This window comes from Xanthomonas sp. AC360 (genome assembly GCF_979258225.1).
On record NZ_OZ409846.1, the window covers coordinates 4708149 to 4822874 of the forward strand.

The following is a 114726-nucleotide window of genomic DNA, read 5'->3' on the forward strand; positions in this document are numbered from 1 at the left end:
TGGGCGAACAGCGCGAGCTCACCCTGCAGTTCTATCTTGGCGTTGCGATCATTCTGGGCGCGGTGTTTCTGCATCCGGTGCTGGAACGCCGGCGCAAGGTGGTGCACCCCGAGTTACTGGGCACCGCCGAAGCCAAGAACATCGTCGACTGAGCGAATGACACCAGATCCCGCGACACGGCGTTGGCCGACAGCGACCGCAGTGTCGCGTAACACCCGAGACCGACGCGTCGCAGCGAACGCGTGAGCACTTCAGCGGCCGGCGCTTACCGACGATGACGATGACGATGACCAAGCCCGCGCCCACAAGGTGCCAAGCGCAGCGTCTGGTCAGCTATCGCACCCGGCAGGCCACACGCGAACGCCCATACCGACTGCAGCGGAAGCACCCGATGGCGACCACTGCGCCTGCCATCCGGCAGCGCATCCGGCCGGCCGGTTTACCAGTCGGTGCGCTGCGGCAGCAGGCCGCGCAGTTCCGCATCGCTCAGGTTGCGCCATTGCCCAGGCTTGAGCGCGGCAAGCTTGATGTTGTCGATGCGCACCCGCCGCAGCTGGGTGACCCGGTAGCCGAATTCGGACGCCATCAGGCGGATCTGCCGGTTCAACCCCTGCTCCAGCACGATGCGGAAGCCGAACTTGGCGATACGCGCGGTGCGGCACGGCAACGTGGTTTCGTTATGGATGCGCACGCCGCGCGCCATGCCACGCAAGAATTCGTCGGTGACCGCCTTGTTGACCGCCACCAGATACTCTTTTTGATGGCGGTTTTCCGCGCGCAGGATCTCGTTGACGATGTTGCCGTTGCTGGTCATCAAAATCAGCCCTTCGGACTCCTTGTCCAGGCGGCCGATCGGGAAGATGCGCTGCTCGTGGCCGACGAATTCGACGATATTGCCCTTGACCGAACTCTCGGTGGTGCAGGTGATGCCCACCGGCTTGTTGAGCGCGATATAGACATGTTTGCGGCCGCCGGGCTTCTTGGCCTCGCGCGCGCGCAGCGGTTGGCCATCCACCAGCACGGTGTCTTCGTCGCCCACCACCGCGCCGGTGCCGGCCACCACACCGTTGACGGTGACACGGCGTTCGCCGATCAGGCGGTCGGCCTCGCGGCGCGAGCAGAAGCCGGTGTCGGCGATATGTTTGTTGAGTCGGATTGTCATCGTTCGATTATCGGCGATTTACAGCCGGCAACGCACTTTTGTGCAGTCACAGCGAGGCACACGGCTCTGCCGGCTGGCCCTATCCGGTCACGGCCAGCAACGGCTGTGGCGCGATCAGGTCTTCCAGCGGGCACGGACGGTGCAGGCTGAAGCCCTGCACCTGGCCCACGCCGGCATCGCGCAGGCCGGGGATATCCGCCTCCGACTCCACCCCTTCGGCCACCACTTCGATGCCCAGTGCCAGGCCGACCTGGGCGATGGAATGCACCGCGGCGCGGTCCACCGCGTCATGCGCGTAATTGCGCACGAAGCCGCAATCGATCTTCAGCACATCCACCGTGAATTGCTTGAGGTAGCCGAACGAGGCCAGGCCGCTGCCGAAATCGTCCAGCGCCACGTGGCAGCCCCGCGCACGCACGCTCTGCACGAAGCGCTGCGCATGTTCCAGATCGCCGATGACCGCAGTTTCGGTGATCTCCATGCACAGCTTGGGCACCAGCGTGGGATAGCGCTCGAACAAGGCGCAGACAAAATCGAGAAAGTCCGGCTGCGCGATCGATTGCGCGGACAGATTGACATGGCACAGATCCAGCGTCGCCACATGCATCGGGTTGTCGGCCAATTGCGCGCACAAGGTTTCCAGCACATAGGCATCGACCATGCGCCCGAGCCCGTAACGCTCCACCGCAGGCAGAAATTCGCCAGGGCTCAGCACACGCCCATCGCGCGCGCGCATGCGCACCAACACTTCGTACTGCAGACGACCGGGGTCGCTCAGCACCTGGATTTTCTGCGCGTACAGCAGCAGCCGCTGTTCGGCGATGGCCTGCTGCACGGCGCTGATCCAGCCACCGTCATGCCGACGCCGCGCCAATGCCAGATCGTTCTCGCCAAAACACCGAATCCGGTTGCGCCCTTCTTCCTTGGCCGCGTGACAGGCCAGATCGGCAGCAGTCATCAAGGCATTGACGTCGCTGGCGCCCTTGCGGATTTCCACCACCCCAAAGCTGCAACTCGGCGTCAGCGGCCGGCCGCCCTGATGGCTCCATGGCTGCCCGAGCACACCATGCATGCGTTCCAGCAAGGCCTGCGCCTGCACCAGATCGGTATTGGCCAGCAGAATCGCGAACTCGTCGCCACCCAGCCGCCCCAGCCAGTCGCCCGGACGCAGCTGCATGGTGATCACGTCGGCGAAGTGGCACAGGAACTTGTCGCCGACCGCATGCCCGAAGGTGTCGTTGACCAGCTTGAAATGGTCCAGATCCACGAAGCACAACGCATGGCACAGCTGCGGCGATTGCGGCGGCTCGATCAGACGCAGCAGTCGGCGTTCGATCTCGCGCCGGTTGATCAGGCCGGTCAAGGCATCGTGACGCGCGTGGAAGGCGACCTCGTCGGCCAGCTCGTGCGCGTGCGAGACATCTTCGATCACCGCCAGCACCAGCGTGGGTTCCTCCGGACCCGGCTCCACCAGCGAGGCACTCCAGCGGCCCCACATCACTTCGCCATCGGCACGCAGGAAGCGTAGCTCGCCGGACTGCATCAGCCGTGGCCAGTCGATCATGCCGCGGCTGTCCAGCACGATGTCGTCCGGATGCACCACCTCGGCCAGCGTGCGGGCCTGCAGTTCCTCCGGGCGGTAGCGCAGGATATTGGCCATCGAGGCGTTGGCATCCAGCACGTGGCCACGCAGATCGAACTTGACCATGCCCAGTGCGGCTTGTTGAAACGCCGTGCGAAAACGGCCCTCGTGCGACAGCAGATAGTCGCGGATACGGCGCATCGCCAGCACGCAGGTGGTCAGCACCAACAACAAGGTGGCAAGGCTGCAGGCCGCCATCACGTCGTGCAGCAGCCGCGCGCAGCGGATCAGCAGCGCCTGGAACTGCGCCGCATCGCCGCGCATGCGCCCATCGAGCAGATGCAGATCGTCGCGCAAGGCCTGCAGCGCGCGCGGATCCGGCGTACTGGCGGCCTGCACGGAGGCGGCACGGTCGGCCAATGCACTCAGCTTCAACAGGTCGGCGTCGGTGTGCTTCCACATCGCGATGGCGTCGCTCAGATACGGAAAGACATGGCCGTAGCGGTACAGACGCACCATTTGCGGCATGTCCTCAGGGGCATTGCGGCCGGCCGCCAGTCCGGCATAGACCGCCGTCCAGGCGATCACCGGCTGTTCGACCGCCTCGCGTGCCGCGCGGTCGCCCAGCGGCACTTCCAGCGCGCGGCAGGCGGCCTGCAGATCAGCCGGATCGCCGCTCACCAGATAGCGCTCCAGCCAGTACACCGACTCCTGCTGGGCGTTGGACCAGTGGCTCTGGCCGACGATCCAGGCGGTGGCACCGGACTGAATTTCGATCGCCAGTGCCGAGAGCACGGCCATGCCGACAGCCACGGCAATCAGCAGTGCCAGAGGGAGCGTCAGCCAACCGCGCACCATGTGCATGGTCCGGTCACTGCGTGTGCTGCGTGCTGCCTGCGCCATTGCCGTCCTCGTCCACCGCCGCCCGATGCGATTCAGGCGCCCAGTGGGCACCTGAAGGCAGTAGCGGCCGTCATGGCCGAGTCTGTATGGCGGCGTCCGTTTGCCGGACGGCCGGCGGAAAAGGTCAGCCTGGCTGACCATCCGCTATCTGCGGTCCCTGTCGGAACACGCTTGCTTGCATTGCCAGACTATGCCTGGAAAGGAATAGCGGCATTGACACCGGCTACGTGCGCGCTTCGCCGCGCAGCCGATTGTCAGCGTGGCTTACTCGCCGCGCGGCTTGGGCGGACCCTTACGGTGTGGCGCGCCGGCGCGATCCATCGGACGCCCCGGGCCGTTCGGACGACCGGACGGCTTGCCACCACGCGGGAAGCGCGGCTTGGACGGCGACGCCGCCGCCTCGCCTTCTTCCAGCTTGCGCATGTTGAGCTGCTGGCCGGAGACCCAGACCTTCTTCAGGTGCGTCAGCAGTTCGCGCGGCATGTCGGCCGGCAGATCCAGGATCGAGTAATCGTCCTGGATATCGATGCGGCCGATGTAGCGACTTTCCAGGCCGGCTTCGTTGGCGATGGCGCCGACGATGTTGGCCGGCTTCACGCCGTGGGTGTGACCCACTTCGATGCGATAGCTCTCCATGCCGAACTCCGGCTCGCCACGCGGGGCCGGGTCACGACGCGGACGCTCGCTGCCGGCATCCTCGCTACGCGGCGGACGCGGTGCGCGCTCGCCGTCGTTGGCACGCGGGCCACGCTCGAACTTCGGCTCGAACCGCGGACGCTCGCCGCGATCGCCGCGATCCCCACGGTCGGCACGCTGCGGGGTGAACTCTTCGCGCGCGCCACGCACCGGCGGGGTCAGCAGGAACGGCGCATCGCCCTGCAGCAACTTGGCCATCGCCGCGGCGATCTCGATCGCCGGCACGTTGTTTTCGGCCTCGTAGCGCTGCAGCAGATCGCGGTACATGTCGATCTGGCCACTGGCCAGCGTCTCGGTGATGCGGGTCATGAAGCGCGCCACGCGGGTGTCGTTGACGGCATCCACGCTCGGCAGCTGCATTTCTTCGATCGGCTGACGGGTCGCGCGCTCGATCGAGCGCAGCATGCCCTTCTCGCGCGGGGTGACGAACAGGATGGCGTCGCCATTACGGCCGGCACGACCGGTACGACCGATGCGGTGCACATAGCTTTCGGTGTCGTACGGGATGTCGTAATTGAGCACGTGGCTGACGCGCTCCACGTCCAGGCCGCGGGCGGCCACGTCGGTGGCGACCAGGATGTCGAGCTTGCCGTCCTTGAGCTGGGCAATGGTCTTTTCACGCGCGGCCTGCTGCATGTCGCCGTTGATGGCGGCCGCGGCCAGGCCACGGGCCTGCAGCTTCTGCGCCAGTTCTTCGGTACCGGCCTTGGTGCGCGCGAAGATGATCATGCCGTCGAACGGCTCGACCTCAAGGATGCGGGTCAGCGCGTCCAGCTTGTGCAGCCCGCTCACCCACCAGTAGCGCTGGCGGATGTTGGCCGAGGTCGTGGTCTTGGCCGCAATGGTGACTTCGGCCGGGTCCTTCAGATAGGTCTGCGCGATGCGGCGAATGGCCGGCGGCATGGTGGCCGAGAACAACGCCACCTGGCGCTTTTCCGGCAGCTTCTTCAGCACGGCTTCGACATCGTCGATAAAGCCCATGCGCAGCATTTCGTCGGCTTCGTCCAGCACCAGCGTCTTGAGCTGGGACAGATCCAGGGTGCCGCGATCCAGGTGATCGATCACCCGGCCCGGGGTACCCACCACCACATGCACGCCGCGCTTGAGCGCGCTCAGCTGCTGGGCATACGGCTGGCCGCCGTACACGGGCAGCACGCGGAAACCGGGAATGGCTTCGGCATACTTCTGGAAGGCTTCGGCGACCTGGATGGCCAGTTCGCGGGTCGGAGCCAGCACCAGCGCCTGCGGCTTGAGCTGATTCAGATCGGCGTTGGACAGCACCGGCAGCGCGAACGCGGCGGTCTTGCCGGTACCGGTCTGCGCCTGGCCGAGGACGTCGCGGCCGGCAAGCAGCGCGGGAATGGTGGCAGCCTGGATCGGCGACGGCGACTCGTAGCCAACGTTGGCAACGGCTTTCATCACAGCGTCCGAGAGGCCGAGGTCTGCAAACAGCAGCGGCGCGGAAGATTCTTGGGTCATGGGTAACTCCGGAGGCGCCGCACGGAGCCGGCAGGCGCAAAGCAGGGTATTGTGCGCCCTTACCCCCCTTCGTGTCGAAGGGTCGTGACGTTTTGTTCAGGTTGTGAGGATTCGCCCGCCCCGGCGAATCATCCTGGCACGCACTTCCCCGCCTTGCCCGGCACCTGAGCCAAGCCCGTGGATACAGACCTGCAAACCCGCTTCAGCGTCCTGCTTCGGCAGCACCGGGGCATCGTGCTGAAGGTGGCCGCCAGCTATTGCCGCAATCGCGACGACCGCGACGAGCTGGCCCAGGAAATCGCGGCCCAGCTGTGGCGCGCATTTCCTGGTTACGACCCCAGCCGGCGTTTTTCGACCTGGATGTATCGCATCGCGCTGAATGTGGCGATCAGCGACCGTGCGCCGGATGCGCCGATCGCCCTGGATGCGGTGGTGGACCAACTCGCGGACCCGGCGGCGCGCGACCCCGCACGCGAGCAGCAGGTCGCCGCGTTATACGCCTTCATCGCGCAGCTACCCACGCTGGAGCGCGCCTTGCTGCTGCTCTATCTGGACGACCACCGCTACCACGAGATCGCCGAGGTGCTCGGCATCAGCGAAACCAACGTCGCCACAAAACTCAGCCGCCTGAAGGCGCGCATCCGCAACGAACTTTGACCCACACCATCACCGGAGCCGCAATGGAACTCGACGACATGCAACACGCCTGGCACGCCCTGGAACACCGATTGGATCGCCAGGCCGCAGACATGCATCGCCTGCTCGGTGCCATCCGCAGCGATGCAGCGCATGCCAGCCTGCGCCCGCTGTGGTGGCGCCAGGTGGCACAGCTCGTGTGTGCACTGGCACTGAGCCTTGTGTTTGTTCGTGGCTGGCTGGGAGAACCCCATCAAGTTGCGGCCATCATCGGCGGCGTGCTGCTGCAGCTATGGTGCGTGGCGCTGGCGCTCTCGGCGAGCCGTCAATTGCAGCTGCTGTCGCAACCGGATTTCGCCGGGCCGCTGGTCCAGACGCAACAAGCACTCGCCCAGCTGCGGCGTTGGCGCACGCGCGTCGTGCCGTGGTTGGGCATCGCGTTCTGGGTGCTATGGGTGGCCGTCGCCGACAGCGCCTGGCGCAGCCTCACTGGCACCACACTGCCGCACGTCTGGCTGCTGCTCAACGTGCTGGTGGGCGTGATGGGCGCCTTCGGCACCTGGTACGGCTATCGGCGGCTGCAGCGCGCACAGCACCCCTGGCTGGACCGCATCGACGATGCGCATGCCGGTGGCAGCCTGACCCGCGCGCAGCGCCTGCTGGAGGAGATTGAGCGGTTTCGCCGCGAGTAGGCGGCCACTCTGACGACAGCGACAGCGCGCTGTCGCTGTCTGCGCACAGCCATGTGTCTGGTGCGGGCTTGCGCATGGTGGTGCTGGCAGCGGCTCCGGGCGGATAATCGGTTTCTTTTTCGACCGAGTGCAGCATGCAATTCCTGGAATTCGACCTGGACGGCGAGTACATCGAACTCAACCAGTTGCTCAAGCTGGCCGGCATTGCCGATAGCGGCGGCCAGGGCAAGGCCATCGTCGCCAGCGGCGCGGTCAGCGTCGATGGCATGCAGGAACTGCGCAAGACCGCGAAGATCCGCCCCGGTCAACTCGTGCAACTGGATGACGTGGAAATTCGCGTCATGGCCATGGACCCCGAGTCCGAGTCCGAGTCCGACGAATGAGGGTGATCGAGATCGGACAGCGCAACATCGCGCCGTCTTCCGAAGATCCGAAGCACGACGTCTACGTCTTTTCTATCGAACTCGGCGCGGCGCGCCCGTTCTGGCTGGAGCAATCCATCCATGGCGGCCATGCCGACCGTGGCGGCTGCATCATGCTGGCGTTGGACGAGTTGGACGGCTGGCGAGGCGATTGGCGCGTGCATCTGACCCATGCAGGTTGCGCCTGGACGATCCCGCTGCTGGAAGAGGCCATGCGCAGCGGCGATGCACAGACCGCGATCGATGCGATCGTGGCGCGGGTGCAGGTGCCGGGCTGATGCAATCCAGTACGGCGGAATGCTCGTATCGCCTGCCCGCTTGCGCGCCCAGGCCCGTCTAAACGACGGCGGATGACGCTCTCCACCGATTGCATGCTGCGTACCGGCTACCGCCGATGCACCCAGTCTGGAGCCAACGCGCGACGCGGCGCTCGATCGGGATCAAGCGCCATGCACGGCAAGCGTGCACGCGCCAGAACCGTAATGCCTTACCAACCCAGCAGCGCGCGTACCAGCTTGACGATGCCCCAGAACGACACCACCCAGATTGCGCTGCGCAGATAGGGGATACCGGCCGCATAAACCGGCACGTACGCCACTCGCGCCCACAGATACAGCTGCACGCCCAAGGCGGTTTCCGCATTGGTGCGACCGGCTACGGTCACTGCCAGCACCGCTGCGGCAAAGATCGGAAAGGTTTCCAGATAGTTGCGAAACGCGCGATCCAGCCGTGCGGCGACGCCGGTCAACGGCTTGGCATCGCCATCGCGCGGACTGGCATTCCATTTGGTGCCGCGCTGCGCGGTCATGCTGACCGATGCAGCCAGCAGCTGTACCAGCCCGAGCACCATGGCCCAGCCCAGCATCTGCAGTTCGATGGTCAGTTGCATGTCGGTCTCCTGGAGGGCTGCCGCATCACTTGGCCGCCGTGCGCAGGCTGTAGCCCGCAACGCGCCAGGTCTTGTCTTCGTCCAGACGGAAGGACACCAGCTCGCGCACCGGTTGCGGCGCGTTGGCAAACCGGGTCGGGAAGCTGACGTTGACGTACAACCCTTCGGGCACCTGCGCGCCGGGGCCGTACTTCACCCGCGTCACCGAGCCCTGACCACGCCCGACCATCGCACCCAGACGCGCACGCTCGCCGGCGAGCTGGGCGACGAAGGCATCGCGCTTGACCGCAGTCTTGGCCACGCTGGACGCACCGTCCCACAGCGAAGCGGCCTTGTTGGCATCCACCATCTGCGCCACGCGCAAGGCGGCCTGGGTCATCTCCACGTCCTGCTTGGCGACCTGCGCCTGCTGGGCCGCGCTGGGCGCTGGTACGGGCTGCCCCGCCGCCGGTTTTTGTGCCGCGGGCGCCGGCTGGGCAGTGGCCGCGCGGGACGGCTGCGGTTGTTGAGCAAACGCCAGCGCTGGAGCCAACACCAACGCGACAAGCAAACGAGGACGGAGCATGGGACAGCACCTTGAACGGGTTGGAAAGAGATGGACCGCACACATTGCGGTGGGTAGCGCAGTCTATGGCCGGACCTGCGCAACACAAGCGGCGCGCGATCCGGGCGGGAGCGGCTGACTGCATGATCCGGACGGAACTGTCGCGTCGGCGTGTAACAAGCCGCCTGATCCGCCGGTAGAGCGCAGGCGGCAGGCCGGATCTGCGCAGCCAGTGCGAACCGCGCGTTCAACGCAGCCCTAACCCAGACCTGGTTCGTTCGGCCTGGATCGAATCGCTAGAGCTCTCCGCCGGGAGCAGGCGGCACGGCAGCCACGCCGCGCGGGCGCCACAGGCGCCAGCTGACCCAGAACGCACGTGCGACGGCCGCAACCAGCGCCGCCAGACTGAGCCACATCCCCAGCGTGGCCGGCCATTGCGCATGCAGTGCGGCGGCGGCAACGCGTAGCAGTTCAGCCACGCCAAAGCCCACCAGCACCAGCAACGCCGATGGCAGATACGCCAGTACAACGCCCTTGGTCTTGCCTCGCATAATGCCCCCCGGCCCGGTTGTGATGGGGCGACGATAGGCAGCGCGCAGTGCGATACGCGTGAAACTTGCCGCCGCCCTCAGCCCTCGGCGTGCGCGGGCGTCGACGGCTCCGTCTCTGCGGCATCCGGCGCCGCGGCGGCGCTCGGTTCTGCCGGTGGTCGCTCATCCGCTGCGGAACCGGTCTGCGTCTCGGCCGCCGGGGTTGCCGGCAAGGCGGCGGCATCGGTCTCGGCCAGCGGGCTTTCTTCCGGGCAAGCCGCATCCGGAAAACCGAAGCGCTGCTTCAGCGCCAGGCCGCAGGCGTTGACCGCATCCAGATCGGCGCCCTCGCCTTTGCACTTTTGATCGAACGCCACCAGAAACGCATCCTTGCGGCGCACAAACGCATCGCCGCATTTGCGCATCTGCCGGATGCGCTCCAGGTCGTCCTGCACGGCGTTGGTGCCGTCCAACCCGTACTCGCGTAGTTCTTCCATCGTCAGCAGCCGCAGGCTACGGTTAGGCACGGTCATCATCAGATCGGCCACCGCCACTGCCACACCGTTGCGCTCCAGATAATCCTTGACGTTGCCGTAGACCTCGCGCAATTCGCGATTGAGCTCTGCGCGCGACGTCGCCTTGGAGCTGATCCGCATCATCCGGTGGATGCCGACCTTGCCGGCCACCAGGCGGTTATCGCCGGCCGCCAGCACGAACACGCAGGCGCTGTGGCAGACCGAACCCTCGCGCACCCAGATGGTCCAGTTGGATTCGCCAATGGTGTCGCCGGCGCGGATCGCAGCCTCCACCTGCCCGCCGCTGGAATCCAGATCCACAATGCGATGCGGCAACCGCAGTTGTTCGGCCACCGCCGCCAGGCGCCAGACCAGCGCAGCGAAGCCGGCATTGATCTTGCCCGCATACCGCACCCGCACCAGCCCCGTCTCGCGGCACGGCGCCAGCGCCGCTTCCACACTGGCCCGATCCAGTGCCGGCAGCAGCGTGCCGTCGCCGGCCTCCTTGCTGTAATCGGTGGCGCAACTGATCCAGGCCTGGCCCGCTTCCAGCTGTGCCTGCGGCCAACCTACCTCACCCGTCTGCGCGCGCGGACGCGGCGGTGGCGCCACCGGCTCGGGCGTATCCACCGACACCATGTGGTCGCCATCGCCCGCCTGCCCGGCATTGTTTTGTTGCGCCGCCCCGGCATCGGCAGACGTCGCGCTGCGTTCGCACGCCACCAGCAAGAGCAGACACGCAACGGACAGGCAAAGCGATTTGAGCATGATGGGGATTGTGAGCGCGACGGATTCACCTTCAGTCTATGGCTGAATGGGCTACAGGTTTGACCCGGCCGTGAACACGCCGCGCTGCGGCAACCCTGTCCGAAAACGGCCAGCCTCGGCCGAAGCCAGGGCATAGACTGGCGCCATGCAGACGTTGACGCCCGATCGAATCCAATGCGACCGCGCCCGGTTGGCGCGCGATGCGCGCTTCGACGGGCTGTTTTTCACTGCGGTGCGCAGCACCGGCATTTACTGCCGGCCAGTGTGTCCGGCGCCGGCACCCAAGCCAGGCAATGTCAGTTACTACCCGAGCGCAGCGGCGGCCAGTGCGGCGGGCTACCGGCCGTGTCTGCGCTGTCGTCCGGAGCTGTCGCCGCAGGCGCAGCAGCATCTGGGCGAAGAAAGCGTGCAGCGTGCGCTGGCGATGATTGCCGAAGGCGTGCTGCAGGAGCAGCCGGTGCAGACGCTGGCCGATGCGGTGGGGGTGAGTGCGCGGCAGCTGCAACGGCAGTTCGTGCAGCAGCTTGGCGCCACCCCGATCCAGGTGCACGGCACGCGCCGGCTGCTGTTGGCAAAGCAGTTGCTTACCGAAACCGCCTTGCCGGTTACCGAGGTCGCACTCGCTGCCGGCTTCAACAGCCTGCGGCGTTTCAACGCGGCCTTTCTGCAAGGCTGCGGCATGCCGCCGTCGGCGCTACGCAAGCAGCGCAGCGAAGTACCAGGCGGCCAATTGCGTCTGCGTCTGGGGTATCGCCCGCCGCTGGATTGGGCCGCGATGCTGGGCTTTTTGCAGCGCCGCGCGATTCCGGGGATCGAGCAGGTCGATGCCAGCGGCTACCGGCGCGTGATCGGCACGCCTGGAAACGCCAGCTTGATCGAGGTCGTCGCCGCGCAGCAGCGGGCGGAACTGCTGCTGCGCATCGATGCCACCGACCCGCGTCAGATTCCGCAGATCGTGCGTCGCGTGCGTCGTGTGTTCGATCTGGATGCGGACCTGCAGGCCGTCCATGCCACGCTTGAATCCGAACCGCTGTTGGCCGAGGCGATCCAGCGCCGTCCCGGCCTGCGCGTGCCGGGGGGCTGGGATGGCTTTGAAGTCGCCGTGCGCGCGGTGTTGGGCCAGCAGATCAGCGTGGCCGGTGCCGCAACGCTGGCGGCGCGGCTGGTCGACCGCCACGGCGGCCATCATGTCGACATGCCGCCCGGTCTGGACCGCAGTTTTCCCACGCCCGAACAACTGGCAGACGCGCCACTGGAACAGCTCGGGCTGCCACGCGCACGCGCGGCCACGTTGCGCGCACTGGCATTGGCCTGCGCACAAGGCCGGCTGCATTTCGGCGCCGGCCAGCGCCTGTCGGACTTCGTCGCCGCCTGCACCGCGCTGCCCGGGATCGGCCCGTGGACTGCGCATTACATCGCGATGCGCGCGCTCTCGCATCCGGATGCGTTTCCGGCCGGCGACCTGATCCTGCAGCAGGTTCTCGGCGCGCCGGAACGTTTGAGCGAACGGGCCACCGAGGCACGTTCGCAGGCATGGCGCCCATGGCGCGCCTATGCCGTGTTGCACCTGTGGCATCTCGCCGTCGATCGCAAGGACACCCGCCCATGAACACGCTGTACTACGACACCTTTCCCTCGCCGATCGGCGCGCTCACCGTGGCCGCCGATTCCACCGCCGTGCACCATATCCTGTTCGCACAGAACCGCTACGACGCGCCTGGACGTGCGCGCTGGACGCATGCCCCCGATACCGCACTGGTGCGCGAAGCGCGCGAGCAGCTGCTGGATTATCTGCATGGCGGGCGACGCAGTTTTGACCTGCCGCTGGCACCGGCCGGCACGCCATTTCAGCTGCAGGTCTGGCACACGTTGGCGCAAATTCCGTTCGGCCAGACCTGGAGTTACGCGCAGCTTGCGCAGGCGGTAGGTCGCCCCGCCGCCAGCCGCGCGGTGGGCGCTGCCAACGGCCGCAATCCGTTGCCGATCGTGCTGCCCTGCCACCGTGTGATCGGCGCCAATGGCACGTTGACCGGCTTCGGCGGCGGCCTGCCGACCAAGCAGGCGTTATTGCAACTGGAAGGCTGGTCGCCGCGCCAGATCGCGCGCGCCGACGATCTGTTCGGCGACCAGCGCGCAATCCAGGCACCCTGACTTCGCGAGGTCATCGCTGCGCCGTAAACTGGCGACATGATCGATAGACGTCTTGTAGTTGCCGCGATGGCCACCGCGCTGCTGGCGGCCTGCTCCACCCAGCACGGCGTGCGCAGCGCCTCGACGCAGCCCACCGCATCGTCGCCAGCATCGGCAGCCGCAATATCCGACGACACGCCGCACACCTTGCTGCTGATCTCCATCGACGGCCTGCGCGCAGACATGCTCGATCGCGACATCACGCCGACGCTGTCCCAACTTGCGCGCGATGGCGTGCGTGCGCGCTGGATGACGCCGTCGTATCCGTCGCTGACCTTTCCCAACCATTACACCTTGGTCACCGGTCTGCGCCCGGACCACCACGGCATCGTGCACAACAGCATGCGCGACCCCGCGTTGGGCAGCTTCTGGCTGAGCAAGCCGGAGGCGGTGGGCGACGCGCGTTGGTGGGGTGGCCAGCCGCTGTGGGTGGGCGCAGAACAGGCCGGCCTGCATGCGGCAACCTGGTCGTGGCCGGGCAGCGAGGCAGCCATCCAGGGCGTGCGCCCCACGCAATGGCGTCACTACGAAGAAGGCGTCGGCATGGACGCCCGTGTGGACGAAACGCTGGGCTGGCTCGCGCGCTCCGGTGCGCAGCGCAATCGTCTGGTTACGCTGTACTTCGAACACGTGGATGAAGCCGGCCACGATCACGGCCCGGAATCGCGCGAATACGCCGACAGCGTGCGTGCAGTCGATGCCGCCATCGGCCGGTTGCTGGCCGGCATGCAGCGCGACGGCACCCGTGCGCGCACCAACATCGTCGTGGTGTCCGACCACGGTATGGCCGAAGTGGCGCCAGGGCATGCGATCAGCGTGGAAGCCATCGCGCCGCCCGCGATTGCCACCGCGGTCACCGATGGCCAGGTGATCGGTTTCGATCCGCAGCCCGGGCAACAGGCCAGCGCCGAGGCCATGCTGCTCGGCACGCATGCGCAGTACGACTGCTGGCGTAAAACCGAACTACCGGCGCGCTGGCATTACGGCACGCATCCGCGCATTCCGCCGATCGTGTGCCAGATGCACGAAGGCTGGGACGCACTGTTCCCCGACAAGTTGGCCAAGCGCGCGCAACAAGGCATGCGCGGCTCGCATGGGTATGATCCTGCACTGCCGTCGATGCGTGCGGTGTTCGTGGCGCAAGGCCCGGATCTGGCGCAGGGCAAGACTTTGCCGGGGTTCGACAACGTCGATGTGTATGCCTTGATGACGCGCCTGCTCGGCATCACCGCAGCGCCCAACGACGGTAACCCGGCCACCCTGCTGCCGGCCTTGCGCGTGCCGCCGGACGCTGCGCACTGAGCACTGCGCACACCCGCGGCGGCGAGCGGATGCGACAATAGGGCGATGTCTGCTTCTGATCCCTCGCCGCGCCGCTTGCGGCCGCTGTTGTCCAGCGAAGGCTGGCGTCGTCGCGCTGCACTCTGGGGTGGCGCCATTGCGGTGGCCCTGGTCGCCATCGTGTTCGCCAAGGCCAGCGATGCCGCCTTCCAGTTGTTTCAACGCATCACCGCGCATTCGATCTGGTGGGCGCTGCTGCTGACGCCGGGCATCTTCGCCCTGCTCGCCTGGCTCACCTCCGGGGCGATGCGCCCCACCCGCGGCAGCGGTATCCCGCAGGTCATCGCCGCGCTGGAGCATCCGGACCCGGCGTTTCGCGACACCAATCTGTCGCTGCGTGTGTCGCTGGGCAAACTTGCGTTGACCACCCTGTCGCTGCTCGGCGGCGCATCGGTCGGACGCGAAGGCCCCACCGTGCATGTCGGCGCCAGCCTGATGCACGTGTTCGGGCGCTGGTTCGGCTTTCACGATCCGCGCGAGCTCTCGCATTTCCTGCTTGCCGGCGGCGCGGCCGGTATTGCCGCAGCCTTCAATACGCCGCTCGCCGGCGTGGTCTTTGCGATCGAGGAATTGAGCGGGCGCTTCGAGCACCGCTTTTCCGGCACCTTGCTCACTGCGGTGATCGTCGGCGGCGTGGTGTCGCTGGGGTTGCTGGGCAACTACACCTACTTCGGCAAAGTGGCGGTGGCCTTGCCGCTGGGCCAGGCATGGCTGGCGATCGCGCTGTGCGGCAGCGTGGCCGGGCTGCTTGGCGGGATCTTCGCGCGTCTGGTACTGGCCAGTGTCAGCGGTAAACCGCGCTGGCTGGGCGCACTGCGCCAGCGGCACCCGGTGCTGCTGGCCGCGTTATGCGGCGTGGCGCTGGTCGGGCTGGCGCTGGTGTTCGGGCAAGGCGCCTTCGGCACCGGTTACGAGCAGGCGCGCAGCCTGGTGCAGGGGCATGCCGTGGTCGGTCATGAGTTTGGGTTGATGAAGCTCATCGCCAACCTGGTCTCGTACCTGGCCGGCATCCCCGGCGGCCTGTTCTCGCCCGCCCTGGCGGTGGGTGCCGGCATCGGCCATAACCTGTCGGTGCTGATGCCGAGCGTGGACCCGCGTACTTTCGTGCTGCTGGGCATGTGCGCCTACCTGACCGGCGTCACGCAGGCACCGCTGACCTCGGCAGTGATTTCGCTGGAGCTCACCGACACCAGCCAGATGCTGCTGCCGATCCTGGCCACCGTGTTGATTGCACGCGCGGTGTCCGGGCTGGTGTGCAAGACGCCGATCTATCGCGGACTGGCCGAGCAGTTGCTGACGCCAGCGGCGAAGAACCCAGCGCCGGCTGCGGACACAGCGCACTAGGGACGCGGCGTTATCGATGCGCGCAGCGCTTTATCGGACTGCATCAAGAACGGCGCCGATTGATGACATGGCGCGAGCCATTGTTCGGATGCGTTGCGCGTCATCGCAACGGATGCCGACGCTGATGACGCGCTACCGCAGCCGCTGCTCAGACCCGCATCAGCACGGGCACGTTGGCAAGCATTCGATCAGCGTTTTCCGCTGACATCGGACATAAAAAAACGCGGCGCAAGCGCCGCGTTTTCAGATCGCAAAGCGGGCTGGGGTCAGCTGGCCTTGGCGACGGTCTTCTTGGCAACAGCCTTCTTGGCCGGCGCCTTGACCACGCCCTTCTTGGCAACCGGGGAAGCTGCACCCACGACAACCTTGCTCACCGCGTGCGAACGCGAATTGCCGTAGCTGGCGTTGTAGCGCTTGCCCTTGGCGGTCTTACGGTCACCCTTACCCATTTCGTCGACTCCTGAATGTGAATACAAATTCCCGTGCTGGCACGGGTTTGGCGAGGTTTGCACCGGCGGTGCCCTCGCGCAAGGCCGATAAGCCTATCACGTCGGCCCGGGGCCGCGCAGCCCGGACGGCCTGCAGGCCTGTGAGCCAGCCGGTCGTGAAGCGGATACACCATCGGCAGGCGCCTGGCTGTCACCTCCCGGCAGCGGCCCGGCAACAGCGTCAAAACGATCGTCCGCACCGCCGACTGCAACCATTGTGCAGTCGCGCGTCAGCGCGTATCAGTGCGCGCAGCTCGCGTCATGGACATGCGCATGCCCGTGATTCAGCCGCAGATTGACCAGATGGGCAATGCCGACCAAGGCGCCGCCCAGCGTCATCACCACTGCGTGTGGCACCACCGAATGGTGCAGCGGGTCGTACAGCAGACCCACCCAAAGCAGCGCCAGGCCAGGCAGCAGCAGCGCCAGCGCATGCAGCGCCTTGTGGCGGCGATACCCCAGGACCAGACTGAAAAGACCCAGCAAGGTCACGAACACCACGATCGCCAGTTCGACGCCGTCGCCCAGCCAGAACGACAACCCGAGCGACGGCGCCAGGGCCAGCACCAGCGGCAGCACCGCGCAGTGCACGGCGCACAGCAGCGACCCGGTCGCACCGAAGCGGTCTAGCAGATGGCGAAGTGTGGGCAGAGGCATGACTTCCAGCAGGTACTCGCGGCGACGTGGAATAATATAACATCTTCCTTGTTCCAGGCCCGCACCACTGCATCGCGCAGAGCGGGTCTTGCCGTCGGCGCAGCAGGCAAGCCGCGCCATCCTATTGATATATAGTAACAATTAGAGAGTCCGATCCACATGGCCCCCACGCTCATCCCCTCGCTGCGCCGCTCCGCTCTATCACTGGCACTGACCAGTTTGTTGACTCCTGCCCTGGCCATGGCCGAAGACGCACCGGACGGTGCCGACCCGCAGACGCCGCCGACGTCGGACACCCGGCATGACGCCACCCATTCCAGCGGCCGGCACATCAAGGACCTGGACAAGGTGGTGGTCACCGCCAGCCCGCTGCGCGATGCGGCCGGCGAGCTGAGCCGCCCGGTCGAGGTGCTGGCCGGCGAGCGTCTGGATGAGGTGCGCAGTTCGAGCCTGGGCGAGACCGTGGCCAGCCTGCCGGGCGTGCAGAGCTCCAACTTCGGCCCAGGCGTCGGCCGGCCGATCATCCGCGGCCTGGACGGCCCGCGCGTGGCGGTGCTGCGCGATGGCCTGTCCACACAGGACGTCTCCACCGTCAGCCAGGACCATTCGCCGGCCATCGAGCCGTTTCTGGCCAACCAGATCGAAGTGTTGAAAGGCCCGTCCACGCTGCTGTACGGCTCCGGCGCGATCGGCGGCGTGGTCAACGTGGTCGATGGCCGCATTGCCGAAACCCCGGTGGACGGCTTCAGCGGCCGCGCCGAAGTACGCTTCGATGGCGGCGACAAGGACGGCAACACCGACATGTTCCGCGTCGATGCCGGCAACGGCAGCGGCCTGTCGATCCACGCCGATGGCGTGTACCGCAACCAGAACGATTACGACACCCCGCAAGGCCGCCAGCGCAATAGCTGGATCGACTCCAAGGTGGGCTCGATCGGCGCCTCGCTCTCCGGCGATTGGGGCTTTGTCGGCCTGTCGGCCTCGCGCTTCCGCGACAACTATGGCAACCCCGGTGAGCCGGGCGACCCGTCCCTCGGCGAGCGTGGCGTGTCGTTGAAGCTGCAGCAGGACCGCTACGACCTCAAGGGCGGGTTGACCGATCCGTGGGGCGAAGGCAGCGCGCTGCGTTACAGCTTCGGCCATACCGACTACGCGCACACCGAGTTCGAAGGCACCGAAGTCGGCACCGTGTTCACCAAGCGCGCCAACGAAGGCCGCGTGGAAGCCTCGTTCACCTTTGGTGGCGGCTGGCAGACCGCGTTCGGCCTGCAAGGCAGCGATACCACCTTCCAGGCAGTGGGCGAAGAATCCTTCGTCCCCAAGACCGATACCCGTTCGCTCGGCGCATTCGCCGTGGCGCGCAACAGCTGGGAGCGTGTCACCGCTGAAGTCGGTGCGCGCGTGGACAAGGTCAAGTACCAGACCGACATCGGCGTGGACCGCGATTTCACCCCGACCAGCTTCTCGGCCAGCGGCGGTTTCCGCTTCAACGAGCAGTGGCGCCTGACCGCCAACCTGGATCACGCCGAGCGCGCACCGGCCGAAGAAGAACTGTTCGCCAACGGCCCGCATATCGCCACGCTCGCTTTCGAGATCGGCGATGCGAATCTGAAGACCGAAAAGGCCAACCAGGCCGAGCTGGGGCTCAACTTCCAGAACGAATGGGTGGATGCCAAGGTGGCGGCGTACTACAACCGCTACAACGACTTCGTCTACATCGTCGACACCGGCAATCAGTGGTTCAACGCAGAAGACAACGACTTCCTGCCGATCCGCCAGTGGACGCAGGCCGATGCGATCTTCCACGGCTTCGAAGGCGAAGCGACGTTCCACCTGGCCAACAACGACACCGGCGCGTGGGACCTGCGCGTGTTCGGCGATACCGTGCGTGCACGCCTGAAGGACGGCGACAATCTGCCGCGCATCGCGCCGGGCCGCTTCGGTGCGCAGATGCGCTGGAATGCCGACGCATGGCGCGCCTCGATTGGCGCCACCCGCACCATGAAGCAGGACAAGGTGGCGGTGAACGAAACCCCGACCGATGGCTACACCTTCGTGGATGCGCATCTGGCGTATCACGTGGACCGCGGCAGCAATGCGTGGGAAGTGTTTCTGGACGGCAACAACCTGACCAATCAGGACGCACGCGTGCACACCTCCTTCCTCAAGGACGATGTGATGTTGCCTGGCCGCAGCGCCTCGTTCGGCGTGCGGATGTTCTTCTGACAGCGGTCTCTCTCCCCCGCTGAGTAGAAGCGAGGCCGCCTTCGGGCGGCCTTTTTTGTGTGGGGTTGTCGATAGGTTGCCGATCGGATTGCCGCGCTTGGGATGTAGTGCTTGTCGCAACCCGAATCGCACGGACGGACCGGCACAGGACAACGCCGACGCGTTGTGCAGCCTTCACTGCAAGCGGTAGTCCCTGTGTAACAGCGCTGGCTGTTTCGCAACACAGGTGGCTCTTGTCCGCGGAGCTTGATGCGGCAGGTCACGCTCTACTGCGCGATAACCCATGCGTGGTCGCGCCCGGGTGCGCTCCTACGTGGTTGGTTGGGGGACTACGACATTGTGGAAAAGCGCCGTTGTTTGGGAAGCTGCAGCACGGCTGGCCACTTGTAGATAAGTGCATATACACGCAATATGCGCGCATCCTGCGGAGCGCGTTCATGTCCAGCACTTCCAACTGCACCTGCTTTCATTTGCGCCGGGCGGCGCGTCGGATGTCGCAGCTGTACGACCATGCGCTGGCACCGGTGGGGCTGAGCCTCAACGCGTATTCGATCCTGCGCCGGCTCGATACGGCGCAGTCGCTGGGCACACTGGCACAGGCCTTGGGCATGGACCGCACCACCCTCACCCGCAACCTCAAACCCTTGCTTGCCGCTGGATGGATCACCACTCAGCGCGGCGAGGATGCACGGCAAACGTGGCTGATCCTGAGCCGCAGCGGCCGTGGGTTGCTGCGGCGCGCACAACCGCACTGGCTCGCCGCACAGCAGCGCATCGAGACGCTGTTCGGTGCAGCGCCCACCGCGCAGCTGCATGCCACGCTGGACCGCCTGGACGCCGTGCTGGATACCGCCGCATGAGCGCGTCGGCGACCGCGCGCGCCAGTGCGCAATGGGGCCTGCTGCTCACCGCCTCGGCGATGCTGATGCTGACCATGGGCGCGCGCCAGACCACCGGGCTGTTCGTCGAGCCGATCCATCGGCAGACCGGTATTGGTATCGCCTCGATCAGCTTCGCACTGGCGATCGGGCAATTGGTCTGGGGCGCGGTGCAACCGGTGTTCGGTGCAATTGCCGATCAGCGCGGGCCGCTGCCGGTGCTGCTGTTCGGCGGCGTGTTGCTGTCGTTGGGATTGGCGCTGACGCCATGGCTGGCCAGCGAATGGGGCTTGATCGTGTCGCTGGGCGTGTTGGCGGCAGCCGGTGCCGGCGCTGGCAGTTTTTCAGTCTTGATCGGCGCCACCGCGAGCCGCATCGCACCGGAACGGCGTTCGTTTGCGGCCGGATTGATCAATGCCGGCGGCTCGCTGGGCCAGTTCGTCTTCGCCCCGTTGGTGCAGGTGATGATCGGCGCGGCCGGCTGGGCCAAGGCGATGCTCGGCCTGGCGTTGGTGTCGCTACTGACCTTGCCGCTGGCCTGGCCGCTACGCCGCGTGCCATCCGCAGCGGGCAGCGCATCTGTGCGTGCCGCCGATGACATCGGCCTGCGCGCGCAACTGCGGCTGGCGGTACGCGACCGCAGTTATTGGTGCCTGCATCTGGGCTTTTTCACCTGCGGGGTGCATATCGCCTTCCTGGTCACGCATCTGCCCGGCGAGGTGGCGCTGTGCGGGTTGCCGGCCAGCGTGTCGGCAGTGTCGATCGCGTTGATCGGCCTGTTCAATGTGGCCGGCAGTCTGGTCGCCGGCAAGCTGGGCGAACGCGTGCGCATGAAGTGGTTGCTATGCGCGATGTATGCCAGCCGCGCGGTGCTGATCGGCGTGTACCTGCTCGCACCGCCCACACCGCTGACGTTCTATCTGTTCGCTGCGGCGCTAGGCTTCACCTGGCTGGCAACGGTGCCACCGACTGCGGGATTGATCGGCAAGCTGTTCGGCCCGCGCTATATGGGCACACTGTTCGGCCTGACCTTGCTCTCGCACCAGCTCGGCGGTTTCTTCGGCGCCTGGCTGGGCGGAGTGGTGCTGGAACACAGCGGCGACTACAGCTGGATGTGGTACGGCGACATGGTGCTTGCGGTTGCGGCCGCGCTGATCAACCTGCCGATTCGCGAAGCGGCGCCGCTGCGCACTGTTGCCGCGACATAAGACGCGCGTAGAACAACGCAATCATCTTCGCCACGCTGCGCGCAGCAGCGCTCGCACGTGGTTGCCACTGCATGCGTTCGAGTCAACATGCGCGCCAAGAGAGCCGCTACCAAAACGTAGCGAGCCGTCGTCAGTTTGGTGCAGCGACGCGGAGGAATCCGGATGTATGCGTGGCACACGCCGCAGCGAGCATCAGCTGCGTCCGCCTGGCAGCTGCACACCCGTTTCCCGAGCTGCCCTAGAGCCGCTCGATCCATGCGTACGCTCGCGCATCACGCACACGTCGATCGCTGCATGCGTTGACGCGGCGCACAACAGCTTTTATGCGCGACTCCGTTAGAACAGCAACACGCGCCGTGCAGGCTTGTTGCACCATCGATGCATTCCTGTGCGGCAAGTCACTTTTTCAGGCAGCACGCCGTCCACTGCGACGGGATCTGCCGGTTGCTGCGACAGAAGGAAATCATCATGACTTCATCCATGCCCCGCTACGCGTTATCGCTGACCATCGCCACCTTGCTTGCGCCGATGGCGCACGCGCAGACCGCACCGCGAGAGACAACCAAGCAGGACGCCACCACGTTGGACGCGGTGATCGTCAGCGGTACCGCGCGCTTCAAGGGATTGGCCAAGCGCGATGCCAGCTTTTCGATCACCACCGCCAGCCCCGAACAGATCCAGCAAGCGGTGCCGCAGAGCACTGCCGACCTGTTGAAGATCGTACCGGGCGTGTGGGCCGAACCCAGCGGCGGCGGCACCGGTGCCAACATCTTCGTGCGTGGTATGCCTTCCGAAGGCGACGCGCCGTTTGTGACCATGCAGTTGGATGGCTCACCGCTGTTTCCACCGCCGACCCTGTCGTTTCTGGAGAATTCCACGCTGTTCCGCGTCGACGACACCGTCGAGCGCATGGAAGTGCTGCGTGGTGGCTCCAGCCCGATCTTTTCCAACGGCCAGCCCGGGCTGACAGTCAACTTCATCCAGAAAAAAGGCCAGGACGAGCCGGAGGGCAGCGTGCGCCTGACCGGAGGCAACAATGATTTGCGCCGCATCGATGTGTTCAACAGCGGGCCGATGGGCAATGGCTGGTACTACAGCGTGGGCGGCTTCTTTCGCGAAACCGATGGCGTGCGCGACCCGCAGTTTTCTGCCGACAAGGGCGGCCAGTTCAGCGCCACCTTGAGCAAGCGTTGGGACAGTGGTGAGCTGTCGTTCTACGCGCGGCATACCGACGACAACAACGCCTTCTACACCGCCATTCCGCTGCTGTCGCGCAATAACGGCAACGACCTGTCCAGCTTCCCCGGCTTGAATGCGCAGACCGGCACTTTGCTCGGTCGCGATTTCCGCAACGTGGACCTGCTGGTCGGGCCGAACGGTGAGACCGTGCAACGTGATCTGGCCGATGGGCGCGGCGTCAACATCGATGTATTCGGCGGCGAACTGAATTGGGAAATCGGCGACTGGACCATTGCCGACCGCTTCAACGTGATGAGCGGCAGCGCGCCCACCTATGCATTGTTCACCGGCGATGCGCCGCTGCGACTGATCGATTTCATTGCCGGCTACGGCAGCAGCGGTAGCGCGACCTATACCAATGGCGGCGGCGCAGTGGACCCGAATCAACAGGTGCTCGAAGCCGGCTGGTGGTCGGTGGACAAGCGCCTGAATTCCTTTACCAACGATCTGCGCTTGAGCCGTGAGCTGTTTGCCGGCAATACCTTGACCGTGGGCGCGTACTACGCCAAGTATTCCTCGGCCGATACCTGGTACCTGGGCAACACCATGTTGCTCACCGCACAGAACAACGCACGGCGCATCGACGTGGCATTGGACGATGGACGCCAGGCCACGCGTCAGGGCTTTACCAGCACCGCGTTCTTGAATCTGCGCGCCAACTACGACGGTGAAAACATCGCCGCCTTCGTGGCTGACGAGTGGGAACTCAACGACCGGCTGCGCCTGGACCTGGGCGCACGCTACGAGCGCCAGAGCGTGACCGGCAATGTGCACGACACCAGCACGGTGGACCTGGATGGCAACCCCGCCACCTTGTACGACAACGCCACCTCGCTGGCCTTGGCGACCACACGTCGCATCGATCAGGACGACGAGGCGTTCTCGTGGACGGCCGGCTTGAACTTCAAACTCAATGACAGCAACAGCCTGTTCGCACGCGTCAACTCGGGTGTGAAGTTTCCGGGCTTCGATAACCTGCGCGATGGTCAGAACCGCGTCCAGGAAGTGGACCAGTACGAGCTTGGCCTCAAGTCCGGTGCCAGCGCCTACGATCTGTATCTCACCGCGTTCTACAACACGTTCAAGAATTCGCCGTTCCAGGCATTCCTGGCCAATGGCGATAACTTCACCGCCGTTGGTGATTCGCGCGCGCGCGGCCTGGAGGTAGAAGGCGCGATCCGCCCGTTCGGCGGCTTCGAGCTGGCCGGCACCGGGGTATGGCTGGATGCGAAATACCGCAACTATCGCGAGTTCACCGGCAACCAGGTGATGCGCCAACCCAAGCGGCAGTTCCGGCTCACACCGAGTTATTACTGGATGCTGCCGTTCGGCGATCTGAAGGTATTTGCCACGTATTCCTACATCGGCGATCGCTTTGCCGATCTGGCCAACAGCCAACGCCTGCCCTCCTACGACATGGTCGATATCGGCGCCAATCTGCATGTGGGCGAGCATTGGGAAGTGACCGCCAGCGGCAGCAACGTCACCGATACGCTGGGGCTCACCGAAGGCAACGTGCGCGTGCCGGGTGCGGCGACCGGCGGTGTGTTCATGGGCCGGCCGATTGCCGGGCGGCAGTACCAGATGTCGGTGGCGTATCGCTGGTAGCTGACAGGTTCAAGACATCGCGGCATCAAGGCGTCGATCCCGGGCCACGCGCGGGATCGACGCCTTTTCTATGGCGACAGCCCATGCTGTCACCGGGCCGGCACGTCCCTACGCTGCATTGAACGATGCGGGTGACATGGATGTCGGCCCAGGCGCCGTTGGCCGCGCGCCCTCATAAAGCATCTCAGTCCTGAATCGTATGGCATCGCATCACTGCGACAGATGCGCATGAACGTCGCAATCTGCGCAGTGCGCCGACCCGGATGCGAAGCGGACCCACGCATCGTGATGCGTTGTGCCTATGGGCACGCAATACATTTCACACTATTGCGGCCAATTCCGCGGCCGAAAACTTCGCTTTGCGCGCGTGAATACGCATGCCTGGCATAAATTGCGCAACCAGTCACGCGACTGTCTTCTGGCGCTCAGCTTGCGAGCGCGGAGTGGGCCATCTTTAATCGAATCGCTGCCACTGCATTCGCATTGCCAGCGTCGGCTGCGCGGACGCGCACAGGGGAGCCGACTGATGACCCGGTCGCATCCATCCAGCGTTTCGGATCGATGCGTTTCACTGGCTCTTTCGGGATACATGGACATGGACCCTGTTGCTGCTTCTTCGCGTTGTTCTCCTGTACGTCTCATCCGATCCCACCTGACCCTGACTGCGTGCTGGCAATGCCAAGCGCATCTGTTCGGCGCTGCCTGATCGGTTTTGCTCGCCGCGGCCGCTGCCGCGTGGATTCACTTAGACGTCCCCTGATGCTTCTGATTCGGGCTCGATAGGCACCGCCCGAATCTGTTGAAGCCGTTGTACCGGCCGATTGTCTGATCGGCCGGAGGGGAACTGTGTCGCGTCGATCGTGCCTACCCTTGACTGGACTAAAACGGAATGAACTCTTATCGCAGGCGCCCTCTCGCGCTGTTGATCGGTGCCTTACTGATCACAGGCGCGTCACTCCCCGCACTGGCCGATACGCCAGTGACCGCGGCCACCATCACTGCCACCACCACTGCCAGCTCCAAGGGCAACGATCCACTGCTGCGCTACCAATGGCACATTTCCAATCAGGGACAGGCCGTGATCGCCGACAGCCGCCCGGTGCCCGGCGTCGATATGGATGTGGACATCCTGCATTCGCTGAACATCCGCGGCCGTGGCGTACGCGTCGGTGTGGTGGATGACGGACTGGAATTGGCGCATGAAGACATGTCCGAAAACATTCTGCCCAACGGGTCCTACAACTTTGGCGACGGCTCGCACGACCCCACGCCGATCGATCCGGGTAGCGGCCACGGTACCTCCGTGGCCGGCATCATCGGCGCGGTCGGCTGGAACGGCCGCGGCGGGCGCGGGGTGGCGCCGGACGTGCTGCTGGCAGGATTCGACTTCCTGGCACGCGATTCGTCAAGAAACTACGCAGCCGTCCTTTACGCATGGGGTGAGGGACCGGAGGGGCGCAATATCGATGTATTCAACAACAGCTGGGGAACGAATGCAGCGTTCTACCTCGATTTTACTCGGGCAGAGCAACGCTCCTGGGAAACATTGATGCGCTCGACCCGCAGCGGTCTTGGCGGCATCTACGTCAAGTCGTCAGGCAACAACTTCCAAGATTTCCTGATCGACGATGCGGAAGGCAATACCATCGATCTGTGCCCTGACACGACACGCGCATTGAATGTCGGTTGTACGCTGAACAACATCGAGGCGATCAACAGTCTGGTTGGCACCATCGTGGTCGGCAGCGTTAACGCGAAGGGAGTGCGTTCGTCGTACTCCACGCCCGGCTCAGCGCTCTGGATCTCCGGAATTGGCGGCGAATACGGATATCAGCGCAAGTTCGCTCCAGACATCGACCTTCGGACTATTTACGACCCGGCGATTGTCACCACCGACCTGAGCGGTTGCTCTGCAGGTTCCAACTTCGACGGCCTCACACCCATCAATGCCTTGGACACCAGTGCCTCCAAGATCGAGGGATCGTGCAACTACAACGCCATCATGAACGGTACTTCCGCAGCGGCTCCTACCGTTTCCGGCGTCGCGGCGCTGATATTGAGTGCCAACCCCAGACTGAGCGCACGCGATGTCAAGTACATCCTGGCCACCACTGCACGCCAGATCGACCCCTGGCAGCCGCGTGCGGTCTACCAGGGCAGCGTGATCGACCCGGGCTGGATCACCAATGCCGCCGGACACCGCTTCAGCAATTGGTACGGGTTCGGCTTGGCCGATGGCGCGGCAGCCGTCTACAAGGCGAGCTACTTCACGCCACTGCCACCCATGCGCGATACGCAATGGGTCGCGTCCACCAATCCGCCCAGCCAAATCGGCGGGCCGGCACGGCCGGGCACGCTGCGCATCCGCATCACCCAGGCGATGAAGATCGAAGCAGTGCAGTTGTCGTTGCGGTCTGCGCATCTGACGCCGAGCAATCTGCGCGTGGTGCTCATCTCGCCCAGCGGCACCCGCAGCGTGGTGGCCACGCCGTTCTCGGTCCTGGACCCTGCGGCCTATGCCAAGACCGGCTTCTACATCGACCTCACCTCCAGCAATGCGTTTCTGGACGAGTCCTCGCTCGGCACCTGGACACTGGAAGTCACCGACATGAGCGAACCCACCAAGACCGCCGCGCTCAAGTCCTTCAACCTTCGCATCGTGGGGCACTGACATGAAGATCGCGCTTATTGTTTCCTTGTTGATGGGCTGCAGCGTTGCAAGCGGCGTTGCGCATGCAGCGCAATCGACCGATCCACAGGCCCTGCTGGCGGCGGCTACCGGTACACGCTTCCGCTCCGGAACCGACACGTTCCGCATGTTGACTGCCACGGTCATCGAGCAGAAGACATCCGCTGTCGGTGCCAAGCGGAGAGTGGGGCCTGGCAGCGTTGCGCCTGCGGGATCTGCCGCGCCGCCGCCGGGCAGCAAGGTGATCGCACGCATCGGCAGCTTCCTGGTGGTGCTTGATCCACCTGCCGGCGCGGCGCGCAATCAACCCGGCGCGTCCACGCACACGCTCGCTGCCGCAGTGAACGAGCGGACCGACCGGGTGGTGCTGGTCAGGCCGCAGGTGAAGCTGACCGGCACCACACCTGCCACAGCGACCACGGCGGCCAGAGGGACCGGCGGCAACATCGTCTACGCCTCCCAGGTGAATGGTGATGCGGTGATCGCCTATGCCTCGATCGAGCAGGCACAACGCGCAGCGACCCAGCTGCAGGCCAGTCGCGGTATTGCGCAGGCATCGCTGGTAGTGACGCAGGCGATCATGCAACCGATGTGAGTTTCCACGGCGCAGGCAGACACCTGCGCCCCTTCTCACCGGCGTGCTGTCACCGGCGCCATCTCCGCAGTTCCCCTTTACTGATGAGACGTCATGATGATTTTTTCTTCGCGGCGCTGTGCGCTGCCGTCTGCGCTACTGCTGGCACTGTGCCTGTGCAGCGGTGCTGCCACTGCAGATGAGGTTGTCGCGCAGAACGCAGCACAGGCAGCGGCCAGGCCGAAAACGCAAGGCGACGACCCGCTGTTCCGCTACCAATGGCATCTGCTCAATCAAGGCCAGCCGGTGTTCGGCGATGGACGCCCGCTGCCCGGCGTGGACCTGGACGTGGAGATCCTGCACGCGCAGGGTATCCGCGGTGCGGGCGTCAATGTGGCGGTGATCGATAACGGCCTGGAGATTGCGCATCCGGACCTGGTCGACAACATCCTGCCCAACGGTTCGCACAATTTCTTGAACGGTTCCAACGACCCTACGCCGCGTGCGGATGACATCGATGGCGATCACGGCACCGCAGTGGCAGGCATCATCACTGCGCGGGGTTGGAACGGCATCGGCGGGCGCGGCGTTGCTCCAGAAGCCAAGCTGGCCGGCTTCAACGCCGGTGACACCACTGATGGCAGTACCCAGTACGTCAACAACCGCTACTCCTGGGGCGACGGGCCCGAAGCGCAGGTCATGGATGTCTACAACAACAGCTTCGGGGTCTCGGCCGCGGTCTATCAATATAGCGACCTCGACGAACAACGCTCCCTGGAAAAGCTGATGCGGGCCCAGCGAGGCGGCAAGGGTGGCATCTACGTCAAATCGTCGGGCAACTCGTTCAATACGCTGATCGATACGGATGCACAGGGCAAGCTGATCGATCGCTGCAGCGATCAGACCCGGCAGCTTGGCGTTGCCTGCAGCAGCGCCAACATCGACAACATCAACAGCCTGACGACCATGATCGTGGTCGGTGCAGTCAATGCCAACGGCGTGCGTGCCAGTTACTCCTCTCCCGGGTCTGCATTGTGGGTGTCCGGACTCTCTGGCGAGTATGGCTTTCAGCGTCGCTTCGACCCGCATCCGGAGACCTTCAAGGAGCTCTACGGCATCGTCAATGCGCAGGGTCCGCAACCCTTCTTCTCGCCTGCGATCGTCACTACCGATTTGAGCGGTTGCAGCGCCGGCAACAATCGCGACCGCACACGCGCGATGCAGAATGCCTTGGATACCAGCAAATCCAAGATCGATGCATCGTGCAATTACACCGCACGCATGAACGGCACCTCGGCCTCCGCACCCACCGTCGCAGGCGTTGCCGCCTTGATGCTGAGCGCCAACCCGCAACTGACGCTGCGCGACGTCAAGTACCTCCTGGCGACCACCGCAGTGCAGGTCGATCCACAACAACCCAAGGTGCTCTACAACGGCAGTGTGATCGAGCCTGGCTGGATCACCAACGCGGCCGGCCACCGTTTCAGCAACTGGTACGGATTCGGCCTGGTGGATGCGGCAGCAGCAGTGGAACGCGCCGTGCATTTCACCTCTCTGCCGGCGATGCAAGACACCGAGTGGAAGGTCTACGACGGCAAAAGCAGCACCATCGGCGGTGCCGGCTCACCCGCAAAACTGGCGATCGACATCAGCCAATCCTTCAAGGTGGAAGGCGTGCAGCTGTACTTCCTGGGCACGCATAAGGACCCGCGCAACCTGCGCGTAGTGCTGGTGTCGCCCAGCGGCACCCGCAGCACCGTGATGACGCCATTTTCCACGCTCGACAAGAGCGACGAAGGCGTGGTGGTGTTCCTCACGTCAAGCAATGCCTTCCTGGACGAGCCCTCTGCCGGGCGCTGGACCCTGGAGGTGGCCGACATGCTCGCCGACAACGGCAAGCAACAATTGAAGGAATTCGAAATGCGCGTGGTGGGCCACTGACATGAAGACAGCTCTGATTGCCCTACTCGGTATTGTTGCAGCCAGCATTTGCGCGCCCGCGTCGGCACAAGTGAACGAGCGTGCACGCCTGCGCGCTGCGGCGACCGGGCAAACCATTGTGGTGGGCCATGCCAGTTTCCGCTTGATTCCTGGCGCGGTGGTGCGGGTTGCCGACGCTGCGCGCGCCACTGCAAGCACGCAGCCGCTGCAGAACGCGCAAACCAGCGCGGATACGCCAATTGCACGCTTCGATCGCTACGCGATCTATCTCGACAGCACGGGTCACGCACGCACCGCAGGTGCAGAACAACCGGCAACTATCGCAGCAGCGCTGGAAACGCGGAGCGGCCAGCTGGCATTGTTGGGCGCCTCGATCAAGTTGTTCGACACCACGCCTGCCATCGCGCGGGCCTTGGCAACGCGCACGGGCGGCAAGGTGATCTATGCCTCGGCCATCGATGGCAGCGCGATGATCGGCTACGACTCGGTAGCAGCTGCATTGGACAACTGCGCACAATTGCAGGGCAGCAAGGGCGTGGGCGCGATCAAGCCTGAGGTGATTCCGCGCGCGGCACGGCCGTTGTGATGCGGCCACGGTGATGCACGCCACGCTGTCGCCAGCGGGCGGCAGCGTGGCGCGATGGCGCAGCCCGCGTTACACCGGCAGCGGGTTGCGTTCGGCAAAGTGGCCACGCCAGTACGGGTAATACGGATAAGGCGGCTCCACCGCACTCACTGCATCCAGGCGCGTGCGCTGCTCGGGCGTGAGTTGCCAACCCACCGCCCCCAGGTTCTGCCGCAGCTGTGCTTCGTCGCGCGCACCGATCAGCACCGTGCTCACGGTGGGCCGTTGCAGCAGCCAGTTGATGGCGATCTGCGGCACGCTGCGGCCGGTGTCTGCGGCAATGCCGTCAAGTACATCGACGATATCGAACAGGCGTGCATCGTCGATCGCCGGGCCGGCGGTGGCGGTGGCATGCAGGCGGCTGTTGTCCGGCAGCGGTTGGCCGCGACGCAGCTTGCCGGTCAGCCGGCCCCAGCCAAGCGGGCTCCACACCACTGCGCCGATGCCCTGGTCGATGCCGAGCGGCATCAACTCCCATTCGTAGTCGCGCCCGGCCAGCGAGTAATAGGTCTGGTTGGCAACGAAGCGGCTCCAGCCCTGAGCGTCGGCCACGGCCAACGATTTCATCAGCTGCCAACCGGCGTAATTGGAGGCGCCCAGATAACGCACCTTGCCTACGCGCACCAACTCATCGAGCGTGGAGAGGGTTTCTTCCACCGGCGTCATCGCATCGAATGCATGCAGTTGCAGCAGGTCGATGTAGTCGGTGCGCAAACGGCGCAGCGACGCATCCACCGCACGCAGCAAACGGAAGCGCGATGCACCGGCATCGTTGGGCCCATCGCCCAGGCGCAAACCAGTCTTGGTCGAGACAATCACCTGATCGCGGCGGCCCTGCAGCGCCTGGCCAAGAATCTCTTCAGAGGCGCCGTCGGAATACACATCAGCGGTGTCGAACAGGTTCAGGCCCGCCTCAAGGCACAGATCGATCATGCGCCGCGCCTGTGCCACATCGGTATCGCCCCACGCAGAAAACAGCGGCCCCTTGCCGCCGAAGGTACCGGTGCCCAGACCGAGCACCGGCACCTTGAAGCCGGAACGGCCGAGAAAACGTGTGTCCATTGCAATGCTCCTTGGAACCGAAAGAAAACCCGCGCGCAGGGCCGGTCGATCCGACACCACGCGGTGCCAGGCACGACGCTCTGCTCACCGATCACACGCACCTATCGCGCACGTCTGCGGTTACGCGGTCTGCGCGCTACGCCTGAAGAATCGAATCAACCCACCTGCGCGCATGCGTCCGGCGCAGCGGTGCGACGGCGTTGCAGCTGCACGCTCCACAACGCGATGACCAGGCCAACGGCGCTCAACAGCGCGGCGACCCACGGGGTAGCGACCAGGCCGGCGTGCGTAGCGATCGCCACACCGCCCAGCCAGGCGCCCAGGGCATTGCCCAGGTTGAATGCGGCGATATTGAGACTGGAGGCCAGGTTCTGGCCGGCACCGCGTGCATGTTCGAGCACACGCAATTGCAGCGGCGCCACGGTGGCGAAGGCGGCCACGCCCAGCAGCCCGACAACCCCCACCATCGCGGTCTTGTTGTGCAGGGCCAGACCCATCGTAGCGAGCACCGCCACCAGCGTGGCCAATGTGCCCAGCAACGCGGCAGTGGCGCGCCGGTCGGCAAGGCGCCCGCCCAGCAGATTGCCCACGATCATGCCGACACCGAAGACCAGCAAGACCGGCGACACCGCCGCCTGCGCGAACCCGGTCACCTGCACCAGCAGCGGCTGGATGTAGGTGAACACCGCGAACACGCCGGCATAGCCCAGCACCGTCATCGCCAGCGCCAGCAACACCTGCCCGCGCCGCAACACCGCCACTTCCTGTCGCCATGACACCGGCGCGGCCGCACCTGCGGCGGCCGGCACCCACAGCGCCACCGCAGCCGTGGCCAGCACCCCGATCACCGTCACCGCCCAGAAGGTGGCCCGCCAGCCCAGTTGCAGGCCCAGCCATGCACCGGCCGGCACGCCCAGCAGGGTGGCCACGGTGAGGCCGGCAAACATCAACGAGATGGCCGAGGCACGCCGCTCGGGCGGCACCAGAGAGGCTGGCCACCACCGCGCCGACGCCGAAGAACGTGCCATGCGCCAGCGAGGTCAGCACCCGCGCGACCATCAGGCTGGCGTAATCCGGCGCCAGGGCACAGGCGAGATTGCCGAGGGTGAAGACGACCATCAGGCTCACCAGCACGGCCTTGCGCGGCCAGCGAGCGCTGAGCAACGTGAGCACCGGCGCGCCGATGCTCACGCCCAGCGCATAGCCGCTGATCAACAGGCCGGCCGCGGTGAGCGAAACGTCCAGGTCGGTGGCGACCTGCTGCAACAGGCCCATGATGACGAATTCGGTTGTTCCGATGCCAAAGGCACCGATGGTCAACGCCAGCAGGGCTGGCGGCAGACGGGACGCAGCAGCAGAGGACATGACAGAAACCCTGGAGGACTGCGCACAGCCTGCGCCGCGCGATCCTCTTCAAGAAGCCTTGTTATGCTGATTCACTTTCAATGCCACGTTGATAATGTATGGACCGTCTCGGTGATATCGCGCTGTTCCTGCGCGTGCTGGACCTGGGCTCGATCACCGCCGCAGCCAACACTCTGGACCTGTCGGTGGCGGTCGCCAGCCAGCGCCTGAAGCGGCTGGAACGCGACCTCGGCGTGCGCCTGCTGCACCGGACCACCCGCCGCCTGCATCCCACACCGGAAGGGCAGCAACTGGCGGCGCGCGGCCGAGTGCTGGTGGACGACCTGGAAGCGCTGGCCGACGACCTGCGCGAGAGCGCCCACGATGTCGGCGGTACCTTGCGGGTCACGCTGTCGGCCTCGTTCGGGCGTCAGTACATTTCCCCGCTGCTGCCCGCCTTCCAGGCCCGCCACCCGCGCCTGCGCATCAGCGCGCACCTGAGCGACGACCTGGTGGACCTGGTCCAGCAGGGCTTCGACCTGGCCATTCGCATCGGCGCGCTGGACGACTCCGGCCTGGTGGCCAGGCGCATCGCCGACAACCGCCGCACGTTGGCCGCCTCGCCTGCGTATCTGCAGCAGCACGGCACACCGCGCACTCCCGAAGAATTGATGCAGCATCCAGGCGTGCTGCTGATGGGCCGCACTGGCCGCCAGGACCTGTGGACCCTGCAGACACCGGAAGGCGGCGAGGTACGGGTGCGCATGCAGAGCCGCTTCGAGAGCAACTTCGGCGAACTGGTGCGCGATGCGGTGCTCGCCGGGCAAGGCATCGGGATGTATTCGTACTGGCATATCGCCGACGATCTGCGCGCCGGCCGGCTGGTCGAAGTGATGACCGATTACCCGCCTCCCACCTCGCAGATCAGCGCCGTGATGCCCGCCCGTCAGCTGCAGCCGCCGCGGGTGCGTGCGTTCGTGGAGTTCCTGCTCGAACACTTCGGCCAAACACCGCCATGGGAATCGACCTCGGGCGCATGAGCGCCGGCATGACGGCCTGCTAAAGATCGTGTGCGTCGTCGTCCAGCGCGGCGATGATCGCCGAGGTCTGATCCAGCGCCCCGCCGCTGCGCGGCCTCTGCCCCTTGGCCGCGATGCCGCGCAGCCGCGCAGCCGCGTGGCGTTGGGGCGCTACGGAGCGTTACGCGCATGCCGCACGCTACGTTTTCCGTCTGCAGACTTAGGCCAACTGTGTGCGCAACGCGGCCAGGGTGCCGGCGGTGCGAACGCCTTATTTCCCGCGGCGCTGCAGGCGTTTGCCAAGCGCGCGGCGCTGGGCGTCGCTGAGTAGATGTCCGTGCGTGCGCAACAGGCCGATGATCTGCTGGTGCGCCAGCTGCGTGCGCCGGGCAAGCTCGGCGGTTGCCGCCTGCTCGATCGCCTTCCAGTCGGCAGGGGTGGAGGGAGCAGCTAGGGATCGGGGTTTTGCAGGCATGACGATCGGGGCACCGTAGACAGGTCGCAAGAATACGGAATGTGCGTGAGTGATCGATCAGCGGCAGCGGCTTGATGGCTGCGGCCTCACCGCCACGCGCAAGCATCCGCGGCATTGTCGAGTCTGCCATTGATGGGCGCACCACGGCGTCCCTTGTAGGATCGCGCTACCGCGGCTGTGCCGCACAGCGCCAGCGCACGAGCGTTCCGCATGCCATCCGCCACCGCCGACCTGACCGACATCCTGCTGCGCCACGCGCCGGCCGACGGCATGCACGCCACGCCGATCGCCGGGCTGCATGTGATGCGCAGCGCCGTCGCCACCGACACCATCCCCACTGTCTACACACCGATGCTGTGCCTGGTGGCGCAGGGCCGCAAGCGCGCGATGCTGGGCGCGCAGGCCTATCACTATCATCCGCAGATGTACCTGGTGGCGTCGGTCGATCTGCCCATCGTCGGTTCGGTGATCGAGGCCAGCGCCACGCACCCGTACTTGTGCTTCTGCCTGGACCTGGACACCGCCGTGCTCAGCGAGCTGGCCATCCACCATGCGGAACTTGCCGAGCCGCAGCGCGATGCCACAGCCGCCGGTCTGTTGCTCAACCGCAGCACACCGCAGCTGTACGACACCGCGGTGCGGCTGGCAGGCCTGCTCGACCGACCGCAGGAGATCGCCGCGCTGGCACCGCTGGTGACGCGCGAACTGCTGTATCGCCTGATGGCAGACCCCGCCAATGCGGTAGTGCGCCAGATGGCGATTGCCGATAGCCGCCTCAACCAGATTTCCAAGGCCATCGTGTGGTTGCGCGAGCACTACGCCCAGCGTTTCAGCATCGAACAGATCGCCGATCTGTCGGCGATGAGCCGCTCCACCTTCCATGCACACTTCAAGACGGTGACCTCGATGACACCGCTGGAGTACCGCTCGCATCTGCGCGTGCACGAGGCGCGCCGGCTGATGGTGGCCGACGCGCTCACCGCCGCCGATGCGGGGTTTCGGGTCGGCTATGAAAGCGCATCGCAATTCAGCCGCGACTACGCGCGCATTCTGGGCGAGCCGCCCGCGCGCGATGCACAACGCTTACGCGCAAGCGCGCCCGACGCGACGGAAGCGGCGTGAGACTGCTGGCCTGACCTCACTGCAGCCGTCTGCACGCGGACATCGCGCTGTGCGCGACATCTGCGCCGCCCACGAAGCGATGCTGAAGCAGTGAGTAGGTGCCGTCGAAAACGGCAGACCCACCACAGCAGCCTGACTGCTTAATCAATCGGCCTTGTACTGCGCCTCTGTCACCTGCTCGAGCCAGGTCACCGGCGAGCCATCCACCGATTCTGCGATGGCAATGTGCGACATCGCCACCGTCGCGTTTGCGCCGTGCCAATGCTTGACGCCCGGCGGAATCCACACGATGTCGCCGGGGCGAATCTCCTGCGCCGGCTTGCCCCATTCCTGCACCCGCCCCGCACCGGCGGTGACGATGAGCGCCTGCCCCAGCGGATGGGTATGCCATGCAGTGCGCGCGCCCGGCTCGAAGGTCACCGTGGCGCCGCCCACGCGTGCCGGCGCATCGGCCTGAAACGGCGCATCGATACGCACCTTGCCGGTGAAGTAATCGGCCGGCCCCACGGCCGACGCCGCGCCGCCGGCACGGCTTACCTTGATCGGTGCCTGCGTCTGCCCCGCATGCTCCTCGCCACCCTGCCCCTCGCCCCCCGGAGCGGTGGTAGCGGCCATCATCGACAACGACATTGCAGTTGCGAACAGATTCATTGCAGTACTCCTTGAACGTAGTGAAACAACGTAGCGGTCGCTCGCCGGGCGGCGCGCAGGGCGCGTCTCGGATCGAAGCGAATCAGCAGCTGCTGCGCGATCGAGCAGCAACCGCATCGGTAGGGCAGTCGGCAGCAGAGCATCGCCCTGCTCCGCATCCGGTTGCCTGCACTGTAGCGCGCATGCGCGCCTGCACTCCCCCTGCAAATCTGCATGCAGCTAGAAACGCAGCGCATCAATGCGCCTGCGCTGCGGGCCGCCACGACATTGAGGCCATCACACGCCATCGCGCATGATGCTGGCCGCATGAATCGCATGCCTGGAGCGGGCACTGGCTGCAATGGCTCGGGAAAACCTCAACGACCTGCAGGTCTTCGTCACGGTGGCGCGCGAAGGCAGCTTCACCCGCGCTGCCGCGCAACTGGGCGTCTCGCAATCGGCGTTGAGCCATACCGTGCGTGCCCTGGAAACGCGCTTGGGCATCCGCTTGCTGACCCGCACCACGCGTAGCGTCTCAATGACCGAAGCCGGTGCGCGCCTGTTCGAAACGGTGGCGCCGCGGCTGCAGGAGATCGACGACGAGCTGTCTGCGCTGACCGACTTCCGCGACAAGCCGGCCGGCACCATCCGCATCACCAGCGCCGGCCACGCCGCCGATGCCTACGTGTGGCCGGCGCTTTCCAAAGTGTTGCCCGACTATCCGGACCTCAGGATCGAAGTCACCGTGGATTACGGTCTGGCCGATATCGTGGCCGAGCGCTACGACATCGGCATCCGCTTGGGCGACCAGGTGGCCAAGGACATGATTGCAGTGCCGATCAGCCCGCCGCAGCGCATGGCGGTGGTCGCGGTGCCGGGCTACTTCGTGCATCACACCATCCCGGCCGTACCGGCCGATCTGGCGCAGCACAACTGCATCGGCCTACGCCTGCCCACCCACGGTGGGTTGCTGGCCTGGGAGTTCGACAACGCCGGGCGCGAGGTCAAGGTGCGCGTGGACGGGCAATGGACCTTCAACAGCAGCAGTGCGATGTTGCGCGCCGCATTGGCCGGCGCGGGTATCGCGTATCTGCCGGAATCCATGGTGCTGGAGCACATCGCCGCCGGCCAGCTGCGCCGCGTGCTGGAGGACTGGTGCGAACCATTCGAGGGCTATTACGCCTACTACCCCAGCCGTCGCCAATCCTCCGCCGCACTGCGCGTGGTGATCGATGCGCTACGGCAAGGTCTGACGCGCGAATAAGCACGTTTCGTAGGCGCGTGCCTGCGCGTGAGGGAGCCCTCCCGCAACCGCCCATCGCGCGTAGACACGCTGCTACGCGGGATCGCCGCTAGAACCCGCTGGGTGTCTCGCGTTTATGTGCCACCGCCGGGTGTGCCGCCAGCGGACGATAGGCACGCAAGAACAGCGCCACCGCGCCGCTGACATAGGCCGCCTGCTGTAAGGCGCGGTCATGCGATGCCGTCTCGCGTGCTGCCGCATTGGCCGGCAGCCCGGTCATCAGCCCGAAGAAATGCACCGATGCGTCCGGCAGGTTGTCGATCGCCAACGCAGCTTTGTCCACCTCACGCGCCAACAGCGTGCGCATCATGCGGTCGTAGCGCTCGAAGCACAGCATCCACATCTCCTCGCGCATCTGGCTGGGCACGAGCGGCGGTCGCACCAGCCCGTAGGCGGCATCGTCCGGCGCACTGCGGCTTGCAACGTTTAGTAGCGCATTGGCAACGGCAATCAGGCGCTGATCCAAGGGACCACGCGCCTGCAGCAGCACGTCCCAATGACTGCGCGGGGCATGCGCCAACGCTTCGAGCGTGGTGCGGAACAACACCTCCTTGGAAGCGAAATACGCGTACACCGTGGCCTTGGACACCAGCGCATGGCGGGCAATGCTGTCCATGCTGGTGCGGTCGAAGCCGTCTTGTTGAAACAGCGCACGCGCCGCCGCCAGGATCGCGCCACGTTTGCCGGGTAGCGAACGCGCACGTGGCGGCGTATCACCGGCCAGACTTGCGTCACCCACGGGGCTGCGCTGTCGCGACGCTGGCCATCTCCGGTTCTGCGGTCTGTAACCAGCCGCCGCCCATCGCCTTGTAGAACGTCACCAGATTGGTGAAGCGCGACAACTGCGTGCCGATCAAGGTCTGCTGTGCGCTGTACAGCGAGCGCTGCGCGTCCAGCGCCTGCAGATAGCTGTCGATACCGCGCTCAAAACGCGCCTGCGACAACCGATAGCTATCGGCAGTTGCGTCGACCAATGCCTGCTGGGCCTGCAATTGCCGGCCCAGCGTGTCGCGTTGCGCAAGCGCGTCGGACACTTCGCGGAACGCGCTCTGGATGGATTTTTCGTAGCGAGCAACTTCGATATCGCGATTGGCCTTGGCCATGTCCAGATTGGCGCGATTGCGCCCGGCGTTGAAGATCGGCAAGGTCAGCGTCGGCACGAAGCTCCAGGCGCGCGTGCCCGAGTCGAACAGGTTCGATAGGCTGCTGCTGGACGAGCCCAGCGAGCCGGTGAGGCTGATGCTGGGGAAAAACGCCGCACGCGCTGCACCGATGTTGGCATTGGCCGCGCGCAGGTTGCGCTCGGCCTCCAGGATGTCCGGGCGACGTTGCAGCAACTGCGAGGACACCCCGGCCGGCACGCTGGCCAGCACGTTGCCGTCCACACTGGCACCATCGGGTAACGCGCGCGGCAACAAGGATTCCGGCAACTGCGTGCCGACCAGCAGCACCAGAGCATTGCGATCCTGCGCCACCTGCGCGGTATAGCGCTCCACATCCACGCGTGCGGTTTCCACCGTGGTTTGTGCCTGACGCAAGGTGAGCTGCGAGGCCACACCCAGCTCAAAACTGCGTTGCTGCAGGCGATAGCTATCGCTTTGGCTGCTCAAGGTGGACTGCGCCAGCTGCAGCGATGCCTGATCGGCGGCCAGGGTCAGATAGGCGGTGGCGACTTCGGCGACCAGGCTGATATGCGTGCTGCGGCGCGCTTCGGCGGTGGACAGAAATTGTTGCAGCGCCTGCTCCTTGAGGCTGCGCACGCGCCCGAACAGATCCAGTTCGTAGGCGCTGATGCCGACGTTACCGCTGTAGGTGCGGAACACTGCCGGCTGCCCGGGGATGGCCAGTTCGGACGGCGTGCGCGCATTGTTGGAAGTACCGGTGCCATCGATGGCCGGCACCAATGCAGCGCGCTGCACCCGGTATTGCGCACGCGCCACTTCGATATTGAGTGCGGCCACACGCAGGTCGCGGTTGTTTTGCAACGCCAGCGCGATCACCTGCTGTAACGCGGGGTCGGTAAAGACCTCGCGCCAGCCGATATCGGCCACGTTGCGCGCCTGTTCGGTTTCGGCGGCATCGGGCGTTGTGGTGGAACCGGCACCGGCGAAGTGGTCCGGCACCGGCGCGTCTGGGCGGGAGTAGCGCGGCATCATGGTGCAACCAGACAGCACGCTGGCCACCGCGATCGCGGCAAGTGTCATGCGAATCGGTGTCATGTCAGTGTCCTGTCGGTTGCGGAGTAGCGGGCGTGGCAGGTTGCGCGCGGCGCTTGAATAACCCGCTGACCAGCACGAAGAACAGTGGTACGAAAAAGATCGCCAGCACCGTGCCGGACAACATGCCGCCGATCACCGCCGTGCCCAGCGCATGCTGCGCGCCGGCACCGGCACCGCTGCCGAGCACCAACGGCACCACGCCCAGAATGAAGGCCAGCGATGTCATCAGGATCGGCCGCAAACGCATGCGCGCCGCTTCCAGCGCCGACTCGATCAGGCTCTTGCCGCTCTCGTGCAGCTCCTTGGCAAACTCCACGATCAGGATCGCGTTTTTCGATGCCAGGCCAATGGTGGTCAACAACCCCACCTGGAAGTACACGTCATTCATTTTCCAGGTGAGTATCGCGCCCAGCAGCGTGCCGAACACGCCCAGCGGCACCACCAGAATCACCGAGAACGGAATCGCCCAGCTTTCGTACAACGCGGCCAGACACAGGAACACGATCAGGATCGACAGGCCGTACAACAGGCCGGTCTGGCCGGTGGAGGATTTTTCCTGCCGCGACAATCCGGTCCACTCAAAGCCGATGCCCGGCGGCAATTTGGCCGCCGCCGCTTCCACGATCTGCATCGCTTCGCCACTGGACGCCGCGCCGGGCAGCGCCATGCCCAGGATCTCCACCGAGGGCACGCTGTTGTAACGCTCCAGCCGCGGCGAGCCCGATTGCCAGCTGGCGGTTGCGAAGGCATTGAACGGCACCATGGTGCCGGCGCTGTTGCGCACGAACCAGCGGTCGACGTCCTGCGGGTTCATGCGGTAAGGCGCGTCGGCCTGCAGCATCACCTTCTTGACGCGTCCCTTGTCGATGAAGTCGTTGACGTACACGCTGCCCCACGCACTGGCGAAGGTGTTGTTGATGTCGGCGATCGACACCCCCATCGCCTGCGCACGGTGCGGGTCGATCTCCAGCTTGAACTCGGGCGTGTCTTCCTGCCCGTTCGGGCGCACCGCCACCAGGCGCTTGTCCTGCGACAGCTCGGCCAGCAACTGATTGCGCGCTTGCATCAAGGCGTCATGGCCCAGATTTGCGCGGTCCTGCAGCATCAGATCGAAGCCGGTGGCATTGCCCAACTCCGATACCGCCGGCGGCGCAAACGCAAACACCCTGGCATCGCGGATGCTGGCGAAGAAAGCGCCAGCCTTGCCGGCCACGTCGGTGACGCTCTGGCCCTTGCCGGTACGCTCGTCCCACGGACGCAGTTTGATGAAGGCAAACCCCACGTTCTGCCCGGTGCCGGCAAAGCTGAAGCCGGACACCGCAAACACGCCTGACACCGAATCCTTCTGATCGACCAGGAAGTGATGCTCCACCTGTTTGAGCACCTCGTTGGTCCGCGTATCGGTAGCACCGGGCGGCAACTGCACCAGCACGAACAACGTGCCCTGGTCCTCGTCCGGCAAAAAGCCCACCGGCAACTTCATGAAACCGAACACCACCAGCGCCAGCAACACTGCATAGGCCAGCATGTAACGCCAGCCCTTGCCCAGCATGTGCCGCACCACGCCCTGATAGCGGTGATTGCCGCGATCGAATACGCGGTTGAACCAGCCGAAGAAACCGGTAGTGGCCATGCCATGACCTTTGTGCACCGGCTTGAGCAAGGTGGCGCACAAGGCCGGGGTCAGGATCATCGCCACCAGCACCGACAAGGTCATCGCCGAGACAATCGTGATCGAGAACTGGCGGTAGATCACCCCGGTGGAACCGCCGAAGAACGCCATCGGCACGAACACCGCCGCCAGCACCAGCGCAACACCGACCAGCGCACCGGAAATCTGGTCCATCGATTTGCGTGTGGCGTCCTTGGGCGACAACTGCTCCTCACCCATCACGCGCTCGACGTTTTCCACCACCACGATGGCATCGTCCACCAGCAGGCCGATCGCCAGCACCATCGCGAACATGGTCAGCGTATTGATGGTGAAACCGAAGACGGCGAGCACGCCGAAGGTACCCAGCAACACCACCGGCACCGCAATGGTCGGAATCAAGGTGGCACGGAAGTTCTGCAAGAACAGATACATCACCAGGAACACCAGCACTACCGCTTCGATCAAGGTGCGCACCACCTGCTCGATGGAGATGCGCACGAACGGCGTGGTGTCGTACGGCTTTTGCACCTTCATGCCCGGCGGGAAGAATTTCTCCTGTTCTTCCAGGCTTTTGTCGATGGCGCGCACCGTATCCAATGCATTCGCACCGGTGGCCAGCTTGATCGCCAGACCCGCGGCCGGCTTGCCGTTATAACGGCCTACCGTGTTGTAGCTTTCGCTACCCAGTTCGATACGTGCCACATCGCGCAGCCGCACCTGCGCGCCATCAGCCTGCGTGCGCAGCAAGATGTTTTCGAATTGCTCGGCGGTCTTGAGCCGGGTCTGCGCAGTGATGGTCGCATTGAGTTGCTGGTTAGCCACCGCCGGCAACGCGCCGAGCTGGCCGGCCGACACCTGTGCGTTCTGCGCCTGGATGGCAGTGCGCACATCCACCGGGGTGAGATTGAAATTACTCAGCTTGTCCGGGTCCAACCAGACGCGCATGGCGTATTGCGAACCGAACAACGTGGTGTCGCCCACGCCTTCGACGCGGCTGATGGTTTCCTGCACGTTGGCTGCCACGTAGTCGGACAGGTCCGAGTCGCTCATGCTGCCGTCTTCGGAGGTAAAGGCCAGCACGTTGAGGAAATTGGTGGCCGACTTGGTCACCGTCACACCCTGCTGTTGCACTTCCTGCGGCAGCAACGGCGTGGCCAGCGACAACTTGTTTTGCACCTGCACCTGCGCAGTGTCCGGGTCGGTGCCGTTGTCGAAGGTCAACGTAATGGTCACCGCACCGCTGGATTCGCTGGTGGAGGCCATGTAGCTGAGATGGTCCAGCCCCTTCATCTTCTGCTCGATGACCTGGGTGACGGTGTCTTCCAGCGTCTGCGCCGAGGCGCCCGGATAATTGGCGGTAATGGCGACGGCGGGCGGCGCGATGCTGGGGTATTGCGCGATCGGCAAGGTGGCGATGGACAGGATGCCGGCCAGCATCACGATGATGGCCAACACCCACGCGAAAATCGGACGGTCGATGAAAAAGCGTGCCATGTCGTGTGATCCGCCTTAATTTGCCGCACGCGGCGTGCTGGGCGCAGATGGCGCGCCCGCAGCGTCGCTGCGCTTTGGTTGCCATGGCACGGTCTTGACCTGGATGCCGTCGCGCGCACGCGAAGCGCCTTCGACCACCACCTGTTCGCCGGGCTTCAGGCCGCTGCGCACCAGCCACTGGTCGCCGACTTCGCGGTCGGTGTCCAGCACGCGTAACTGCAACTTGTGGTCGGCGCCGACCACGAAGACGGTCGGCTTGCCGGCACCATTGCGCGAGACCGCCTGCTGCGGCACCAGCACGCCCTGTTGCTTGACGCCTTCCTGCAGCACTGCGCGCACGTACATGCCCGGCAGCAGATCCGCGTTGGGGTTGGGGAACACCGCGCGCAGGGTGATCGAGCCGGTGTTCTGGTCCACGGTGACATCGGAGAACGCCAGCTGGCCCTGTAACGGATAGCGGCTGCCGTCTTCCAGCAGCAGCGACACCTTGGCCGCGCCTTCGCCGGCCTTTTCCAGGTCGCCGCGCGCCATCGCCTGCTTCAGCCGCAACACCGCCACGCTGGGCTGGGTGACGTCGATATAAATCGGGTCCAGCTGCTGGATGGTGGTCAGCGCGGTGGCCTGGTTGGCGGTCACCAACGCACCCGGCGTAACGCTGGAGCGGCCGATGCGGCCGGAGATCGGGGCGTCCAGACGGGCGAACGCCAGGTTGATACGCGCGGTTTCCACACTGGCCTTGCCGGCGGCCACGTCAGCCTCGGCCTGGCCTAGCGCCGCGTCGGTGTCGTCGCCTTCCTGCTGGCTGATCGCCTTGATCTGCGCCAGCTCGGTGTAGCGCTCGGCCTTGAGCCTGGCGGTGCGCAGATTGGCCTGCGCCTTGGCCAGGGTGGCCTGGGCGCTGGCGTAACTGGCGCGGTAGGTCGCCGGATCGATCTGGTACAGCGTCTGCCCGGCCTTGACGTCGCCGCCCTCGGTGAACTGGCGCGACTGCACGATGCCGCCTACCTGCGGCCGAATTTCGGCGATCAGGTACGGCACGGTGCGCCCCGGCAGCGCGGTGGTCAGCGGCACTGGCTGCTGCTTGACGGTCAGCACCGCCATCTCGGGAGTGCCCTCTTCTGGCGGTGGTCCGCCCGGCGGGCTGCCGCAGGCGCTGAGCAGGACGGTGGCGGCAACAGCAAACAACGGCAGGCGGTAAGAGGCTTGAGAACGCACGAGAAGGTCTCCGAAGACGCGCGATTAAAAATATAAACGGTACGGTTCGGTATCCTAATAAGCTCAACCGTGGGCGTCAAGCATTTCTACCCAGTTGGTATACTTATGAATTAGCAGGAGGACGGGATGCGGGTCAGAACCGAAGCAAAGCGCGACGCCATCATTCAGGCGGCCAGCGAGGTATTCCTCGAACTGGGCTTCGAAGGGGCGTCGATGTCGCAGATCGCGGCCCGGGTCGGCGGCTCCAAGCGCACGCTGTACGGCTATTTCCCGTCCAAGGAAGAGCTGTTCGTTGCGTTTGCCAAAGACATGTCCGACAGCTACATCGACCCCTTGCTGGATGCGCTGTCACAGAGCAGCGGCCCCATTGCCGTGGCCTTGCAGCGTTTTGGCGAGGACATCCTCACCTTCTTGTGCGCCCCCTCCTCGATCACCATCTGGCAGACCATCATCGGCGTCTCCGGCCGCTCGGAAGTCGGCGCACTGTTCTTCAATGCCGGTCCGGAAGAAGGCATGCAGCGCGTCGCCGACTTTCTGCAACTGCAGATCGACCGTGGCCTGATGCGGGGTACCGATGCGTCGTTGGCCGCACGCCAACTGGGCGCCCTGTTTGAAGCGGAAACGCTGATGCCCTGCCTGTTCGGTGCGCTCAAAGATCCGTCGCCCGAGTATCTGCGCGACGCCACGCAACGCGCGGTGGAGATGTTTCTGGCGGCGTATGGCTGCGAGGCGGGCAAGACGGCATAAAGCGCTGCATCCGCGCCTTTGCGGTTTGTGCTGCGCGCACCATCACCTGCGTAGGCGAGCGCATGATGCGTGCATCGGCTTGCGTGGTGGTTCAACACTGAAATGACCGCGCCGTCAGCGCGATCAGACATGGAACCGGCTCAACAAACGCGCTGTTTCAACCCGGCCTGGAAGCGCTGCGTGAACTCCATGCGCCGTAGCGGGATTGAAAAAATGTCGGTGACGTTGCGCGCAGGTCGGGCATCGGGAAAGCGAGCGCTCGCTGACCGATGATCGATGACCCGTTGGCTTGAACGCTGCGGGCCGTCAACGCGTTGCTGTACCACGCAGCGACACGCATGGTGCCGCCACTTGGCGGCATCGGAACCGATGATCTGCCGCATTCAACCGGCTGCGCGCTACCGCCGCCTCACTGCATCCCTACGCACACTGCAGCCCTGGCATCGCGCCGCGGGCGTGTCGAAGCCGCGCGTTGCGCGACCTGACGAGGGCTTACTCCGCCACCGCGCACTTGGCGCACAGGCCATGCACTTCCAGCGTCTGCGCCTGCGGCTGGAATCCCAGCGCCTTGGCGCGGGCTTCCAGTTGCGCCACCACCTCGCGGTCTTCCAGTTCCACGGCGCTATGGCAACGGTCGCAGATCAGGAACGGCACCGAATGCTGGGCGCTGTTGGGGTGATGACAGGCGACGAAGGCGTTGACCGATTCGAGCTTGTGCACAAAGCCATTGGCCATCAAGAAATCCAACGCGCGGTACACCGTGGGCGGGGCATCGGCGCCCACGCCCTTGCCTTCGCGCACCCAGTCCAGCAGTTCGTACGCCTTGACCGGTTTGCCGGCATCGGCGATCAGCCGCAGGACGTTGGCGCGGATCGGCGTCAGCCGCAGGCCGCGCTCGCTGCAGGCGCGCTCCACCGCGCGCACGAAGCTGTTGGCATCGTCCACGTGATGATGCGGGGCCGTGCAGGCATGGTCCTGGTCGTGCGGTTGGGTGTGCATGTGCTTGGTCATACAGGCTCCGGCGTCAGGCCGCTCCAATCTTGATGAGTGCCGCATCGATGCGTTTCAAGGCACCCTCGCGGCCGGCCAGGTACACCGTCTGCGAAATGTCCGGGCTGACCTGGGTGCCGGTGATGGCCACCCGCAGCGGCTGGGCGACCTTGCCCATGCCCAGTTCCAGCGCCGCGGCGGCCTCGTGCAGCGCCGCCGACACGCTCTCCACGCTCCACTCGCTCAGCGCTGCCAGCATCTCGCGCGCCTTGCCCAGCGGCACTTCCGCACCGAGCTTCAGGTGCTTGATCACCGCTGCTTCGTCGTAGGTTTCCAGCGGCTGGTACCAGACCACGGCCTTTTCGGCCATTTCCTTCAGCGTCTGCACGCGCTCGCGCAGCGCCACCACCACATCGGCAGCGGCCGGGCCGGCGGCGATGTCCAGACCAAGCTTGGCGAGCTGATACTCCAGCTGCGGGGCGATGCTGGCCGGGTCGTCGGTCTTCAGATAATGCTGATTGACCCAACCGAGCTTGGCCATGTCCAGGCGCGCAGCCTTGGAATTGACGTCCTTGACGTCGAACAGGTCCAGCAGCTCCTGCTGGCTGAACAACTCCTGGTCGCCATGCGACCAGCCCAGACGGGCCAGGTAATTGATCAGCGCATGCGGCAGGTAGCCGGCGTCCTTGTACTGCATGACATCGGCCGCGCCGGTGCGCTTGGACAGCTTGGCGCCCTGCTCGTCCAGGATCATCGGCATGTGCGCGAACTTGGGCACCGGCGCGCCCAGCGCTTCATAGATGTTGATCTGGCGCGGAGTGTTGTTGATGTGGTCGTCGCCGCGGATCACCTCGGTGATGCCCATGTCCCAATCGTCCACCACCACCGCAAAGTTGTAGGTGGGGAAGCCGTCCGGGCGGAAGATCACCATGTCGTCGAGCTCGCTGTTGGCGATCTCGATACGGCCCTTGATCAGGTCGTCGAACACCACCGTGCCGCCGACCGGGTTCTTGAAGCGGATCACCCGGTTGGGGTCGTCGCGGTACGGCAGCTGCTGCTCGCGCGCGGCGCCGTTGTAGCGCGGTTTTTCCTGCTTGGCCATCGCGGCCTCACGCATGGCGTCGAGCTCTTCGCGGCTTTCGTAGGCGTAATAGGCCTTGCCCTGCGCCAGCAGCTGCTCGGCCACCTCTTGATAGCGGGCGATGCGCTGGGTCTGGTAGATCGGGCCTTCGTCGTAACCCAGGCCCAACCAGTCCATCGCCTCCAGGATGGCGTCGATGGCCGCCTGGGTGCTGCGTTCGCGGTCGGTGTCTTCGATGCGCAGCACGAACTCGCCGCCGCGGTGGCGCGCCTCCAACCAGCAATACAGGGCGGTGCGGGCGCCGCCGATGTGCAGGTAACCGGTGGGGCTGGGAGCAAAGCGGGTGCGGCAGGTCATGGAACGCTCGGCGAAACGGGAGTGCGCCGATTTTACCTTGCGCAGCGTGGCCCTGCCCGGCCAGGTGCGGCGGCGGTGATGTCGGGGGCCGCAGCGGCGCCGCGCCGCGTATCGACGGCGGTGCCGGCACGCCCGTGCCCTTGCCGCGCAACGCCTTCAGCCGCTCGCGTCTGCGCTGCGATCAGAGCCTTGAAGATCGACCGCCGGCTGCGCACTGCACGCTGCGGCCGGCGTCGGCCTGGCTCAGCGATTGCGCAACAAGTCGCCGTACACCACGCATTCGCCATCGCTACGCGCCGGGCCGGGCGCGTCGTACAGCACCAGCCAGCTGGGAACCTTGCCGGCCAGCTGCGGCGGTAGGTTGCAGATGGCTTCGGCGCGGTCGCTGTCCTTGCCATGCGGCAGCACCGCCGATTCCAGCAAGGCATGCTGAAAGCGCACCGGCTCGCGGTTGGCGGCCAGCACGGTGCGTGCGTCCGGCCATTTGAACAGGCGGATCTCGCCGTTCAACACCATCGTGGGGCCGGCCAGCAGATACAGATCGTCGCCGGAATAATGCAGATCGCGGATGCCCAGCCCGCCCAGTTGCAGGAAGTGCTTGCGCAGCAGCGTGCCGTCGTCGTCCAGCGGCGCCAGGCGCAAATGGTCGCCATGCGCTTCCACCTGGATTTCCAGCAGCGCCGACCAGCCGCGCAGCACCGGCCCGCGTAGGCCAAGCAGCAGGCGCTTGCCGTCGGCCACGATGCCTTCGATATCGAAGCCGTTGTCCTTGCCGGGAATCTTCAGGAACGGGCCAAAATGCGCGTCGTCGGCCAGCAGCTCGGTGAGCTGGTTGTGCTTGGCGTCGCCCTTGAGCCGCAGCGCGCGGCGGCCATCGGCCGCCTCGCGCACCAGGCGCGGGGTGCCATCGGCATCGGACTCGATCGGCAGGCAGGCCAGCAGGCGGCGGTTGGCGTCGAGCTTGAGTTTGGTCAGGCGTTTGGCGTTGTCGGCGTCGTCGCGGCCGGGCTTGGCGTTCTTGCGCTTCAAGCCATGCGAGCCGATCACCCAAAGATAGCCGTCCGACAGGCCCATGCCTTCCAGGTCGGCTTCTTCTGCGTCCTCCCCTGGAAGATCCAGCAGCTCGGCCAGTGGGAAACTCTGGCCTTCGCCGAAGCGCAGCGTCTCGCGCTGGGTGGGCTGCAGCTTGCGCAGGCGATCCACCGCGCAGGCTTCATCGCCGGCCACCCACAGCCAATCGTCGGTAAACGCCGCGCCGGACAGATTGCTGTGCACCAGCGCGCCGGGTGCGAACTCCAGCCGGACGCTGTGCGGAATCAGGGTTTTCTTGGCCATGGGAACCTGGTGGGTGGTGTTGCGAAGTTGGGCGATTGAAGGCCTGAGCACGTAGCTGCGCGGTCGCTGCATGCGGCGGCAGGTGCTGAGCGCACCCGCCACGTTTGCAACCTCCGCGCCTGCGTACGATGCGAGCAGGGAATCAATCGTTCTTGGTCAATCGAACGCGGCCAGCTTGGCACGCGCCACTTCCGGCGCCAACTGCCCCGACCAATCGCGGTCGTTGGCCACCTGCGCGTGGGCGCGGCTGGCTTCGAACGCATCGAAGTCCAGCGCGGCATACGCCCAGACGGTGTCTGCATCGGTTTGCGCCAGCACGCCGTCGGCGGGGAAGCCCACATCCATCGGTGCAAACACCGCCGCCTCGCCGGTGTTGATGTCCAGCGCGGGGCTCCAGGGCGCCTCGCCGGCGGTGACCGATTGCGCGACGAACATGCGGTTTTCCAGTGCGCGCGCCAGACAACCGACCCGCACGCGGGTGGCGCCGGCCGCAGTGTCGGTACAACTGGGCACGATCAACAGGCGCGCGCCGGCTTCGTACTGCGCGCGCACCGGCAACGGGAACTCGCTGTCGTAGCAGATCGCAATCGCCGCGCGCACGCCGTCCAGCGCGAACACCTTCAACGCATCGCCCGGCTCGATCAGCCCGGTGGCTTTTTCAAACCCGGTCAGTTGCAGCTTGTCCTGCCAGCCGTGGCCGCCGTCGGGCGTGAACCAGTCGCTGCGATTGCGATAGCGGCCCTGGCCCAGATCCAGCAGAAAACTCCCGGCAATCAGATGCAACCGGTGCTGCCGGGCCAGGCCGGCAAACAGCTCCAGCCACGACGTTCGCAGCGCCTGGATGGCCGCAAACGATTCGGGCAGGCCGGCCGACACCTGCGTGCCGAACGTGGCAGCCAGCTCCAACGACAGATATTCCGGCAGCACCGCCACCCGCGCGCCGGCAGCCGCAGCCTCGCCGATCAGTGCCGACATGCGCGCGGCGAAGTCAGCGAAATCCACGGGTTTGCCGATCGGATACTTGGCAACGGCAATGGTGAGCGGAGCATTCATCGGCAAGCTTCCTTTAACGGCTCTATAGCGACGTAAAACGTGCGCAGCAACGCAATCGACTTCACCACGCTCAAGGTTTCAGCGCGCGCGTCCACACACTCAAGCTGTGGTCGATCTGCCCATGTTGCAACTCCGCCCACTCCAGCCGCACCTGCATGCCCGGCTGCGGCGCGTAACCGCGCTTGCGCCAGAACACATCGTTGGGGCGATAGTCGGCAGGTTTGCGCGGGTCGTCCGCTGCACGTTCCACCGAGCAGAACGCGGCGAGCGTAAAGCGGCCCAATGCGCGAGCATGCGCCTCGCGCCTGTCGAAGAAGGCATGGCCGATGCCCTGCCCGCGATACGCCGGCAACAACACCGACTCGCCGAAATAAAACACGCTGGCCGGGTCGATACCGGCGGCGATAAATGGCGCGTGGAAAGCGGCGCTGTCGTCGAGCAACGGCAAGCCGGTAGACGCGCCGATGACCGCATCGCCATCGCGCGCCAGGACAAACACGCTATCGGGCGAGGCAGCATAGGCGGCCAGATAGTCGCGTTCGTAGCCGGCATCGCCGTCGTACAGATACGGCCATGCGCGGAACACCGCGATGCGCAACTGCGCTACCGCATCCAGATACGGCAACACCGCGTTGCCGTGGACTGTTTCAACGATCAGGGAGGTGCCGGTCATGCGGCCATGGTAAGCGAGCCTGGCCGCATTGCGCTGCTGCACTGCCGCGGCTCAACGCAGCCAACCGTCATGGCGCTGGGCCGCGTTGCCGGGCTGTTGCCACATCAACCACACCGCCGCTTCTTCCTGGGCAACCAGCACCCCAAGCAGCGCATCGGTACTGCGCGCCCAGTAACTACCGTTACTCAAGCGCTGCCACGGCCCGTAGCCGCGCACACGTGCGTCCGGTGCCGGAGCCTGCTGCTGCCGCGACGCCTGCAAAAAACTGCATCCATCCACACGCAAGGCCTGCGCCGTGCGCGCATGCAGGCGCATACCGATCACCCCACGGCGGCCTTCGCGCGCCAGCGGCAACGCCGACAGCGGCGAGCCTTCCCATTGCGACAGTGGCGCTGCGGGAAGCAGCGCCACTGTGTCGATTCCGGCGGGCAGCAAACGCTGCGCCCGCCGGTACACTTGTGCATGCACGCGCATGTCGACCTCAGCGCAGGCTGTTGCCAAGCTCGTACCAATCGACCTTACGCGTCACCCACATGATGCTGGCCAGGATGCCGAACAGCAGCAGCGACCCCATCAGCAGCGAGTTGTCTTCCGAGACCAGCAGGCTATAGAGCACGCCATACAACGCCGTCAGCATCACCGAGAACCCGGCAGCGCGTACCCAACTCCGCAACACCCCGGACAGATAGAAGAACTGCAGGCCGATACACGCCGCCGCCGACACCAGATACGCCTGCCAGAACGCGATGTGCTCGGAAAGGCTCAGCAGCAACAGGAAGAAGATCGCCAGCGCCAGGCCGACCAGCAGGTATTGCAACGGATGGATCGGCAAGCGCTTGATCAGCTCGAACAACACGAACGCCACAAAGGTCAGCACCACGAACAGGATGCCGTACTTGCTGGCGCGATCGGCCTGGGTATACACGTCCACCGGGTCGACCAGACGCACTTCCAGCGTATCCAGCGACGACTGCGACGACTGCAGCTGCGTCTGCGCACCGGTTGCCAGCGACGACAGCGACCAACTCGCATCGAAGCCACGCTCGCTGATGGTCGGCGCATTCGGCAGAAAGCGCCCACCGAACAACGGATGCGGCCAGGCCGAACGCAGCGCGATGTCGTTATTGTCGGCAATCGGCGCGATGGTCAGACTGCGCGTGCCATCCAGCACGAATGTCATATCCACTGCATTGCCGTCGACCAGCTTGCCGGCCAGCGGATCGCCCAAGGGCTGCAGATCGGCGTGAATGCCGGCAGAGCGCGATGCCAGGCCGCCAGCGCCGCTTTCCAGCGTCAGCGTGCGGCCGTCCACCCGCAGCGTTGGCGTGCCAACCAACCCACGCACGTCCGAAATGCCCACGGCCAGATGCGGCTGGCCATAGCTGCGCCCGGCCACGGCCGGATACTCGAGCGGGTCGAATTCGGCCTTGAGCTTGGCCTTCCACGAATACACCTGCACGCGGAACAGGCCGATCTTGCGCTCGGACGGCATCAACTCGCCGCTCAGGTTGAGCGTGCGCGGGGTCTGCAGCAGCTGCCCATCGCGCTTGCGCCAGACCTTGTGCGACTTGCCCTCCTCGTCCGGCTCGGTCACCTGCACATCTTCGGTGTACGGCAACACCCGCACCGGTGCGATGAACTGCTGTTCGCCGGCCTTACTCTGCGCCACCCGCTCCACCGCCTGGTCGCGGTACTGCGCACGGTCCTGCACGGTGCCGCGAATCAGCAACAAGGGAATCAGCAACAACAGGATCAGCCCGCCGATGGTGGCGAACCGCAACAACAGTTTCAGGGATTTCATCGGCCATCCTCATTCTGGGAGGTGGTCAGGGTGCAAGGCCCCGGTGTCGGGGGTTTGAGGCGAATTTGAAGCGAATGTGAAGTGCCGCCTCTACACGCGCGGCGGCCGGCACTGTGACCCAGTCAGGAAATCGCGTTTTCACGCTTTAAAAGTGCAACGCAGGCCCAGTGCACGCTTCCGTTTCAGTGATGACACTTCGCATCACCGCCGCGTTCTTTCGCGCCAGGCGCAAGGATGAGCACGCAGCTACGCACTTCAGGGCCATCCCTTCTTTTCCTGAGTTATTCCGCTTACGGCTTTCTGGTTTTGTCGGTCTTCGGCGTCTCTTTTCTCTTTATTGCCCGCACCGCATCGGTGTCGTTCCACCCCTGTGTCCGCTCGCCGGCCGTGGTTCCAACAGTGCGCACGACTGCATCCCTCTACTCCCTGGAGTCTGCCTTTCATGAACAAGCAATGTTCACTTGCGCTTTGCGTGCTCGCCGCCCTGAGCCTGTCCTCCGCCGCAGCGCAGGCGGCAACGCACGGAATGGGTTTGAAGCCATCGTCGTTGATGCAGCCGGTCACCCCGCTATTCGGAACCGCGAGCGCGGCCAAATCCCTTCCCGCCTCGGTGGACCTGACCGCCTGGGCGATCACGCCGGGCGATCAGGGCCAGGTGGGATCGTGTGCGTCGTGGGCCACCGCGCACACCTTGACCGGCTGGTACGCCAATGCCAGCAAACAGGCGCAAACCCGCTTTGCCCCGATGTATCTCTATAGCCAGGTCAACGGTGGCGTCGATGACGGCTCCACGCTGGAAGCCCCGCTGGAAGTTGCGCTAGCGCAAGGCATCGCTACCGAGCAGCAGTATTCGTGGGGCAACTACAACTGGAAGAACCCACCCACCGCCGCCGACCGCGCCAACGCCGCCAAAAACCCCACGCCCTACCGGAAGTACACCGTGCTGTATGCGGGCAACGGCGATGGCGGGCGCGCCCTGATCGAGCAGATCAAACTGGCGCTGGCCTCCTCCACGCCGGTCGCCATCGGCTTCTATGTGCGGCAGGGTTTTGAGGACCTCACCCCCAAGAATCAGGTCGACTACGACATCAAGAGCCCGATCCTGGGCGGACATGCGGTGATCGCGCTGGGTTACGACAGCGAAGGGCTGATCGTCGAAAACAGCTGGGGCACCGAGTGGGGTAACAAAGGTTTTGGCAAGCTGTCCTGGTCGGTGGTGGCCAAGGACGTCACCGCCGCCGACGTGGTGCACTAGCGCACCGCGGAAGCGCACTGCGATGTGCGGCTGATACGGTTACGGCATGCGCGCTGGTGCATGCCGTGTTCCGTGTTCCGTATTCCGCATTTCGTGCGGCGTTGGTGCGTTCTCGGTGTCCTACTGCTGCACAAGCTCCACCCAATACCAAGAGCGGCCAACAACATGCCTGCGCTCACCGCCAGACGGGCGTGGCCGATGCGGCATGGCCCTCTCTTCGAGTCTGAGCGCGCCGTCCACACTCACCTGACGACTGCTCGCGACGTTGTGTCAGCCGCGCTTAGCCGATCGGCAGCCGCAAGGTCGCAATCGCACCGCCACCGTCGCGATTGCCCAGCGCCACATCGCCACCGTGCAAGCGCGCCACCTCGCGCACGAACGGCAAGCCAAGGCCGGAGCTGCGCTGCCCGGTCTGCGGCCGCGCCAACGAGTAAAAGCGCTCGAAGACGCGTTCGATGGCGTAGTCCGGCACCCCACTGCCCCGGTCTTCGACCGACAGCTGCCAGTGCCCTGCATGTATGTGCGCACGCAGATGCACACTGCTGCCCTGCGGCGAAAACGCAATCGCATTTTCCAACAGATTGATCAGCGCCTGACGCAACAAAAATCCATCGCCAGACACGTACTGCTCGCCGTTCGAATCGGGTGGCGCGGCACTCTCCAGCTGCACACCCGCTGCGGCGGCACGCGGCGCAACCGCCTCCAACGCCGCTTGCAGCACGCTGCTCACAGCGATGCGTGCGCGCGTCTGCAGCCGACCGTGTTGTTCCACCTCAGCCAGCGCGAGCAGCTTGTCGATGGTTTCGGTGAGCCGTTGTTCCTGCGCGCGGATGCTGGCGACAAAATGCTGGCGATCGGCTTCCGGCAACGGCTCGGTCAACAACTCCGATGCGCCACGGATCGCCGCCAACGGGCTTTTCATTTCATGCGTCAGCGACTGCACGTAATGCTCGACGTAGGCCTTGCCTTCCAGCTTGCGGCGCATGGTTTCCAGCGCCTGGCCGAGGTCGCCGATTTCATCGCCGCGCGGTTTGGGTGGCGGCACCGGGATACCGGCGCTCACGGCCTGCGCATAGCGGTTGAGCCGGCCGATGCCGCGCATCAGCCACCAGGTCATCAGGATGCCGATCAACGCGGAAATACCGATCAACCAGGCCCCGCGCTGCAGGATGTTGCGTTGGCTGGCTTCGATAAACGGGTCGATACTGCGATTGGGCTGGGCCAGGGTGAGCACGCCGATCAACTTGCCGGGTTGGTCGGGCGCGTAGATCGGTGCGGCCACATGCATGACGGTGGCTTTAGGGTCGCCATCGAGTTCCGGGCTGGAACGCGCGCCGTATTCGCCACGCAAGGTGCGGTAGACATCGTTCCAACGCGAGTTGTCGCGGCCCACGTCGCGGCCCAGCGAATCGAACACCACCACCCCGCGCGCATCGGTCACGGTGACGCGGTAATCCACATTATTCTTGCGGAAGCGCCACACCCAGGCCTTGGGGTCGCGCTGCTGCGCCTGCGCCAGGTTGCGCGCAAAGCGGCCGTCGACGATGTGCCCGGCGGCCAGGTCGCTGCTGGCCATTTCTGCCAGCACGTTGGCCGCATCCACCAACGTGGATTCCATCGCCTGACGCACGCCGGGTTTGACCTCGTTGACGAACACCCGCATCACGAAGAACGCAGCCAGGCCCACGATCAGGAAGAAGCCCAGAAACAGCTTGAGACCGAGCCGCATGTCAGCGCCCCACCCCGTTCAACGCACCACACCCATGCCCGTCCATCGGCTACAGCTCCAGGGCGTAGCCAAGGCCACGATGGGTGCGGATCGGGTCGGCCGGCACGCCGGCCAGGCGCAGCTTGCCGCGTAGCGTCTTGATATGGGTGTCGACGGTGCGATCGGCGCTGTCGGCGCTGGCATCCCAGCCGCGATCCATCAACTGCGCACGGCTCAGGATCGCACCGGGGCGTTGCAGCAACGCAGCCAGCAGCGCGTATTCGTAACGGGTCAGCGGCAACAAGGCATCGCCGTAGCGGATGCGGCTGCCGTCGCGGTCGATTGCGAACGCGCCATGCGGCTGCCAACCCGGTTCGGCCACTGCTGCCACGCTGCGGCGGCGCAGACGTGCGCGCACCCGCGCCACCAGCTCGCGCGGGGAGAACGGCTTGGCCATGTAATCGTCGGCGCCCAGCTCCAGCCCGAGCACGCGGTCGATCTCGTCGTTGCGCGCGGTCAGGAAGATCACCGGCACCTCGCTGAAACTGCGCAGGCTGCGGCACACCTCGAAGCCGTTGATGTCCGGCAGGCCCACGTCCAGCACCACCACATCGGCCGGGTCGGCACGCAGCCGCGCCAGCGCGTCGCGGCCCAGCAGGCAATGTTCCGCCGCATAGCCTTCGCTACGCAGCGCGTAGAGCACGGTATCGGCGATGGCGGCTTCGTCTTCGACGACGAGCACGCGGGCGGGAGAGTCGGACATGGCGCGCAGCATAGCCGCATGCCGGCGCGGCCCATAGCGCGCACGCTGCCAGGCCGTGGCACGCACGCAAGCGTCGGCGACAGACGTTGGCGACAGGGCGCGGGCAACGCTGCGCGGTCCTGGCACCCCGCCCCCAAGGCGATGCCGCTTGTGCCTCCCGCGAACGCGGCATACCCGCGCGCAGCGCAAAGGGCCGCGCACGCTCTACACTTCCCCGATGAACTATCGCCACGCCTTCCATGCCGGCAACCATGCCGACGTGCTCAAGCACATCGCCTTGCTGGCGCTGATCGACACCCTCAAGCGCAAGGACACCCCGTTCTTCGTGCTCGACACCCACGCCGGGCGCGGCCGCTACCAGCTCGGTGGCGAAGAAAGCCGCAAGACCAACGAAGCCGATGCCGGCGTGATGCGGCTGATGGCCGAGTCCACCTTGCCGGAGGTGGTCGAGCGCTATCTGCGTGCAGTGCAGGCCGACAACCAGACCGTCGCCCGCCCCGCCGTACCCGGGCAAAAGCCGGCCCGCCCCACCGCCGGCATCCAGCTCAACCATTACCCCGGCTCGCCGCTGCTGGCCGCGCAGGCCCTGCGCGAGCAGGACCGCATGGCGTTCTGCGAATTGCAGCCGGACGAGGCTGAGGCGCTCAAGACGCTGTTCGCCAAGGACAGCCGCGTGCGCGTGCATGCCGGCGACGGCTATGCGGCCATCCGCGCATTTTTGCCGCCGCGCGCCGGCGACACCAAGATCGGCCGCGGGCTGGTGCTGATCGACCCGCCGTACGAGTCGCAGGACGCCGAATACCAGCAGATCATCCATAGCGTGCGCGAGACGTTGGCGCGCTGGCCGCAGGCGATCTGCATGGTGTGGTACCCGATCAAGCTGCGTCGCAGCCTGCAGCCGTTCATGCGCAAAGCGGCCACGTTGCCGGCCAAGTCGGTCCTGGTGGCCGAGCTGCAGGTGCGCCCGGACGACTCGCCGCTGCGCCTGACCGGCAGCGGGTTGTTGATCGTCAACGCGCCCTGGCAATTCGACAAGGTGCTGGCACCGGCATTGCCGGTGCTCAAGAAGCATCTTGGCGAACTTGGCGCTTCCACGCGGCTGGAATGGCTGCGCCAGGACGCCTGATACACCCGTAATCCGTGCAGCATTCGCCTGGCCGCTGTGCGGCGACTGCACACGTCGCACGGTGTGCCTTGCACCGGCGTCAGTGCGCATCGGCTGCTGGCTGATGGCCGCAGCAGCCTGGCATTGGCATGAGGCAGGGCCTTGGCGCGACCGCCGGGCCTGGTCTCAAACAGTCGTGATCGATCCAGCAGGCCGCCATCCAGCCCCCGCCAACAGGCGGCAACGGCGCAGGTGATCGCGCGCGGGCAAGCTCACGACCGGCTCACGGCTCCGCTCGTTACAGTTGTCTGGGAAGCACTGCCACCCCTTGATGGCCCTCAGCGGCGCACCGGATTCATTCATGGTTGCGCGCCGGGCTGGTGCCAGAATCTTCCGATCTTTAAGGAACACCGGTCATGGCCATTCGCAATCGCATGCCTCCCTGGCATGAAAACTTCAGCCTGCCCAATGGCCGCACCCTGTTGCTCCGCCCGATCCGTCCCGAGGACGGCCCGCCGCTGCAAGGGGCATTCAGCCTGCTGGGACCGGAGGAAATCCGCGCGCGCTTCGTACGCTCCTCCGCCGAAATCACCCCGGAGATGGTGCAGCGCCTGACCCATCCCAATCCCAAGACCGAAATCGTGCTGGTCGCCGCCGAGCAGTTGCCCCCGGGCGAAGCCCTGGTCGGTGCGGTGGCGCGCGCAGCATTGGTGCCGGGCACCCGCCAGGCCGAATACACCATCCTGGTCAGCAGCTTCGTCGCCGGCCAGGGCCTGGGACGGCAATTGATGCGCAAACTGGTGAAGTGGGCGCGCCGCAAGTATCTGGATTGCCTGTTCGGCGACGTGCTGCAGAGCAACGTCCCGATGCTGCAGCTGGCCGAATCGCTGGGCTTCAAGCCGCAGGCGCATCCGGATTCGCCGGAACTGGTGCGGATGGTGCTGGAGCTGGATGCCTGAGGGGCTGGGATTGGGGGGCGGGATTGGGGATTCGCTAAAGGCCGTTGCGGTGCTTGCTGGTTGCAGGGTCCTTGCCCGCCTACCAGCGCGGGACACGCCGCAAGTACGTCCCTGTAGGCTCTTACGCGGCATCCATGCCGCGTAAGGTCCCGCGCCGGTAGGCGGGCAAGGACCAGTCGAGATCGTCGGTGTGCATGGTTCAAGCCAGGCGCGGTGAGCGGTGCTATTGACGGCCTACCGAACCAATACAGGGCCCAAGAAACCGCCTGCGGTCTGATGACCCTCCTCTGACGGCCGACCAACGTGCTGGCGCGGTGTCCTCACCGATTGCGGGACCGTGTGGCGGCATGGATGCCGCCACCGAGCCTCCATGGACGGATTCGCGGCGTGTCCCGCAAACGGTGAGGGCACCGCGCCTTCGACCCGCTCAGCGGTTGCTCCTGCAGTAGGCCGGTCACCAGAACGGCAGCGGCAAGCCAGCAGAACTTGGCGAGCTCGTCGCGCACGAGCCAACACCAGCTTTCACGCCAGATGGACCGGGCACTGCGGGCGCTCTGATAAAATCGCGGACTGATGCCGCAGCCTACCTACCCCTCGCCGCCGCTGCCCAAGTCTGGCCAGCTCCGCGCCTACTGGCGCTCTCCGTCTTCTCCGACTGCACTGGCCTGGTCGATCGCCCGCGCCGCCGAGGCGCATGCCGGCCCGCTGCTGGTGATCGCCCGCGACAACCAGAGCGCGCATCAGATCGAAGCCGATCTGCACGCATTGCTCGGTGAGCACGCGACGCTGCCGGTGGTGCCGTTTCCCGATTGGGAAACCCTGCCCTACGACCAGTTCAGCCCGCACCCGGAAATCATCAGCCAGCGCCTGGCTGCCCTGCATCGCCTGCCCGGCCTGAGCAAGGGCGTGGTGATCGTGCCGGTGCAGACCCTGATGCAGCAGCTGGCACCGCTGAGCTACATCGTCGGCGGCAGTTTCGATCTGAAGGTCGGCCAGCGGCTGGATCTGGATGCGGAGAAACGCCGCCTGGAAAGCGCCGGTTACCGCAATGTGCCGCAGGTGATGGACCCAGGCGATTTTGCGGTGCGCGGCGGGTTGCTCGATGTGTTTCCGATGGGCGAAACCACGCCGCTGCGCGTGGAGTTGCTGGATGAGGACATCGATTCGATCCGCGTGTTCGACCCGGAATCGCAGCGTTCGCTGGACAAGGTGGACGCGGTCAAGATGTTGCCCGGCCGCGAAGTGCCGATGGACGATGCCAGCGTCGAACGCGTGCTGGCCTGCCTGCGCGAACGCTTCGACGTGGATACCCGGCGCAGCGCCTTGTATCAGGATCTTAAATCGGGCCTGGCGCCGTCGGGGGTCGAGTACTACCTGCCGATGTTCTTCGCCAAGACCGCCACGCTGTTCGATTATCTGGACAAGCGCGCGCTACCGTTGATCGCCACTGGCGTGTCCAACGCCGCCGATACGTTCTGGGCGCAGGCGCAGAATCGCTACGAACAGCGCCGCCACGATGTGGAACGCCCACTGCTGCCGCCGGACGAGTTGTATCAATCGCCGGATGCGCTGCGCGAGCGGCTCAACAAGCTGGCGCGTATCGAGGTGTGGGCCAGCGACCATGCGCGCATCGACGAGGCCGCCGCGCTCGGCGACCAACCGTTGCCGCCGTTGCCGGTTGCCGCAAAAGACGCGCCGGCTGGCCAGGCACTGGCCTCGTTCCTGAGCCACTACCCGGGCCGTGTGCTGGTCGCCGCCGATTCGGCCGGCCGCCGCGAAGCCTTGATGGAAGTGCTGGCCGCCGCCCAGCTCAAGCCGGATGTCGTGGCCGATGTACCGGCCTTCCTGACGGCGACCAAGCTGCGTTTCGGCATCACGGTGGCGGCGCTGGAAGACGGCTTTGCGCTGGATGAGCCGCAGATTGCGGTGCTGACCGAGCGTCAGCTGTTTCCCGAGCGGGCCAACCAACCGCGCCGCACGCGCCGGGTCGGACGTGAGCCGGAAGCGATCATTCGCGACCTGGGCGAGCTGTCCGAAGGCGCGCCGATCGTGCACGAGGATCACGGTGTGGGCCGCTACCGCGGGCTGATCGTGCTCGATGCCGGCGGCATGCCCGGCGAGTTCCTGGAAATCGAATACGCCAAGGGCGACCGGTTGTATGTGCCGGTGGCGCAGTTGCATCTGATCAGCCGTTACTCCGGTGCATCGGCCGAGACCGCGCCGCTGCATTCGCTGGGCGGCGAGCAATGGACCAAGGCCAAGCGCAGAGCCGCCGAGAAGGTGCGCGACGTGGCTGCCGAACTGTTGGAAATCCAGGCCCGCCGCCGCGCGCGCGCCGGCCTGGCGCTGCAGGTGGACCGGGCGATGTACGAGCCGTTTGCAGCCGGATTCCCGTTCGAAGAAACCACCGACCAGCTTGCCGCCATCGACGCCACGCTGCGCGATCTGGGCAGCAGCCAGCCGATGGACCGCGTGGTGTGCGGCGATGTCGGTTTCGGCAAGACCGAGGTCGCGGTGCGTGCGGCATTTGCTGCGGCCAGCGCCGGCAAGCAGGTCGCCGTGCTGGTGCCGACCACCCTGTTGGCCGAACAGCATTACCGCAATTTCCGCGACCGCTTTGCCGATTACCCAATGAAGGTGGAAGTGCTGTCGCGCTTCAAGAGCACCAAGGAAATCAAGGCCGAGCTGGAGAAGGTCGCCAGTGGCGATATCGACGTCATCATCGGCACGCACCGCTTGTTGCAGCCCGATGTGAAGTTCAAGGATCTGGGCCTGGTCGTGGTCGACGAGGAACAACGGTTCGGCGTGCGGCAAAAAGAAGCGCTCAAGGCGATGCGCGCCAACGTGCATCTGCTTACGCTCACCGCCACGCCGATCCCGCGCACGCTCAATATGGCCATGGCCGGCTTGCGCGATCTATCCATCATCGCCACCCCGCCGCCCAACCGGCTGGCGGTGCAGACCTTCATCACCGCCTGGGACAACACGCTGCTGCGCGAAGCATTCCAGCGCGAGCTCAGCCGTGGCGGCCAGCTGTACTTCCTGCACAACGATGTGGAAAGCATCGTGCGCATGCAACGCGATCTGTCCGAACTGGTGCCGGAAGCGCGTATCGGCATCGCGCACGGGCAGATGCCCGAGCGCGAGCTGGAACGGGTGATGCTGGATTTCCAGAAGCAACGCTTCAACGTGCTGTTGTCGACCACGATCATCGAATCGGGCATCGACATTCCCAACGCCAACACCATCATCATCAACCGCGCCGATCGCTTCGGTCTTGCGCAGTTGCATCAGCTGCGCGGCCGCGTGGGCCGTTCGCATCACCGCGCTTACGCGTATCTGGTGGTGCCGGACCGGCGCTCGATGACCTCCGATGCAGAAAAGCGCCTGGAAGCCATCGCCTCGATGGACGAGCTGGGTGCGGGCTTCACCCTGGCCACGCACGATCTTGAAATCCGCGGCGCCGGCGAGTTGCTCGGCGAAGACCAGAGCGGCCAGATGGCCGAGGTCGGTTTCAGCCTGTACACCGAACTGCTGGAGCGCGCGGTGCGCAGTATTCGCCAAGGCAAACTGCCCGATCTGGATGCCGGCGAAGAAGCGCGCGGCGCCGAAGTGGAGCTGCACGTGGCCTCGCTGATTCCCGAGGATTACCTGCCAGATGTGCATACGCGCCTGACGCTGTACAAGCGCATTTCCAGTGCACGCGACACCGATGCCTTGCGCGAATTGCAGGTGGAGATGATCGACCGCTTCGGCTTGCTGCCGGATCCGGTCAAGCACCTGTTCGCGATTGCCGAGCTCAAGCTGCAGGCCAATGCGTTGGGGATCCGCAAGCTGGATCTGGGCGAAAACGGCGGGCGTCTGGTGTTCGAAGCCAAGCCGTCGATCGACCCGATGACCGTCATCCAGATGATCCAGAAGCAGCCGAAGATCTACACCATGGATGGCCCGGACAAACTGCGCATTAAGTTGCCGATGCCCGAAGGCGCAGACCGCTTCAACGCAGCACGCGGTTTGCTGGCCGCACTGACACCGGGCTGAAGCGCAACGCCGCGTTTGACGGCGTCGCAACAGACTCGACAGCACTACACGTCATGCACGCAGGTGAGCACCACCTGTGTGCATGGCGTGGTGCGCGAGACGTCTCCGATATCGCGCCGATCTGCGTCACACGCAACGGGCTCGCAGCCCTTGCCCTTGCTCGATGCGCACTGCTCCGCCGTGTTTGAAACACGCGCACGTTGTCCCGGGACTGTCCAGGACAAACGCCTTATGAGCCTGCTTGCGACAAACCTGAGCAGTTAATTTCAGAACTGCTAGAAGATTTCACATTTACGTCATTCGACTGAATTTGGCCTAAATATTCCAGCTAGGCGCCGATACCTGCATAGACCGGCATGACTCTGTGTGCAGAGCACGCCACGCAGATCCATGTCACCGCCACCTTCTCCCCGCGTCATCGCACCCAACGTGCGCCATCGCTTGAGGCACCCATGAACACTCCATCTCCCGATCTGCCCGCGCCGTTGACGCTTGCCCTTGAGGGCGAGATGACGATTCGTCGCGCCGCCGAACTCAAGCCGCTGTTGCAGCCGGCGTTGGCGCATCCGGGTGGAGTGCATCTGGATCTGGCGGCAGTGAGCGAAATCGACACTACCGGCCTGCAATTGCTGCTGGCCACCAAGCAGGCGATCCAGGCCGATGGACGGCCGTTTTCGCTGACCGATTCCAGCCGTGCGGTGGTCGATGTGATCGAACTGCTCGGCCTGCTCGAAGCGCTGTACCCGCATGCGGTTGCCTGCCTCGGCGAACACATTCACTAACGGACGGGTGACGCGCGCATGGACATGAACCAGCTGATGCAGACCTTCCTGGCCGAAAGCCGGGATCTGCTCGAAGACATGGAACGGCATCTGCTCGAAGCCGAGCGTGGCGAGTCGTCGCCGGATGCGGTCAATGCGATCTTCCGTGCCGCGCATACCATCAAGGGCTCGGGCGGATTATTCGATCTGCCGCAGCTGGTCGGCTTCACCCATGTGGTGGAAAGCGTGCTCGATCTGGTGCGCGATGAAGCGCTGACGTTGAGCTCGGAACTGATCGGGCTGCTGCTGGTGTGCTGCGATCATATCCATGCATTGGTGGAGACTGCCGCCGACCCCAGCCATGCCGATGCGGATGCGCTGGCTGCCGAAGCCGAACCGTTATTGGCGCAGCTGCAGACCTATCTGCAAAGCAGCGCCTGCGGCGTCACCGCTGCCGCCATCCAGTACAGCACGCCTGAAAAACAGAGCGGTTACTGGCGCATCTCGCTCAAACTCTTCGCCGACGCACTGCGCTTCGGTAACTCGCCGCTCAAGCTGATCCGCAATCTGCGCGGCCTCGGGTCGGTAGAGTCGATCGGCACCGACTACAGCCAATTGCCACGGTTTGAAGACCTCGACCCGGAAGCCAATTACCTCGGTTTCCAGATCCTGCTGCGCAGCGATGCCGATCGTGCCGCGATCGAAGAGGTGTTCGAATTCGTCCGCGACGATTGCGATCTGGATATCGCCGCAGTGTCTGCACCAGCCGATACAGCCACGCTGCTGATCAGCGAGCCGGTGATGGCCGCTGCGCCGGTCAGCGTACTTGCCGCCGTGCCCAACGCTGCAAACGCCGCATCGGCGCCGGCCCGCAATGCACCCGACGCGGGCGGACGCAACAACGATGCGCGCTCGATCCGCGTGGATGCCGACAAGCTCGATCGCATGATCGATCTGGTCGGCGAACTCATCATTGCCGTCAGCAGCACCAACGCCAACGCGCAGCGTACCGGCGATGCGCAACTGCTGGAATCGGCCTCGATCCTGGCCGGCCTGGTGGAAGACGTGCGCGAAAGCGCCTTGCAGCTACGCATGGTCAAGATCGGCGGCACCTTCAGCCGCTTCCAACGCGTGGTGCACGATGTGGCGCGCGAACTCGGCAAGGACATCGCGCTGGTAGTGGCCGGCGAAGACACCGAACTGGACAAGTCGGTGGTGGAAAAGATCGGCGACCCGCTGACGCATCTGGTGCGCAACGCGATGGACCACGGCATCGAGCCGGCGGACGTGCGCGTGGCACACGGCAAACCCGCACGCGGCACCGTGGGCCTCAACGCGTATCACGACTCCGGCAGCATCGTCATCCAGATCACCGACGACGGCGGCGGCTTGAACCGCGACCGCATCCTGGCCAAGGCGCTCGAGCGCGGCCTGATCGAACCCGGCCGCCAACTCAGCGACCGCGAAGTGTTCGCGATGATCTTCGAACCGGGCTTTTCCACCGCAGAAAAGGTCACCAACCTGTCCGGCCGCGGCGTCGGCATGGATGTGGTCAAACGCAACATCACCGCCCTGCGCGGCACGGTCGAAATCGACAGCGCCGCCGGGCTCGGCACCACCATCTCGGTGCGACTGCCGCTGACGCTGGCCATCATCAACGGCTTCCAGGTGGGCGTGGGCAAATCCGTGTTCGTGGTGCCGCTGGATGTGGTGGAGGAATGCGTGGAGTTCACGCCCGACTACGCCAGCGACTACATCGACCTGCGCGGCAGCGTGCTGCCGTATGTGCGCCTGCGTGAACTGTTCGCCCTCGGCGGCAGGACGCCGGCACGCGAAAGCATCGTGGTGATCAGGCAAGGCGCACAACGCTTCGGCCTGGTCGTGGACACCTTGCTGGGCGAATGGCAGACCGTGATCAAGCCGTTGTCCAAGGTGTTCGCACAGGTCAAAGGCATCAGTGGCTCCAGCATCCTGGGCAGCGGCGATGTCGCGCTGATCCTGGATGTGCCCAGCCTGATTCAGCAGTTGCATCCCAACCAGGACGCGCTGGCGGCCTGAGCATTCGCAGTTTCGCTCCTTACAACCCGCCTCGTTCGTTGTTACCTGACCCCAGGAACTCTCGCCATGTCACACCGTCTTCCGATCGCCACCCAGTTATGGTTCACCGCCGCGCTTGCGGTGGCCCTGCCCGTCCTCGTGATCGTCGCCGGCTTTGCGCTGACGCTGTCGCATGCAGCCCTGCTCGGCGCCAGCATCGTTGCAGCACTCATCAGCGGTGCTCTGCTGATGTGGGCGATCCGCATCGCCAGCGGCGCGCTGGACCTGGCCACCACCACGCTGGACGCCTTCTCGCGTGGCAACTTCGATGTCGCCCTGCCGCAGACACGCGACGAGCATGCCGGCGACGTGCTGCGCGGCTTGCGTAAAGTGCAAAGCGGCATCCGCCACGTCAACGACGAGATCAATCGCGTCTCGCGCGAACACGATGCCGGCGAAATCGACGCACGCATCGATGTGGCGCGCTTCGACGGCGACTTCCGCACTATGGGCGACGGTATCAATCGCATGGTCGCCAGCCATATCACGGTGAAAAAGCAGGCGATGGCCTGCGTGGCCGAATTCGGCCGCGGCAATTTCGCCGCCGAGCTGGAACGCCTGCCTGGCAAGAAAGCCTTCATCAACGAGGTGGTGGACCAGATCCGCGGCAACCTCACCGGCATGGTCGCCGAGGTCAACCGCATGTCGGTGGAACACGATGCCGGCGATATCGACGTGGTGATCGACACGCAGCGCTTCACCGGCGACTTCCGTCGCATGGCCGAAGGCATCAATGCGATGGTGGCTGGCCACATCGCCGTCAAGAAGCAGGCCATCGCCTGCGTCGGCGAGTTCGGCCGCGGCAACTTCACCGCACAACTGCCGTTGCTGCCGGGCAAGAAGCGCTTCATCAACGACACCATCGATCAGGTACGCGGCAACCTCACCGGACTGATCGCCGAGATCAACCACATGTCGGCCGAACACGAAGCCGGCGATATCGACGTAGTCATCGACAGCACCCGCTTCGATGGCGACTTCCGCAGCATGGCCACCGGCATCAACGAGATGGTTGGCGCACACATCGCGGTCAAGAAGTTGGCGATGGGAGTGGTGGCCGAATTCGGCCGCGGCAACTTCGATGCGCCGCTGGCGCAACTGCCGGGCAAGAAGGCCTTCATCAACGACACCGTGGAGCGCGCGCGCAGCAATCTGCGCAGCATTTCCGAAGTGATCCAGGTCATGGGCGCGATGGCCGACGGCGACCTCACCCACACCGTGGAAGGTCGCTACGAAGGCGCATTCGCCGACATGCAGCGCTACGTCAACACCACCATGACCCGCTTGACCGAGATCGTCGATGAGGTCAACCGCAACGCCGAAAATCTGGCCAGCGCGTCCGAACAGGTGAGCGCCACCGCGCAAGCGCTTGCACAGGCCGCCAGCGAACAGGCCGCAGGTGTGGAAGAGACCAGCGCCTCGCTGGAGCAGATGACCGCCTCCATCGCACAGAACACCGAAAACGCCCGCGTCACCGACAGCATGGCCGCCAAGGCCGCCAGCGAAGCGGCCGACGGTGGAGACACCGTGCGCGCTACCGTGGTGGCAATGAAGGACATCGCCAAGAAGATCGGCATCATCGACGACATCGCCTATCAAACCAATCTGCTCGCGCTCAACGCGGCCATCGAAGCGGCGCGTGCCGGCGAACACGGCAAGGGCTTTGCGGTGGTGGCTGCGGAAGTGCGCAAGCTGGCCGAGCGTAGCCAGATCGCCGCGCACGAGATCGGCGAAGTGGCCGGCTCCAGCGTCGAGCTCGCCGAAAGCGCCGGCCGCGTGCTGGGTGAAATGGTGCCGTCGATCCGCCGCACCTCCGACCTGGTGCAGGAAATCGCTGCAGCCTCCGAAGAACAGACCGCCGGCGTCAGCCAGATCAACACGGCGGTGGGTCAGTTGAACCAGACCACGCAGTCGGCCGCTGCCAATGCCGAAGAACTGGCCGCCACCTCCGAGGAAATGAGCGCGCAGGCCGAGCAGCTGCAGCAGCTGATGGGCTTCTTCCGGCTGGGCACGGGCGGCCGCAGCGCTGGCTCAGGCAGCAAGAGCGGCCCGCGCCGCGTGGTGCAGGCCAGCCACTCCACGGCGCTCAGCGCACCGGCACGACGGACCAACGTGCGTCAGATCGGCATGGTGGCGGCAACTGCCGATGCCATCGACGAGTCGCAGTTCGCCAGCTTCTGAGGTGCACACCATGCAAGCGCACAACACCGCCAGCAGCACCTCACCGTCGCCGACGGCACCGCAGCAATACCTGACCTTTTTATTGGGCGGGGACATGTTCGGCCTGGGCATCCTCGGGATCAAGGAGATCATCGAATACCGCGCGCCCACCGACGTACCGATGATGCCGCCGGCACTGCGCGGGGTGATCAATCTGCGCGGCGCAGTGGTGCCGGTGGTGGATCTGCAGCAGCGCTTCGGCCGCGACGCCAGCGCGATCACCAAACGCAGCTGCATCGTGATCGTGGAGATTGCGCAGGGCGATGCGCACCTCGTGCTCGGGTTGCTGGTGGATGCGGTCAGCGAAGTGCTGGAGATCGCACCGGGCGATATCGTCGAGCCGCCCAGTTTCGGTGCCGGCATCGCACGCGATTTCATCCAGGCCATGGGCAAGATCGGTGAGCGTTTCGTGATCCTGCTCGATGCCGATGCCGTGCTGGGCCGCGATGCGCTCGCCCAGCTCCCCGCCGCCCCGCTGGCGGCCTGACTTCCGCATGCACGCAAGGATTCCCATGCGCCCCGCCCTTCTCTCCTGCAACTGCACGCTCACCGGCCCGGTGCTGGTGGTCGACGACAGCGTGGTGCAACGCGAACACGCCATGGCCTTGTGCCGCCAGCTCGGCGCCAGCACGGTCGATGGTGCCGTCGATGGCCACGCTGCGTTGGCCTGGCTAGTCCATGCCAACGCGCCCTCGCTGTTGTTGATCGACCTGGAAATGCCGGGCATGGACGGTGTGCAACTGCTCGATGCGCTGGCGCGCGGCCAGCACAACGTGCCGGTGGTGGTGGTGTCGCAACGCGGCGGTGCCCTGATCGATGCGGTGATGCAGCTCAGCCGCAGCGCCGGCGTGCGTGTGTTGGGCGGCATCGAAAAACCGATGAATCTGCAGGACCTGGCCACCGTGCTGGAATGCGAACCCGAATCCAGCGCCAGTGTGCCGACCTTCGTGCAAGCGGCAGTTTCGCCGTTGATGTCCAGCGGCGGAGCGGCGGCCTCGCGGCTGGATCGCGCGATGCGGCGCGGCGAAATCCGCGTGGCGTATCAACCCAAACTCGATCTGAAAGACGGCCGCTTGCGCGGGGTCGAAGCACTGGCGCGCTGGCGTCGCCCGCAAGGCGACATGATTGGGCCGGACCGCTTCATTCCACTGGCAGAGCGCGAAGGCTTGATCCACGCCCTGACCCAACAGGTGATCGACAAGGCGATTGCGCAGCTGGTGGATTGGCGCAGCGAAGGCTTTCAGTTGACCCTGGCATTGAACCTGTCGCCCCGGCTTCTCGGCGAAGCGGATTTTCTCGAACAACTGTGCGCCAAGCTCAGCGATAACGGCTTGCGCCCGGCGGACCTGGTGCTGGAACTCACCGAAAGCGCCATCGTGGAACCGGCCAATGCATTGAGCATGCTCGCGCGCCTGCGCCTGCATGGCTTTGGGTTGTCCATCGACGATTACGGCACCGGCTTCTCGTCGCTGCAACGTCTGGCCAGCATCCCGTTCACCGAACTCAAACTGGACCGCAGCTTCGTGCAGGCCGCGCATCGTAGCCGCAGCCAGCGCACCGTGCTCGAATCCACGCTGGAACTGGCGCATCGCCTGGACCTGACCGCCGTGGCCGAAGGCGTGGAAACCCCGGACGACTGGCGCCTGCTGCGCGAGCTGGGCTGCGACCTGGCGCAAGGCTATCTGATGGGGTCGCCGATGCCTGGGCCGATGCTGTCGGACTGGTGGCGCGAACATGCCGTGCGCATCGCCCGTCTGAGCGACAACATGCTGCCCAGCGATGCGGATGTGGCCTGAGCCGATGAATACCGCCACCGCCATCACCGAACAAGAGTTCGGGCGCTTCCAGCGTTTCATCTTCGAAGCCGCCGGCATCAGCATTTCGTCCGGCAAAAAAGCCATGTTGTGCGGCCGCCTGGGCAAGCGTCTGCGCGAACACCAGTTCAGTAACTACACGCAGTATCTGCAGTTGCTGGAAAGTCGCCAGGACCGCGAGGAAATCCAGACCGCGATCGATTTACTCACCACCAACGAAACCTATTTCTTCCGCGAGCCCAAGCACTTCGACCTGCTACGCAAACTGGCCGGCGAGCATCGCGGCGGGCTGCCGTTCCGCTGCTGGAGCGCGGCCAGCTCAAGCGGCGAAGAGGCCTACAGCATGGCGATGGTGCTGGACGATACGCTGCAAGGCCGCCCGTTCGAAGTGGTCGGCACCGACATCAGCACGCGCGTGCTGGCCAAGGCGCGCACCGGGCATTACGCATTGCAACGCATCGACGGCATTCCGCAGCCGTATCTCAAGCGCTACTGCCTGCGCGGCCAGGGCGAGTATGCCGGCACCCTGCTGGTAGAACGCCGCCTGCGCGACCGCGTGCAGTTCGTGCATGCCAACCTCAACACTGCACTGCCGGCATTGGGGAGCTTCGATGCGATCTTCCTGCGCAATGTCATGATCTATTTCAATGGGCAAACCAAGCGCGAAGTCATCTTGCGCGTACTTGCCACCCTCAAATCGGGCGGGCATTTCTGCATTGGGCATTCCGAAAGCCTGAGCGAACTGGACATCGATCTGGTCCAGGTGGCACCTTCGATTTTCCGCAAGGCATGAACCAAGGATCCACCGTGTCCACAGCGTTCAACCGCCCCGTCACCAATCCCAACACCATCAAGGCCATGGTGGTCGACGATTCGGCGGTGGTGCGCCAGGTCCTGGTGGGGGTGCTCAACGACGCCCCCGGCATCGAGGTGATCGCCACTGCCGCAGACCCGCTGCTGGCCATCGAAAAGATGCGCCAGCAGTGGCCGGATGTCATTGTGCTGGACGTGGAAATGCCGCGCATGGACGGCATCACCTTCCTGCGCAAGATCATGAGCGAGCGCCCCACTCCGGTGGTGATCTGCTCCACGCTCACCGAAAAAGGCGCGCGCGTAACCATGGATGCGCTGGCCGCCGGCGCGGTGGCGGTGGTGACCAAACCGCGTCTGGGCTTGAAGCAATTCCTCACCGATTCGGCCGACGAGCTGGTCGCCACCGTGCGCAGCGCCGCACGCGCCAACGTCAAGCGCCTGGCCGCACGCGTCACTGCCGTCCCGCTGGAAGCAGAGGTCAAACACACCGCCGACGTGATCCTGCCGGCGCAAAGCGGGCGCGCGCTATCGCAAACCACCGAGCGCATCGTCGCCATCGGCACCTCCACCGGCGGCACCCAGGCGCTGGAAGAAGTGCTCACGGCCCTGCCGCGCGTGTGCCCGGGCATCGTGATCGTGCAGCACATGCCGGAGAAATTCACCGCCGCCTTCGCCGCACGCCTCAACGGTCTGTGCCAGATCGCAGTGAAAGAGGCCGCCAACAACGATCGCGTGATGCCGGGGCGCGCGTTGATCGCACCGGGCGGCAAACATCTGCTGTTGCGCCGCAGTGGCGCGCAATATTTCGTCGAAGTGCTGGAAGGCCCGCCAGTCAACCGGCACCGCCCGTCGGTGGATGTGTTGTTCCGCTCCGCCGCGCGCGCAGCCGGCAGCAATGCGCTCGGCATCATCATGACCGGCATGGGCGACGACGGCGCCGCCGGCTTGCTGGAAATGCGCCAGGCCGGCGCGCGCACGGTGGCGCAGGACGAACACACCAGCATCGTGTTCGGCATGCCCAAGGAAGCGATCAAGCGCGGCGGTGCGGACCGCATCCTGCCGCTGGGCGCAATGGCGCGGGAGATCGTGACGCAGCTGCAGTAGGTGCGACCCCGCAAGAGTACCGGCACTGCCGGCAGCCCGCGGGCATCGACGTGGCAGACGAACGTGCGCAAGCACCACCTCGCAGCGCACGGAGACTGCGGCAAACGCTGTATCCCGGTGTCCCGGTATCCAGGCGTCCGCCACGCAGGCCATGTCTTCCAACCACAGGCCACACCGCCGCTGTATTGGCGTGCAAGGCAACCTAAAGATCCGCCGTCGCTGCCGCTAACTTGATTGAAGGCCCAGCATTGCGCGGGTCACCCGAGGCGGCGGTATCGCCGTCCCGGGACCGGAGGTGCAAGATGACGACGCGCGATCTCAACGACGGCTTGTTTATCGATCCCGTCAGTGTGGACTCGGTCATTGTCGACCCCGTGATCGAAGCAGGCGCCAACATCCGCTGTGCCGCATTGGTAGCACCCGCTGCCTATGGCATCGACGACGCGCACTTCGACCAGCCACATCTGCAACAACTGCCGGCCATGCACTGCCCACAAGCGGAGCTTCGCCCCGACTGGGCACAGGCGCGTGCAGCCTTGCTCGCGCCGCCCGATGCGCATCGCGCCGCTGGCGATGCGCAGGCGAGCGTGGAATACAACGCTCTGCGTCACCGCCTGCACTAACAGCGGCAACACCACGTAGCGAGCCATCGTCAGCTGCGTGTGGAAAGCGCGCTCATGACCGGCATGTACGCGTGGTACATGCCGCAGCGAGCGCCGGACGCGCCTGCCTGGCGGTGAGCGGAATTGTTTGTCAGCCGCAACACGTCACCGTAAGCGTTCGACATGCGCTACTCGCGCATGCGCCGGCAGGTCTTATAGCTGCGAATCCAATGGCAGCCACCCAAGCATCTTCGCCGCACTCCGGCGCCAGACACTGGCCTCCGGCTCGCGTGTCCAGATGCGCGGCGGCTGCGCGGCATCGTCGTGCCAGCGCAGCGCGCCCTGCTCCAGGGTGACTCGGTAACTCACCGGCGCACTGACCTTGTGGTTGTACAAGCGCTCGAGCTCGGCGGTGACGGTGCGATCTTCAAACAGCAAGCCCATCTCGGTATTGAGATTCATCGAGCGCGGGTCGAGGTTGAACGAGCCGATGAAACCGCTGGTGTCGTCCACTACAAACGCCTTGGTGTGCAGGCTGGCGCCGCTGGACCCGAACAGACTCCCGTCCGGCTTGCCCATCGGCTTGAGCTCATGCAGGCGCACGCCCTGCTGCAGCAGCGGCACCCGGTAATCGGCATAGCCGCTGTGCACGGCCACTACATCGTTTGCCGCCAGCGAATTGGTCAGGATATTCACGCGCACCTGGTGCCGACGCAGATCGCCGATCCAGCGCATGCCCTCATCGCCCGGCACGAAGTACGGCGAGATCACCTTCAACTCGCGCTGCGCATGCGCCATTTCGCCGATCAATATCGGCGTCATCCAGTCCGCTTGCGGCTCCGCGCCATCGGCTTTTTCCGGCGGGTCGGACACGATGCGCGCATGGGCGAGCCAATGCACCGGGCGGTCGCCCTGCATCAAGGCCTGCACGCTGGGCGACCGGCGCAGGCGCTCCACATACGGATGCGCGCGTGCCGAGGCCATGCCGGCATCCAGGCTGCCACGCAGCGCTTCCAGCGCCTGTGGCGTTGCGTTCACCAGCGCGGACAGCGGCAAGGCGTTCGGGCTGTTCCAGTACGCATCGAAGTTACGTTCGGCCTGCTGCACCGTCGGCCCCATCACGGCCGCGTCCATGTCCATGAAATTGGTATCGCGCGCGGCATCGAAGTATTCGTCGCCCACATTGCGCCCACCCACCACCGCAATGCGTCCATCGGCAATCCAGGCCTTGTTGTGCATGCGTCGGTTGATGCTGAACATGCGCAGCACCATCTCTACGCCGCGCATCAGCGTGCCTTCGCGCGCGCGGGTGGGATTGAACAGGCGGATCTCGATCATCGGGTGGCTGTCGAGCGCCGCCAATACCGAATCGCTGCCGTGGATATTCATGTCGTCCAGCAGCAACCGTACGCGCACACCGCGGTCGGCCGCGCGCAGCAACTCGTTGTGCAACAGGTTGCCGGTGAAATCGGCATGCCAGATGTAGTATTGCAGGTCCAGGCTGCGCCCGGCCGCACGCGCGGTGAGCGCACGCACCGCAAACGCATCGATATTGTCGGACAGGATCACCATGCCGGTCTGGTCGGCATGCGCGTGCTGCAAGGGCGCAACCACCCGGTCGATCGGTGTCGCCACGGCAGTCGCCGGTAACGCGTGACTCACCGGGCCGCGTTGGCGATCGGCAAAACGGCCATAGCCGTACAACGACAGCGCGCTACCCAGCACAAACACCAGCATGCCGATGCCGGTCCATTTGAAGACGTTACGCTTGGTCACTGCCGGGCCCGGAATTGCCAGCGCGACAGTGTAGATGCTGCACAGCGAGCTGCGTGTGCAGAGGCTGCCACGCAAGCGAGCTCAACAACCCTGCAAAACAAGCGGTTTTGCGTTGGCGGCCATCGCTGCGACTGCTGCCAGGCCACCTCTGCGCCGACGAGCAAGCACCGATTCCGCCGACGTATTCTGTGGCCCACCTTGACGGCTGACGTCGGCACGGCAAACAAGCGGCCGCTTGACCACTGCCGCGATCAGGTAACGATTGCGCCCATACAGGCGGGCGCAATCGTTCAAACACCTGCGTTTACCAGATCGCCACGCGATCCTTGTCCGCACGCACCATCGCATCGCCGGGCTTGCACTGAAACGCCTGCGCAAACGCCGGCATGTTCGACGGCGCGCCATTGGCGCGGAAATTCGCCGGCGCATGCGGGTCGGTGTTCAAGCGCACACGCAGTTCGCCATCGGTGAAGTTGCGACGCCACACCGTTGCCCAGTTCATGAAAAAGCGCTGATCCTGGGTATGGCCATCGACGTCCTTGTTGGCATCCGGCTGCGCCTTCAGCGCCATCTGCAAGGCATCGTAGGCGACGGTCAGGCCGCCCAGGTCGCCGATGTTTTCACCAAGCGTCAGCTTGCCTTTGACGTGCTCACCGGGAATCGCTTCATAGCCATCGAACTGCGCCACCAACTGATCGGTGCGCTGGGTAAACAGCTTGCGGTCCGCGTCGGTCCACCAGGTGTCGAAGTTGCCCTTGGCATCGAACTGGCTGCCCGAGTCGTCGTAGCCATGCATCATCTCGTGGCCGATCACCGCGCCGATGCCGCCGTAATTGAGCGCCGGGTCGGCCTTGGGATCGAAGAACGGCGGCTGCAGGATCGCCGCCGGGAACACGATCTCGTTGCGGGTGGCGTTGTAGTACGCGTTGACCGTCTGCGGGGTCATATGCCACTCGCGCTTGTCGACCGGCTTGCCGATCTTGTCCAGCATGTAGCGATAGTTGAATGCCTGCGCAGCCTGCATGTTGGCCAGGAACCCATCGCCGCGCGTCTCCAGGCCCGACCAGTCGCGCCATTGATCCGGATAGCCGATCTTGGGCGTGAAGCTGGCCCATTTTTCCAGCGCGCGTTGCTTGGTGTCCGCGCTCATCCAGTCCAACTTTTCCAGCCGTGCCTTCAAGGCGGCCGACAGGTTCTGCACCAGCTGCTGCATCTGCTCCTTCGATTCGGAGGGGAATGCGGACTGCACATACAGCTGGCCCAGCGCCTCGCCCATCGCTTCGTTGACCGCATTCAAGGTGCGCTTCCAGCGCGGCAGCATGTCCTGCTGGCCACGCAGCGTTTTCGAATAGAAATCGAAGTTGGCCTGCTCGAACGGCTTGGCCAGATACGGCGCCGCCTCGTCGATGCTGTGGAAACGCAGGTACGCCTTCCAGGTCTCTACCGGTGTATCGGCCAGCATCGCATCGAGCTCGGCGAAGTAGCCCGGCTGGCTCAGCGAGAAGGTGCCGGCCGGCACCTTGAGCGCCTTGAAGAACGCCTGCCAGTCGAAGTGCGGCGTCACTGCGTTGGCACCAGCCACGTCGACCGGGTTGTAGCGCTTGGCCGGGTCGCGCAACTCGATGCGCGACAGCGAGGCGGCGGCCAGCCGGGTCTCGAATGCCATCACCGCCTTGGCCTGCGTGGCCGCCTGCGCGGCGGGAATGCCGGACAACTCCAGCACGCGCGCGATGTAGGCCACGTACTGCTCGCGGATCTTGGCCTGCGCCGGATCGGTGTAATAGCCCTTCTCGGGCAGGCCCAGACCACCCTGTCCTGCATAGGCGATCATCTGTTCGGAATTCTTGTAGTCGGCATTGGCACCGAACGAGAACATGAAGCCCTGGCCCTGCGCGTAGCTGTCGCGCAGCCACGCCGCGATGGCAGGCGCATCGGTCAGCGCATCGATAGCCTTCAATTGCGGCTGCAACGGCGTGATGCCGGCCTTATCAATGGCGGCCTCGTCCGAGCCGGTCCGCCACAGGTCGGCGATCTTGGCATCCACCGAGCCAGCCGACAGATTGCCGCGCGCCAACTGCTCCACCAGCGCGTGCTGGATGGTCAACGATCGCTCGGCGAGCACTTCGAAGCTGCCCCAGCTGCTGCGATCGGACGGCACCGGATTGGCCTTGAGCCACTTCGCGTTGACGAACCCGTTGAGGTCCTGGCACGCGTTGATGGCCGGATCCAAATCGTTGATGCCGAACGCCACGATCGGCGCGTCGAGTTTGGAGACATCCACACGCGCCGGCGCGGTCCGGTTGGTCTCCGGCGCTGCCTTGGCGGTGTCCTCGGAGGCACCACAGGCCGACAGCGTGACCGCAATGGCCACCGCAAGCGACAGCGGTGCGAACTTGCTCAACTTCATTCAATTCTCCAAGGCATGACCGCGCATGCGCGGTCGAAAAAGTCGGCAGCCTGCCAGGAATCGCTGGCGAAGCGCGGCGCATCAAACAGCGCTCGCATCATCGTCAGTCACTCCGTAACCGGCCGCACCAGATCACTGCAGCGGCACCGCAACGCCCTAACGTCCGCTGCCGCGCCTTATCGAAAGTCATTGCAACCACACACTGCGTGCGCGTCCGTCACCGACGCCGCAACACGCTGCTTCAAGCATCAAGCGCCATCGCATGCAGTCAACGCCGCGCGTAGAACGGCGCCATCAACAGGTACACCGGATACGCCAACAGCATGAGTACCAGCGCTACCTCATGCCCGGATGCGGCATCGGCCCACGCCTCCATCTGCGGCGATGGCCCGAACAACCCGAACGCCAGCAACACCACACCAATCACACAGATCAGCAGCGCCACCAGCAAGGCGTTGCTGGAGACGCTACCAGCGGCCAACGTCCCGAATGCGGCGCTGGCGCCTGCCAGCAATATCCCCACCGTGACCAGATAGGCGCGGCAGTAGGTGGCGCTCATTTGCTGGTGCTTACGTCTGGCGGACATCCTGTCGTCCCTGCATACGTGATACGCCGGGCGCTGATCCACGCAGCACCCGGCGTACCGGATCGAATCACCGCAGCGCGCTAGCCGCGCTGTGGACACTCCACGCCGCGCATGCATGCGCGGCATTGGCTACAGGCCTACCTCGCCTTGCCCTGATTGGCCACCGCTTCGGCAGCGCGCTTGGCCGCTTCCGGGTCGCCCAGGTAACGGAAACTCTGCACCTGCAGCTCGTCGTCCAGCTCGAACAGCAACGGAATGCCGGTGGGGATGTTGAGCTCCAGGATCTGCTCGTTGGAGACAGCGTTGAGGTATTTGTACAGCGCGCGCAGCGAGTTGCCGTGCGCGGTCACCAGCACGGTCTGCCCGGCCTTCAACTGCGGCGCGATCGCGTCGTGCCAGTACGGCAACACGCGCACCAGCGTGGTCGCCAGCGACTCGGTGCCCGGCAATGCATTGCGATCCAGCGTGGCGTAGCGACGGTCGTGGCACGGGTGCCCCGGATCGTTGACGTCCATTGCCGGTGGCGGGATGTCATACGAGCGGCGCCAGATCTTGACCTGCTCTTCGCCGTGTTTGGCCGCGGTTTCGGCCTTGTCCAGCCCCTGCAGGCCGCCGTAATGGCGCTCGTTGAGGCGCCAGCTCTTGGACACCGGCAGCCAGTCCTGATCGAGCTCCTTCAACGCGCCCTGCAGCGTGTGGATGGCGCGCTTGAGCACCGAGGTGTGGGCGACATCGAACTGCAGCCCTTCGTCCTTCATCAGCTTGCCGGCCGTCGTGGCTTCCTGGCGGCCCTGCTCGGTGAGTTCCACATCCACCCAGCCGGTGAAACGGTTGTCCAGGTTCCATTGGCTCTGGCCATGGCGCAGCAGTACGAGTTTGCGGGTCACTACGGTTCTCCGATTGGGGGCCGATCAACCTGCGATTGTAGCGGCAGCCAGCGCATCGCTGGCGTGCACGACCCGCCCACGTGCGGCGCGCGATGCTGCGGCCATGTCGAACATCGCTCCCGTATTCGCCGATTGGGACGGCAGCGCCGCACAGGCACGACAGTTGCAGCAGCAACTGGCACACCGCGTGGTGTTGCAGGACGAGGTCGTCGCAACGCCGCAGCTGCTGGCCGGCTTCGATGTCGGCTTTGAAGACGATGGGCAGACCACGCGTGCCGCGGCCGTGCTGCTGGATGCGCAGACCTTGCTTCCGTTGGAAACGCATGTAGCGCGCGTGCCTACCTCGATGCCGTATGTGCCTGGCCTGCTCAGCTTCCGCGAATTGCCGGCATTGCTGCAGGCGCTGGCACTGCTGTCTCGCACGCCGGATCTGGTGTTCGTCGATGGCCAGGGCATCGCGCATCCGCGCAAGCTCGGCATTGCCGCGCACTTCGGCGTGGTGACGGGCTTGCCGAGCATCGGCGTGGCCAAGCAGCGGCTGGCCGGCAGCTTCGTCGACCCCGGCCCGGAGCGCGGCGCGCATAGCCGCATCCTGCTCGGCGGCCTGCAGATCGGCTGGGCATTGCGCAGCAAGCCGCGCTGCAATCCGTTGATCGTCTCGCCCGGGCATCGCGTCTCGATGCAAGGCGCGCTCGACTGGACCCTGCGCACGCTGCGCGGCTATCGCCTGCCCGAACCCACGCGCCTGGCCGATCGGCTGGCATCGCGGCGTGGCGAGATCGATCTGCCTGTGCAGGCGAGCCTGCTGTAACACCGATCCAGCGCGTCAGCACCGTGCGGTCGACCTCGCCACCGCTGCACTATCGCGGCGGCGCACGCAGAACATTCCGTCTTGATCGACAGCACTGCGACGCTGCCGCGTGCATGCGAAGCTTTGGCTCCAATTTGTCACGAGCCACCGCCATGACCACTCTGATCGCCCCACGCGTCCACGACATCGGCGGGCTGCAAGTGCGTCGCGCCGTGCCCACCTTGCAGGCGCGCAGCGTGGGCCCGTTCGTGTTCGTCGACCATATGGGCCCGGCGGTGCTGGAGCCGGACCATGGCATCGACGTGCGCCCGCATCCGCATATCGGCCTGGCCACCGTGACCTTCCTGTGGGCAGGCGAGATCGGCCACCGCGACACGCTCGGCTCCGATCAGGTGATCCGCCCCGGCGACGTCAACTGGATGACCGCCGGCCGCGGTATCGCGCACTCCGAACGCACGCCTGGCCCCGAACGCGCGCGCGAACATGCACTGCATGGCATGCAGACCTGGATCGCGCTACCGCGCTCGGCCGAAGAAACCGCACCGGCCTTCCACCACCATGCCGCCGCCAGCCTGCCGCAGCAGCGCCGCGATGGCGTGTGGCTGCGGGTGATCGCCGGCCGCGCCTATGGCGAAGAATCGCCGGTGCAGGTGTTCAGCGGCACCCTCAATGTGGCGCTGGATCTGGCCCCGGATGCCGAAATCGACCTGGACATCGGCCACGCCGAACGCGCGTTGTACATCCTGGAAGGCGAGGCGCAACTGGATGGTGCCGACGTGCCGGCGCGCCACCTGATCGTGCCCTCGCCCGGCGCGCGCGGGCGCCTGCGCGCCAAGACCCCGCTCAAGGCCATGCTGCTCGGCGGCGAGCCGCTGGATGGCCCGCGTCATCTGTGGTGGAACTTCGTGTCCAGCTCCAAGGAGCGCATCGAACAGGCCAAGGACGACTGGCAGGCCGGGCGCTTCGGCAGCATTCCCGGCGACGACAAGGAATTCATTCCGCTGCCCGAAACGCCGGCACCCAACCCGGTCAATTACCCCTGAAACCATGCGCGAATTTGATGTGGCGAACACAACCGCACCAGGTCTCGCAACGGAGGTGCCCCGCTACACAAGCGATGCCAGGCAGAGATGCGACCCATCTTGATCACGCCCACAAAACTGTGATAGTGATATCTCCGTAGTCGGAGCACGTCGCGTGGACGGCACGCTCGAGCGGGGAGCTTGAGACGGTGCAGCGGCACGAAAAGACGACGTCGCCCCGCATTGTCATCCATCGCCGGGGAACACTTGAATGAAGTCCGCATCCTGCCTGTTCGGCCTCTCATTGCTGTTGGCCGCTGCAACCGCCCACGCCCAAACCTCGCCGGTCTGCCCGCCCTTGCCGCCCGCGTCGGGACTGCAGTGGAACGAGCTGGCCGGTGCCGACTACTTGGTCTGCAAGGCGGTCACCGCCGACGGCCGCCAGGTGGTTGGCGTGATGCTCACCACCCGCGACCCGGCCATGACCCTGGCCCGCGACCGCCGTGCCGAAAAAGGCCAGCTCCAGCAGGAAGACTTCTACTGGTACAAGCTCGATCTGGGCGGCCGCGAAATTCCGGGCATGGAATCGCGCCGCGTCACCGTGGTGGAGCTGGGCAAGAAGCGCTACGCACAACTGTGGATCGACGGTGCCAGCACCGAAGAACTCGCCTCGATGCAATCGCTGGTGCAGGCGATGGATCTGCAGCCGGCCAGTCTTGCATTGCAGCGCTGAGGCGACGCGGGTTGCTGCGTGGCGTGATGCCGCGCTTACATCGCGCATTCGCTGCGCGGCAGGTTTAGCGCCTACCGTGCTGATGGCCTGACTACCGGCCGCAAGTCACCGCCTCCAGATGAGATGCGGTGACGCTCGACACGCTCAGGCCGCGGGGTTGCCGGCATCTTCCGCTGCCTGCAGCAGACTGGAAATACGTACCTCGCCAGTCAAGAGCCGATGGATCGGACATTTGTCCGCCACTTCCATCAAACGCGCGCGTTGCGCGTCATCCAGTGCGCCTTCGAGCACGATCTCTCGGCTGATGTCGGTACCTGCTGCACCGCGTTGGGTGTAATGCAGATGCACGTGCACCGCCGTCAACGGCCATTGCTTGCGTGCCGCCACCATCGACACCGTGATTGCGGTGCATGCACCCAACGCCCCGAGCACTTGCGACTCCGGATCCGGCCCGGCATCGGCACCGCCGTTTGCCGGCTGGGTATCGCCCACCCAACGGTGCTGCCCATCGTGGATGGTGACGGTGTACGGCACCGCTTCGGTACTGACATGGACGGGGCGGTCACTCATGACGCTCTCCTGCGCTGTATGAGGTGGACACGGTTAGAACCGCCCTTCCTGGAAATCGACGAACGCCTGCATCAGTTCCTGCTTGGTGTTCATCACAAACGGGCCATGCCGCATCACCGGCTCGTTGAGCGGGCGGCCCGCCACCAGGATCAGCTGTGCGCCCTGCGCACCTGCACGCAGCGTTAGCCGCTCGCCACCGCCCAGCACTGCCAGTTCCTGCGCAGGCAGCGTGCGCGAAGCATCGCCCTCGCCCACTGCAACGTCGCCTTCGAACGCATACGCAAACGCGTTGTGACCGCCGGGCAGCAGGTAATCCCACGCCGCATCCGGTGCCAGGGCGATATCCAGATACACCGGGCTGGTCGCAGGTTGCACGATCGGGCCGATCACCTCGCCCACCGTGCCGGCAATCACCTTGACCGTCACGCCTGGCGCCGGCTGCGCCACCGGGATGTGGTCGGGCGCGTATTCCTGGTACTTGGGCTCGGTCATCTTGTCGCGCGCAGGCAGGTTCACCCATAGCTGAAAGCCGCGCATGCGCCCGGATTCCTGCTCCGGCATTTCCGAATGGATCAGGCCGCGACCAGCGGTCATCCACTGCACGCTGCCCGGTGTCAGCAGGCCTTCGTTGCCGTGGTTGTCCTTGTGGCGCATGCGCCCGTCGAGCATGTAGGTCACCGTTTCGAAGCCGCGATGCGGGTGGCTTGGAAAACCGCCGATATAGTCTTCGGCCTTTTCAGTGCCGAACTCGTCGAGCATCAAAAAGGGGTCCAGATCCGGCAGCTGCTGGGTGCCGATGACGCGGGTCAGCTTGACGCCGGCGCCGTCGGAGGTCGGCATGCCGCGGATGGTGCGCAGCACATGCGCCGCGGTCGTGGTGGTGGTGCTCATTGCGTTGTCCCTGTGCAGTGTGTCGGTGCGCCAATGATGGGTGCGCGTGCTGCAGCGCCCAACCACGACGGTTGCAACCGATCGTTCCAAACATCGGCCCCGTGCGGCGAGCGCTAGCGCACCGTGTGCCCGGACACTCTACGACCAAAGTTTTACCCCGCTACAGAACGCTGGCATTGACCGCAGCCGGGCACGGGGGGACCCTTGGGCGAATCGTTGCTGAAGGGGCATGCATGAAAGGGTTCTCGAAGCTGGCCTGGGGCGCGCTCGCGCTGCTCGCCGCGTTCTGTCTGGGTACCGTGGCGCTGCGGCGTGGCGAGCACATCAATGCGCTATGGATCGTGGTGGCGGCGGTGTCGATCTATCTGATCGCCTACCGGTTCTATAGCTTGTTCATCGCCGACAAGGTGATGCAGCTGGACATCACACGCGCCACCCCGGCGGTGAGCAACAACGACGGCCTGGACTACGTGCCCACCAACAAGCATGTGCTGTTCGGCCACCACTTTGCCGCGATTGCCGGTGCCGGGCCACTGGTCGGCCCGGTGCTCGCTGCGCAGATGGGCTACCTGCCCGGCCTGCTGTGGCTGGTGGTCGGCGTGGTGTTTGCCGGCGCGGTGCAGGACTTTGTGGTGCTGTTTCTGTCCAGTCGCCGCAACGGCCGCTCGCTGGGCGATCTGGTGCGCGAAGAGATGGGCCAGGTACCCGGCACCATCGCGCTGTTCGGCGCCTTCCTGATCATGATCATCATCCTGGCGGTGCTGGCGATGGTGGTGGTCAAGGCGCTGGCAGAAAGCCCGTGGGGCATGTTCACGGTGATCGCCACCATGCCGATCGCGCTGATGATGGGCGTGTACATGCGCTACATTCGCGTCGGCAAGATCGGCGAGATTTCGGTGGTTGGGCTGATCCTGTTGCTGGGCGCGATCTGGCTGGGCGGCAAGGTCGCCGCCGACCCGACCTGGGGGCCGGCCTTCACCTTCACCGCCAAGCAGATCACCTGGATGCTGATCGGCTACGGTTTCGTCGCCTCAGTGCTGCCGGTGTGGCTGCTGCTGGCACCGCGCGATTACCTGTCCACCTTCCTCAAGATCGGCACGATTCTGGCGCTGGCCATCGGCATCCTGGTGGTCATGCCCGATCTCAAGATGCCGGCCCTGACCCAGTTCGCCTCCACCGGCGACGGCCCGGTCTGGAAAGGCGGCATCTTCCCGTTCCTGTTCATCACCATCGCGTGCGGTGCGGTGTCCGGCTTTCATGCGTTGATCGCCTCCGGCACCACGCCCAAGTTGCTCGCCAACGAAGGCCACATGCGCTACATCGGCTACGGCGGCATGCTGATGGAATCGTTCGTGGCAGTGATGGCGCTGGTGGCGGCCTCGATCATCGAACCCGGCATCTACTTCGCCATGAACAGCCCCGCCTCGCTGGTCGGTACCGACACCATTGCGGTTGCGACCAAGGTCTCGGAGTGGGGCTTTGCGATCACCCCGGAGGTGCTGGAAGCCACCGCCAGGGACATCGGCGAGCACAGCATCCTGGCCCGCGCCGGCGGTGCGCCCACGTTGGCGGTAGGCATCGCGCAGATCCTGCACCAGCTATTGCCGGGCGAAGACACCATGGCGTTCTGGTACCACTTCGCCATCCTGTTCGAAGCCTTGTTCATCCTCACCGCGGTGGATGCGGGCACGCGCGCGGGCCGCTTCATGCTGCAGGACCTGCTGGGCAACTTCATCCCGGCGCTGAAGAAAACCGAATCGTGGACCGCCAACATCATCGCCACCGCTGGCTGCGTGGCGCTGTGGGGCTATCTGCTCTACACCGGCGTGATCGATCCGTTCGGCGGCATCCAGACCCTGTGGCCGTTGTTCGGCATCTCCAACCAGATGCTGGCGGGTATCGCGTTGATGCTTGGCACCGTGGTGCTGTTCAAGATGAAACGCGACCGCTATGCATGGGTCACCATCGTGCCGGCGCTGTGGTTGTTGCTATGCACGACCTACGCCGGGCTGATCAAGATCTTCGACAGCAACCCGGCGCAGGGTTTCCTGGCACAGGCGCACAAGTACCAGGCCGCCATCGCCAGCAACACCATCACCGCACCGGCCAAGACCGTGCCGCAGATGCAGCAGATCGTCACCAATGCCTACGTCAACACCGGGCTGACCGTGCTGTTTCTGTTCGTGGTCGGCTCGATCCTGATCTATGCGGTCAAGACGATCGTGATTGCGCGCCGCAACCCGCAGCGCAGCGACCGCGAAACCCCGTACGTGGCCTTGCAGCCACATCAGATGGCGGATCTGTAATGGGCACCCAACTCGTTCTTGCCAGCCAATATCAGGTGCATCGCCGCATCTGGCGGCGGCTCATCCAAACCGCGCGCCTGTGCTGCGGCATTCCCGACTACGACAACTACGTGCGTCACATGCTGGAAAAACACCCCGACAAACCGGTGATGGATTACCCCGCGTTCTTCCGCGAGCGGCAGGACGCACGCTACGGCGGCAAGAGCGGGTTTCGCTGCTGCTGATCGGTTGATCGGTTGATCGGCCGATGCAAATGCAACAGGGCGCGATGCGAATCGCGCCCTGTTGCGTTCGGGGCTTGCGCGTTACTGCAGGCCTTCTTCCGCCAAACATCGTGAAACTGCCGAGGGCGGAGCGGCTGATCTGCGACGTCGCTGCAGGGCGACTCTCGCCCACTGTCGGGGCACGCCTCAAGACAGGACGGCTGATCTGCGATATCACAAAAAGGCGACTGCTCGACTGCTCTTGCAGGACAGTCCATAAAGCAGAACGCTTGATCTGCAGTATCGCTCCAGGCCCCTGGCCCGCTCACCGTCGCGGGACACGCTGCAAGTACGTCCTTGTAAGCTCTTACGCGGCATCCATGCCGCGTAAGGTCCCGCGACGGTGAGCGGGCAAGGACCAGTCGAGATGGTCGGTGTGCAAGATGCAAGCAATGCATGAGGTGCTTCTGATTCGCTAACTCTCAATGGAGTTGCGACCCGCAGCAGCAAGCCAATGCAACCAGCGAGATGGCCCGCTTTTCACCTAGCGACCGACCAACTCTCTGGTGCGGTGTCCTCACCGATTGCGGGACCGTGTGGCGGCATGGATGCCGCCACCGAGCCCCCAGCGACGGGTTGACGGCGTGTCCCGCAAGCGGTGAGGGCATCGCACGCTCGACCAACTAGTCTTTCGATCTAAGAGCAGCTAACAAAACTACTGTGCAGCCGCCAGGCGGGGCGCGGCCGGTGCTCGGAATCCTCATGTACCACCCGTACACTCCGGTTCCTCCGCGCCGTCAACACCCACCTGACGACTGCTCGCTACGTTTTGTTAGCCGCTCTAAGCATTTGACCGCAGCCAAACGATGCTGCGACTCGACATCCTCAGCCAGCGCGCTTTTGCGCGAGCCGCTCGAACAACGCGGGCAAATCGCGCATATCGTCGAACACCTCCAGCACGCCGATCCGTCGCAAGGTGTCGCCATGCCCTTGCGGAATGTGGCCGGCACCGGTAAACCCCAGCACCTGCATGCCTGCCGCCAGCGCAGCGGTCGCGCCGGTGGGGCTGTCTTCGATCACCAGGCACCGCTCCGGCGCCACACCGGCCGTGCGGGCGGCCAGCAGATACACATCCGGTGCCGGCTTGGGTCGCTCCACCATGTCGGCACTGAAGATTCGCCCTGCCGCACGCGCCGTGAGCCCGGCGCGCTCCACCGATGCGATCACGTTGTGGCGGCGGCTGTTGGAGGCCACTGCCAGCGGCAGCGGAATCTGCTCCAGCGCCTCGCGCACGCCGGGAATCGGCTGCACCTCGGCGCTGATCAAGGCCTCGCTGCGTGCCTGGATCTGCGCCAGCAAGGTCTCGGGCAACTGCAGCGCAAAGTGCTCTTCCACCCGCCGCAACACCTCGCGCGTGGTCTGTCCGAAGGTGGTTTCCAGTAGATGTTCCAACGGTTCGGCCGGCACGAACGCCGCCAGCGCCTCGCGCATCACCCGGTCGGCCAGTATCTCGCTGTCGACAAGAACCCCATCGCAGTCACTGATCAGTAGCTCGTACGCCATTGCACCCATCTGCTCGCAAAGCGCCATTATGCCGGCCGTGTCGTGACCGTCGGCTGTGGCGCACTGCACCTGCAGGTGACGAATACGCCCGTACGTTCGCACCAAACCGGCCGTCATCAAGCAGACCCGACCGCCCAACCATCCTCCGCGCCATGTCACGAAATCTTACCGCTTGCGATTTTTACAGCTGGTAGGATCGGCCCCGCTGCGGCCGGACTTGCCGCAGCGCCACCAGGAATGCGATCAGGAGAAGGAGATTTCGATGCAGACGCGATTCCCCACCCTGCTCGTTCTTGCGACCTCGTTTTTCGCGGTCTCATGCACCGCCTCGCCGGGTGCCAAGGAGCAAACCACCATGTCAGCTACGCTGCAGGACCACACCGTCGCTTTCCGCGACCCCGGTCTGACCGACATCGCCAACGCCATCGCGCACGGCGACGTTGCACGGATCAAAACACTCGCCCCCACCGTCGATCTGGCCGCACACGGCGATCAGAACGTGACCTTGCTGGAATGGGCGATCTGGAACGAACAACCACGCGCATTGGACGCCCTGCTCGACGCAGGCGCAGACCCATCGGTGCCGGGCATGGACCAGGAAACGGTCGTGCACATGGCCGCCATGGCGCAGGACCCGGAGTATCTGAAGAGTCTGCTGCAGCACAAGGCGCCGATCGATGTGGTCAGCGCGCGTGCCGGCTGGACTCCGCTGTTTCGCGCCGTACAGAGCAAGCGCGATGCGCAGATCGGCCTGTTGCTCGACGCGGGTGCCGACGTAAAGCGTGTCGACCACACCGGTAACAGCCTGCTGCATCTGGCAGCACAGAGCGGCGCCGCCAGTCCTGCAGTGCTGCAATTGCTCAAGGCCGGCGTGGACCCCACGGTGCGCAATGCGCAGCAGAAAACCTTCCAGGCGTATTTCTTCACCACGCCGGATCGGCTGCTCAATGCCACCGGACAACAGGTCAGATCGGATGTGCGCGCGTGGTTGAGCGCCCACAACATTCCCGTGGAAAGCAGCCGCTAAGCGCGCTTTCCATACGACGCACGCAAGGAGCCGCGCATGCCCCCGTCAGAGTCCACATCATCTACTGCCGCATCCACTCCGTTCGCAGAGTCGATGCGCGGACAACAACCGCAACCGCAGGACCGGCAGTTTCCGGAGCTGCTGCAAGATCTCTACGCCACTGCCAATCAACGCCGCGAAGGTGGCGCTGAAACCTTTGCGCCGCTGGCCAACGGCTGGTCGCGCATGGACGACAGCGCGCTGCAGCAGGCCGGTATCGATCCGGCACTGCTGCACGACGCCAAAAGCGGCTTCGATGCCGCGTTTTATCGCAACGATCAAGGCCAGGTGGTGCTCGGTTTTTGCGGCACCGACGAAGGCAAGGACTGGAAGCACAACATCGGCCAGGGCTTGGGCTTCGACGATGCGCAATATGCATCGGCCATCCAGCTCGGCAGCCAGGCCAAGCAGGCGTTCGGCGACCAGGTGGTGATCTCCGGTCACTCGTTGGGCGGTGGTCTGGCGTCGGCGTCGGCGATGATCAACGACATTCCCGCAGTGACGTACAACGCCGCCGGCGTCAACGACCGCACCCTCGAACGCCAGGGCCTGGACGCGTCGGCAGCCAAGCAGTACGCCAGCGAGGAGCTGATTCGCGGTTACCACGTCAAGAACGAAATCCTCACCCACTTGCAGGAAGACAGCATTCCGCTGAAGTGGACCATGCCCAATGCTGCCGGTCATCAGATCGAATTGCCGGAGCCGGATCCGCTGTCGTTCGGGCAACGCCTGGTGCCCGGCATGATGCTGAAGCATCGTCTGGACCTGCACGGAATGGACTCGGTGATCAAGGCACAGGACATGCAATCGCCCGATCAGGCACGCGGCACGTCGCTACAGCCGGGCAGCCAGCTGTTCAACGACGCCGTGGTGCAACTGGACGGCCAACGCGAGCGGCTGGGGTTGCACGATGACACGGCGTTTATCAACACCGCCGCCAGCGTGGCCGCGCGTGCAGGCAGCGACGGCCTGCAGCGGATCAATCATCTGGTGCCCAACCGCGATGGCGACAGCCTGATTGCGGTGCAAGGCCGCATGGACGACCCGGCGCATCTGCGCAGCCATGTGCAGACCGCGTCCGCTGCCAATGAGCCGGCGCAAGGCAATGTCAGTCAGCTGCAGCAGCAGAACCAGCATTACACCCATCAGCCTGCCCAGCAACAGGAAGAGCAGCGCCGCGTGATCCAGCAATAACGCACGCGGCAAACCGTGCCGCACGCCGTCTTCGTCAGGTGGACGCGTGCGGTGCGGAAGTGTCGCGCAAGTGACAATCTCGCTGTTGCAGTAAACCGACCGGAGAGGTCATGGAGCTGTTCCAAGCAGCAGCTCCATGACTCTGGCGGCCACGGCACAACGCGTCATTAGCCTGCGCCGGCCATCGCCCGCAAGGTGATGCCGACCAGATACGCCAGATAGGTGCCGGTGGCGTAGCCCATCGTGCCCAGCAACACGCCCACCGGGGCCAACGCCGGGTGAAACGCCGCAGCGACGACCGGCGCGGACGCCGGCCCGCCGATGTTGGACTGCGAGCCGATCGCAAAATAGAAGAACGGCACCCGCAACCAGCGGCCCAGCGCCCACAGCAAGCCGATGTGCAGGGCGATCCAGATCAGCCCGAGCAGGAACAGCCATGGCCGATCCAGCAGCGCCAGCAGGTCCATCTGCATGCCAATGCAGGCGATCAGGAAATACAGCAGCAGCGAGCCGATCTTGGACGCGCCCGCGCCCTCCAGGGTCCGTGCACGGGTGAAGCTCAGCAGCAATCCCAGGCTGGTCGCCAGCACCACCACCCACACGAAAGGCGCATCCAGACTGAACTGGCCGGCCCAGCTCAGGTGCGCCTTGCACCAGGCCGCCAACGGGTTAGCCAGCGCGTGGGCCAGGCCGACGCCGCCGAACGCCACTGCCACGATCACCATCAGGTCAGCCAGGCTCGGGATGCGCGCATGTTCGGCCTGGAAGCGCGCCATGCGCTCCTGCAAGGCGTCCAGCGCACGTGTGTCGGCGCCGCTGCGCTCATCGATCTTACGCGCGCGTCCGGCCAGGAAGATCAGCGCCGCCATCCACACGTAGCCGACGCCCACATCGACCACCGCAAACTGCCCGAACGTGGTCGCATCGACATTGAACACTTCGCGCATTGCCAGCATGTTGGCGCCGCCGCCGATCCAGCTGCCGGCCAATGCCGCCATGCCCGCCCAGGTGTCGCCCGCGACGGTGGCCGGGTGCAGCCATTGCATGACCCAGAAGGCGACCACCGCGCCCAGCATGATGCTCGCCGATGCGCCCAGATACATGGCGACCAGTTTGGGCCCCAGCCCAAGGATCGCGCGCAGATCGATGCTCAGGGTGAGCAGGATCAATGCGGCCGGCAACAGCACGTCGCGGGCGATGGGGTTGTACAAGCGCGTGTTGGCGCCGTCGATCAGTCCGACGGTGTTGTAGATGCCGGGCAGCAGATAGCACAGCAACAAGGCCGGTACCACGGCATAGAAGCGCCGCCACAGGCCTTGCTCGCGCGATGAAGTCCAGAACACCGCACCCAGCGTGGCGGCGATCAGGCCGAAGACGACGATATCGTTTTGAATCAGTGCAGACGCAGGCAAATTCACCGCAGGCAGTCATCCGGACAGAGGGCCGCCAACGCGGATCGAACCAGGAGCGGCCGATGACAACGAATCTAGCCGACCGCGTTGGTGGCGCAAACCCCACCGACACCTCCGACAAAGGCCGTGGGAGGTGATCGAGACCGGTCCATGCGCTACCGCGCTGCCTGGCTAGGCCAGGACGACATGGGGATGTTGCACGCTCGGTCGAGCACGACGCTCGTCACGACGCTCCGGCCTCAGGCCGCAAGACGGCAGCCACTTAAACTCAGCACAACGTCGCCAGCATGCGGCTCCATCCACACCGATCAGGCAGCCCCTACCGGCCTGGCCCTGGCAATCGACGCTGGACGCAAGACCAACCCTCAGCCGTAGCGCCGCACCACGCGCTCGCCGTCGGCGGTATCCAGCACCACACCGCTGGGCTGACCGGTGGTCAGGCAGTGCAGTTTGGCCATGAGTTCGGCATTTTCCAGGGCGCCCTGCTCGCGCAGGTAGCGCAGCGGCGACCATTCCGGACGGGTCACCCACCAGCCGCCTTGTTCGGGATGAATGCGTACGACGTAGCGGGACTGGTCCATGTGGCCTCCGGCCGGTGGGTACTTCGGTCAAGCGCAGGTGCGAGCGCGCCGAACAGGCGCATCACGCGAGGGATTGGGGCAAGCCATGCCGATTCGTAAGCCAACAGACCCTTACTCAAGGGGCAGCGGGAGAGTGGCCGGTGGCCCCGCGTTTTGCATAGCCAGCATGCGGTTTTACGCATTTCCCGACTGTCGGGCGGACACTGGCATCCGGGTAAGAAAATTCTTACGTGACACAGTTCACGTCGAGCGCTACATTCGGCTGCAAGGGTGAAGAAATCTTCACAAGCGGCCGTCACAAGAGCGCAGACGGCTTGCAGGGGATCACGGCGCGCTCGGACGAAACCTTGGGGAGGGTTGGCATGCATCTGCTCAGAAAGTTCCAGTTTCCGGTCAAGACCGCGATGGTGGTGGGCTACGTTCTGGTCGTCAGGGAAGCCTTGGCGCTCTGGTCCTGATCGGCGTCGGCGATTTGCCTAATAGGCTGTCGGGGATCGCTGGCCAATACCCGTCATCGCGTCTCAATCTTGATCCACCCACCCGCGTTGTTGCGCTGCCGCTAGATCGGCAGGCGTATCCACATCCCGCGCCAGCGCCGGTGCGCTGACGCAGCCCAGCGTTTGGACATCCAGGCTGGCGAAGAGCGCGCGTAAGCCGTTATCGCCCTGCAGCGCAACGTCCGCCCAGGCAGTGTGCGTCACCACCGCGGGAATACCGCGCACGCCGGCGTAGCCGCTGGTGGCGCACCCCGACGCGGCACGGTCGGCTTCGTCCAGCAAGGCACGCAAGTGCGGCGCCTCCAGTGCCGGTTGGTCGCACCCCAGAATCAGGCTACGTCGCAACGTCGCATCGTCCTGCACATGCCGGCGCAGCGCTGCCAGGCTGGAGCCCATCCCGGCAGACCAGTCGGCGTGCCGCAGCACTTCCACGTCAAGCCCCTGCAGTACATCGGCCAGCCTGTCGGCATCGGCGCCGAGTACGACGACGCAGCGGCGTGGTGCGGTTTGCAGTGCGATACGTGCAGCACGACGCAGCAACGGTTCGCCGTCGCGCATCAGCAATTGTTTTGAGCGGCCGAGCCGGCTCCCCGCGCCTGCTGCCAACACCAACGCCGCATGGTCGCTGCTCATATGCAGGGCCTGGTCAGCGCGTGACAACTGCCGCATGTACCACCGTGACTGCGCGCAGGATGCAACCTGCGTGCGTCGCTAAGCACTGCATGCGGAAAGCCAGCAATACGTGGCGATTCCACAATGGGCATGTCGCAAAACACGGCGTCATCAGAGAAGAGATCAGGAGACATGGCGACGTCGTGCGTAATGGAGACCGCCTCAGCGTAGAGGCCGTGCTGTGCGTGCGGAGTGACTGCGCGACGCATCGACTGCGTGCAGCGGACGCGCCATGCGTTCATGTGTCGCAGGCAGCAACGCGCGACAGCTGCATTAGCGAAATCTCAGCGACGTTATCGAGATGACCGATGCGCTATGAGTAGTGCGGATTCCTATGAATCGCGCGCACGCGCATGGCTTTTTCCAGAAGCATCGCTTGCACGAAGCACAACTGCTGGCGAAAACCAAAGGCGCACAAAGCGCGACGCAACAAACCAGACAACAGACACACAACGGCCTAAGAACGGCTAAAAAAACAGAGCGAGCAGTCGTCAGGTGGGTGTGGACGGCGCGAAGAAACCGGAGTGTACAAGTGGTACATGCAGATTCCGAGCACCGGCGGCGCCCGCTAGCGGCTGCACAGTGGTTTTGTAAGCTGCTCTAAGCCGTAGCCGCAACGATCTGCAGATCCGCTACAGCCTGCGTCGCTTCGGCGATGATGCCCAGTGCGATGGTGTGCGGCGATGAGCGACCCATCCGCCAACCCGCAGGCAAGCGCAGACGCGCGAGCGCGGCATCGTCGTGCCCCAGCGCGCGCAATGCCTGCAAACGGGTGTCGCGCTTGTTCCGGCTGCCCAGGATGCCGATGCATGCCGCATCGGATGCCAGACCGCGACACGCGACCTGCAGATCGATCTCGCTGTCGTGCGCCAGGCTGTACAAGGCAGTGCCGGCATCCAGCTGCACATCGTGCAACGCATCGCTTAGCGCACGGCGATCGTAGTGTTCCGGCGCAAGACCGGGCGGCGGCTCGCTGGGGCCATGCGGGCGCAGCACGCGCGTCTCGATGCCCATTTGATTGGCCAACGCCAGCAGCACCAGCAATGCCGGGTCCGCGCCGACAAGGACCAGCCGCAATGGCGGGCGATGGACGCGCAGAAATTCGCCTGGACGCGCGTCGTGCACAGTCGATAGGTAGCGCACGCTTCCGGTACTGCGATCCAGCGCCACATGAAACGCGCGGCGGTGCTGGCGCGCATTGCGCCAGCGCGCCAGGTATTCGGACAGATCCGGCACCGGCCAGACCAGCACACCGATGCGGCCGCCGCAGCTGAGCTGGATGTCCAGCACCTCGCTACCCTCGCCGTAGTCCAGCCACCGCGGCTGCCCGTCGCGCAACGTGGCCATGGCTTCATGCGCCACGGCAGCTTCGACGCAGCCGCCGGACACATAACCCGCAACCCGGGCATCGGCCCCGATCGCCATTTCGCTGCCCAGCGGGCGCGGCGAGGAGCCCTGCACCTCCATCAATGTCGCAATCGCAACCCGCTGACCGGCGCGGTGCCACGCCGTCAGCACAGGCAGCAGATCGTCATGCAATGCGTAGCTCGGCCATGCCGGCCACTCAGGCTCGGCCGGCGCTGCATGCGTGGCCGGAGCGACGACCGCGCTCACGCGCGCAGCTGCTCGGGCAGGTGCGGCAGCAATTTTTCCAATGTCACCGGGTAATCGCGCACGCGCACACCGGTGGCGTTGTAAACCGCGTTGGCAATCGCCGCCGCCACGCCGCAAATCCCCAACTCGCCCACGCCCTTGGCCTTCATCGGCGAAGACATCGGGTCGCTTTCTTCCAGGAATATCACTTCCTGGTGCGGGATATCCGCGTGCACCGGCACTTCGTAACCGGCCAGGTCATGATTGACGAAGAAGCCGAAACGCCTGTCCACCGCCAGCTCTTCCATCAACGCTGCGCCCGCGCCCATGGTCATGCCGCCGATCACCTGGCTGCGTGCCGATTTGGGATTGAGGATGCGTCCGGCCGCGCAGACCGCGAGCATGCGGCGGATGCGCACCTCGGCCGTGGTGACATCCACGCCCACTTCGACAAAGTGCGCACCGAAGGTCGACAGCTGATGGGTTTTGGACAGGTCACCGAACTCGATCTTGTCCTCCACTACCAAGGCGCCGTTCGCTGCGGCATCGCCGAGTGGGATGCGCTTGCCGCCGGCACGCACGTGGCCGTCGGCAAACTCGGCCTTGGCCGGGTCCAGCCCCAGTCGACCGGCGATCGCTTCGCGCAGCTTGACCGATGCCGCGTACACGCCGGCGGTGGAACTGTTGGCGCCCCACTGTCCACCGGAACCGGACGATGCGGGGAAGCTCGAATCGCCCAGCCGCACGTCTACCCAGTTCAGCGGAACACCGAGCATCTCGGCAGCGGTCTGCGCAATGATGGTGTAAGAGCCGGTACCGATGTCGGTCATGTCGGTTTCCACCACCACGCGGCCGCCCTGCTCCAGGCGCATGCGCGCCCCGGAAGTCATGGCGATGGCGTTGCGGAATGCAGCGGCCACGCCCATGCCGACCAGCCAACGTCCATCGCGGGTACTGGCAGGCGTGCGCTTGCGCTTGGACCAACCAAACTGCTTTGCCCCATCTTCCAGACACTTGACCAGCTGCCGCTGCGAAAACGGCCGTTGCGGATTTTCCGGGTCCACTTGAGTGTCGTTGACGATGCGGAATTTGACCGGGTCCATCTTCAGCTTCTCGGCCATTTCGTCCATCGCCACTTCCAGCGCCATCAACCCCGGCGCCTCGCCGGGCGCGCGCATGGCGTTGCCCTCGGGAAGATCCATCACCGCCAGGCGCGTTGCGATCAGACGGTTGGCTCCGGCATACAACAATTGCGTTTGCGAAGCAGCGATTTCCGGCGCACCGCCAGCTAGATCGCCCGACCAGCTTTCGTGTGCGATCGCGGTGATCTTGCCATCGCGCTCGGCACCGATGCGGATGCGCTGCACGGTGGCCGGACGATGAGTGGTGTTGTTGGCGATCAGCGGGCGCGGCAGCATGACCTTTACCGGCCGTTTGACTTCGCGCGCAGCCAGCGCGGCCAGCACCGCATCGGCACGCAAAAACAGCTTGCTGCCAAAACCGCCACCGACGTACGGCGACATGATCCGCACGTTTTCGCGCGGAATGCCCAACGTCACCGCCAGGTCACGCGCGCCCCAATTGATCATCTGGTTGGATGTCCACACGCTGAGCTTGTCGCCGTCCCACATCGCAGTGGACGCGTGCGGCTCCATCATGGCGTGCGAGTGATCGGGCGTGGTGTATTCGGCATCCAGCTGCACCGGCGCTGCGGCGAAGGCGCCATCGAAGTCGCCGACAGAACTATTGGGTGCGCCGCCTTCCTTGGTGACCTTGGCGCCATCGCGGGCTTTTTTCAGATCGTATACGCCGACCTGGCGGCCGTAATCGACCTTGATCAACTGACCCGCTGCGCGTGCCTGCTCGAAGGTCTCTGCAACCACCACGGCAATCGCCTGGTGGTAGTGCTGGATCTCCGGGCCGCCCAGCAATTTGGCGGTATTGAGCTTGCCCTTGTGCAGCTTGCCGGCATTCTGCGCAGAGACGATCCCGAGCACACCGGGCGCGTTGCGCGCCGCGCTCAGGTCAATGCTGCGGATCGTGCCCTTGGCGATCCCCGCCCCCACGACGTGGCCGTAGGCAGCGCGGCCTGGCAGATCATGATGTTCGTAGGCATACGGCGCTTGGCCGGTGGTCTTGAGCGTCCCGTCGATGCGATCGACGGGCTTGCCGACGACCTTGCCTTGATCGATGGGATTGGTACCGGCAGGAGTGTCGAATTTCATATCAGGCCCTCGCGTCGGCCAGGATCGCGGTCAACGTGCGTTCCACCAGCGGCACTTTGAATGCGTTGTGTTCGGTGGGCTGTGCGCCGTCCAGCAGCACAGAAGCGATGGCGCGTGCACCCTGGCGCGACTGCGCTTCGGCAGCTTCGCTGCGCCACGGCTTGTGCGCCACGCCACCGACGCCGATGCGCGCGGTGCCGTCGCGCTGCACGACAGCGGCAACCGAGACCAAGGCAAACGCGTAAGACGCACGGTCGCGCACCTTGCGATAGACATGCGTTCCGCCAAGCGGCTTGGGCAAGGTGACGGCGGTGATCAGCTCGCCACGTTCCAGCGCGGTCTCCAGATGCGGGGTCGTACCTGGCGCGCGATAGAAGTCGGCCAGCGGCAGCGCGCGCGTCTGTCCGTCTGGGCGTACCGTTTCCACCGTGGCATCGAGCACACGCATGGCGATAGCCATATCGCTGGGATGGGTGGCGATGCAGGCTTCGCTGGTGCCAATGATGGCCAGCTGACGGTTGAAGCCGCCGATCGCCGCGCAGCCACTACCAGGCAGGCGCTTATTGCACGGTTGATTGGTGTCGTAAAAATACGGGCAACGCGTGCGCTGCAGCAGATTGCCCGCCGTGGTCGCGCGATTGCGCAGCTGGCCGGACGCACCTGCCAGCAGCGCGCGCGACAGCACCGCGTAATCGCGACGAACACGCGCATCGGCCGCAAGATCGGTATTGCGCACCAGCGCGCCGATGCGCAAACCGCCGTCCGGCGTTGCGTCGATGGTGTCCAGGCTTAAACCATTGACGTCGATCAGATGCGACGGCGTTTCGATCTGCAACTTCATCAGATCGAGCAGATTGGTGCCGCCGGCGATGAACTTGGCGCCCGGCTGGCGCGCGGCTTTGGCCGCGGCATCTGCCGCCGAGGTGGCGCGCTCGTAACTGAAAGCCTTCATGCGCGCTCTCCGGCAACTTCGTTGATCGCTTCGACGATGTTGGAATACGCACCGCAGCGGCAGATATTGCCACTCATGCGCTCCTGCAGTTCGGGCGTAGTGAGCCGGGTCTTGGCCGTCAGGTCCTCGGTCACATGGCTGGGAATGCCGCGTTTGACTTCATCCAGCACGGCCACTGCCGAACAGATCTGCCCCGGCGTGCAATAGCCGCATTGATAACCATCGTGTTTGACGAAGGCCGCCTGCATCGGATGCAGTTTGTCCGGCGTGCCCAGGCCCTCGATGGTGGTGACCTTTGCGCCCTGATGCATCACCGCCAGCGACAGGCAGGAATTCATGCGCTGCCCGTCGACGATGACCGTACACGCGCCGCACTGGCCGTGATCGCAGCCCTTTTTGGTGCCGGTCAACTGCAGGTGCTCGCGCAATGCGTCCAGCAAGGTAGTGCGGTTATCCAGTGTCAGCGTCACCGGCTTGCCATTGACTTCAAAGGCAACCTGGCTGGACGCGTTGGCAGGCTCCACTGCCTGACGTTGCGACACGGCAGTGGCAGCCATCGATTGGGTTGCGGCAACACCGGCTGCCGATGCCGTGCCAGCGATCAGTACTTCGCGACGGGTCATCTTGATGTTTCTCATGGCTGGCATCTCCAACAATGCTGGCTAATACAGTTCTTTATCAATGTGCAGGGCCGTCGGTCACAAGCGCGTGAGTGCGGCACGTGGGAGCGATGCAATCGGTGGTTGCCCGATTCTAGTTGTCGCCTGCCCGTGCATTGGCGTTGGAGCTGGCATGCGTCTATGAAACGTGCTCATCACTGTGCGGCGTGATTGGAGAGCGCCGCAGCGATACAACCGATTCCTGCATCATCCGCTGCGCGCGTGATCACATGCCGACCGCGACGCGCACCACCACCCCACCGTTATGAAACCGTGTCCGCCATCAGCAGACGCGTTGCGGGCGCTGATGCTGCAACGCATGAAAGCGTGCTTGCCTGGGCGCGCCGGCGCCGGCGTTGCAGCCAGCGCTCAGGAATCCACTCTTAAAACTCCAGCACGATCTTGCCCAGATGCCCGCCGGCCTTCTGCAAGGCAAACGCCTCGCCGATCTCATTCAGCGCATAGCTGCGGTCGATGACCGGGCGCAGCGGCAGCCCGTCCAGTGCGCGCACCAGCGCTTGCTGATGCCGGCGACTGCCGACCACCAACCCTTGCAGACGCTGCTGACGCCCCATCATCTCGGCGGTCGGCACCGGGCCAGCCGCACCGGTCAAGACGCCGATCAAGGCGATGTGCCCGCCCACCCGCGCGGAACGGATCGATTGCGCCAGCGTGCCGGGTCCACCGACCTCGACCACATGATCCACCCCGCGTCCGTCGGTGATCTCCAGTACCTGCCGCGACCACTCGGCGTGCTGCCGATAGTTGATGACGTGATCGGCACCGAGCGTGCGGACCTTTTCCAGCTTCTCGTCGGACGAGGACGTGGCGATCACGCTCGCGCCCATCGCCTTGGCGAATTGCAGCGCAAAGATCGACACGCCACCCGTGCCCAGCACCAGCACGGTATCGCCTGCTTTCAGGCCGCCGTTGACAACCAGCGCCCGCCAGGCGGTGACGCCAGCGGTGGTCAAGGTGGCCGCCTCTGCGTGGCTGTAACCGACCGGCGCATGGGTAAATGCCTGCGCAGCGGCCACAACCGCCGTGCGTGCATACCCATCGACGCCATCGCCTGGCGTGGTCGCAAAACCGGCGTGCAGCGGCTCGCCATCCAGCCACTGCGGGAAAAAGGTGGACACCACGTGGTCGCCGACGGCGAACTCGTCGACCTCCGGGCCGATCGCCTCGATCACGCCGGCGCCGTCGGACATCGGGATGCGTCCATCGGCCGTGGGCATCTGACCGAGCACAACGCCCAGATCATGGAAATTGAGCGAGCTCGCATGCAGACGCACACGGATCTGCCCGCGTGCAGGCTGGCCCGGATCGGGCAATTCGACCGACGTCAGTGCGTTCAGACCGGCGGGATGCGAGAGACGAATGGCGCGCATGGGGGAACTCCTCAGATGATGATTCGAGCCCAGGGATAGCACGCGTACCGTGATGCGAATGCAGTCGAGCTGGCTTGAAAAGGCTGCAGCCTATTGCCTGTCGGTGGCTCGCTGCCGATGGCGCGATACCAGAACCGCCAACGGGATCTGCGTGCTGCGCCGCATTGCCGCGTACTGGTTTGCCGCCCTCCAATGCGCTGCAAATCACAAAATCGCATTGCGCCACCGCGTTTGCACGCGGTAGCGACCGCAGCGACGCGTAGGCTGGCACACCGGTTGCATCGCCCAGGTGTCTGGACAGGTAGCCACAGTGACATCACCCACCAAGCGGCGGCGGCAACGTGCACAACGCATTGCGTTGCACTTCGTGCTGACCATGGCGTGCATGCTACTGCTCGGTTCGGAGTACTGGTCCATCCATGAAGAACGTGCATCCGCGCTGCGCGGTGCCGAAGCGCAGTCGTTGAACCTGGCTAACTCGCTGGCGCAGCATGCCAGCGACACCATGTCGATCGCCGACGCAGTGCTGTCCGGCCTGGTCGCGCGCGTCGAGCACGACCAGGGCAATACCAGCGCGCGCGCAGCAATGCACGAATTCCTGGTGCGCGAGGCAAGGCGTTCGGACCGCCTGCATGGCATCTTTATTTACGCGGCAGATGGCAGCTGGGTCAGCTCGTCGCTGGATAGCACACCCAAGACGCATAACAACGCCGACCGCGCCTACTTCAAGTATCACCGCGACCATCGCGATGCGTTGTCGCTGGTCGGCGCACCGGTCAAAAGCCGCTCCGATGGCAGCTGGGTGCTGACACTGAGCCGCCGGCTCAACGGCCCGGACGGCGACTTTGCCGGGGTGGTGCTGGTGACGCTGCAGCTGAAGTATTTCCAGCAGCACTACAGCACCTTCGACGTCGGCCCGCACGGCACCATCGGCATGATCAACGACGATGGCATCGTGCTGTTACGCCGTCCCGACAAGCAGGGCGTCATCGGCAGCTCGATTGCCGGCACCTCGATCTACGTCAACATGCGCGCGCGCCGACATGGCACGGCGACCTATCGCTCGCCGATCGATGGCGTAGAGCGCATCTCCAGCTTCGCCCCTGCACGGCCGTATCCGCTGAGCGTGCTGACCGGCGTGTCGGTGGACGATGCGCTGGCCAATTGGCGGCATGCCGCGGACCAGCGCATCGTGATCGCCACGCTTGGCTGCGCCCTGCTGCTGGGCGTGGGCATCTGGCTGGACCTGCAGCTGCGCCGCATGCATCGCAACGAAGCCAAACTCAGTTCCGAGGCCTGGGTGGATGCATTGACCGGCATCGCCAACCGACGTGCGTTCGACTATCGGTTGTCGCAGGCCTTGCAGGATGCAGTACGCCTGCAATCGCCGTTATCGGTGCTGATGATCGATGTCGATCACTTCAAGCTCTACAACGACACCTATGGCCATGTGAATGGCGACGCCTGCCTGCGCCTGATTGCCGGCGCCATCGCCGGCTGCTCGCGGCGCAGCAGCGACGTGGCGGCGCGGTATGGCGGCGAAGAGTTCGGCATGATCCTGCCGCATACCGACGCTGCCGGTGCGCTGCGCCAGGCCGATGCCGTGCGCAGCGCGGTGGCCGAACTCGGCCTGATGCATCTGCCGAGCCCAACCAGCGCGCACGTCACCGTTAGCGTCGGCGCCGCCACCTTCGAACCCGGCGAAGCACCGCTGACACCCGACGCCATCGTGCACGACGCCGATTCGGCGCTGTACCGCGCCAAGCAGAGCGGGCGGGATCGTACGTCGGCGTGATCCAGATTACGGCTCTGCCGCGTCGCCCGGCCTCGCTCCACTGACTGACCCTGCCGTCACCTCGCCCTCGGCGCACCCGTGGATCCACGCAGCATCAAGCTGAAATCCAGCGTTTGCTGCAGCGGCACGTCCACCCTTTCGATGATGGCGAGCAGCAGGTTGACCGCGCGGACACCGATCTCTCGCATGGGTTGCCGGATGGTCGTCAATGGCGGCGTGAGGTAACTCGACGACGCCAGGTCGTCGAAGCCGACAATGGACAGGTCGTCCGGCACGCGGATACCCAGGTCCCGGCAGGCGGCCAGGGCGCCCAGCGCCATTTGATCGCTGAAGCAGAAGATCGCGGTCGGCGCAGGCGCACGAGCCAATAGCGCCATCGCAGCCGCATGGCCGGATTCTACGGAGAAGTCGCCCGGCACGACGGTCAGTTTGCGCAGACGGCCGCGTGCCTTGCCGGAGGCCCGGACCCCTTCCAGGCGTTGCTGGTGCAGCGGATTGTCGGGCGGGCCGCCCACCACGGCGACCCGCTCGTGCCCCAGTCCATACAGGTGTTCCATCATGGCGCGCGCGGCGGCCGCGTTGTCGATGTGGACGCTGGGGATGCCAAGCGCCGGGTCGAACTCGCATCCGTTGACCACCGGCGCGGCGGCGCCTAGCTGCTTGACGATCTCACGCGCCGTCGGCGGGAGGCCGTGCCCCAGCACGATCAGGCCGTCTGCCTCGTTACGGAGAAGCATCTGCGCGTAGCGCTCCTCGCGATCGGGCTGGTGCTGGGTATCACCCAGCAGGACGGCGTAGCCGACGGCCTGCGCCGCGTCCTCCGCGCCCTGCAGGATCTGGGCGAAGAATGGATTGGCGATGTCAGGGACGGTGACCAGGAGCTTGCCGCTGCGCTGGGTCTTGAGCGTCCTGGCCACTGTGTTGGGGACATAGCCCAGCGCCGCGGCAGCCTGCTCGATGCGCGTGCGCGTGGCGGGCAGGACTTTTTCCGGCCGGGAAAGCGCCCGCGACACCGTACCGGCGGTGACGCCAACGTGCTTTGCGATGTCGTAGATGGTTGTAGCCATGACCTTGATTCTTCTTTCTGCTGTGCAGTGCACAACGGGTCTTGCGGAAAGCCCATGCTAGGATGATTCAATCGATTGCATGAGGGCGAATTACGTTGAAGACGCTCAAGGGTCCGGCGCTATTCCTGGCACAGTTCATCGCCGACACACCTCCCTTCAATCGCTTGGACACACTGGCCGGTTGGGCTGCGGGCCTGGGGTATTCTGGCGTACAAGTGCCGACCAGCGCGCCGCACCTGTTCGATCTGGCCCAGGCCGCGCAGAGCCAGGCGTACTGCGACGACGTCGCCGGCATGCTGGCCGGGCACGGGCTGCAAGTCACCGAGTTGTCGACCCACTTGCAGGGGCAGCTGGTCGCCGTCCACCCCGCCTACGATCAGCTGTTCGACGGATTTGCACCGTCAGACAAACGCGGCAACCCCGCCGCCCGCCAGGCCTGGGCGGTTGAACAATTGCTGTTGGCGGCCAAGGCCAGCCAGCGCCTGGGGCTGACTGCGCATGCCACGTTCTCTGGCGCGCTGGCCTGGCCCTACTTCTACCCCTGGCCGAAGCGGCCGCCCGGGCTGGTGGAAGAAGCCTTCGCCGAACTCGGCCGCCGCTGGCGCCCCATTCTGGATGCCTTCGACGCCTGCGGCGTGGATCTGTGCTTCGAGATCCACCCGGGCGAGGACCTGCACGACGGCGCGACCTTCGAGCGCTTCCTCGATGTCGTGGACCACCACCCACGCGCCAAGATCCTGTACGACCCCAGCCACTTGCTGCTGCAGCAGATGGACTACCTGGGCTTCATCGACCGGTATCACGCGCGCATCGGCATCTTCCATGTCAAGGACGCGGAGTATCGCGCCAGTGCGCATAGCGGCGTCTACGGCGGCTACCAGGACTGGATCGATCGTCCGGGGCGGTTCCGTTCGCTCGGCGACGGCCAGATCGACTTCAAGGCGATCTTCTCGAAGTTCGCGCAATACGATTTCCCGGGCTGGGCGGTGCTGGAGTGGGAGTGCTGCCTGAAGCATCCGGAAGACGGCGCACGCGAGGGTGCCGCGTTCATCCGCGACCACATCATCCGCGTGACCGAACGCGCCTTCGACGACTTTGCCGACAGCGGCGCCGATCCGGAATCGCTGCGCCGCATGCTGGGGACATAGAGCGTGTTATGCGTCTCGACGCGCCACAGGACGCTTCGCACTCACCTCAAAGTACATAACACGCTCTAAGCCAATACCGCCTGGGAGGGCAAGCCATGAGGCACACCATGCCGCGCTTGGGCGCGATGATGTTTCTGCAGTTCTTCATCTGGGGAGCGTGGTTCGTGACCCTGGGCACGTACCTGGTGCAGGGCCCCCTCAAGGCCAGCGCGAGCCAGGTGGCAACGGCGTTTCTCAGCCAGTCCATCGGCGCCATCTTGGCGCCCTTCCTGGTCGGCTTGGTCGCAGATCGCTACTTCGCGGCGCAGCGCATCCTCGCGGTGCTGCACCTGGCAGGTGCGGCGCTCATGTGGCTGGCATCCACGGCGACGAGCTTCGGCATGTTCTCCGCCTGCGTCATGGGTTACATGCTGCTGTTCATGCCGACGCTGGCACTGGCCAACAGCGTGGCGATGCGGCACATGCAATCGCCTGAAAAACAGTTCCCGCCCGTGCGCGTCGCTGGCAGCGTCGGCTGGATCGTGGCGGGCGTGATGATCGGCTGGCTGGGCTGGGAACAGGCGCACCGGCTCGAACTGACCTTCCGGATGGCGGCGATGGCATCGCTGGCCCTGGGCCTGTATGCCTTCACCCTGCCGCACACGCCGCCGCTGGCGCAACAGCGCGACGCCGGGCTGGGACAGATGCTGGGACTGGACTCGCTGCGGCTTCTGAAGTCGCGCTCCTATTTGGTGTTCTTCCTGGCATCCATCGCCATCTGCATCCCGCTGGCGTTCTACTACAACTTCACCAACCCGTATCTCAACGATCTGGGCGTGCGCGGCGCGGCCGGCCTGCAATCGCTGGGTCAGGTGTCCGAAGTGCTGTTGATGCTGGCCATGCCGTTCCTGTTCGTGCGGTTGGGGGTCAAGACGATGCTCGCGCTGGGCATGGCGGCGTGGGTGCTGCGCTACGTGATGTTCGCCTTTGGCGATGCGGGCGGCGGTTTCTCCTTGCTGGTGATCGGCATCCTGCTGCACGGCATCTGCTACGACTTCTTCTTCGTCACCGGCCAGATCTACACCGATGCGCATGCCGGCCCCGCCGCGCGCAGCAGCGCGCAGGGGTTCATCACCCTGGCCACGTACGGCGTGGGCATGTTGATCGGCACGTTCCTGTCCGGCGCTGTCGTGGAGCACTACACCACGGCGGCGGGCCCGGACTGGCAGCAGATCTGGCTGTTCCCGGCAGGCGTGGCGTTGGTCGTGTTGATCGCCTTCCTGTTGCTCTTCCGCGACCGCCCGGTCGTCGCGGCCACGCCCTCCACGCCCTGAGAACCCCACCCGATGAGCAAGCTTGGAATCGCCATCGTCGGCACCGGCATGATCGGCGCCGTGCATCGTCGCGCGGCGCTGCTGGCCGGTGCCGAGGTCCGCGGCATCGCCGCCTCTTCCCCGCAACGCGCACGCGACGTGGCGCAGTCATGGGGAGTGCCGCGCGCCTATCGCGACATCGAGGAGGTGGTCGCCGATCCGCAGGTGCAGGTGGTGCACGTCTGCACACCCAACCATCTGCACCGTGCCATGGCGCAGGCGGCGCTGCAAGCCGGCAAGCACGTGATCTGCGAAAAACCCCTGGCCACCACGTTGCAAGACGCCCAAGCATTGGTTGCACTGGCCGCCTCGACCGGGCTGGTTGCCACGGTCCCCTTCGTCTACCGCTATCACCCGGTGATCCGCGAGGCGCGCGCGCGCATCGCGCAGGGCGAGCTTGGGCCGCTGCGCCTGATCCACGGCAGCTATCTGCAGGACTGGCTATTGGACCCTGCCAGCAACAACTGGCGCGTGGACCCGGCGCTGGGCGGCGCATCGCGCGTGTTCGCCGACATCGGCTCGCACTGGTGCGACCTGGTGGAATGGGTCGGTGGCGAGCGTTTTGTCGAGGTCAGCGCTGCCTTCGCGACCGTCATCGCCGAGCGCGGCGCCCTCACCGGGCAGAGCTTCAGCACGCCGACGGCGGGCGGTGCGGTGCAGGCGGTCGCGAGCGAGGACGTGGCCGCAGCGATGTTCAGAACCGGCGCGGGCACGCTGGCGTCATTGACGGTCAGCCAGGTCTCGGCCGGACGCCGCAATCGTCTCTGGTTCGAGATCGATGGCGCCAGGGCCAGCGTGGCGTTCGACCAGGAGGACGCCGAACGGCTGTGGATCGGCCTGCCCGACCAGCGCGAGGAAATCTTCGTGCGCGGGCCGGGTGCCGGCAGTGCCGAACAACGCCGGCTGTCGACGTTGCCGGCCGGGCATGCGCAAGGCTATGGCAATTGCTTCGAGGCGTTTGTCGCCGATACCTATCGCGCCATCGAAGGGGAGCGGCCGGAAGGCCTGCCTACCTTCGAAGACGGAGTGCGCTCGGCGTTGATCGTCGATCGCGTCATCACATCGGCCAGGACGCGCGCCTGGACGGCCATCGATTGAATCCCGGGAGGACTTCTTCATGCGTACAGCCCTATGCAGGACCGCGACACTCGCACTGCTGCTCCTCGTCGCCCTGCCCGCCTTCGCACGCGACGCCGCCGGCCCGCAAAAACCCATCGCAGTGCAGATGTACACGCTGCGCAACGCCGGCTCGCTCGACCAACAGCTGAAGATCGTCCATGACGCGGGCGTGGGCGCGGTGGAAACGGTCGGCATGCACAACGTCGGCGCTGCGCAACTCAAGCAGCTGCTGGACAAGTATTCGATCAAGGCGATCTCGTCGCACGTGCAACTGGCCGAACTGCGCAAGAACCTGGACGCCGTGGTGGCCTTCAACCGGTCGATCGGCAACACGACACTGGTGGTGCCTTACCTGGACGAGAAGGATCGGCCGACCGATGCCGCAGGCTGGACAGCATTGGGCAAGGAACTAGGCCAAATCGCGAAGCGGCTGCGTGCCAAGGGCATGCACCTGGCCTACCACAACCACGACTTCGAACTGGTCGACTTCAATGGCAAGACCGGTCTGGAACTGCTGTTCGCAGCGGCGGGCCCCGATCTCAAGACCGAGTTGGACCTGGCCTGGGTTGCGCGCGCAGGCTACGACCCGGCGGTGATGCTGGGCAAGTTCAAGGGCCGCATGTTCGCGGTACATGCCAAGGACAATGCCCCGAAAGGCCAGGCCGAGGACGAGGGCGGCTTCGCCTCCGTCGGCCAGGGCGTGCTGGACTGGAATGCGATCCTGCCTGCCGCAGCGGGTGCCGGCGCGCGCTGGTACATCATCGAGCACGACCGTCCGCGCGATCCGGCCACGGTCATCCAGACCGGTGCTGACTACCTGCGTGAACACCTGCCCGCCGGCGCGCATCGCTAGCGCGCTAAGGAGCCTCGCTTGAAAACGATCCTGACAATCGCCGTGGTTCTGCTGGGGGCGACGCTTGCGACCACGGCGTGGTGCAAGGACGACCCGACGGCCGGCGCGCAGCTCTACGCAACGCACTGCACGGCCTGCCATGGTGCCAATCGCGCGGGCGTCCCACCTACGTTCCCCGCGCTTACTGACGTGGGCAAGCGGCTGCCGCCCGCGCAGATCAAGGAAAAAATCAGCAAGGGCGGCGGGTTGATGCCGCCCTTTTCGCAGCTGTCGCAACAGGAAGTCGACGATATCGCCAGCTTCCTGGCGCAATAAGAGCAACTCACAAAACGACTGCGCAGCCGCCAGGCGGGCGCGGCCGGTGCGCGGTACGGCATGTACCACTCGTACGCAGCGGTTGCTGCGCGCCGCCCACGCCCACCTGACGACTGCTCGCCACATGTTGTTAGCCGCTCTCAGCGACCGGCGCCAACTGCGCACCGGCGTTGCGGCGTTACAGCTCGCGCACCCAGATATTGCGGTAGCTGACCTTGGAATCGTGCTCCTGCAGGAAGATCGGCGCGCACGCGTGTGGCGAGTACGACGGGGCGCCGATGTACTCGGTCTTGCCCGACAGGACGGTGTCGTTCTGCACCAGCACGCCGTTATGGAGGACGGTGATGCGGGCCGGTGAGGTGAGCCCGCCCCCCGGCGAGAAGCGGGGCGCCTTCCAGATGATGTCGTAGGCCTGCCACTCGCCCGGCGCACGCGATGCGTTTACCAGCGGAATGGCCTGCTTGTAGATCGCGCCGGCCTGGCCGTTGGCATAGGTCGGGTTGTTGTCGCTGTCGAGCACCTGCAGCTCATACAGTTCCTGCAGGAAGATGCCGCTGTTCCCCCGCTGCTGGCCTTCGAAACCCTGGGTCGCGGTGGGCGTGCGCCACTCGACATGCAGCTGGATGTCGCAAAAGCGCTGCTTGGTCCGGATGCCCTTGCTCCCCGGGACCACGGTCAGCGCGCCGTCGGCAACGCTCCACGGTACCCGACCGCCCTGCTCCGACTCCCAAGCGGAGAGATCTTTGCCATCAAACAGCACGATCGCATCGGAGGGCGCGCCGCCAGCGCGCGTGGCCACGATCGCAGGTACGGGCGTCCACACCTCGGTCTTGGCCGGATCGCGCGACGGGTCGCCGCTGGTCTGCGCTAACGCAGGCGCTGCGACCAGCAGGCAGGCCAGCATCAGCAGGGGCCTGGTCATCGTGTTCCCGGGGAAGTGGCGCATCGGCACATCCTTGCGGTCCATCAGTTGATCGCCCAAGCGGGCGTACCGGGGGTATAGGCCATGTCGCCGTCGTAGCGACCCGGCACGGCGACGTAGCGCAGCACTTCGGTCGCCGCGACCTTCGAGGTGAAGAAGCTGAAGATGGCTAGCTGCTTGATCATGGTGAAGTAATGCGGAATCGCTCCCGCCATTTCGGCGGTGCCGGTATCGGTCGTTTCGACGACATGTTTCCTGGCTTCTGCATCCAGGGTACGCAGCAGCTCGGTGCGCGCCTGCGGCGCCAGCGACACGAATCGGCCGCCGGCGCGTTTATCGATCTCGATCAGCCCGGCGCGGAATGTCGCCTGCTCCCGGGCGGCATAGCAGTCGGTAACGAATTGCGCCATGAACGGGCCAGCACCGGCGTCCTTCGCCCCCGGCGTTGCGGTCCGCGGCAGGATGGTCTCTGCGATCTCGTCCAGCATGCCGACCTCGGCGGTGGAGAAGAGCGTCTTCGCCCCCGCGGCCGACGCCTGTCCCTGCACGAGCGCAGGCAGGCCGACCATGGCCGCGCCCGTGGCGGCGACGATCATCTTCAGCAGTTCGCGACGTTCCATCACAGGTTCCCCGCTTTCAGCTCGCGCACGGCGTGATCGGCCGCCCGCGCCGTCAGCGCCATGTAGGTCAGCGAGGGATTCACGCAGGCGCTGGACGTCATGCAGGCGCCATCGGTCACGTAGACGTTCGGCGCGTCCCAGACCTGGTTGTGCTGGTTCAGCACCGAGTTGCTGCGGTCGCGGCCCATGCGGGCGGTGCCCATCTCATGGATGCCCTTGCCCGGGGCGTAGTCGTCATCGTGCATCTGCACGTCCTTGACGCCGGCGGCCTCCAGCATCTCCGCGGCATCCGCGGCCATGTCCTTGCGCATGGCCTTTTCGTTCGCGCGCAGGGACACATCCATCGCCAGCACCGGCAATCCCCATTTGTCCTTGCGCTGCGGGTCCAGGCGAATCGCATTGTCGTGGTGAGGAAGCATTTCGCCGAATCCGGTCATGCCGATGCGCCATTTGCCCGGCAGGGTCAGCGCGTCCTTCAGGTCAGCGCCGATGTTCAGTTCGGCGATCTCGCGCGACCACCCGGTGCGGCTAGCGCTGCCCTGATAGCCGAACCCGCGCAGGTAGCCGCGCCTGTCCGCGGCAACGTTACGGAAACGCGGAATGTAGAAACCGCAGGGACGACGGCCGAAGTAGTACTTGTCCTCGTAGCCCTCGATCCGGCCGGAGGCGCCCGCGCCGAAATGGTGGTCCATCACGTTGTGCCCCAGCTCGCCGGACGAAGAACCCAGCCCGCCTTCCCAGACATCGGTGGCCGAGTTCATCAGCAGCCAGCTCGAGTTGAAGGAGGACGCATTAAGGAAAATGACCTTGGCCGTGTACTGATAGGTCTGTCCGCTCTCGGCATCGATGATCTCCACGCCCCGCGCGCGCTTGCGGTCCTTGTCGTAGAGCACTTCCTTGACGATCGAGAAGGGCCGCAAGGTCAGGTTGCCGGTCTTCATGGCCGCCGGCAGCGTCGCCGACTGGGTCGAGAAGTAGGCGCCGAAGGGACAGCCCAGGATGCACTTGTTGCGGTACTGACAGTTGACGCGGCCCTGCTCGACCATGGGCTGGGTGATGTTCGCGGTGCGCGAGTGAATCAGGTGCCTGGTCCCACCGAAGGCCTTCTTGATCCGCGCGGCCACGTCCTTTTCGACGATATTCAACGGGATCGGCGGCAGGAACTCACCATCGGGCAACACGTCCAGGCCCTCGCGCGTGCCGGCGATGCCGGCGAACTTCTCCACGTAGTCGTACCAGGGCGCGAGGTCGGCGTAGCGGATCGGCCAATCGGTGGCGATGCCGTCCTTGAGATTCGCCTGGAAATCCAGGTCCGACAGGCGATAGCTCTGCCGTCCCCACAACAGCGAGCGACCACCCACGTGATAGGCGCGGTACCAGTCGAATCGCTTGAGTTCGGTGTAGGGCGATTCCTGTTCGTTCGCCCACATGCCCTGCAGGTTTTCGACCAAGCCGTAGTCGCGCTTCAACACCGGATAGTCGGCCTTCATCGCCTGGGTCGGCCGGTTGTAGTGCGGGAAATCCCACACTTCCTTCATCGCGTTGACATAGTCCTTGACGTGCTCGATGTTGCGTCCGCGTTCCAGCATCAGGACCTTGAGGCCTTTCTCGGTCAGCTCCTTCGCCGCCCAACCGCCACTGATTCCCGAGCCAACGACGATGGCGTCGTAGTGATTGTCTGCCATGGGTTCTACTTCACCTGGGTGGATAGCGTTTCAGACGTCGCAGAGGCGGATCGCCTCGCGCAGCGAGCCGACGGGATCCGGCGCCGTAGGAATGAATTCCTGCGCCAGATAGCCGTCGAAACCGGTATCGCGGATTGCGCGACAGATGGCGGGATAGTGGAGTTCCTGATCGTCTCCGATCTCGTGCCGGCCAGGCACGCCCGCGGTGTGGTAGTGCTTGAAGAAAGCGTGATGCTTGCCGATGGTGGCGATAATGTCGCCCTCCATGATTTGCATATGGTAGATGTCGTACAGAAGGCCGAAATGATCCGAGCCGATGCGCCGGCACAGCTCGACGCCCCATGCCGAGTTGTCGCACAGGTAGTCGGGATGATCGACCTTGGAGTTCAGCAGTTCCATCACCAGCACGACGCCGCGCTTCTCGGCATGTCCGAGGATGCGCTTGAGTCCGGCTTCGGCGTGGACCATGCCTTCCTTGGGATCCATACCGTTGCGGTTGCCGGAAAAACAGATGAGGTTGCGATAGCCGGCATCGGCCACCAGATCGATGTGCCGCGTGTAGCGCTCGACCAGCTGGTCGTGGAACTGGCTGCCGGCGAAGCCCTTGTCCAGGCCCATCTCCGCGCCGTTGCACATCGAGCTGTAAACGCCATTGGCCTTCAGCGCAGGCCAATCCGCCGGGCCGACCAGATCGATGGCGGCGAACCCGATGCCCTTCACCGTCTGGCAAAGCTGGGCGATCGACTGCTGCGGAAACGTCCAGCGGGCCACGGAATGCTTCAGGTGGCCCTTGCGCGGCTCTGCAGTGGCGGCGGCAAACGCAGGCAACATGCCCGCAACGCCGAGGCCAACACTCCCGGCGACAGCAACGCGAAGCGCATCCCGTCGCGTGAACCCCGGGGCCGGCGCCGGCCCGCTCGATTGGATAGACATCCGTTTTCCGGCCTCCCAACCGGTATCAAATGCTAAGGATTCGCCGCGATTCAATCGATTGCACCATAAAGTAGGGAATCGCTTTTTTGCAAGACGCAGTGCACGAAACCCATGCTGCGGAGCAAAACGCCTGTCGCGCCAGGCGCTGCATGACGGTGATGGAATGTCGGACGTCGCAGGAGGTGGACTGCTAGACGATCCCAGTCCATCCAGTCGATGCCGACCGGAGTTTTTGTGTCAACAACGCCGCGCGCAAGCGGGCAACTTGTTAACGCCAAGCATCGCTTCAGCGACGCGTTTCGCGTTCGGTCATCCTGCCTCTCTCAGCGGACACTGCCTCACCCACGAAGCGAGAATTGAGCCGACCTGCTGGAGTTTTCGGTGCGATTCCCCAAGAGACGCCCGGGCCGCCATGAGGACCAGCGACTACTGCACAGAGGACTACCGCAGCGGCGACGAGGTCAGCTGCACCTGGAACAGTTCGGGCGGCGCATGGAACCTCCGAATCAGCCATTTTCCATGGCCATGAACTGTCTAGAAAACCCTGTGCATATCAAAGACGAGTCATCGGACCTTGTTGGAGACCGGTAACAACAAAAAAGGCCCTTGGCAAATGCGCCAAGGGCCCTTGTTCACATCTTTAAAAAGATATTCCTTAGAACGGAATATCGTCGTCCGCAAAATCGTCCATCGGCGGCGCCGACTGCTTCTGGGCCGGCTGCTGACGACGCGGGGCATAGTCCTGCCCGCCGCCGCCATCGCCACCACCGTAGCCGCCACCTTGTCCACCGCCGCCACCGCCCTGCTGCGGGCGCGGGGCCTGTGTGCGCTGCGGGCGATCGCCGCCCATGCCACCCCCGCCACCGCCGCCTTCACCACGGCCGCCAAGCATCTGCATCTCGTTGGCGACGATGTCGGTGCTGTACTTTTCCACGCCGTCCTGACCGGTGTACTTGTCGTAGCGCAGTTCGCCTTCGACATACACCTGCGAGCCCTTGCGCAGGTACTCACCGGCAATTTCGCCCAGCTTTCCAAAGAACACCACGCGATGCCACTCGGTGCGCTCCTGGTTATTGCCTTCGCGATCCTTGCGCATGCTGGTGGTCGCCAGGCTCACGCGGGTGATCGCCATGCCGGCCTGGGTGTACTTGGTGTCGGGATCGTTGCCGAGGTTGCCGACGAGGATGACTTTGTTGATGCCGCGGGCCATAGGTGCTTCCGAGATGATGTGCTGGCGCCGGGGGCGCGCAGCGATGAATGTCTGTGCGGCAATGTTACCGCACCTGCCCGTCAGCGGTCCTGGCGGGTTGCCGCGCCCGGCTGCCGGGCAAGCGCCCTGCCCGGGGTCGGAAATCCAGCCCGCGCGGGCCTTTGCGGCCCCAATCCCGGCCGCACGCCACCGCGAATGTGAAGGCGCCGGTTGCGCCCGGCGGGACGGATCCGGCCGGGGCACCTATAATCGGCGCACATCACGAACGCCTGCGCATGACCATCGCCGAAGACCTCCCCACCGTCCTGGGCCTGCCCCAGATCCAGTCCCTCGCCGCGCCCGACATGGCTGCGGTGGATGCGCTGATCCGTCGCCGCCTGGCCTCGGACGTCGTGCTGATCAATCAGATCGCCGATCACATCATCTCCGCCGGCGGCAAACGCCTGCGCCCGATGCTGGTGATGCTGGCCGGCCACGCCGCCGGCGGCTCCGGCCCGGAGCACCACCAGCTGGCGGCGATCATCGAATTCATCCACACATCCACCTTGCTGCACGACGACGTGGTGGACGAGTCGGATCTGCGCCGCGGTCGCAGCACCGCCAACGCCTTGTGGGGCAATGCACCCAGCGTGCTGGTGGGCGACTTCCTGTATTCGCGCAGCTTCCAGTTGATGGTCGAGCTGGACCGCATGGAAGTCATGCAGATCCTGGCCGATACCACCAACCGTATCGCCGAAGGCGAAGTGCTGCAGCTGTTGCACGTGCATAACCCCGACACCGACGAAGCCGCCTACCTGCGCGTGATCGAGCGCAAGACCGCAGTGCTGTTCGCCGCCGGTACCCGTCTGGGTGCGCTGGCTTCGGGCGCAGATGCCGATGTACAGCAGCGCCTGTACGACTACGGCATGCAGCTGGGTTTTGCATTCCAGATTGCCGACGACGTGCTCGATTACGCCGCAGACGCCAGCGACTTGGGCAAGAACCTGGGCGACGACCTGGCAGAAGGCAAGGCCACGCTGCCGTTGATCCATGCGATGGCGCACTCGGACGCGGCCACGCAGCAACGTCTGCGGCAGATCGTCGAACAAGGCGATGCCGCTGCAATGCCGGAAGTGTTGGCCGCCATCCACGCAACCGGCGGGCTGGACTACAGCCGTCAGCGCGCCGCCGAATATGCCACCGCTGCCGAACAGGCGCTGGACACCCTGCCCGCCAGCCCGGCGGTGGCCGCATTGCGCGGCTTGGCGCGTTACGCGGTCGAACGCACGCACTGATCCGAAGCGCTGGGCGCTCCGGACGGGATTGGGCAGTTGGGGTTGGGGATGCGCAAAAGCAGCGTTGCTCGCGCTTTTACGCACCCCGGCATGCGATCACCGAACGATTGATCGGCGGATATCACTGAGCACAAACGTCAGTGGGTGGATTCGCTGAAGAACGGGACCGCGCTTTGCAAATCCCGAATCCCCAATCCCCAATTCCGGCTATCGCGCAAACCGCTCATCGAAGAAGTCGCCCAGCATGCGATACGCACGCTTGGCCGCGCGCGGGTTGTACAGGCAACCGGGCGGGCTGTTGGCATCGGCTTCGGCAAAGCAATGCACCGCGCCACTGAAGTTGACGAACTGCCAGTCGGCGCCCGCGGCATTCATCTCGGTTTCGAACGCGGCGATGTCCGCCTTGGTCACGCTCTTGTCGTCGGCGCCATTGAGCACCAGCAGCGGGGTTTTGGCTGAGCCGGCAGCGGCCGGGCTAGGCGTGGCGATGCCGCCGTGCAGGCTGACCACGCCGGCCAGCTGCGCACCGGCACGCACCAGTTCCAGCACCGTGGTCCCGCCGAAGCAGAAGCCCACCGCACCGATGCGCGTGGCATCCAGCGGCGCCTTGCCGGCCTGCGCCTTGAGCACGTCGACCGCTTTCAGCGCGCGTGCGCGCAACGTCGGCGGGTCCTTCTTCAACGCCCCGGCGAACTGCCCGGCCTCGCTGTCGTTGGCCGGACGCTTGCCCTTGCCGTACACATCGGCCACCAGCACCACGTAATCGTCGCCAGCCAGTTGCTTGGCCTTGGCCACCGCCGAGTCGTTGACGCCGCGCCAGTTCGGCACCATCACCAGGCCGGGGCGCTTGGCATCGCCGGCATCGTCGTAGACCAGCACGCCGCTATAGGTGTCCTTGCCGACCTTCCATTCCAGCGGCTTGGCTTGCATCGCGGCCATCGCCGGAAATGCCAACGACGCCAGCACGCCGACCAGACCCACACCGCTCCACGACCATTGCTTGTGCATGCGCTTGCTCCCGGGATTTGCGCGAGTGTAGGCCTAGCCGGCGTGCAGAATTGGTCGCGGCGCACGGAAGACAGCCACCAGCAGATGGACCGCCTACCGATGTCGATTGTGTCCGCCGCCGAGGCGATCGCGTGTCCGCACGCTCTCGTGGCCCTGCTTATGTGTCGATGCCATCGCGCGCGCGATGGTGTGACAGTCAGAGGCCTTACTGCACGCCCAGCCCGGGGATGGCACTGATCGCCGCCGGGTCGAATCCGGCCAATTGCGCGAAATGCCGGCCGCGTGCAACGTAATCGCGGTAGGCACCGAAGCTGGGCGCGCCCGGCGACAGCAGCACCACACCGCCCTGCGCACCCAGCGCATCGCGTGCCAGTTGCATGGCGTGTTCCAGATCGGTGGCGGCGTGCAGCCCAAAACGGCCGGTGACGGCCAGTGGCTCCAGCAGCGCATGGATACGCGGGCCGTTGGCGCCCATGGTGACGATTTCCAGCGGCGCCTGCTGCGCCATCTGCGCGGCAAACTCCTGCCAATCCAGCCCGCGGTCATGACCGCCGACCAGCAAGGCGACGCGCCGCTGCGCAAAACAGGCCAACGCGGCCAACGAGGCATGCGGCGTCGTGCTGATCGAATCGTTGACATAGCTGATGCCGTCCACGCTGCCGAGCAACTGCAGACGATTGGGCAACGGACGAAAGCTTAGCGCCGCCGGCGCCAGCGCTGCGGCATCCAGGCCCAACGCTTCGATTGCGGCCAGCACCGCGCACAGATTGCGGCGATTGTGCTCGCCAGGCAGCGGCACGTTGGCGGTATCGAAGATGGCCTGCTCGCCGCGATACACCACCTCGCCGCGCAGATGCCAGCCATCGGCATGATTGAACCAGCGCACTTCGCTGTCCGGCAGCTGCAACCCGCGCAACAGCGGATCGGCGGCGTTGAGCAAGGCGATCCGCGGCCGTCCTTCGGTCACCAGCGACAGCTTGTCGCGCACATAGCGCGCCTCGTCGCCGTGCCAGTCCAGATGTTCGGGAAACAGGTTCAAGACCACGGCCAGTTGTGGTCGCGCGCCGCTGCGCCCGACCTCGCCGGTCTGGTAGCTGGACAACTCGATCGCCCAGTACGCCGGCGGCGGTTGCGGTGCCAGCACTTCCAGCAACGGTTGGCCGATATTGCCGACCAGGGCGGTGCGATGCCCGGCGCTGCGCAACAGGTGCGCCAGCAATGCGGTGGTGGTGCTCTTGCCCTTGGTGCCGGTCACACAGATGGTGCCGGACACATCGCCGTCGGCCTGTGCGTGTTCGGCAAACCACAACGCGGTGCCGCCGATGAACTGCGTGCCGTGCGCGGCAGCGGCAGTGAGTGCTTCGGCGCGATACGGACTGATGCCCGGCGACTTCACCACGACCTCGAAGCGGCCCAGCGCCTGCGCGCTGGCGTCGGTTTCCACTTGCAACGCCGCATCGGCCAATGCATCCAGCTCGCGCGCTTCTTCGGCGTTGCAAAAGACCGTCAGCGGTTGCGTGGGCAATGCACTGCGCAGCGCGCGATAGGCAGCGCGCCCCTCGCGCCCCCACCCCCACAATGCAACCGCCCTGCCCTCAAGCTGCGAAATTCGCACGCACGCGCTCCCACAGCGCCGAAGGAATGCGGTGCTCGCCATCGATGGCCATCAGCGATTCCAGCTGCAGGTCCTGCGCATCCAGCTGCGGCTGGATCTCGCGGATGAAACGCTTCACCAACGCGTCTTCCTTCCACTCCGCGCGCGTTGCCAGCAGCGCCATCGCCGCACGCGATTCACGGCCTTCGCCCACGCATTCGAATGGCTTGTGGTCCTGAAATTCCAGCAGCGCATCGTAGCCGCCGGCCTGGCTGGCATCGTCGAGCAGATTGCGCCCGAAGATCCTGACCAGACGCGTCTTGGGCATGAACGGTGCCAGCGCCAGGAACACGAAATGGCATTTGGGGCACACGCCGCACCAGCGGTGCACCGGGCGCTCGCCCATGATGTGGAAGTTACGATTGCAGCTGGAAAAATGCGCGTCGTAGTGATCGGTCTTGGCGAACTGCCGCGCCACCGCCAGCTCCGACAGCGGCCGCAGCAACGAGTAGTAACGCAGATCGGCCGCCACATGCCGCTGCACATACGCGCCAAACGCCTGCTCGAATGCCCAGCCCTTGGACCACTGGTGATTGACCTCGCCGGTGCCGGGAATCTGGCTACCGTAGCTGGCCGAGCGTTCGTTGGAGAACACCACCTGATCCACGCCGGTCAGCAGCGCCGACAACACCAGGATGGCGGAATTCACAGCCGTCACCGGGATATGCCCGTTCCACGCACCCTGGCGGTTGAGCTCGAACAACTCCGGCGCCAGCACGCGGCCGACGTTGAGCACCGGCAGGCCGGTACGCTCGGCACAGGCGCGGATCAGTTGCGAGCCGCCGATCCAGCTGACGGTCTGCGCGATACCGGCGTGCCGTAATGCTTCGATGCTGACCAGCGAATCCTTGCCGCCACCGATGGCGACCAATGCATGCTCGCGCAGGCCCAATGCAGGCGCTTGCGCAGTTGCCGGCGCAGCCACCGGAAAGGTGATCTTGCCGTGCAGGTTCAAGCCATTGCGGTAGGCGAATTCGCCCAGGCCGTGCAGATACACGCTTTCCACCAGCGCGGCGGTGTCGGCATCGATGCTGTAGCTGTCGATGGCGATGGTCGGCGGCACCGCAGCCTTGTAGTAACTCACGCCCGCAATGAGATGCAGCAGCTGCAAGGCCTGTTGCACGGCAGCGGC

97 protein-coding genes, 6 other RNA genes and 1 pseudogene (2 of these 104 running past the window's edge) are annotated in these 114726 nt (G+C 65.1%); 51 read left to right on the plus strand and 53 right to left on the minus strand.

Features of this window, described 5'->3' with window-relative positions:
- Positions 1 to 152 carry the final stretch of a DMT family transporter gene (locus ACZZ0O_RS20185; RefSeq protein WP_115554184.1) on the plus strand. It extends 796 nt beyond the left edge of the window, so the window shows 152 of its 948 coding nt (coding positions 797–948); the start codon falls outside the window, past its left edge; its stop codon occupies positions 150 to 152.
- Between the two features lie 287 nt (positions 153 to 439).
- On the opposite strand, the gene ACZZ0O_RS20190 is transcribed toward ACZZ0O_RS20185, so the two are convergent.
- From ACZZ0O_RS20190 to ACZZ0O_RS20200, 3 genes are all read right to left on the minus strand, one after another.
- Positions 440 to 1162, minus strand: coding sequence for a pseudouridine synthase (locus ACZZ0O_RS20190; protein WP_055849889.1), 723 nt, complete (start codon positions 1160 to 1162; stop codon positions 440 to 442).
- 79 nt (positions 1163 to 1241) lie between these two features.
- Complete coding sequence (locus ACZZ0O_RS20195) at positions 1242 to 3647, minus strand: putative bifunctional diguanylate cyclase/phosphodiesterase (protein WP_115562476.1); 2406 nt, start codon at positions 3645 to 3647, stop codon at positions 1242 to 1244.
- A gap of 264 nt (positions 3648 to 3911) precedes the next feature.
- Positions 3912 to 5822 carry a DEAD/DEAH box helicase gene (locus ACZZ0O_RS20200; protein WP_463591674.1) on the minus strand — a complete coding sequence of 637 codons (1911 nt, stop codon included), beginning with the start codon at positions 5820 to 5822 and terminating at the stop codon, positions 3912 to 3914.
- 177 nt (positions 5823 to 5999) lie between these two features.
- Here ACZZ0O_RS20200 and ACZZ0O_RS20205 point away from each other — a divergent pair, with 177 nt between their 5' ends.
- The 4 genes from ACZZ0O_RS20205 (at position 6000) to ACZZ0O_RS20220 (ending at position 7850) form a co-directional block, all read left to right on the plus strand.
- Entirely contained in the window at positions 6000 to 6479 is a 480-nt protein-coding gene (locus tag ACZZ0O_RS20205) for an RNA polymerase sigma factor (RefSeq protein WP_463591675.1), read from the plus strand.
- A 23-nt stretch (positions 6480 to 6502) separates the two neighbouring features.
- Positions 6503 to 7150 (plus strand): hypothetical protein, encoded by a 648-nt coding sequence (locus ACZZ0O_RS20210; protein ID WP_463591676.1) that lies wholly within the window; start codon positions 6503 to 6505, stop codon positions 7148 to 7150.
- A 134-nt stretch (positions 7151 to 7284) separates the two neighbouring features.
- Entirely contained in the window at positions 7285 to 7533 is a 249-nt protein-coding gene (locus ACZZ0O_RS20215; RefSeq protein ID WP_463591677.1) for an RNA-binding S4 domain-containing protein, read from the plus strand.
- Positions 7530 to 7850, plus strand: coding sequence for a hypothetical protein (locus ACZZ0O_RS20220; RefSeq protein WP_463591678.1), 321 nt, complete (start codon positions 7530 to 7532; stop codon positions 7848 to 7850). The genes ACZZ0O_RS20215 and ACZZ0O_RS20220 overlap by 4 nt, the downstream gene beginning before the upstream one ends.
- Before the next feature lie 209 nt (positions 7851 to 8059).
- On the opposite strand, the gene ACZZ0O_RS20225 is transcribed toward ACZZ0O_RS20220, so the two are convergent.
- From ACZZ0O_RS20225 to ACZZ0O_RS20240, 4 genes are all read right to left on the minus strand, one after another.
- Positions 8060 to 8461, minus strand: coding sequence for an MAPEG family protein (locus tag ACZZ0O_RS20225; protein WP_055849874.1), 402 nt, complete (start codon positions 8459 to 8461; stop codon positions 8060 to 8062).
- Positions 8462 to 8486: 25 nt separating this feature from the next.
- Positions 8487 to 9026: a DUF4019 domain-containing protein gene (locus ACZZ0O_RS20230; protein ID WP_055849873.1), complete on the minus strand. Its 540-nt coding sequence runs from the start codon at positions 9024 to 9026 to the stop codon at positions 8487 to 8489.
- A 275-nt stretch (positions 9027 to 9301) separates the two neighbouring features.
- A complete protein-coding gene (locus ACZZ0O_RS20235) occupies positions 9302 to 9556 on the minus strand; it encodes a hypothetical protein (protein WP_323515674.1) in 255 nt (84 codons plus the stop codon).
- Between the two features lie 77 nt (positions 9557 to 9633).
- Positions 9634 to 10818 (minus strand): COG3904 family protein, encoded by a 1185-nt coding sequence (locus ACZZ0O_RS20240; protein WP_463591679.1) that lies wholly within the window; start codon positions 10816 to 10818, stop codon positions 9634 to 9636.
- A gap of 145 nt (positions 10819 to 10963) precedes the next feature.
- Here ACZZ0O_RS20240 and ACZZ0O_RS20245 point away from each other — a divergent pair, with 145 nt between their 5' ends.
- The 4 genes from ACZZ0O_RS20245 to ACZZ0O_RS20260 are packed head-to-tail and all read left to right on the plus strand — an operon-like array spanning position 10964 to position 15693.
- Complete coding sequence (locus ACZZ0O_RS20245) at positions 10964 to 12427, plus strand: AlkA N-terminal domain-containing protein (protein WP_463591680.1); 1464 nt, start codon at positions 10964 to 10966, stop codon at positions 12425 to 12427.
- Positions 12424 to 12969, plus strand: a complete 546-nt coding sequence (locus ACZZ0O_RS20250) for a methylated-DNA--[protein]-cysteine S-methyltransferase (RefSeq protein ID WP_115513415.1) — start codon at positions 12424 to 12426, stop codon at positions 12967 to 12969. The genes ACZZ0O_RS20245 and ACZZ0O_RS20250 overlap by 4 nt, the downstream gene beginning before the upstream one ends.
- 36 nt (positions 12970 to 13005) lie before the next feature.
- Positions 13006 to 14310, plus strand: coding sequence for an alkaline phosphatase family protein (locus ACZZ0O_RS20255; protein WP_463591681.1), 1305 nt, complete (start codon positions 13006 to 13008; stop codon positions 14308 to 14310).
- 45 nt (positions 14311 to 14355) lie between these two features.
- Positions 14356 to 15693: a chloride channel protein gene (locus tag ACZZ0O_RS20260; protein ID WP_463591682.1), complete on the plus strand. Its 1338-nt coding sequence runs from the start codon at positions 14356 to 14358 to the stop codon at positions 15691 to 15693.
- Positions 15694 to 15959: 266 nt separating this feature from the next.
- Here the strand turns inward: ACZZ0O_RS20260 and ACZZ0O_RS20265 are convergent, their stop codons facing one another.
- Positions 15960 to 16142: a 30S ribosomal protein THX gene (locus ACZZ0O_RS20265; protein WP_055849858.1), complete on the minus strand. Its 183-nt coding sequence runs from the start codon at positions 16140 to 16142 to the stop codon at positions 15960 to 15962.
- Positions 16143 to 16421: 279 nt separating this feature from the next.
- A complete protein-coding gene (locus ACZZ0O_RS20270) occupies positions 16422 to 16838 on the minus strand; it encodes a MerC domain-containing protein (protein WP_055849856.1) in 417 nt (138 codons plus the stop codon).
- A 159-nt stretch (positions 16839 to 16997) separates the two neighbouring features.
- Here ACZZ0O_RS20270 and ACZZ0O_RS20275 point away from each other — a divergent pair, with 159 nt between their 5' ends.
- The 3 genes from ACZZ0O_RS20275 (at position 16998) to ACZZ0O_RS20285 (ending at position 21150) form a co-directional block, all read left to right on the plus strand.
- Entirely contained in the window at positions 16998 to 19064 is a 2067-nt protein-coding gene (locus ACZZ0O_RS20275; RefSeq protein ID WP_463591683.1) for a TonB-dependent receptor, read from the plus strand.
- A gap of 437 nt (positions 19065 to 19501) precedes the next feature.
- Positions 19502 to 19924, plus strand: coding sequence for a MarR family winged helix-turn-helix transcriptional regulator (locus ACZZ0O_RS20280; RefSeq protein WP_115528483.1), 423 nt, complete (start codon positions 19502 to 19504; stop codon positions 19922 to 19924).
- A complete protein-coding gene (locus ACZZ0O_RS20285) occupies positions 19921 to 21150 on the plus strand; it encodes an MFS transporter (RefSeq protein ID WP_323515697.1) in 1230 nt (409 codons plus the stop codon). Before ACZZ0O_RS20280 ends, ACZZ0O_RS20285 begins: the two co-directional genes overlap by 4 nt.
- Before the next feature lie 104 nt (positions 21151 to 21254).
- On the opposite strand, the gene ACZZ0O_RS20290 is transcribed toward ACZZ0O_RS20285, so the two are convergent.
- A non-coding RNA gene (locus ACZZ0O_RS20290) (sX9 sRNA) lies at positions 21255 to 21329 on the minus strand.
- A 289-nt stretch (positions 21330 to 21618) separates the two neighbouring features.
- Here ACZZ0O_RS20290 and ACZZ0O_RS20295 point away from each other — a divergent pair.
- The 5 genes from ACZZ0O_RS20295 (at position 21619) to ACZZ0O_RS20315 (ending at position 29787) form a co-directional block, all read left to right on the plus strand.
- Positions 21619 to 23997, plus strand: a complete 2379-nt coding sequence (locus ACZZ0O_RS20295; RefSeq protein ID WP_463591684.1) for a TonB-dependent receptor — start codon at positions 21619 to 21621, stop codon at positions 23995 to 23997.
- Positions 23998 to 24919: 922 nt separating this feature from the next.
- Positions 24920 to 26668, plus strand: a complete 1749-nt coding sequence (locus ACZZ0O_RS20300) for a S8 family serine peptidase (RefSeq protein ID WP_463592499.1) — start codon at positions 24920 to 24922, stop codon at positions 26666 to 26668.
- Position 26669: 1 nt separating this feature from the next.
- The gene (locus ACZZ0O_RS20305; protein WP_055849847.1) at positions 26670 to 27281 is read left to right on the plus strand and encodes a hypothetical protein; all 612 of its coding nucleotides are present in this window, start codon (positions 26670 to 26672) and stop codon (positions 27279 to 27281) included.
- A 93-nt stretch (positions 27282 to 27374) separates the two neighbouring features.
- Positions 27375 to 29201, plus strand: a complete 1827-nt coding sequence (locus tag ACZZ0O_RS20310) for a S8 family serine peptidase (protein WP_463591685.1) — start codon at positions 27375 to 27377, stop codon at positions 29199 to 29201.
- A gap of 1 nt (position 29202) precedes the next feature.
- On the plus strand, positions 29203 to 29787 hold the full coding sequence (locus tag ACZZ0O_RS20315) for a hypothetical protein (protein ID WP_463591686.1): 585 nt from the start codon (positions 29203 to 29205) through the stop codon (positions 29785 to 29787).
- A gap of 69 nt (positions 29788 to 29856) precedes the next feature.
- Here the strand turns inward: ACZZ0O_RS20315 and ACZZ0O_RS20320 are convergent, their stop codons facing one another.
- Both ACZZ0O_RS20320 and ACZZ0O_RS20325 read right to left on the minus strand, forming a co-directional pair.
- Complete coding sequence (locus ACZZ0O_RS20320) at positions 29857 to 30888, minus strand: aldo/keto reductase (RefSeq protein WP_463591687.1); 1032 nt, start codon at positions 30886 to 30888, stop codon at positions 29857 to 29859.
- 155 nt (positions 30889 to 31043) lie between these two features.
- Positions 31044 to 32253 (minus strand): annotated as a pseudogene (locus ACZZ0O_RS20325) (MFS transporter).
- Positions 32254 to 32351: 98 nt separating this feature from the next.
- On the opposite strand from ACZZ0O_RS20325, the gene ACZZ0O_RS20330 reads away from it, so the two are divergent.
- A complete protein-coding gene (locus ACZZ0O_RS20330; RefSeq protein ID WP_463591688.1) occupies positions 32352 to 33272 on the plus strand; it encodes a LysR family transcriptional regulator in 921 nt (306 codons plus the stop codon).
- 250 nt (positions 33273 to 33522) lie between these two features.
- Here ACZZ0O_RS20330 and ACZZ0O_RS20335 read toward each other — a convergent pair whose 3' ends face one another.
- A complete protein-coding gene (locus ACZZ0O_RS20335; RefSeq protein WP_115554202.1) occupies positions 33523 to 33726 on the minus strand; it encodes a hypothetical protein in 204 nt (67 codons plus the stop codon).
- 210 nt (positions 33727 to 33936) lie between these two features.
- Between ACZZ0O_RS20335 and ACZZ0O_RS20340 the strand changes: the two genes are divergently transcribed.
- Positions 33937 to 34848, plus strand: coding sequence for an AraC family transcriptional regulator (locus ACZZ0O_RS20340; protein WP_463591689.1), 912 nt, complete (start codon positions 33937 to 33939; stop codon positions 34846 to 34848).
- 144 nt (positions 34849 to 34992) lie between these two features.
- On the opposite strand, the gene ACZZ0O_RS20345 is transcribed toward ACZZ0O_RS20340, so the two are convergent.
- Positions 34993 to 35499, minus strand: coding sequence for a (R)-mandelonitrile lyase (locus tag ACZZ0O_RS20345; protein ID WP_463591690.1), 507 nt, complete (start codon positions 35497 to 35499; stop codon positions 34993 to 34995).
- A gap of 340 nt (positions 35500 to 35839) precedes the next feature.
- On the opposite strand from ACZZ0O_RS20345, the gene ACZZ0O_RS20350 reads away from it, so the two are divergent.
- The gene (locus ACZZ0O_RS20350) at positions 35840 to 36742 is read left to right on the plus strand and encodes a LysR family transcriptional regulator (protein ID WP_115554204.1); all 903 of its coding nucleotides are present in this window, start codon (positions 35840 to 35842) and stop codon (positions 36740 to 36742) included.
- Between the two features lie 88 nt (positions 36743 to 36830).
- On the opposite strand, the gene ACZZ0O_RS20355 is transcribed toward ACZZ0O_RS20350, so the two are convergent.
- From ACZZ0O_RS20355 to ACZZ0O_RS20370, 4 genes are read right to left on the minus strand one after another with little or no spacing between them, the layout of a single operon-like run.
- A complete protein-coding gene (locus ACZZ0O_RS20355; RefSeq protein ID WP_463592500.1) occupies positions 36831 to 37505 on the minus strand; it encodes a TetR/AcrR family transcriptional regulator in 675 nt (224 codons plus the stop codon).
- A 7-nt stretch (positions 37506 to 37512) separates the two neighbouring features.
- Positions 37513 to 39000, minus strand: a complete 1488-nt coding sequence (locus tag ACZZ0O_RS20360) for an efflux transporter outer membrane subunit (protein WP_463591691.1) — start codon at positions 38998 to 39000, stop codon at positions 37513 to 37515.
- A gap of 1 nt (position 39001) precedes the next feature.
- The gene (locus tag ACZZ0O_RS20365; RefSeq protein ID WP_311240399.1) at positions 39002 to 42148 is read right to left on the minus strand and encodes an efflux RND transporter permease subunit; all 3147 of its coding nucleotides are present in this window, start codon (positions 42146 to 42148) and stop codon (positions 39002 to 39004) included.
- A 15-nt stretch (positions 42149 to 42163) separates the two neighbouring features.
- Positions 42164 to 43363 (minus strand): efflux RND transporter periplasmic adaptor subunit, encoded by a 1200-nt coding sequence (locus ACZZ0O_RS20370; RefSeq protein WP_323515718.1) that lies wholly within the window; start codon positions 43361 to 43363, stop codon positions 42164 to 42166.
- 126 nt (positions 43364 to 43489) lie between these two features.
- Here ACZZ0O_RS20370 and ACZZ0O_RS20375 point away from each other — a divergent pair, with 126 nt between their 5' ends.
- Entirely contained in the window at positions 43490 to 44110 is a 621-nt protein-coding gene (locus tag ACZZ0O_RS20375; protein ID WP_463591692.1) for a TetR/AcrR family transcriptional regulator, read from the plus strand.
- A gap of 492 nt (positions 44111 to 44602) precedes the next feature.
- Here ACZZ0O_RS20375 and ACZZ0O_RS20380 read toward each other — a convergent pair whose 3' ends face one another.
- The 7 genes from ACZZ0O_RS20380 to creD form a co-directional block, all read right to left on the minus strand.
- Positions 44603 to 45121: a transcriptional repressor gene (locus ACZZ0O_RS20380; protein WP_463591693.1), complete on the minus strand. Its 519-nt coding sequence runs from the start codon at positions 45119 to 45121 to the stop codon at positions 44603 to 44605.
- 13 nt (positions 45122 to 45134) lie between these two features.
- The gene (gene gltX, locus ACZZ0O_RS20385) at positions 45135 to 46538 is read right to left on the minus strand and encodes a glutamate--tRNA ligase (protein ID WP_463591694.1); all 1404 of its coding nucleotides are present in this window, start codon (positions 46536 to 46538) and stop codon (positions 45135 to 45137) included.
- A 243-nt stretch (positions 46539 to 46781) separates the two neighbouring features.
- The gene (locus tag ACZZ0O_RS20390; RefSeq protein ID WP_055849814.1) at positions 46782 to 47873 is read right to left on the minus strand and encodes a DUF3616 domain-containing protein; all 1092 of its coding nucleotides are present in this window, start codon (positions 47871 to 47873) and stop codon (positions 46782 to 46784) included.
- Positions 47874 to 48029: 156 nt separating this feature from the next.
- On the minus strand, positions 48030 to 48926 hold the full coding sequence (locus tag ACZZ0O_RS20395; protein ID WP_463591695.1) for a carbon-nitrogen hydrolase family protein: 897 nt from the start codon (positions 48924 to 48926) through the stop codon (positions 48030 to 48032).
- A 70-nt stretch (positions 48927 to 48996) separates the two neighbouring features.
- A complete protein-coding gene (locus ACZZ0O_RS20400) occupies positions 48997 to 49599 on the minus strand; it encodes a GNAT family N-acetyltransferase (protein ID WP_463591696.1) in 603 nt (200 codons plus the stop codon).
- A gap of 51 nt (positions 49600 to 49650) precedes the next feature.
- Positions 49651 to 50073 (minus strand): hypothetical protein, encoded by a 423-nt coding sequence (locus ACZZ0O_RS20405; protein WP_463591697.1) that lies wholly within the window; start codon positions 50071 to 50073, stop codon positions 49651 to 49653.
- 7 nt (positions 50074 to 50080) lie between these two features.
- On the minus strand, positions 50081 to 51400 hold the full coding sequence (creD, locus tag ACZZ0O_RS20410; RefSeq protein WP_115528501.1) for a cell envelope integrity protein CreD: 1320 nt from the start codon (positions 51398 to 51400) through the stop codon (positions 50081 to 50083).
- Between the two features lie 442 nt (positions 51401 to 51842).
- Between creD and ACZZ0O_RS20415 the strand changes: the two genes are divergently transcribed.
- Positions 51843 to 52655: a C1 family peptidase gene (locus ACZZ0O_RS20415; protein WP_463591698.1), complete on the plus strand. Its 813-nt coding sequence runs from the start codon at positions 51843 to 51845 to the stop codon at positions 52653 to 52655.
- A 205-nt stretch (positions 52656 to 52860) separates the two neighbouring features.
- A non-coding RNA gene (locus ACZZ0O_RS20420) (sX9 sRNA) lies at positions 52861 to 52931 on the plus strand.
- 4 nt (positions 52932 to 52935) lie between these two features.
- Here the strand turns inward: ACZZ0O_RS20420 and creC are convergent.
- Positions 52936 to 54384, minus strand: a complete 1449-nt coding sequence (creC, locus tag ACZZ0O_RS20425) for a two-component system sensor histidine kinase CreC (RefSeq protein ID WP_463591699.1) — start codon at positions 54382 to 54384, stop codon at positions 52936 to 52938.
- Between the two features lie 49 nt (positions 54385 to 54433).
- The gene (gene creB / locus ACZZ0O_RS20430) at positions 54434 to 55138 is read right to left on the minus strand and encodes a two-component system response regulator CreB (RefSeq protein WP_193552624.1); all 705 of its coding nucleotides are present in this window, start codon (positions 55136 to 55138) and stop codon (positions 54434 to 54436) included.
- A 205-nt stretch (positions 55139 to 55343) separates the two neighbouring features.
- On the opposite strand from creB, the gene ACZZ0O_RS20435 reads away from it, so the two are divergent.
- From ACZZ0O_RS20435 to ACZZ0O_RS20485, 11 genes are all read left to right on the plus strand, one after another.
- Positions 55344 to 56252, plus strand: coding sequence for a 23S rRNA (adenine(2030)-N(6))-methyltransferase RlmJ (locus ACZZ0O_RS20435; protein ID WP_055849804.1), 909 nt, complete (start codon positions 55344 to 55346; stop codon positions 56250 to 56252).
- 395 nt (positions 56253 to 56647) lie between these two features.
- Entirely contained in the window at positions 56648 to 57190 is a 543-nt protein-coding gene (locus ACZZ0O_RS20440) for a GNAT family N-acetyltransferase (protein WP_055849802.1), read from the plus strand.
- 573 nt (positions 57191 to 57763) lie between these two features.
- Positions 57764 to 61231 (plus strand): transcription-repair coupling factor, encoded by a 3468-nt coding sequence (gene mfd, locus ACZZ0O_RS20445; RefSeq protein ID WP_463591700.1) that lies wholly within the window; start codon positions 57764 to 57766, stop codon positions 61229 to 61231.
- Positions 61232 to 61683: 452 nt separating this feature from the next.
- Complete coding sequence (locus tag ACZZ0O_RS20450; protein ID WP_463591701.1) at positions 61684 to 62013, plus strand: STAS domain-containing protein; 330 nt, start codon at positions 61684 to 61686, stop codon at positions 62011 to 62013.
- Positions 62014 to 62031: 18 nt separating this feature from the next.
- Complete coding sequence (locus tag ACZZ0O_RS20455; protein WP_463591702.1) at positions 62032 to 64050, plus strand: chemotaxis protein CheA; 2019 nt, start codon at positions 62032 to 62034, stop codon at positions 64048 to 64050.
- Positions 64051 to 64116: 66 nt separating this feature from the next.
- Entirely contained in the window at positions 64117 to 66270 is a 2154-nt protein-coding gene (locus ACZZ0O_RS20460) for a methyl-accepting chemotaxis protein (protein WP_115528507.1), read from the plus strand.
- A gap of 10 nt (positions 66271 to 66280) precedes the next feature.
- Positions 66281 to 66796 carry a chemotaxis protein CheW gene (locus ACZZ0O_RS20465; protein ID WP_115514582.1) on the plus strand — a complete coding sequence of 172 codons (516 nt, stop codon included), beginning with the start codon at positions 66281 to 66283 and terminating at the stop codon, positions 66794 to 66796.
- Positions 66797 to 66821: 25 nt separating this feature from the next.
- Positions 66822 to 68105: an EAL domain-containing response regulator gene (locus tag ACZZ0O_RS20470; protein WP_323539341.1), complete on the plus strand. Its 1284-nt coding sequence runs from the start codon at positions 66822 to 66824 to the stop codon at positions 68103 to 68105.
- Between the two features lie 4 nt (positions 68106 to 68109).
- Positions 68110 to 68916, plus strand: a complete 807-nt coding sequence (locus tag ACZZ0O_RS20475; protein ID WP_115514581.1) for a CheR family methyltransferase — start codon at positions 68110 to 68112, stop codon at positions 68914 to 68916.
- On the plus strand, positions 68913 to 70040 hold the full coding sequence (locus tag ACZZ0O_RS20480) for a protein-glutamate methylesterase/protein-glutamine glutaminase (RefSeq protein WP_055849789.1): 1128 nt from the start codon (positions 68913 to 68915) through the stop codon (positions 70038 to 70040). The genes ACZZ0O_RS20475 and ACZZ0O_RS20480 overlap by 4 nt, the downstream gene beginning before the upstream one ends.
- A gap of 302 nt (positions 70041 to 70342) precedes the next feature.
- Positions 70343 to 70663 carry a hypothetical protein gene (locus tag ACZZ0O_RS20485; protein WP_463591703.1) on the plus strand — a complete coding sequence of 107 codons (321 nt, stop codon included), beginning with the start codon at positions 70343 to 70345 and terminating at the stop codon, positions 70661 to 70663.
- 4 nt (positions 70664 to 70667) lie between these two features.
- On the opposite strand, the gene ACZZ0O_RS20490 is transcribed toward ACZZ0O_RS20485, so the two are convergent.
- The 5 genes from ACZZ0O_RS20490 to gpmA all read right to left on the minus strand — a co-directional run bounded on the left by ACZZ0O_RS20490 (position 70668) and on the right by gpmA (position 76298).
- Positions 70668 to 70743, minus strand: a non-coding RNA gene (locus ACZZ0O_RS20490) — sX9 sRNA.
- Between the two features lie 112 nt (positions 70744 to 70855).
- Complete coding sequence (locus ACZZ0O_RS20495) at positions 70856 to 72418, minus strand: phospholipase D family protein (protein WP_463591704.1); 1563 nt, start codon at positions 72416 to 72418, stop codon at positions 70856 to 70858.
- A 304-nt stretch (positions 72419 to 72722) separates the two neighbouring features.
- Positions 72723 to 74825 (minus strand): M13 family metallopeptidase, encoded by a 2103-nt coding sequence (locus tag ACZZ0O_RS20500; protein ID WP_463591705.1) that lies wholly within the window; start codon positions 74823 to 74825, stop codon positions 72723 to 72725.
- Between the two features lie 268 nt (positions 74826 to 75093).
- A complete protein-coding gene (locus ACZZ0O_RS20505) occupies positions 75094 to 75411 on the minus strand; it encodes a hypothetical protein (RefSeq protein WP_055849784.1) in 318 nt (105 codons plus the stop codon).
- A gap of 137 nt (positions 75412 to 75548) precedes the next feature.
- Positions 75549 to 76298 (minus strand): 2,3-diphosphoglycerate-dependent phosphoglycerate mutase, encoded by a 750-nt coding sequence (gene gpmA, locus ACZZ0O_RS20510; protein ID WP_463591706.1) that lies wholly within the window; start codon positions 76296 to 76298, stop codon positions 75549 to 75551.
- Between the two features lie 103 nt (positions 76299 to 76401).
- Here gpmA and nfi point away from each other — a divergent pair, with 103 nt between their 5' ends.
- The 3 genes from nfi (at position 76402) to ACZZ0O_RS20525 (ending at position 78864) form a co-directional block, all read left to right on the plus strand.
- Positions 76402 to 77109, plus strand: coding sequence for a deoxyribonuclease V (gene nfi, locus ACZZ0O_RS20515; RefSeq protein WP_323518525.1), 708 nt, complete (start codon positions 76402 to 76404; stop codon positions 77107 to 77109).
- A gap of 152 nt (positions 77110 to 77261) precedes the next feature.
- Positions 77262 to 78152 carry a pirin family protein gene (locus tag ACZZ0O_RS20520; protein WP_463591707.1) on the plus strand — a complete coding sequence of 297 codons (891 nt, stop codon included), beginning with the start codon at positions 77262 to 77264 and terminating at the stop codon, positions 78150 to 78152.
- Between the two features lie 250 nt (positions 78153 to 78402).
- Entirely contained in the window at positions 78403 to 78864 is a 462-nt protein-coding gene (locus tag ACZZ0O_RS20525) for a hypothetical protein (RefSeq protein WP_055849779.1), read from the plus strand.
- A 144-nt stretch (positions 78865 to 79008) separates the two neighbouring features.
- On the opposite strand, the gene ACZZ0O_RS20530 is transcribed toward ACZZ0O_RS20525, so the two are convergent.
- Positions 79009 to 79434, minus strand: coding sequence for an OsmC family protein (locus ACZZ0O_RS20530; RefSeq protein WP_463591708.1), 426 nt, complete (start codon positions 79432 to 79434; stop codon positions 79009 to 79011).
- 33 nt (positions 79435 to 79467) lie between these two features.
- Positions 79468 to 80325, minus strand: coding sequence for a pirin family protein (locus ACZZ0O_RS20535; RefSeq protein WP_463591709.1), 858 nt, complete (start codon positions 80323 to 80325; stop codon positions 79468 to 79470).
- Between the two features lie 233 nt (positions 80326 to 80558).
- On the opposite strand from ACZZ0O_RS20535, the gene ACZZ0O_RS20540 reads away from it, so the two are divergent.
- The 3 genes from ACZZ0O_RS20540 to ACZZ0O_RS20550 all read left to right on the plus strand — a co-directional run bounded on the left by ACZZ0O_RS20540 (position 80559) and on the right by ACZZ0O_RS20550 (position 83672).
- A complete protein-coding gene (locus ACZZ0O_RS20540; protein ID WP_463591710.1) occupies positions 80559 to 82631 on the plus strand; it encodes a carbon starvation CstA family protein in 2073 nt (690 codons plus the stop codon).
- On the plus strand, positions 82631 to 82855 hold the full coding sequence (locus tag ACZZ0O_RS20545) for a YbdD/YjiX family protein (RefSeq protein WP_005926176.1): 225 nt from the start codon (positions 82631 to 82633) through the stop codon (positions 82853 to 82855). The genes ACZZ0O_RS20540 and ACZZ0O_RS20545 overlap by 1 nt, the downstream gene beginning before the upstream one ends.
- A gap of 741 nt (positions 82856 to 83596) precedes the next feature.
- Positions 83597 to 83672: non-coding RNA, sX9 sRNA (locus ACZZ0O_RS20550), on the plus strand.
- A gap of 47 nt (positions 83673 to 83719) precedes the next feature.
- Here the strand turns inward: ACZZ0O_RS20550 and ACZZ0O_RS20555 are convergent.
- Positions 83720 to 84424, minus strand: coding sequence for an HAD family hydrolase (locus ACZZ0O_RS20555; RefSeq protein WP_463591711.1), 705 nt, complete (start codon positions 84422 to 84424; stop codon positions 83720 to 83722).
- Between the two features lie 190 nt (positions 84425 to 84614).
- Here ACZZ0O_RS20555 and ACZZ0O_RS20560 point away from each other — a divergent pair, with 190 nt between their 5' ends.
- Positions 84615 to 85424 carry an ankyrin repeat domain-containing protein gene (locus tag ACZZ0O_RS20560; RefSeq protein ID WP_463591712.1) on the plus strand — a complete coding sequence of 270 codons (810 nt, stop codon included), beginning with the start codon at positions 84615 to 84617 and terminating at the stop codon, positions 85422 to 85424.
- A 36-nt stretch (positions 85425 to 85460) separates the two neighbouring features.
- Positions 85461 to 86657 carry an XVIPCD domain-containing protein gene (locus ACZZ0O_RS20565; protein WP_463591713.1) on the plus strand — a complete coding sequence of 399 codons (1197 nt, stop codon included), beginning with the start codon at positions 85461 to 85463 and terminating at the stop codon, positions 86655 to 86657.
- 167 nt (positions 86658 to 86824) lie between these two features.
- On the opposite strand, the gene ACZZ0O_RS20570 is transcribed toward ACZZ0O_RS20565, so the two are convergent.
- Positions 86825 to 88075 carry a DUF819 family protein gene (locus ACZZ0O_RS20570; protein WP_463591714.1) on the minus strand — a complete coding sequence of 417 codons (1251 nt, stop codon included), beginning with the start codon at positions 88073 to 88075 and terminating at the stop codon, positions 86825 to 86827.
- Positions 88076 to 88434: 359 nt separating this feature from the next.
- Positions 88435 to 88650: a hypothetical protein gene (locus ACZZ0O_RS20575; RefSeq protein ID WP_055849765.1), complete on the minus strand. Its 216-nt coding sequence runs from the start codon at positions 88648 to 88650 to the stop codon at positions 88435 to 88437.
- Between the two features lie 230 nt (positions 88651 to 88880).
- On the opposite strand from ACZZ0O_RS20575, the gene ACZZ0O_RS20580 reads away from it, so the two are divergent.
- The gene (locus ACZZ0O_RS20580; protein ID WP_463592562.1) at positions 88881 to 89108 is read left to right on the plus strand and encodes a hypothetical protein; all 228 of its coding nucleotides are present in this window, start codon (positions 88881 to 88883) and stop codon (positions 89106 to 89108) included.
- 63 nt (positions 89109 to 89171) lie between these two features.
- Here ACZZ0O_RS20580 and ACZZ0O_RS20585 read toward each other — a convergent pair whose 3' ends face one another.
- The 7 genes from ACZZ0O_RS20585 to ACZZ0O_RS20615 all read right to left on the minus strand — a co-directional run bounded on the left by ACZZ0O_RS20585 (position 89172) and on the right by ACZZ0O_RS20615 (position 96639).
- The gene (locus ACZZ0O_RS20585) at positions 89172 to 89780 is read right to left on the minus strand and encodes a nucleotidyltransferase family protein (protein WP_463591715.1); all 609 of its coding nucleotides are present in this window, start codon (positions 89778 to 89780) and stop codon (positions 89172 to 89174) included.
- Between the two features lie 504 nt (positions 89781 to 90284).
- Positions 90285 to 90360, minus strand: a non-coding RNA gene (locus ACZZ0O_RS20590) — sX9 sRNA.
- A 59-nt stretch (positions 90361 to 90419) separates the two neighbouring features.
- On the minus strand, positions 90420 to 91433 hold the full coding sequence (locus ACZZ0O_RS20595; protein ID WP_463591716.1) for an XdhC family protein: 1014 nt from the start codon (positions 91431 to 91433) through the stop codon (positions 90420 to 90422).
- Positions 91430 to 93637: an aldehyde oxidoreductase molybdenum-binding subunit PaoC gene (gene paoC, locus ACZZ0O_RS20600; RefSeq protein WP_463591717.1), complete on the minus strand. Its 2208-nt coding sequence runs from the start codon at positions 93635 to 93637 to the stop codon at positions 91430 to 91432. Before paoC ends, ACZZ0O_RS20595 begins: the two co-directional genes overlap by 4 nt.
- 1 nt (position 93638) lies before the next feature.
- Positions 93639 to 94589: an FAD binding domain-containing protein gene (locus ACZZ0O_RS20605; RefSeq protein ID WP_115528522.1), complete on the minus strand. Its 951-nt coding sequence runs from the start codon at positions 94587 to 94589 to the stop codon at positions 93639 to 93641.
- Positions 94586 to 95227 (minus strand): aldehyde dehydrogenase iron-sulfur subunit PaoA, encoded by a 642-nt coding sequence (gene paoA, locus ACZZ0O_RS20610; protein ID WP_055849752.1) that lies wholly within the window; start codon positions 95225 to 95227, stop codon positions 94586 to 94588. Before paoA ends, ACZZ0O_RS20605 begins: the two co-directional genes overlap by 4 nt.
- A gap of 404 nt (positions 95228 to 95631) precedes the next feature.
- Positions 95632 to 96639 (minus strand): zinc-dependent alcohol dehydrogenase family protein, encoded by a 1008-nt coding sequence (locus ACZZ0O_RS20615; RefSeq protein WP_115554230.1) that lies wholly within the window; start codon positions 96637 to 96639, stop codon positions 95632 to 95634.
- Between the two features lie 310 nt (positions 96640 to 96949).
- Here ACZZ0O_RS20615 and ACZZ0O_RS20620 point away from each other — a divergent pair, with 310 nt between their 5' ends.
- Positions 96950 to 98434 carry a GGDEF domain-containing protein gene (locus ACZZ0O_RS20620; RefSeq protein ID WP_463591718.1) on the plus strand — a complete coding sequence of 495 codons (1485 nt, stop codon included), beginning with the start codon at positions 96950 to 96952 and terminating at the stop codon, positions 98432 to 98434.
- 56 nt (positions 98435 to 98490) lie between these two features.
- Here ACZZ0O_RS20620 and ACZZ0O_RS20625 read toward each other — a convergent pair whose 3' ends face one another.
- A complete protein-coding gene (locus tag ACZZ0O_RS20625) occupies positions 98491 to 99501 on the minus strand; it encodes a LacI family DNA-binding transcriptional regulator (RefSeq protein ID WP_463591719.1) in 1011 nt (336 codons plus the stop codon).
- Positions 99502 to 99596: 95 nt separating this feature from the next.
- Here ACZZ0O_RS20625 and ACZZ0O_RS20630 point away from each other — a divergent pair, with 95 nt between their 5' ends.
- The 6 genes from ACZZ0O_RS20630 to ACZZ0O_RS20655 all read left to right on the plus strand — a co-directional run bounded on the left by ACZZ0O_RS20630 (position 99597) and on the right by ACZZ0O_RS20655 (position 104424).
- Positions 99597 to 100649, plus strand: a complete 1053-nt coding sequence (locus ACZZ0O_RS20630) for a sugar phosphate isomerase/epimerase family protein (protein WP_463591720.1) — start codon at positions 99597 to 99599, stop codon at positions 100647 to 100649.
- Between the two features lie 95 nt (positions 100650 to 100744).
- Entirely contained in the window at positions 100745 to 101962 is a 1218-nt protein-coding gene (locus ACZZ0O_RS20635) for a nucleoside permease (protein WP_115554234.1), read from the plus strand.
- 12 nt (positions 101963 to 101974) lie between these two features.
- On the plus strand, positions 101975 to 103099 hold the full coding sequence (locus tag ACZZ0O_RS20640; protein WP_463591721.1) for a Gfo/Idh/MocA family protein: 1125 nt from the start codon (positions 101975 to 101977) through the stop codon (positions 103097 to 103099).
- A 19-nt stretch (positions 103100 to 103118) separates the two neighbouring features.
- A complete protein-coding gene (locus ACZZ0O_RS20645; RefSeq protein ID WP_463591722.1) occupies positions 103119 to 103973 on the plus strand; it encodes a sugar phosphate isomerase/epimerase family protein in 855 nt (284 codons plus the stop codon).
- Between the two features lie 18 nt (positions 103974 to 103991).
- The gene (locus ACZZ0O_RS20650; protein WP_193552460.1) at positions 103992 to 104288 is read left to right on the plus strand and encodes a c-type cytochrome; all 297 of its coding nucleotides are present in this window, start codon (positions 103992 to 103994) and stop codon (positions 104286 to 104288) included.
- Between the two features lie 60 nt (positions 104289 to 104348).
- Positions 104349 to 104424: non-coding RNA, sX9 sRNA (locus ACZZ0O_RS20655), on the plus strand.
- A 42-nt stretch (positions 104425 to 104466) separates the two neighbouring features.
- On the opposite strand, the gene ACZZ0O_RS20660 is transcribed toward ACZZ0O_RS20655, so the two are convergent.
- The 5 genes from ACZZ0O_RS20660 to ACZZ0O_RS20680 form a co-directional block, all read right to left on the minus strand.
- Positions 104467 to 105210, minus strand: a complete 744-nt coding sequence (locus ACZZ0O_RS20660; RefSeq protein ID WP_463592501.1) for a 3-keto-disaccharide hydrolase — start codon at positions 105208 to 105210, stop codon at positions 104467 to 104469.
- 44 nt (positions 105211 to 105254) lie between these two features.
- Positions 105255 to 105830, minus strand: a complete 576-nt coding sequence (locus tag ACZZ0O_RS20665) for a gluconate 2-dehydrogenase subunit 3 family protein (RefSeq protein WP_463591723.1) — start codon at positions 105828 to 105830, stop codon at positions 105255 to 105257.
- On the minus strand, positions 105830 to 107515 hold the full coding sequence (locus tag ACZZ0O_RS20670; protein ID WP_463591724.1) for a GMC oxidoreductase: 1686 nt from the start codon (positions 107513 to 107515) through the stop codon (positions 105830 to 105832). The genes ACZZ0O_RS20665 and ACZZ0O_RS20670 overlap by 1 nt, the downstream gene beginning before the upstream one ends.
- Before the next feature lie 30 nt (positions 107516 to 107545).
- Positions 107546 to 108448, minus strand: coding sequence for a hydroxypyruvate isomerase family protein (locus ACZZ0O_RS20675; RefSeq protein ID WP_463591725.1), 903 nt, complete (start codon positions 108446 to 108448; stop codon positions 107546 to 107548).
- A 655-nt stretch (positions 108449 to 109103) separates the two neighbouring features.
- The gene (locus tag ACZZ0O_RS20680) at positions 109104 to 109658 is read right to left on the minus strand and encodes a single-stranded DNA-binding protein (RefSeq protein WP_463591726.1); all 555 of its coding nucleotides are present in this window, start codon (positions 109656 to 109658) and stop codon (positions 109104 to 109106) included.
- 275 nt (positions 109659 to 109933) lie between these two features.
- Here ACZZ0O_RS20680 and ACZZ0O_RS20685 point away from each other — a divergent pair, with 275 nt between their 5' ends.
- Positions 109934 to 110932, plus strand: coding sequence for a polyprenyl synthetase family protein (locus ACZZ0O_RS20685; protein WP_115528533.1), 999 nt, complete (start codon positions 109934 to 109936; stop codon positions 110930 to 110932).
- Positions 110933 to 111139: 207 nt separating this feature from the next.
- Here ACZZ0O_RS20685 and ACZZ0O_RS20690 read toward each other — a convergent pair whose 3' ends face one another.
- From ACZZ0O_RS20690 to murL, 3 genes are all read right to left on the minus strand, one after another.
- Complete coding sequence (locus tag ACZZ0O_RS20690; protein WP_316687145.1) at positions 111140 to 111940, minus strand: dienelactone hydrolase family protein; 801 nt, start codon at positions 111938 to 111940, stop codon at positions 111140 to 111142.
- A gap of 205 nt (positions 111941 to 112145) precedes the next feature.
- Positions 112146 to 113555 carry a UDP-N-acetylmuramoyl-L-alanine--D-glutamate ligase gene (gene murD / locus ACZZ0O_RS20695; protein ID WP_463591727.1) on the minus strand — a complete coding sequence of 470 codons (1410 nt, stop codon included), beginning with the start codon at positions 113553 to 113555 and terminating at the stop codon, positions 112146 to 112148.
- Positions 113536 to 114726, minus strand: the 3' portion of a protein-coding gene (gene murL, locus ACZZ0O_RS20700; protein WP_463591728.1) for a UDP-N-acetyl-alpha-D-muramoyl-L-alanyl-L-glutamate epimerase. Its footprint extends 165 nt past the window's final position; only the last 1191 of its 1356 coding nucleotides appear in the window; its start codon lies beyond the right edge, outside the window; the stop codon is at positions 113536 to 113538. The genes murD and murL overlap by 20 nt, the downstream gene beginning before the upstream one ends.

Excerpts from the sequence above, each read along its gene's own strand:
- ACZZ0O_RS20190 (WP_055849889.1), bottom strand. The coding sequence starts at position 1,162 with ATGACAATCCGACTCAACAAACATATCGCCGACACCGGCTTCTGCTCG.
- ACZZ0O_RS20195 (WP_115562476.1), bottom strand. The coding sequence starts at position 3,647 with ATGGCGCAGGCAGCACGCAGCACACGCAGTGACCGGACCATGCACATG.
- ACZZ0O_RS20200 (WP_463591674.1), bottom strand. The coding sequence starts at position 5,822 with ATGACCCAAGAATCTTCCGCGCCGCTGCTGTTTGCAGACCTCGGCCTC.
- ACZZ0O_RS20210 (WP_463591676.1), top strand. The coding sequence starts at position 6,503 with ATGGAACTCGACGACATGCAACACGCCTGGCACGCCCTGGAACACCGA.
- ACZZ0O_RS20215 (WP_463591677.1), top strand. The coding sequence starts at position 7,285 with ATGCAATTCCTGGAATTCGACCTGGACGGCGAGTACATCGAACTCAAC.
- ACZZ0O_RS20220 (WP_463591678.1), top strand. The coding sequence starts at position 7,530 with ATGAGGGTGATCGAGATCGGACAGCGCAACATCGCGCCGTCTTCCGAA.
- ACZZ0O_RS20225 (WP_055849874.1), bottom strand. The coding sequence starts at position 8,461 with ATGCAACTGACCATCGAACTGCAGATGCTGGGCTGGGCCATGGTGCTC.
- ACZZ0O_RS20230 (WP_055849873.1), bottom strand. The coding sequence starts at position 9,026 with ATGCTCCGTCCTCGTTTGCTTGTCGCGTTGGTGTTGGCTCCAGCGCTG.
- ACZZ0O_RS20235 (WP_323515674.1), bottom strand. The coding sequence starts at position 9,556 with ATGCGAGGCAAGACCAAGGGCGTTGTACTGGCGTATCTGCCATCGGCG.
- ACZZ0O_RS20240 (WP_463591679.1), bottom strand. The coding sequence starts at position 10,818 with ATGCTCAAATCGCTTTGCCTGTCCGTTGCGTGTCTGCTCTTGCTGGTG.
- ACZZ0O_RS20245 (WP_463591680.1), top strand. The coding sequence starts at position 10,964 with ATGCAGACGTTGACGCCCGATCGAATCCAATGCGACCGCGCCCGGTTG.
- ACZZ0O_RS20250 (WP_115513415.1), top strand. The coding sequence starts at position 12,424 with ATGAACACGCTGTACTACGACACCTTTCCCTCGCCGATCGGCGCGCTC.
- ACZZ0O_RS20255 (WP_463591681.1), top strand. The coding sequence starts at position 13,006 with ATGATCGATAGACGTCTTGTAGTTGCCGCGATGGCCACCGCGCTGCTG.
- ACZZ0O_RS20260 (WP_463591682.1), top strand. The coding sequence starts at position 14,356 with ATGTCTGCTTCTGATCCCTCGCCGCGCCGCTTGCGGCCGCTGTTGTCC.
- ACZZ0O_RS20265 (WP_055849858.1), bottom strand. The coding sequence starts at position 16,142 with ATGGGTAAGGGTGACCGTAAGACCGCCAAGGGCAAGCGCTACAACGCC.
- ACZZ0O_RS20270 (WP_055849856.1), bottom strand. The coding sequence starts at position 16,838 with ATGCCTCTGCCCACACTTCGCCATCTGCTAGACCGCTTCGGTGCGACC.
- ACZZ0O_RS20275 (WP_463591683.1), top strand. The coding sequence starts at position 16,998 with ATGGCCCCCACGCTCATCCCCTCGCTGCGCCGCTCCGCTCTATCACTG.
- ACZZ0O_RS20280 (WP_115528483.1), top strand. The coding sequence starts at position 19,502 with ATGTCCAGCACTTCCAACTGCACCTGCTTTCATTTGCGCCGGGCGGCG.
- ACZZ0O_RS20285 (WP_323515697.1), top strand. The coding sequence starts at position 19,921 with ATGAGCGCGTCGGCGACCGCGCGCGCCAGTGCGCAATGGGGCCTGCTG.
- ACZZ0O_RS20295 (WP_463591684.1), top strand. The coding sequence starts at position 21,619 with ATGACTTCATCCATGCCCCGCTACGCGTTATCGCTGACCATCGCCACC.
- ACZZ0O_RS20305 (WP_055849847.1), top strand. The coding sequence starts at position 26,670 with ATGAAGATCGCGCTTATTGTTTCCTTGTTGATGGGCTGCAGCGTTGCA.
- ACZZ0O_RS20310 (WP_463591685.1), top strand. The coding sequence starts at position 27,375 with ATGATGATTTTTTCTTCGCGGCGCTGTGCGCTGCCGTCTGCGCTACTG.
- ACZZ0O_RS20315 (WP_463591686.1), top strand. The coding sequence starts at position 29,203 with ATGAAGACAGCTCTGATTGCCCTACTCGGTATTGTTGCAGCCAGCATT.
- ACZZ0O_RS20320 (WP_463591687.1), bottom strand. The coding sequence starts at position 30,888 with ATGGACACACGTTTTCTCGGCCGTTCCGGCTTCAAGGTGCCGGTGCTC.
- ACZZ0O_RS20330 (WP_463591688.1), top strand. The coding sequence starts at position 32,352 with ATGGACCGTCTCGGTGATATCGCGCTGTTCCTGCGCGTGCTGGACCTG.
- ACZZ0O_RS20335 (WP_115554202.1), bottom strand. The coding sequence starts at position 33,726 with ATGCCTGCAAAACCCCGATCCCTAGCTGCTCCCTCCACCCCTGCCGAC.
- ACZZ0O_RS20340 (WP_463591689.1), top strand. The coding sequence starts at position 33,937 with ATGCCATCCGCCACCGCCGACCTGACCGACATCCTGCTGCGCCACGCG.
- ACZZ0O_RS20345 (WP_463591690.1), bottom strand. The coding sequence starts at position 35,499 with ATGAATCTGTTCGCAACTGCAATGTCGTTGTCGATGATGGCCGCTACC.
- ACZZ0O_RS20350 (WP_115554204.1), top strand. The coding sequence starts at position 35,840 with ATGGCTCGGGAAAACCTCAACGACCTGCAGGTCTTCGTCACGGTGGCG.
- ACZZ0O_RS20360 (WP_463591691.1), bottom strand. The coding sequence starts at position 39,000 with ATGACACCGATTCGCATGACACTTGCCGCGATCGCGGTGGCCAGCGTG.
- ACZZ0O_RS20365 (WP_311240399.1), bottom strand. The coding sequence starts at position 42,148 with ATGGCACGCTTTTTCATCGACCGTCCGATTTTCGCGTGGGTGTTGGCC.
- ACZZ0O_RS20375 (WP_463591692.1), top strand. The coding sequence starts at position 43,490 with ATGCGGGTCAGAACCGAAGCAAAGCGCGACGCCATCATTCAGGCGGCC.
- ACZZ0O_RS20380 (WP_463591693.1), bottom strand. The coding sequence starts at position 45,121 with ATGACCAAGCACATGCACACCCAACCGCACGACCAGGACCATGCCTGC.
- gltX (WP_463591694.1), bottom strand. The coding sequence starts at position 46,538 with ATGACCTGCCGCACCCGCTTTGCTCCCAGCCCCACCGGTTACCTGCAC.
- ACZZ0O_RS20390 (WP_055849814.1), bottom strand. The coding sequence starts at position 47,873 with ATGGCCAAGAAAACCCTGATTCCGCACAGCGTCCGGCTGGAGTTCGCA.
- ACZZ0O_RS20395 (WP_463591695.1), bottom strand. The coding sequence starts at position 48,926 with ATGAATGCTCCGCTCACCATTGCCGTTGCCAAGTATCCGATCGGCAAA.
- ACZZ0O_RS20400 (WP_463591696.1), bottom strand. The coding sequence starts at position 49,599 with ATGACCGGCACCTCCCTGATCGTTGAAACAGTCCACGGCAACGCGGTG.
- ACZZ0O_RS20405 (WP_463591697.1), bottom strand. The coding sequence starts at position 50,073 with ATGCGCGTGCATGCACAAGTGTACCGGCGGGCGCAGCGTTTGCTGCCC.
- creD (WP_115528501.1), bottom strand. The coding sequence starts at position 51,400 with ATGAAATCCCTGAAACTGTTGTTGCGGTTCGCCACCATCGGCGGGCTG.
- ACZZ0O_RS20415 (WP_463591698.1), top strand. The coding sequence starts at position 51,843 with ATGAACAAGCAATGTTCACTTGCGCTTTGCGTGCTCGCCGCCCTGAGC.
- creC (WP_463591699.1), bottom strand. The coding sequence starts at position 54,384 with ATGCGGCTCGGTCTCAAGCTGTTTCTGGGCTTCTTCCTGATCGTGGGC.
- creB (WP_193552624.1), bottom strand. The coding sequence starts at position 55,138 with ATGCTGCGCGCCATGTCCGACTCTCCCGCCCGCGTGCTCGTCGTCGAA.
- ACZZ0O_RS20435 (WP_055849804.1), top strand. The coding sequence starts at position 55,344 with ATGAACTATCGCCACGCCTTCCATGCCGGCAACCATGCCGACGTGCTC.
- ACZZ0O_RS20440 (WP_055849802.1), top strand. The coding sequence starts at position 56,648 with ATGGCCATTCGCAATCGCATGCCTCCCTGGCATGAAAACTTCAGCCTG.
- mfd (WP_463591700.1), top strand. The coding sequence starts at position 57,764 with ATGCCGCAGCCTACCTACCCCTCGCCGCCGCTGCCCAAGTCTGGCCAG.
- ACZZ0O_RS20450 (WP_463591701.1), top strand. The coding sequence starts at position 61,684 with ATGAACACTCCATCTCCCGATCTGCCCGCGCCGTTGACGCTTGCCCTT.
- ACZZ0O_RS20455 (WP_463591702.1), top strand. The coding sequence starts at position 62,032 with ATGGACATGAACCAGCTGATGCAGACCTTCCTGGCCGAAAGCCGGGAT.
- ACZZ0O_RS20460 (WP_115528507.1), top strand. The coding sequence starts at position 64,117 with ATGTCACACCGTCTTCCGATCGCCACCCAGTTATGGTTCACCGCCGCG.
- ACZZ0O_RS20465 (WP_115514582.1), top strand. The coding sequence starts at position 66,281 with ATGCAAGCGCACAACACCGCCAGCAGCACCTCACCGTCGCCGACGGCA.
- ACZZ0O_RS20470 (WP_323539341.1), top strand. The coding sequence starts at position 66,822 with ATGCGCCCCGCCCTTCTCTCCTGCAACTGCACGCTCACCGGCCCGGTG.
- ACZZ0O_RS20475 (WP_115514581.1), top strand. The coding sequence starts at position 68,110 with ATGAATACCGCCACCGCCATCACCGAACAAGAGTTCGGGCGCTTCCAG.
- ACZZ0O_RS20480 (WP_055849789.1), top strand. The coding sequence starts at position 68,913 with ATGAACCAAGGATCCACCGTGTCCACAGCGTTCAACCGCCCCGTCACC.
- ACZZ0O_RS20485 (WP_463591703.1), top strand. The coding sequence starts at position 70,343 with ATGACGACGCGCGATCTCAACGACGGCTTGTTTATCGATCCCGTCAGT.
- ACZZ0O_RS20500 (WP_463591705.1), bottom strand. The coding sequence starts at position 74,825 with ATGAAGTTGAGCAAGTTCGCACCGCTGTCGCTTGCGGTGGCCATTGCG.
- ACZZ0O_RS20505 (WP_055849784.1), bottom strand. The coding sequence starts at position 75,411 with ATGTCCGCCAGACGTAAGCACCAGCAAATGAGCGCCACCTACTGCCGC.
- nfi (WP_323518525.1), top strand. The coding sequence starts at position 76,402 with ATGTCGAACATCGCTCCCGTATTCGCCGATTGGGACGGCAGCGCCGCA.
- ACZZ0O_RS20520 (WP_463591707.1), top strand. The coding sequence starts at position 77,262 with ATGACCACTCTGATCGCCCCACGCGTCCACGACATCGGCGGGCTGCAA.
- ACZZ0O_RS20525 (WP_055849779.1), top strand. The coding sequence starts at position 78,403 with ATGAAGTCCGCATCCTGCCTGTTCGGCCTCTCATTGCTGTTGGCCGCT.
- ACZZ0O_RS20530 (WP_463591708.1), bottom strand. The coding sequence starts at position 79,434 with ATGAGTGACCGCCCCGTCCATGTCAGTACCGAAGCGGTGCCGTACACC.
- ACZZ0O_RS20535 (WP_463591709.1), bottom strand. The coding sequence starts at position 80,325 with ATGAGCACCACCACCACGACCGCGGCGCATGTGCTGCGCACCATCCGC.
- ACZZ0O_RS20540 (WP_463591710.1), top strand. The coding sequence starts at position 80,559 with ATGAAAGGGTTCTCGAAGCTGGCCTGGGGCGCGCTCGCGCTGCTCGCC.
- ACZZ0O_RS20545 (WP_005926176.1), top strand. The coding sequence starts at position 82,631 with ATGGGCACCCAACTCGTTCTTGCCAGCCAATATCAGGTGCATCGCCGC.
- ACZZ0O_RS20555 (WP_463591711.1), bottom strand. The coding sequence starts at position 84,424 with ATGGCGCTTTGCGAGCAGATGGGTGCAATGGCGTACGAGCTACTGATC.
- ACZZ0O_RS20565 (WP_463591713.1), top strand. The coding sequence starts at position 85,461 with ATGCCCCCGTCAGAGTCCACATCATCTACTGCCGCATCCACTCCGTTC.
- ACZZ0O_RS20575 (WP_055849765.1), bottom strand. The coding sequence starts at position 88,650 with ATGGACCAGTCCCGCTACGTCGTACGCATTCATCCCGAACAAGGCGGC.
- ACZZ0O_RS20585 (WP_463591715.1), bottom strand. The coding sequence starts at position 89,780 with ATGAGCAGCGACCATGCGGCGTTGGTGTTGGCAGCAGGCGCGGGGAGC.
- paoC (WP_463591717.1), bottom strand. The coding sequence starts at position 93,637 with ATGAAATTCGACACTCCTGCCGGTACCAATCCCATCGATCAAGGCAAG.
- ACZZ0O_RS20605 (WP_115528522.1), bottom strand. The coding sequence starts at position 94,589 with ATGAAGGCTTTCAGTTACGAGCGCGCCACCTCGGCGGCAGATGCCGCG.
- paoA (WP_055849752.1), bottom strand. The coding sequence starts at position 95,227 with ATGAGAAACATCAAGATGACCCGTCGCGAAGTACTGATCGCTGGCACG.
- ACZZ0O_RS20615 (WP_115554230.1), bottom strand. The coding sequence starts at position 96,639 with ATGCGCGCCATTCGTCTCTCGCATCCCGCCGGTCTGAACGCACTGACG.
- ACZZ0O_RS20625 (WP_463591719.1), bottom strand. The coding sequence starts at position 99,501 with ATGGCTACAACCATCTACGACATCGCAAAGCACGTTGGCGTCACCGCC.
- ACZZ0O_RS20635 (WP_115554234.1), top strand. The coding sequence starts at position 100,745 with ATGAGGCACACCATGCCGCGCTTGGGCGCGATGATGTTTCTGCAGTTC.
- ACZZ0O_RS20640 (WP_463591721.1), top strand. The coding sequence starts at position 101,975 with ATGAGCAAGCTTGGAATCGCCATCGTCGGCACCGGCATGATCGGCGCC.
- ACZZ0O_RS20645 (WP_463591722.1), top strand. The coding sequence starts at position 103,119 with ATGCGTACAGCCCTATGCAGGACCGCGACACTCGCACTGCTGCTCCTC.
- ACZZ0O_RS20660 (WP_463592501.1), bottom strand. The coding sequence starts at position 105,210 with ATGACCAGGCCCCTGCTGATGCTGGCCTGCCTGCTGGTCGCAGCGCCT.
- ACZZ0O_RS20665 (WP_463591723.1), bottom strand. The coding sequence starts at position 105,830 with ATGGAACGTCGCGAACTGCTGAAGATGATCGTCGCCGCCACGGGCGCG.
- ACZZ0O_RS20670 (WP_463591724.1), bottom strand. The coding sequence starts at position 107,515 with ATGGCAGACAATCACTACGACGCCATCGTCGTTGGCTCGGGAATCAGT.
- ACZZ0O_RS20675 (WP_463591725.1), bottom strand. The coding sequence starts at position 108,448 with ATGTCTATCCAATCGAGCGGGCCGGCGCCGGCCCCGGGGTTCACGCGA.
- ACZZ0O_RS20680 (WP_463591726.1), bottom strand. The coding sequence starts at position 109,658 with ATGGCCCGCGGCATCAACAAAGTCATCCTCGTCGGCAACCTCGGCAAC.
- ACZZ0O_RS20685 (WP_115528533.1), top strand. The coding sequence starts at position 109,934 with ATGACCATCGCCGAAGACCTCCCCACCGTCCTGGGCCTGCCCCAGATC.
- ACZZ0O_RS20690 (WP_316687145.1), bottom strand. The coding sequence starts at position 111,940 with ATGCACAAGCAATGGTCGTGGAGCGGTGTGGGTCTGGTCGGCGTGCTG.